At 71.8% G+C, this 111595-nt stretch carries 113 protein-coding genes, 1 tRNA gene and 1 pseudogene (2 of these 115 running past the window's edge); 36 read left to right on the top strand and 79 right to left on the bottom strand.

Going from position 1 to position 111595, the window contains the following annotated elements; genetic code table 11:
- Window positions 1-843 carry the 3' portion of an SURF1 family protein gene (locus tag ACGH52_RS20725; protein ID WP_399941352.1) on the top strand. The gene continues 30 nt to the left of window position 1, outside the view, so 843 of the gene's 873 nt are visible here — the last part of the coding sequence; its start codon lies beyond the left edge, outside the window; its stop codon occupies window positions 841-843.
- Window positions 844-865: 22 nt separating this feature from the next.
- On the opposite strand, the gene ACGH52_RS20720 is transcribed toward ACGH52_RS20725, so the two are convergent.
- From ACGH52_RS20720 to ACGH52_RS20655, 14 genes and pseudogenes are all read right to left on the bottom strand, one after another.
- Window positions 866-2104 carry a hypothetical protein gene (locus ACGH52_RS20720; RefSeq protein WP_247699601.1) on the bottom strand — a complete coding sequence of 413 codons (1239 nt, stop codon included), beginning with the start codon at window positions 2102-2104 and terminating at the stop codon, window positions 866-868.
- A complete protein-coding gene (locus ACGH52_RS20715; protein WP_171987250.1) occupies window positions 2101-2787 on the bottom strand; it encodes a SigE family RNA polymerase sigma factor in 687 nt (228 codons plus the stop codon). The genes ACGH52_RS20720 and ACGH52_RS20715 overlap by 4 nt, the downstream gene beginning before the upstream one ends.
- A gap of 384 nt (window positions 2788-3171) precedes the next feature.
- Entirely contained in the window at window positions 3172-4260 is a 1089-nt protein-coding gene (locus tag ACGH52_RS20710) for an aspartate-semialdehyde dehydrogenase (protein ID WP_059301736.1), read from the bottom strand.
- Window positions 4260-5537: an aspartate kinase gene (locus tag ACGH52_RS20705; RefSeq protein ID WP_031042983.1), complete on the bottom strand. Its 1278-nt coding sequence runs from the start codon at window positions 5535-5537 to the stop codon at window positions 4260-4262. The genes ACGH52_RS20710 and ACGH52_RS20705 overlap by 1 nt, the downstream gene beginning before the upstream one ends.
- Before the next feature lie 433 nt (window positions 5538-5970).
- Entirely contained in the window at window positions 5971-6549 is a 579-nt protein-coding gene (locus ACGH52_RS20700; RefSeq protein ID WP_210974299.1) for a Uma2 family endonuclease, read from the bottom strand.
- A 50-nt stretch (window positions 6550-6599) separates the two neighbouring features.
- Window positions 6600-6989, bottom strand: coding sequence for a twitching motility protein PilT (locus ACGH52_RS20695; RefSeq protein ID WP_121701036.1), 390 nt, complete (start codon window positions 6987-6989; stop codon window positions 6600-6602).
- Entirely contained in the window at window positions 6986-7261 is a 276-nt protein-coding gene (locus ACGH52_RS20690) for a hypothetical protein (RefSeq protein ID WP_121701037.1), read from the bottom strand. The genes ACGH52_RS20695 and ACGH52_RS20690 overlap by 4 nt, the downstream gene beginning before the upstream one ends.
- Before the next feature lie 23 nt (window positions 7262-7284).
- Window positions 7285-8316, bottom strand: coding sequence for a hypothetical protein (locus ACGH52_RS20685; RefSeq protein ID WP_121701038.1), 1032 nt, complete (start codon window positions 8314-8316; stop codon window positions 7285-7287).
- A gap of 286 nt (window positions 8317-8602) precedes the next feature.
- Window positions 8603-8788 (bottom strand): DUF397 domain-containing protein, encoded by a 186-nt coding sequence (locus ACGH52_RS20680; RefSeq protein WP_399941345.1) that lies wholly within the window; start codon window positions 8786-8788, stop codon window positions 8603-8605.
- A complete protein-coding gene (locus tag ACGH52_RS20675; RefSeq protein ID WP_253191408.1) occupies window positions 8785-9159 on the bottom strand; it encodes a Scr1 family TA system antitoxin-like transcriptional regulator in 375 nt (124 codons plus the stop codon). Before ACGH52_RS20675 ends, ACGH52_RS20680 begins: the two co-directional genes overlap by 4 nt.
- Before the next feature lie 100 nt (window positions 9160-9259).
- Window positions 9260-9379 (bottom strand): annotated as a pseudogene (locus ACGH52_RS20670) (transcriptional regulator); the annotation flags it as partial.
- A gap of 62 nt (window positions 9380-9441) precedes the next feature.
- Window positions 9442-10101 (bottom strand): DUF5063 domain-containing protein, encoded by a 660-nt coding sequence (locus ACGH52_RS20665; protein ID WP_059301741.1) that lies wholly within the window; start codon window positions 10099-10101, stop codon window positions 9442-9444.
- Window positions 10094-10693 (bottom strand): recombination mediator RecR, encoded by a 600-nt coding sequence (gene recR, locus ACGH52_RS20660; RefSeq protein ID WP_031042987.1) that lies wholly within the window; start codon window positions 10691-10693, stop codon window positions 10094-10096. Before recR ends, ACGH52_RS20665 begins: the two co-directional genes overlap by 8 nt.
- Window positions 10694-10778: 85 nt before the next feature.
- A complete protein-coding gene (locus ACGH52_RS20655; RefSeq protein ID WP_063124427.1) occupies window positions 10779-11126 on the bottom strand; it encodes a YbaB/EbfC family nucleoid-associated protein in 348 nt (115 codons plus the stop codon).
- A 270-nt stretch (window positions 11127-11396) separates the two neighbouring features.
- On the opposite strand from ACGH52_RS20655, the gene ACGH52_RS20650 reads away from it, so the two are divergent.
- From ACGH52_RS20650 to ACGH52_RS20635, 4 genes are all read left to right on the top strand, one after another.
- Window positions 11397-12158: an SLATT domain-containing protein gene (locus ACGH52_RS20650; protein ID WP_210974301.1), complete on the top strand. Its 762-nt coding sequence runs from the start codon at window positions 11397-11399 to the stop codon at window positions 12156-12158.
- Between the two features lie 145 nt (window positions 12159-12303).
- Complete coding sequence (locus tag ACGH52_RS20645) at window positions 12304-13659, top strand: aspartate aminotransferase family protein (protein ID WP_399941339.1); 1356 nt, start codon at window positions 12304-12306, stop codon at window positions 13657-13659.
- A gap of 126 nt (window positions 13660-13785) precedes the next feature.
- A complete protein-coding gene (locus ACGH52_RS20640) occupies window positions 13786-14487 on the top strand; it encodes a GntR family transcriptional regulator (protein WP_059301745.1) in 702 nt (233 codons plus the stop codon).
- 120 nt (window positions 14488-14607) lie between these two features.
- A complete protein-coding gene (locus ACGH52_RS20635; RefSeq protein WP_059301746.1) occupies window positions 14608-15258 on the top strand; it encodes a hypothetical protein in 651 nt (216 codons plus the stop codon).
- A gap of 30 nt (window positions 15259-15288) precedes the next feature.
- Here ACGH52_RS20635 and ACGH52_RS20630 read toward each other — a convergent pair whose 3' ends face one another.
- The 5 genes from ACGH52_RS20630 to ACGH52_RS20610 form a co-directional block, all read right to left on the bottom strand.
- Complete coding sequence (locus ACGH52_RS20630) at window positions 15289-15579, bottom strand: hypothetical protein (RefSeq protein WP_052836471.1); 291 nt, start codon at window positions 15577-15579, stop codon at window positions 15289-15291.
- A 38-nt stretch (window positions 15580-15617) separates the two neighbouring features.
- Complete coding sequence (locus tag ACGH52_RS20625) at window positions 15618-16502, bottom strand: sigma-70 family RNA polymerase sigma factor (RefSeq protein ID WP_399941335.1); 885 nt, start codon at window positions 16500-16502, stop codon at window positions 15618-15620.
- Between the two features lie 83 nt (window positions 16503-16585).
- Window positions 16586-16786 carry a hypothetical protein gene (locus ACGH52_RS20620; protein ID WP_076975012.1) on the bottom strand — a complete coding sequence of 67 codons (201 nt, stop codon included), beginning with the start codon at window positions 16784-16786 and terminating at the stop codon, window positions 16586-16588.
- 59 nt (window positions 16787-16845) lie between these two features.
- Window positions 16846-17337, bottom strand: a complete 492-nt coding sequence (locus ACGH52_RS20615; RefSeq protein WP_121700636.1) for a DUF3515 family protein — start codon at window positions 17335-17337, stop codon at window positions 16846-16848.
- 135 nt (window positions 17338-17472) lie between these two features.
- The gene (locus ACGH52_RS20610; RefSeq protein ID WP_399941331.1) at window positions 17473-18756 is read right to left on the bottom strand and encodes an adenylosuccinate synthase; all 1284 of its coding nucleotides are present in this window, start codon (window positions 18754-18756) and stop codon (window positions 17473-17475) included.
- A 185-nt stretch (window positions 18757-18941) separates the two neighbouring features.
- Here ACGH52_RS20610 and ACGH52_RS20605 point away from each other — a divergent pair, with 185 nt between their 5' ends.
- On the top strand, window positions 18942-19871 hold the full coding sequence (locus tag ACGH52_RS20605; protein WP_059301750.1) for a diacylglycerol kinase family protein: 930 nt from the start codon (window positions 18942-18944) through the stop codon (window positions 19869-19871).
- A 39-nt stretch (window positions 19872-19910) separates the two neighbouring features.
- Here ACGH52_RS20605 and ACGH52_RS20600 read toward each other — a convergent pair whose 3' ends face one another.
- Entirely contained in the window at window positions 19911-20417 is a 507-nt protein-coding gene (locus ACGH52_RS20600; protein WP_171987251.1) for a GbsR/MarR family transcriptional regulator, read from the bottom strand.
- Window positions 20418-20491: 74 nt separating this feature from the next.
- Between ACGH52_RS20600 and ACGH52_RS20595 the strand changes: the two genes are divergently transcribed.
- From ACGH52_RS20595 to ACGH52_RS20580, 4 genes are all read left to right on the top strand, one after another.
- Entirely contained in the window at window positions 20492-21436 is a 945-nt protein-coding gene (locus ACGH52_RS20595; RefSeq protein ID WP_399941326.1) for an ATP-binding cassette domain-containing protein, read from the top strand.
- On the top strand, window positions 21433-23055 hold the full coding sequence (locus ACGH52_RS20590) for an ABC transporter permease (protein WP_399941323.1): 1623 nt from the start codon (window positions 21433-21435) through the stop codon (window positions 23053-23055). Before ACGH52_RS20595 ends, ACGH52_RS20590 begins: the two co-directional genes overlap by 4 nt.
- Before the next feature lie 181 nt (window positions 23056-23236).
- Window positions 23237-23701 (top strand): cupin domain-containing protein, encoded by a 465-nt coding sequence (locus tag ACGH52_RS20585; protein WP_399941320.1) that lies wholly within the window; start codon window positions 23237-23239, stop codon window positions 23699-23701.
- A gap of 55 nt (window positions 23702-23756) precedes the next feature.
- Window positions 23757-24032 (top strand): hypothetical protein, encoded by a 276-nt coding sequence (locus ACGH52_RS20580; protein ID WP_076975093.1) that lies wholly within the window; start codon window positions 23757-23759, stop codon window positions 24030-24032.
- Here ACGH52_RS20580 and ACGH52_RS20575 read toward each other — a convergent pair.
- The 18 genes from ACGH52_RS20575 to ACGH52_RS20490 form a co-directional block, all read right to left on the bottom strand.
- Window positions 24015-25244, bottom strand: coding sequence for a cytochrome P450 (locus tag ACGH52_RS20575; RefSeq protein WP_399941317.1), 1230 nt, complete (start codon window positions 25242-25244; stop codon window positions 24015-24017). The two genes, ACGH52_RS20580 and ACGH52_RS20575, sit on opposite strands and share 18 nt — an antisense overlap.
- 54 nt (window positions 25245-25298) lie before the next feature.
- Window positions 25299-25964: a response regulator transcription factor gene (locus tag ACGH52_RS20570; protein ID WP_059301755.1), complete on the bottom strand. Its 666-nt coding sequence runs from the start codon at window positions 25962-25964 to the stop codon at window positions 25299-25301.
- Entirely contained in the window at window positions 25961-27385 is a 1425-nt protein-coding gene (locus ACGH52_RS20565; protein ID WP_399941314.1) for a sensor histidine kinase, read from the bottom strand. Before ACGH52_RS20565 ends, ACGH52_RS20570 begins: the two co-directional genes overlap by 4 nt.
- A gap of 13 nt (window positions 27386-27398) precedes the next feature.
- Entirely contained in the window at window positions 27399-28085 is a 687-nt protein-coding gene (locus ACGH52_RS20560; RefSeq protein WP_031085127.1) for a response regulator transcription factor, read from the bottom strand.
- The gene (locus tag ACGH52_RS20555) at window positions 28082-29458 is read right to left on the bottom strand and encodes a sensor histidine kinase (RefSeq protein WP_399941311.1); all 1377 of its coding nucleotides are present in this window, start codon (window positions 29456-29458) and stop codon (window positions 28082-28084) included. Before ACGH52_RS20555 ends, ACGH52_RS20560 begins: the two co-directional genes overlap by 4 nt.
- Window positions 29451-30659 (bottom strand): acyltransferase, encoded by a 1209-nt coding sequence (locus tag ACGH52_RS20550; protein WP_399941308.1) that lies wholly within the window; start codon window positions 30657-30659, stop codon window positions 29451-29453. The genes ACGH52_RS20555 and ACGH52_RS20550 overlap by 8 nt, the downstream gene beginning before the upstream one ends.
- Window positions 30652-31641 carry an alpha/beta hydrolase gene (locus ACGH52_RS20545; RefSeq protein ID WP_399941305.1) on the bottom strand — a complete coding sequence of 330 codons (990 nt, stop codon included), beginning with the start codon at window positions 31639-31641 and terminating at the stop codon, window positions 30652-30654. Before ACGH52_RS20545 ends, ACGH52_RS20550 begins: the two co-directional genes overlap by 8 nt.
- A gap of 266 nt (window positions 31642-31907) precedes the next feature.
- On the bottom strand, window positions 31908-32810 hold the full coding sequence (locus tag ACGH52_RS20540) for an alpha/beta hydrolase (protein WP_399941302.1): 903 nt from the start codon (window positions 32808-32810) through the stop codon (window positions 31908-31910).
- A gap of 266 nt (window positions 32811-33076) precedes the next feature.
- Window positions 33077-34333: a kynureninase gene (kynU, locus tag ACGH52_RS20535; RefSeq protein ID WP_210974312.1), complete on the bottom strand. Its 1257-nt coding sequence runs from the start codon at window positions 34331-34333 to the stop codon at window positions 33077-33079.
- Window positions 34326-35141 carry a tryptophan 2,3-dioxygenase gene (locus ACGH52_RS20530; RefSeq protein ID WP_076975023.1) on the bottom strand — a complete coding sequence of 272 codons (816 nt, stop codon included), beginning with the start codon at window positions 35139-35141 and terminating at the stop codon, window positions 34326-34328. The genes kynU and ACGH52_RS20530 overlap by 8 nt, the downstream gene beginning before the upstream one ends.
- Before the next feature lie 148 nt (window positions 35142-35289).
- Window positions 35290-35703 (bottom strand): DUF3151 domain-containing protein, encoded by a 414-nt coding sequence (locus ACGH52_RS20525; RefSeq protein ID WP_059301762.1) that lies wholly within the window; start codon window positions 35701-35703, stop codon window positions 35290-35292.
- Window positions 35704-36056: 353 nt separating this feature from the next.
- Window positions 36057-37511 (bottom strand): MFS transporter, encoded by a 1455-nt coding sequence (locus ACGH52_RS20520; protein WP_399941297.1) that lies wholly within the window; start codon window positions 37509-37511, stop codon window positions 36057-36059.
- A gap of 127 nt (window positions 37512-37638) precedes the next feature.
- Window positions 37639-38670: a class II fructose-bisphosphate aldolase gene (gene fbaA / locus ACGH52_RS20515; RefSeq protein WP_059301764.1), complete on the bottom strand. Its 1032-nt coding sequence runs from the start codon at window positions 38668-38670 to the stop codon at window positions 37639-37641.
- 134 nt (window positions 38671-38804) lie between these two features.
- Entirely contained in the window at window positions 38805-39353 is a 549-nt protein-coding gene (pyrE, locus tag ACGH52_RS20510; RefSeq protein WP_104636113.1) for an orotate phosphoribosyltransferase, read from the bottom strand.
- A 10-nt stretch (window positions 39354-39363) separates the two neighbouring features.
- Entirely contained in the window at window positions 39364-40152 is a 789-nt protein-coding gene (locus ACGH52_RS20505) for an aldose 1-epimerase (protein WP_399941294.1), read from the bottom strand.
- Window positions 40153-40233: 81 nt separating this feature from the next.
- Window positions 40234-41037 (bottom strand): SRPBCC domain-containing protein, encoded by an 804-nt coding sequence (locus ACGH52_RS20500; protein WP_076975027.1) that lies wholly within the window; start codon window positions 41035-41037, stop codon window positions 40234-40236.
- Between the two features lie 179 nt (window positions 41038-41216).
- Window positions 41217-42869 carry a polyamine aminopropyltransferase gene (locus ACGH52_RS20495; RefSeq protein WP_399941291.1) on the bottom strand — a complete coding sequence of 551 codons (1653 nt, stop codon included), beginning with the start codon at window positions 42867-42869 and terminating at the stop codon, window positions 41217-41219.
- 121 nt (window positions 42870-42990) lie between these two features.
- Window positions 42991-43527 carry a DUF2617 family protein gene (locus ACGH52_RS20490; protein WP_171987252.1) on the bottom strand — a complete coding sequence of 179 codons (537 nt, stop codon included), beginning with the start codon at window positions 43525-43527 and terminating at the stop codon, window positions 42991-42993.
- Window positions 43528-44384: 857 nt separating this feature from the next.
- Between ACGH52_RS20490 and ACGH52_RS20485 the strand changes: the two genes are divergently transcribed.
- Window positions 44385-45575: a pyridoxal phosphate-dependent aminotransferase gene (locus ACGH52_RS20485; protein WP_210974321.1), complete on the top strand. Its 1191-nt coding sequence runs from the start codon at window positions 44385-44387 to the stop codon at window positions 45573-45575.
- Window positions 45576-45656: 81 nt separating this feature from the next.
- On the opposite strand, the gene ACGH52_RS20480 is transcribed toward ACGH52_RS20485, so the two are convergent.
- From ACGH52_RS20480 to ACGH52_RS20470, 3 genes are all read right to left on the bottom strand, one after another.
- On the bottom strand, window positions 45657-46193 hold the full coding sequence (locus tag ACGH52_RS20480) for a YbjN domain-containing protein (protein WP_076975031.1): 537 nt from the start codon (window positions 46191-46193) through the stop codon (window positions 45657-45659).
- 171 nt (window positions 46194-46364) lie between these two features.
- Window positions 46365-48962 (bottom strand): ATP-dependent chaperone ClpB, encoded by a 2598-nt coding sequence (gene clpB, locus ACGH52_RS20475; protein WP_059299455.1) that lies wholly within the window; start codon window positions 48960-48962, stop codon window positions 46365-46367.
- Window positions 48963-49291: 329 nt separating this feature from the next.
- Window positions 49292-49627, bottom strand: a complete 336-nt coding sequence (locus tag ACGH52_RS20470) for a hypothetical protein (protein WP_003975277.1) — start codon at window positions 49625-49627, stop codon at window positions 49292-49294.
- 277 nt (window positions 49628-49904) lie between these two features.
- Here ACGH52_RS20470 and ACGH52_RS20465 point away from each other — a divergent pair, with 277 nt between their 5' ends.
- Genes ACGH52_RS20465 through ACGH52_RS20455 form a run of 3 tightly spaced genes read left to right on the top strand, consistent with a single transcriptional unit; the run spans window position 49905 to window position 52913 of the window.
- On the top strand, window positions 49905-50915 hold the full coding sequence (locus ACGH52_RS20465; RefSeq protein ID WP_210974322.1) for a helix-turn-helix transcriptional regulator: 1011 nt from the start codon (window positions 49905-49907) through the stop codon (window positions 50913-50915).
- 25 nt (window positions 50916-50940) lie between these two features.
- Window positions 50941-51933, top strand: coding sequence for a LuxR C-terminal-related transcriptional regulator (locus ACGH52_RS20460; RefSeq protein ID WP_399941286.1), 993 nt, complete (start codon window positions 50941-50943; stop codon window positions 51931-51933).
- A complete protein-coding gene (locus ACGH52_RS20455) occupies window positions 51930-52913 on the top strand; it encodes a LuxR C-terminal-related transcriptional regulator (RefSeq protein ID WP_399941283.1) in 984 nt (327 codons plus the stop codon). Before ACGH52_RS20460 ends, ACGH52_RS20455 begins: the two co-directional genes overlap by 4 nt.
- Here the strand turns inward: ACGH52_RS20455 and ACGH52_RS20450 are convergent.
- The 7 genes from ACGH52_RS20450 to ACGH52_RS20420 form a co-directional block, all read right to left on the bottom strand.
- Window positions 52876-53913, bottom strand: coding sequence for a LuxR C-terminal-related transcriptional regulator (locus tag ACGH52_RS20450; RefSeq protein WP_210974324.1), 1038 nt, complete (start codon window positions 53911-53913; stop codon window positions 52876-52878). The two genes, ACGH52_RS20455 and ACGH52_RS20450, sit on opposite strands and share 38 nt — an antisense overlap.
- Window positions 53914-54063: 150 nt before the next feature.
- On the bottom strand, window positions 54064-55182 hold the full coding sequence (locus ACGH52_RS20445; RefSeq protein WP_399941280.1) for a substrate-binding domain-containing protein: 1119 nt from the start codon (window positions 55180-55182) through the stop codon (window positions 54064-54066).
- Window positions 55183-55367: 185 nt separating this feature from the next.
- Window positions 55368-55823 (bottom strand): heat shock protein transcriptional repressor HspR, encoded by a 456-nt coding sequence (locus tag ACGH52_RS20440; RefSeq protein ID WP_059299450.1) that lies wholly within the window; start codon window positions 55821-55823, stop codon window positions 55368-55370.
- Window positions 55824-55827: 4 nt separating this feature from the next.
- Entirely contained in the window at window positions 55828-57024 is a 1197-nt protein-coding gene (gene dnaJ, locus ACGH52_RS20435) for a molecular chaperone DnaJ (protein WP_059299449.1), read from the bottom strand.
- A gap of 42 nt (window positions 57025-57066) precedes the next feature.
- Window positions 57067-57744, bottom strand: a complete 678-nt coding sequence (gene grpE / locus ACGH52_RS20430; protein WP_076975038.1) for a nucleotide exchange factor GrpE — start codon at window positions 57742-57744, stop codon at window positions 57067-57069.
- Entirely contained in the window at window positions 57741-59597 is a 1857-nt protein-coding gene (gene dnaK / locus ACGH52_RS20425; RefSeq protein ID WP_076975039.1) for a molecular chaperone DnaK, read from the bottom strand. Before dnaK ends, grpE begins: the two co-directional genes overlap by 4 nt.
- Window positions 59598-59692: 95 nt before the next feature.
- Window positions 59693-60787: an MraY family glycosyltransferase gene (locus tag ACGH52_RS20420; protein ID WP_210974325.1), complete on the bottom strand. Its 1095-nt coding sequence runs from the start codon at window positions 60785-60787 to the stop codon at window positions 59693-59695.
- Window positions 60788-61026: 239 nt separating this feature from the next.
- On the opposite strand from ACGH52_RS20420, the gene ACGH52_RS20415 reads away from it, so the two are divergent.
- The 4 genes from ACGH52_RS20415 (at window position 61027) to ACGH52_RS20400 (ending at window position 69277) form a co-directional block, all read left to right on the top strand.
- Window positions 61027-63309 carry a heterodisulfide reductase-related iron-sulfur binding cluster gene (locus ACGH52_RS20415; protein WP_210974326.1) on the top strand — a complete coding sequence of 761 codons (2283 nt, stop codon included), beginning with the start codon at window positions 61027-61029 and terminating at the stop codon, window positions 63307-63309.
- Between the two features lie 130 nt (window positions 63310-63439).
- A complete protein-coding gene (locus tag ACGH52_RS20410; RefSeq protein WP_399941272.1) occupies window positions 63440-64771 on the top strand; it encodes an FG-GAP repeat domain-containing protein in 1332 nt (443 codons plus the stop codon).
- Between the two features lie 72 nt (window positions 64772-64843).
- Window positions 64844-65884 carry a Yip1 family protein gene (locus ACGH52_RS20405; RefSeq protein ID WP_076975043.1) on the top strand — a complete coding sequence of 347 codons (1041 nt, stop codon included), beginning with the start codon at window positions 64844-64846 and terminating at the stop codon, window positions 65882-65884.
- A gap of 165 nt (window positions 65885-66049) precedes the next feature.
- Window positions 66050-69277, top strand: coding sequence for an FG-GAP-like repeat-containing protein (locus tag ACGH52_RS20400; RefSeq protein ID WP_399941269.1), 3228 nt, complete (start codon window positions 66050-66052; stop codon window positions 69275-69277).
- Window positions 69278-69383: 106 nt separating this feature from the next.
- On the opposite strand, the gene ACGH52_RS20395 is transcribed toward ACGH52_RS20400, so the two are convergent.
- Window positions 69384-69881 carry a phosphoribosyltransferase gene (locus ACGH52_RS20395; RefSeq protein ID WP_030401433.1) on the bottom strand — a complete coding sequence of 166 codons (498 nt, stop codon included), beginning with the start codon at window positions 69879-69881 and terminating at the stop codon, window positions 69384-69386.
- Window positions 69882-69927: 46 nt separating this feature from the next.
- Window positions 69928-70503, bottom strand: a complete 576-nt coding sequence (dcd, locus tag ACGH52_RS20390; RefSeq protein ID WP_030180420.1) for a dCTP deaminase — start codon at window positions 70501-70503, stop codon at window positions 69928-69930.
- Between the two features lie 510 nt (window positions 70504-71013).
- On the opposite strand from dcd, the gene ACGH52_RS20385 reads away from it, so the two are divergent.
- Window positions 71014-71087, top strand: a tRNA-Gly gene (locus ACGH52_RS20385).
- Window positions 71088-71206: 119 nt separating this feature from the next.
- Here ACGH52_RS20385 and ACGH52_RS20380 read toward each other — a convergent pair.
- Window positions 71207-71431 (bottom strand): hypothetical protein, encoded by a 225-nt coding sequence (locus tag ACGH52_RS20380; protein WP_076975044.1) that lies wholly within the window; start codon window positions 71429-71431, stop codon window positions 71207-71209.
- A gap of 45 nt (window positions 71432-71476) precedes the next feature.
- Window positions 71477-73870 carry an N-6 DNA methylase gene (locus tag ACGH52_RS20375; protein WP_399941264.1) on the bottom strand — a complete coding sequence of 798 codons (2394 nt, stop codon included), beginning with the start codon at window positions 73868-73870 and terminating at the stop codon, window positions 71477-71479.
- Between the two features lie 372 nt (window positions 73871-74242).
- Between ACGH52_RS20375 and ACGH52_RS20370 the strand changes: the two genes are divergently transcribed.
- Both ACGH52_RS20370 and ACGH52_RS20365 read left to right on the top strand, forming a co-directional pair.
- Window positions 74243-74458, top strand: coding sequence for a type II toxin-antitoxin system VapB family antitoxin (locus tag ACGH52_RS20370; protein ID WP_046249112.1), 216 nt, complete (start codon window positions 74243-74245; stop codon window positions 74456-74458).
- Window positions 74455-74877 (top strand): PIN domain nuclease, encoded by a 423-nt coding sequence (locus tag ACGH52_RS20365; protein ID WP_059299441.1) that lies wholly within the window; start codon window positions 74455-74457, stop codon window positions 74875-74877. Before ACGH52_RS20370 ends, ACGH52_RS20365 begins: the two co-directional genes overlap by 4 nt.
- Window positions 74878-75225: 348 nt before the next feature.
- Here the strand turns inward: ACGH52_RS20365 and ACGH52_RS20360 are convergent, their stop codons facing one another.
- Window positions 75226-75897, bottom strand: coding sequence for an enoyl-CoA hydratase-related protein (locus ACGH52_RS20360; protein ID WP_399941259.1), 672 nt, complete (start codon window positions 75895-75897; stop codon window positions 75226-75228).
- A 418-nt stretch (window positions 75898-76315) separates the two neighbouring features.
- Here ACGH52_RS20360 and ACGH52_RS20355 point away from each other — a divergent pair, with 418 nt between their 5' ends.
- The 4 genes from ACGH52_RS20355 to ACGH52_RS20340 all read left to right on the top strand — a co-directional run bounded on the left by ACGH52_RS20355 (window position 76316) and on the right by ACGH52_RS20340 (window position 81200).
- On the top strand, window positions 76316-77293 hold the full coding sequence (locus ACGH52_RS20355) for a TerC family protein (RefSeq protein WP_210974330.1): 978 nt from the start codon (window positions 76316-76318) through the stop codon (window positions 77291-77293).
- Window positions 77294-77420: 127 nt separating this feature from the next.
- Window positions 77421-79148: a SpoIIE family protein phosphatase gene (locus ACGH52_RS20350; protein WP_399941255.1), complete on the top strand. Its 1728-nt coding sequence runs from the start codon at window positions 77421-77423 to the stop codon at window positions 79146-79148.
- Window positions 79149-79543: 395 nt separating this feature from the next.
- A complete protein-coding gene (locus tag ACGH52_RS20345) occupies window positions 79544-80059 on the top strand; it encodes a DUF5994 family protein (protein WP_399941252.1) in 516 nt (171 codons plus the stop codon).
- A 100-nt stretch (window positions 80060-80159) separates the two neighbouring features.
- On the top strand, window positions 80160-81200 hold the full coding sequence (locus tag ACGH52_RS20340; protein ID WP_210974333.1) for an acyl-CoA desaturase: 1041 nt from the start codon (window positions 80160-80162) through the stop codon (window positions 81198-81200).
- Here ACGH52_RS20340 and ACGH52_RS20335 read toward each other — a convergent pair.
- Both ACGH52_RS20335 and ACGH52_RS20330 read right to left on the bottom strand, forming a co-directional pair.
- Window positions 81197-81472 carry a hypothetical protein gene (locus tag ACGH52_RS20335; protein WP_210974334.1) on the bottom strand — a complete coding sequence of 92 codons (276 nt, stop codon included), beginning with the start codon at window positions 81470-81472 and terminating at the stop codon, window positions 81197-81199. The genes ACGH52_RS20340 and ACGH52_RS20335 overlap by 4 nt on opposite strands.
- 5 nt (window positions 81473-81477) lie before the next feature.
- Complete coding sequence (locus ACGH52_RS20330; RefSeq protein ID WP_399941249.1) at window positions 81478-82068, bottom strand: DUF5994 family protein; 591 nt, start codon at window positions 82066-82068, stop codon at window positions 81478-81480.
- 327 nt (window positions 82069-82395) lie between these two features.
- Between ACGH52_RS20330 and ACGH52_RS20325 the strand changes: the two genes are divergently transcribed.
- Complete coding sequence (locus tag ACGH52_RS20325) at window positions 82396-82797, top strand: DUF5994 family protein (RefSeq protein WP_076975052.1); 402 nt, start codon at window positions 82396-82398, stop codon at window positions 82795-82797.
- Here the strand turns inward: ACGH52_RS20325 and ACGH52_RS20320 are convergent.
- The 3 genes from ACGH52_RS20320 to ACGH52_RS20310 form a co-directional block, all read right to left on the bottom strand.
- Window positions 82765-83298: a DUF5994 family protein gene (locus tag ACGH52_RS20320; RefSeq protein WP_399941246.1), complete on the bottom strand. Its 534-nt coding sequence runs from the start codon at window positions 83296-83298 to the stop codon at window positions 82765-82767. The two genes, ACGH52_RS20325 and ACGH52_RS20320, sit on opposite strands and share 33 nt — an antisense overlap.
- 122 nt (window positions 83299-83420) lie before the next feature.
- Window positions 83421-84167 (bottom strand): phosphotransferase family protein, encoded by a 747-nt coding sequence (locus tag ACGH52_RS20315; RefSeq protein ID WP_399941243.1) that lies wholly within the window; start codon window positions 84165-84167, stop codon window positions 83421-83423.
- A 45-nt stretch (window positions 84168-84212) separates the two neighbouring features.
- A complete protein-coding gene (locus ACGH52_RS20310) occupies window positions 84213-85565 on the bottom strand; it encodes an NAD(P)-binding domain-containing protein (RefSeq protein WP_399941240.1) in 1353 nt (450 codons plus the stop codon).
- 135 nt (window positions 85566-85700) lie between these two features.
- Here ACGH52_RS20310 and ACGH52_RS20305 point away from each other — a divergent pair, with 135 nt between their 5' ends.
- On the top strand, window positions 85701-86066 hold the full coding sequence (locus ACGH52_RS20305; protein WP_059299430.1) for a helix-turn-helix transcriptional regulator: 366 nt from the start codon (window positions 85701-85703) through the stop codon (window positions 86064-86066).
- A 45-nt stretch (window positions 86067-86111) separates the two neighbouring features.
- On the opposite strand, the gene arsB is transcribed toward ACGH52_RS20305, so the two are convergent.
- Both arsB and ACGH52_RS20295 read right to left on the bottom strand, forming a co-directional pair.
- Window positions 86112-87221 carry an ACR3 family arsenite efflux transporter gene (gene arsB, locus ACGH52_RS20300; protein ID WP_399941236.1) on the bottom strand — a complete coding sequence of 370 codons (1110 nt, stop codon included), beginning with the start codon at window positions 87219-87221 and terminating at the stop codon, window positions 86112-86114.
- A complete protein-coding gene (locus ACGH52_RS20295; RefSeq protein ID WP_059299428.1) occupies window positions 87218-87526 on the bottom strand; it encodes a helix-turn-helix transcriptional regulator in 309 nt (102 codons plus the stop codon). Before ACGH52_RS20295 ends, arsB begins: the two co-directional genes overlap by 4 nt.
- Before the next feature lie 92 nt (window positions 87527-87618).
- Here ACGH52_RS20295 and ACGH52_RS20290 point away from each other — a divergent pair, with 92 nt between their 5' ends.
- Window positions 87619-88032 carry an arsenate reductase ArsC gene (locus ACGH52_RS20290; protein WP_210974338.1) on the top strand — a complete coding sequence of 138 codons (414 nt, stop codon included), beginning with the start codon at window positions 87619-87621 and terminating at the stop codon, window positions 88030-88032.
- A 296-nt stretch (window positions 88033-88328) separates the two neighbouring features.
- Here the strand turns inward: ACGH52_RS20290 and ACGH52_RS20285 are convergent, their stop codons facing one another.
- On the bottom strand, window positions 88329-88964 hold the full coding sequence (locus tag ACGH52_RS20285) for a TetR/AcrR family transcriptional regulator (RefSeq protein ID WP_210974339.1): 636 nt from the start codon (window positions 88962-88964) through the stop codon (window positions 88329-88331).
- Between the two features lie 89 nt (window positions 88965-89053).
- Here ACGH52_RS20285 and ACGH52_RS20280 point away from each other — a divergent pair, with 89 nt between their 5' ends.
- The 3 genes from ACGH52_RS20280 (at window position 89054) to ACGH52_RS20270 (ending at window position 91552) form a co-directional block, all read left to right on the top strand.
- The gene (locus ACGH52_RS20280; RefSeq protein WP_076975061.1) at window positions 89054-89818 is read left to right on the top strand and encodes an SDR family NAD(P)-dependent oxidoreductase; all 765 of its coding nucleotides are present in this window, start codon (window positions 89054-89056) and stop codon (window positions 89816-89818) included.
- A gap of 128 nt (window positions 89819-89946) precedes the next feature.
- Window positions 89947-90594: a dihydrofolate reductase family protein gene (locus tag ACGH52_RS20275; RefSeq protein ID WP_076975062.1), complete on the top strand. Its 648-nt coding sequence runs from the start codon at window positions 89947-89949 to the stop codon at window positions 90592-90594.
- 181 nt (window positions 90595-90775) lie between these two features.
- Window positions 90776-91552, top strand: coding sequence for a polysaccharide deacetylase family protein (locus ACGH52_RS20270; protein WP_399946807.1), 777 nt, complete (start codon window positions 90776-90778; stop codon window positions 91550-91552).
- Between the two features lie 17 nt (window positions 91553-91569).
- Here the strand turns inward: ACGH52_RS20270 and ACGH52_RS20265 are convergent, their stop codons facing one another.
- The 13 genes from ACGH52_RS20265 to ACGH52_RS20205 all read right to left on the bottom strand — a co-directional run bounded on the left by ACGH52_RS20265 (window position 91570) and on the right by ACGH52_RS20205 (window position 104852).
- Window positions 91570-92766: an NAD(P)/FAD-dependent oxidoreductase gene (locus tag ACGH52_RS20265; protein ID WP_210974340.1), complete on the bottom strand. Its 1197-nt coding sequence runs from the start codon at window positions 92764-92766 to the stop codon at window positions 91570-91572.
- Between the two features lie 129 nt (window positions 92767-92895).
- Entirely contained in the window at window positions 92896-93840 is a 945-nt protein-coding gene (gene sigJ, locus ACGH52_RS20260; protein ID WP_076975065.1) for an RNA polymerase sigma factor SigJ, read from the bottom strand.
- A gap of 21 nt (window positions 93841-93861) precedes the next feature.
- Entirely contained in the window at window positions 93862-94539 is a 678-nt protein-coding gene (locus ACGH52_RS20255; protein ID WP_076975066.1) for a potassium-transporting ATPase subunit C, read from the bottom strand.
- Between the two features lie 5 nt (window positions 94540-94544).
- Window positions 94545-96671 (bottom strand): potassium-transporting ATPase subunit KdpB, encoded by a 2127-nt coding sequence (gene kdpB, locus ACGH52_RS20250; protein WP_210974341.1) that lies wholly within the window; start codon window positions 96669-96671, stop codon window positions 94545-94547.
- A complete protein-coding gene (kdpA, locus tag ACGH52_RS20245; RefSeq protein ID WP_121702248.1) occupies window positions 96668-98344 on the bottom strand; it encodes a potassium-transporting ATPase subunit KdpA in 1677 nt (558 codons plus the stop codon). The genes kdpB and kdpA overlap by 4 nt, the downstream gene beginning before the upstream one ends.
- Before the next feature lie 7 nt (window positions 98345-98351).
- Entirely contained in the window at window positions 98352-98441 is a 90-nt protein-coding gene (kdpF, locus tag ACGH52_RS20240) for a K(+)-transporting ATPase subunit F (protein ID WP_037922167.1), read from the bottom strand.
- Between the two features lie 89 nt (window positions 98442-98530).
- Entirely contained in the window at window positions 98531-99097 is a 567-nt protein-coding gene (locus ACGH52_RS20235) for a hypothetical protein (RefSeq protein ID WP_399941228.1), read from the bottom strand.
- Window positions 99098-99288: 191 nt separating this feature from the next.
- Window positions 99289-100077, bottom strand: a complete 789-nt coding sequence (locus tag ACGH52_RS20230; protein ID WP_399941225.1) for an ABC transporter permease — start codon at window positions 100075-100077, stop codon at window positions 99289-99291.
- Window positions 100074-101081, bottom strand: a complete 1008-nt coding sequence (locus tag ACGH52_RS20225) for an ATP-binding cassette domain-containing protein (RefSeq protein ID WP_374103163.1) — start codon at window positions 101079-101081, stop codon at window positions 100074-100076. The genes ACGH52_RS20230 and ACGH52_RS20225 overlap by 4 nt, the downstream gene beginning before the upstream one ends.
- Before the next feature lie 88 nt (window positions 101082-101169).
- Complete coding sequence (locus ACGH52_RS20220) at window positions 101170-102012, bottom strand: DUF4097 family beta strand repeat-containing protein (protein WP_059299417.1); 843 nt, start codon at window positions 102010-102012, stop codon at window positions 101170-101172.
- A gap of 123 nt (window positions 102013-102135) precedes the next feature.
- The gene (locus tag ACGH52_RS20215) at window positions 102136-102654 is read right to left on the bottom strand and encodes a hypothetical protein (protein WP_399941220.1); all 519 of its coding nucleotides are present in this window, start codon (window positions 102652-102654) and stop codon (window positions 102136-102138) included.
- Between the two features lie 209 nt (window positions 102655-102863).
- Window positions 102864-104153: a phosphatase PAP2 family protein gene (locus ACGH52_RS20210; protein ID WP_399941218.1), complete on the bottom strand. Its 1290-nt coding sequence runs from the start codon at window positions 104151-104153 to the stop codon at window positions 102864-102866.
- Between the two features lie 78 nt (window positions 104154-104231).
- The gene (locus ACGH52_RS20205; protein WP_399941215.1) at window positions 104232-104852 is read right to left on the bottom strand and encodes a glyoxalase; all 621 of its coding nucleotides are present in this window, start codon (window positions 104850-104852) and stop codon (window positions 104232-104234) included.
- A gap of 131 nt (window positions 104853-104983) precedes the next feature.
- On the opposite strand from ACGH52_RS20205, the gene ACGH52_RS20200 reads away from it, so the two are divergent.
- Window positions 104984-105568 carry a TerD family protein gene (locus tag ACGH52_RS20200; protein WP_076975074.1) on the top strand — a complete coding sequence of 195 codons (585 nt, stop codon included), beginning with the start codon at window positions 104984-104986 and terminating at the stop codon, window positions 105566-105568.
- Window positions 105569-105612: 44 nt separating this feature from the next.
- On the opposite strand, the gene ACGH52_RS20195 is transcribed toward ACGH52_RS20200, so the two are convergent.
- The 3 genes from ACGH52_RS20195 to ACGH52_RS20185 form a co-directional block, all read right to left on the bottom strand.
- Window positions 105613-106347 (bottom strand): ferritin-like domain-containing protein, encoded by a 735-nt coding sequence (locus ACGH52_RS20195; RefSeq protein ID WP_210974342.1) that lies wholly within the window; start codon window positions 106345-106347, stop codon window positions 105613-105615.
- Window positions 106348-106440: 93 nt separating this feature from the next.
- Complete coding sequence (locus tag ACGH52_RS20190) at window positions 106441-107094, bottom strand: response regulator transcription factor (RefSeq protein WP_059299411.1); 654 nt, start codon at window positions 107092-107094, stop codon at window positions 106441-106443.
- Entirely contained in the window at window positions 107066-107326 is a 261-nt protein-coding gene (locus tag ACGH52_RS20185; RefSeq protein ID WP_153182923.1) for a hypothetical protein, read from the bottom strand. The genes ACGH52_RS20190 and ACGH52_RS20185 overlap by 29 nt, the downstream gene beginning before the upstream one ends.
- Before the next feature lie 225 nt (window positions 107327-107551).
- On the opposite strand from ACGH52_RS20185, the gene ACGH52_RS20180 reads away from it, so the two are divergent.
- From ACGH52_RS20180 to ACGH52_RS20165, 4 genes are all read left to right on the top strand, one after another.
- Entirely contained in the window at window positions 107552-108415 is an 864-nt protein-coding gene (locus ACGH52_RS20180; RefSeq protein WP_399941210.1) for an oxidoreductase, read from the top strand.
- Between the two features lie 284 nt (window positions 108416-108699).
- Window positions 108700-108903 carry a cold-shock protein gene (locus tag ACGH52_RS20175; RefSeq protein WP_003975209.1) on the top strand — a complete coding sequence of 68 codons (204 nt, stop codon included), beginning with the start codon at window positions 108700-108702 and terminating at the stop codon, window positions 108901-108903.
- A 274-nt stretch (window positions 108904-109177) separates the two neighbouring features.
- A complete protein-coding gene (locus ACGH52_RS20170; protein WP_059299409.1) occupies window positions 109178-110749 on the top strand; it encodes a DEAD/DEAH box helicase in 1572 nt (523 codons plus the stop codon).
- A gap of 109 nt (window positions 110750-110858) precedes the next feature.
- Window positions 110859-111185, top strand: coding sequence for an SCO5918 family protein (locus tag ACGH52_RS20165; protein WP_059299408.1), 327 nt, complete (start codon window positions 110859-110861; stop codon window positions 111183-111185).
- 2 nt (window positions 111186-111187) lie between these two features.
- Here ACGH52_RS20165 and ACGH52_RS20160 read toward each other — a convergent pair whose 3' ends face one another.
- Complete coding sequence (locus tag ACGH52_RS20160; RefSeq protein WP_059299407.1) at window positions 111188-111541, bottom strand: DUF952 domain-containing protein; 354 nt, start codon at window positions 111539-111541, stop codon at window positions 111188-111190.
- Window positions 111538-111595, bottom strand: partial view of a hypothetical protein gene (locus tag ACGH52_RS20155; RefSeq protein WP_399941206.1) — the final stretch only. It continues 503 nt past the right edge of the window; 58 of the gene's 561 nt are visible here — the last part of the coding sequence; its start codon lies beyond the right edge, outside the window — the gene reads right to left on this strand; it ends in the stop codon at window positions 111538-111540. Before ACGH52_RS20155 ends, ACGH52_RS20160 begins: the two co-directional genes overlap by 4 nt.

Below are 111595 nucleotides of genomic sequence, written 5' to 3'. Positions count from 1 at the left end.
TGGGGGATCAACGTCTTCGTCGTCCTGGCCATCCCCTTCTGCATCTTCATGGGTTCCTGGCAGCTCGGCCGGTTCGAGGACCGGGTGCAGGACCACGAGACCGCCACCACACAGCAGGAGTCGGCCCGCGAGGACGCGGCGCGCCCGCTGACCGAGCTGCTGCCCGTGGACAAGGCGACGGTCGGCGAGCAGACCACCGTCACCGGCCGGTACGACGATCAGCTGCTGGTCCCGGAGCGGAAGCTGGACGACCGCGAGGGCTTCTACGTCCTCACCCTGCTGCGCACCGACGGCGGCGAGGCGCTGCCGGTCGTGCGCGGCTGGCTGCCCGGCGAACCCGACCCGGCGAAGGCCCCGGCCCCGCCCACCGGCGAGGTCACCGTGACCGGCGCGCTCCAGGCCGCCGAGTCCCCGGGCAGCAACGGCGTCAGCGGCCGCTCCGGCTGGCCCGCCGGGCAGACCGGCGCGATCAGCGCGGCGACACTGCTGAACCTGGTGCCGTACGACGTGTACGACGCCTGGGTCACGCTGAACGAGGGCGACAGCGGGATGCGGGCCGTGCCCGTGAGCGCGCCGCAGAACACCGGGCTCGACCTGAAGGCCTTCCAGAACCTCGGCTACACCGCCGAGTGGTTCGCCTTCGTCGGCTTCGTGATCTTCATGTGGTTCCGCCTGCTGCGCCGCGAGGTCGAACTGGCCCGCGACGCCGAGCTGGGCCTGGTCGCGCAGGACGACGCGACCGAGGCGGGCGGGGAGAGCGCCGAGAGCGCGGCGACCGCAGAGGCCGGGGACCAGTCCGACGGAAAGAAGGCCGACGGCGACAGGGCGGGGCTCGTCTCCTGACCGCGGGACCGCCCGCCCGGGGCTACGCCCCCGAGCCCGAGTCCGCCAGCAGCCCCGTCCAGTAGACGGTCCCCACGCACGCGTCGGACACCGTGGCCGTGGCCGAGCCGGAACCGCCCTGCGGGGTGTAGGTCACCGACACGCTCCCCTGGGCCGGACCGTCCTCGGTGATCAGCTGGGCCGTGGGCCCGGCCTCGCCGCCGCCCTCGGAGGTTCCGCCCGCGGCGGTCGTGTCCCCGGTGGGCGAGGGCTCGGCCGAGGGCCCGCCGGTGCCGCCCCCCGTGGTGCCGCCGGTGGTGGGACAGGTCTCGGAGGGCACCCAGGCGAACTGCACCTCGTACGCGGCGCCCGGCGCCAGGGTCAGCGAGGCGGCCTCCAGCGACGGGTCGGGCAGTCCGGCGGCGGCGTCCCCGGCGGCGTGCCGCGCGGTGCCCACCCGGGCGGCGTCCGCGGTGCCCAGCGAGGCGGTGACCACGGTGCCGGGGTCCGTGACGGTACAGCCGCCCGAGGAGACGTTGGTGACCCGGAAGGAGCCGTAGACCACGCCCGTGGAGTCGGGGGCCGCGCTGCTCGCGACGGCCGGGCCGAGCGACCCGGGCGCGCACGCGGGGATGTCGGCGGGGCTGCTGGCACTGGGGACGCCCGAGGGGGCCGAGCCCGTCGCGGCGCCGGACTCCTTGCCGCCGGGCGTCTCCTTGGGGTCGGCCTTGTCCTTGCCCTCGGCGGTGTCCCCGGAACCGGCGTTGCCGCTCTGGCCGCCGGCCGGGTCCTTGCCCTGGGAGGCGCCGCCCTGGGCCTGTGAGGCGTTGCCCGCGACGGACGGGTCGGCACCCGCGCCGGGGGAGTTGGAGACGTGCACGAGGGCCGGGACCGCCGTGCCGAGGAAGAGGGCGGCGGCCGCGACGCCGACGACGGCCTGGCGCTTGCGGGCACGCCGGGCGGGCACCGCGCGCCGCAGGTGCTCCAGGGTGCCGTCGCTCGGCTCCATCTCGCCGACCGCCCGGTGCAACATCGCGCGCAGGACCGCCTCGTCGGTGGTGGGCCCGTCGGCCCCCGGATCGTCGGGGCCCTGCGCGGCGGGGCCGTGGTTCACAGTTCCGTTCCCAGCGTGCGTGTGCTTCTGCTGCTCTCGCCCGGCCGGTGCGGCGGGCGCGTCATGTCCTTCACGGGCGTCCGGTCGCGCGTCGTGCCCTTCACGGGCGTCCGGTGGCGCGTCGTGGCCCTCGTGGGGGTCCGGTCGCGCGTCGTTGCCGTCGCTCATGCCGGGGCCTCCATGGCCACCCTGAGCGCCGCGATCCCGCGCGACCCGTACGCCTTGACCGAGCCCAGGGATATGCCGAGCGTCTCGGCGACCTGGGCCTCCGTCATGTCGGCGAAGTAGCGCAGGACCAGGACCTCGCGCTGCCGGCGCTGGAGCCCCTTCATCGCCTTGATCAGGGAGTCGCGCTCCAGCTGGTCGTAGGCGCCCTCCTCCGCGCTCGCCATGTCCGGCATGGGCTTGGAGAGGAGCTTGAGGCCGAGGATGCGGCGGCGCAGCGCCGAGCGCGAGAGGTTGACGACCGTCTGACGCAGGTACGCCAGGGTCTTCTCCGGGTCGCGGACGCGTTTGCGGGCCGAGTGCACCCGGATGAAGGCCTCCTGGACCACGTCCTCGCAGGAGGCGGTGTCGTCGAGGAGGAGGGCGGCGAGGCCGAGCAGCGAGCGGTAGTGCGCCCGGTAGGTCTCGGTGAGGTGGTCGACGGTGGTACCCGCCGCCGCCACGTCCTCTTCCGCGCCGTCGCGCTGGTTCGATATGCGGGCCGGCCGCGCTGCGGGCATGGGCGCGATCACCGGCATGCCACCGGCCGGACCGGCCACACGGGGACGGACGGACCGGGCGGGCGGGACGGGCGGGCGCAGTGCCGCGCCCCGTGCCCCTGCGGTGAATTCGAGAACCTCTGCCACGCCAGTTGGACACGTCCGACCCCGTGAGGGTTGTACGTGCCGGGCGTCACGTTCCCGTGTCCGTCGGACAGCCGTCTGGGCGGCCACCCGGCTGACGGTGCGTCATAGGCCCTCATCGTCCGCTCTTCCCCTGTGTCCCGTGTGAACGGGCGTCCCCACGCCCGTCCTCGGCGCCCCCGCGCCGAACCACGCCCCGCGCCCCGAATGGGTGACCGCAAAGACGCTCCCCGCCGCTCGCGCGGTTGCGGAGGGCGGGGAGGAAATCCTCTGACGGCACGGGTGCCCGGTACAAGTAGTCCGGACCAACTTCCGGATCACATCTCGTTCATGGATTCTACAAACGAAACCCACAGCGTCCGGGGCTTTCGACCGGCTGATCCCGGTTCAGGCGAACTCGGCCGCCACCAGTTCGGCGATCTGCGCGGTGTTCAGAGCGGCGCCCTTGCGCAGGTTGTCCCCGCACACGAAGAGTTCGAGCGCGGTCGGATCGTCCAGGGCCCGGCGCACCCGGCCGACCCAGGTCGGGTCGGTGCCGACCGCGTCGGCGGGGGTGGGGAACTCCCCCGCGGCCGGGTTGTCGAAGAGGACCACGCCCGGCGCGGTGGCCAGGATCTCCCGGGCCCCCTCGACGGTGACGTCGCTCTCGAAGCGGGCGTGCACGGTCAGGGAATGCGTGGTCACCACGGGGACGCGTACGCAGGTCACGGCGACCGGCAGCCGCGGCAGTCCGAGGATCTTGCGGGACTCGTCCCGCACCTTCATCTCCTCCGACGACCAGCCGTCCTCCCGCAGCGACCCGGCCCACGGTACGACGTTCAGCGCGACCGGCTCCGGGAACGGCCCGGTGTCGTCGCCGACGGCCCGCCGCACGTCACCGGGGTGCGTCCCCAGCTCCGTCCCGGCCACCAGCGAGAGCTGCCGGCGCAGCGTGTCCACGCCGTCCCGGCCCGCCCCGCTCACCGCCTGGTAGGACGAGACGACCAGCTCGCGCAGCCCGAACTCGGCGTGCAGCGCGCCCAGCGCCACGATCATGGACAGCGTCGTGCAGTTCGGGTTGGCGACGATCCCGCGCGGCCGCAACCGCACCGTGTGCGGATTGACCTCGGGCACGACGAGCGGCACGTCCGGGTCCATCCGGAACGCGCCGGAGTTGTCGACCACCACCACGCCCTTGGCGGCGGCGATCGGCGCCCACTGCGCGGAGACCTCGTCGGGCACGTCGAACATGGCGACGTCGACCCCGTCGAAGGCCTCTTCGCTCAGCGCGACCACCTCGACCTCCTCCCCGCGCACGGCCAGCTTGCGGCCGGCCGAGCGCGGGGAGGCGATCAGGCGGATGTCGCCCCAGACGTCCGCGTGCTGGGACAGGATCTGGAGCATGACCGAGCCGACGGCGCCGGTCGCGCCCACGACGGCGAGCGTGGGCCTGCCGCTGCGGCCGCGGTCCGGGCCGGTGTCGTGCGCGGCGGACATCAGCGTCCGGTGCCCCCGTAGACGACGGCCTCGTCGCGGTCGGAGTCGAGCCCGAAGGCGGTGTGCACGGCGCGCACGGCCTCGTTCACGTCGTCCTTGCGGGTGACGACCGAGATGCGGATCTCGGAGGTCGAGATCAGCTCGATGTTCACCCCGGCGTCGGAGAGTGCGGTGAAGAAGTCGGCGGTGACGCCCGGGTTGCTCTTCATCCCCGCGCCGACCAGGGAGATCTTGCCGATCTGGTCGTCGTAGCGCAGCGAGTCGAAGCCGATGCCCGGGCGGTTCTTCTCCAGGGCGTCGATGGCCTTGCGGCCCTCGCTCTTGGGGAGCGTGAAGGAGATGTCCGTCAGGCCGGTGGAGGCGGCGGACACGTTCTGCACGACCATGTCGATGTTGACCTGGGCGTCGGCGATGGCGCGGAAGATCGCGGCCGCCTCGCCCGGCTTGTCGGGCACCCCGACGACCGTGACCTTGGCCTCGGAGGTGTCGTGCGCGACTCCGGAGATGAGGGCCTGCTCCACGTGCTTTTCCCCTTGCTTGATCGGCTCGCTGCTGACCCACGTGCCCTGCAGTCCGCTGAAGCTGGACCGCACGTGGATCGGGATGTTGTACCGGCGGGCGTACTCCACGCAACGGTGGAGCAGCACCTTGGAGCCGGAGGCAGCGAGCTCCAGCATGTCCTCGAAGGAGATCCAGTCGATCTTCTTCGCCTTCGGCACCACGCGCGGGTCGGCGGTGAACACGCCGTCGACGTCGGTGTAGATCTCGCAGACGTCCGCGTCGAGCGCGGCGGCGAGGGCGACGGCGGTGGTGTCGGACCCGCCGCGGCCCAGCGTGGTGATGTCCTTGCTGTCCTGGCTGACGCCCTGGAAGCCGGCCACGATGGCGACGTTGCCCTCGTCGACCGAGGTGCGGATGCGCCCCGGCGTGACGTCGATGATCCGGGCCTTGTTGTGGACCGAGTCGGTGATGACTCCGGCCTGGCTGCCGGTGAACGACTGGGCCTCGTGCCCCAGGTTTTTGATCGCCATGGCCAGCAGCGCCATGGAGATACGCTCTCCGGCGGTCAGCAGCATGTCGAGTTCACGCCCGGCAGGGATCGGGGATACCTGCTCGGCGAGATCGATCAGCTCGTCCGTCGTGTCGCCCATCGCGGAAACGACGGCGACCACCTGGTTGCCGTTCTTCTTCGCTTCCACGATCCGCTTGGCGACGCGCTTGATGCCCTCGGCATCGGCTACGGAGGAGCCTCCGTACTTCTGCACGACAAGGCCCACGTGCGCTCCTCGCTCAATCCGTCTCTTTCCGCACGTACGTATATGTACTGCGGTCGGCTCATTTTACCGAGCGTCCGGATTTCCCCCCTGCGGTATCGCATGGTGAGACCCGGGTACTCGCTCAGGCTGGCTCATGCCCAGGGCGACGCGGGTCACTCGGGAAAGTGCGGTGTGTCACACGTTCACAAGTGGCTTCCGGCCGCGTGGAAAGCCGGGTTGGTTGAACGGGCAACCCTTGGGGCGGGTGGTGAGTCTGGAGGCTGTGGCCCTGCCGGGGCATGGACGACGGCACCTTCTACCCGCACCCGCACCGGCGGGCGGCTGGCACGCGCCCCTCGCCGTCCGCGAGATCCCCACTCTGCTTCCGACCCAGAAGAACGTCACGTCGGTTTCATGACCGGCTGAGCCTGGGACTCGCCGCCACGGGCCGTGCTCAGTCCGCCAGCTCTTTGAGGGGCTCGGTGTCGAGGGTGATGTCGACGGGGGCGGGGAGGTGCACGGTCGCGCCGAAGGGCAACCTCTCCTCGTGCTGGTAGCTGCCGTTCTCCGGTTGATCGAACACGACGACGGAGCAGCTTTCCCGGTCGATGAGCAGGTAGACCGGGATCCCGGCAGCCGCATACCCGTCGGGCTTGTCCACACGGTCCCGCCGCGCGGCATCCGCGTCCCACGAGGTGACTTCCACGGCCATCAGTGCGTCGTCGGGCGCCGACCACTCACCGTGTCCCTTGAAGGCACCCGGGGGAACCAGCACCCCGTCCGCTCGTACTCGCCCCTTGCGGTACGCCTCCGTCTTGAGACCTCGCTCCGCGTGCAGCCGGAGATCGGGGCGGTGCTGCATACAGAGCCTTTGCAGCCAAGCGACGATCTCACTGTTGTTGCCGTCCGGCATGGGCTTGACCGCGACCCGTCCCCTGATGAACTCCAGCCGCACCAGCTCTGGTGCACGGCGGTCGAGTTCCTCGAACTCCTCGACGGACATATCGGGCCGGGGCCCGGTCCTGGGGGTCATGGCGTCGCCTCCTCGACACCATGGTGCCCCGGGCGGCGCCTCCCGCCCGCTCACGGGCGCTCCACGTGAACGCGTTCCCGGCCCGCGCAGGCGGCCAACGCTCGAATGTCGCCCAGGTCATCGGTGAGGATGGGGGCGTCGTCGTAGGCGATGGAAGCGAGGACGACGGTGGCGTCGATGACGTCGGAGGTCTTGTTCTCGTGGCAGAGCGCCGCCGCGGCCTTCGCTCCGGCCTCCGTCAACGGAGTCACCCGGCAGCCGCCCAGCGTCCAGTGCAGCATGGCCGCCGAGGCACGTCCGTCCCAGCACTGCGCCAGCACTCCGGCCGGAACCAACGGGATGACCCCGCGCAACAGCAGCGCCTTGTGGCGGCCGAGAAAGCGCCGGTCGTTCTTCGTGGCGGCGATCAGGGCACCACTGTCGTAGACCACGTGTCTCATGCGGTGCGCCGCTCCTCGCCGGGTGGTTCCAAGAGGGCGGCCACCCGGGCATCGGCCTCGGCCATCTCCTGCTCGGAGAAGGGGCCGTACGCCGCCTCGTAGTCCGCCATCGCCCGCAGCCCGGCGCGGATGACGCGGCGGTCGTCCAGGTACTGTTCCAGGGCCCGGCTGATCACGGCCGAGATCTGCTCGTCCTCGGCGGCGGCGAACTGCCTCAGTGCCGTTCCGAGCTCGGCGTCGATGCTCACGCTGAACTTCACCTTCTCTGCCATATTACGAATGTAATCCGGATGCTCTACGGCTTCCAGCGCCGAGGCGGCAGTCCGTTCGCGATGCGGTCGCGGTTGTCGCGGTAGTGGTAGCCGACCCGGTCCTCGATGGGCACCGGGCGGAACGTGTCGGGCACGGGACCGCCCGTGGCGCGCTCCAGCTTCTTCCTGAGGAAGTACGCCGAGGACGTGCCCAGGTGGGCGATCTCCTCGAAGCCCTTGATGATGTCCTCGTCGGACATCGGGTTCGCCTCGTTCTCCCTGCGGCAGTCCTCGCAGATGCCCCGGTCGATCTTCACGGTGCGTTCGTCCTGGTCACAGGTGGCACACGCCATGATTACGCGGGTCACCTTGGCGCGCAGTCCGCGCTGCTGCGGAGGCATCTTCGACTCCAGTCGTCGGCGGGCGAGTCCGCCCGGGTTGCTGACAGTGGGTGGGAGCCCTTCGGTCAGGGCTCGGGTGATGTCCTTCGGTGCCGCGCCGCGCGTCAGCCACTCCTCGGCCAGCGGTTCGAGCGAGCGGCAGTCCCCTTCGGTGAGCGCCATCCGCGGCTCGGCGGTGCGCAGGGTGCTGAGCGCGCGGTACGCGGCGCTGTCCGGCTCGGCGTCGGGTTCCGGATCGCGCTCGGGTTCGGCGACCTCGGGTACGGCGGTGGCGAGCGCCTCTTCGATGCGCGCCAGCCCGGGCCGGTGGCCCCGGGTCACGTCCTTGCCGTGCCGCTCCCGCGCGAACTCCGCCCACCACGCCGCCGACCTGCGGGTACGCGACCAGTACGTCCGCGTGACCCACCGCATGGTGTTGTCCTCGACGGTGATGTGTTCCTTGATCCAGCGCAGGTGGCCGGCTTCGGTGATGCGGGTCAGCGACGAGCGCGTCGCCTGCTGGCCGTAGCGCGGGTGCTCCGCCGCGATCACCTTGTGGCCCATCGCGTGGCCGTCGTCGAGGTGGTCGATGAAGACGGCGATCTCGGCGTCACGCGGGGACAGATGTGCGAAGTCCGGGTCCGCGTGCGGGTCTTCGTCGCCCGCAGGGCGTTTTCCGTAGCCCGGATTGGCCATGGGGTGGGACGGGGAGGGCAGAGCGGGACTAGGGTTGGCGCAAGCCACCATCGAAGGGTCTCGATTCGATGCGTCGGTCAGGCTCCGGTTGGTGTTCGCAGCACCGCCGGGGCCGACTCATTTGCCGGTCATATGCCGCGAACTTAGAGCCGCTTGACACAGCGACGCAAGCTGATCACAGAACGTCACTCTTACGAGGTACGGCAGCTCAACTCACGTTCAGGCTTGGTTGGTTGGGTATTTCAACCAGACCGGAAAACCAAGGAAAGAGCTCGGGTCCCGGGGCTCAAGCTCCGGGCTGAACTGCGGCGATGAAGGCCGACCAGGCGGGGGCCGAGACCTGGAACTCGGGGCCCGTCGGGGCGTTTCTGGAGTCGCGGACGTGTATCGCGCCGCAGCGCGCGACCTCGACGCAGGCTCCGCCTTCGTTGTCGCTGTAACTCGACTTGACCCACTTCAACTGGCTGCTCACGGCTGATTCACCATCCGCTTGATGAAACGGGCAGACTCATCGGGGTCGAGCGCCCGCGTGCGGATCATGCTTAGCCGCTCGGTCACCCGGCTGACAACACCCGCATCAGCCGAAAGTTCGCTGGCGAACGCGCCCTCCATGAAGGCAACTCGCTCGTGATCGGGCCCTTCCGGCGGCTTCCGTTCGGTGAGGATCTCCTGTCGCTCCATCCGGGCGGCGACCCGCTCCTCCACCGTCTCCTCGTCCAAGGGCGGAATGCGGTTGTCGATGAGCCCCTGCGCGTAGGTCTGGGTCTGCAACAAGCCCGGCACCAGGGCGACTTCGTACCACCACAGACTCGTCGCCTCCCGCTCCCGCTCGATGAAGTCCACCGCACGCGCGGAGTACCGCTCCCTGCGGACGTACTCCTTCGCCGCGCTCAGACGGCATCCGTACGCCGCGCTCCATGGACGAGATGGTCTCGGGGGCGTAGTTGGCGGCGGTGGCCAGGGCCTCGCGGCTGACGTTGGCCAGGGTGCGCCGGCGTTTGATCTGGTTGCCGCTGTAGCACCAGGCCGCGGGTGGCTGGGAGTTGTCGTTCGGGTTCGGCACAGCGCCCACCTCCGGCTGCTCGTCGGCCACCGAGCGTAGGCGAGCGGAGCGACTTCTGTGACCTACTTCACCGGGCGCAGCCCCAGCGGGCCTGCCAGCTCCTGGATCATGACGCGGCCGGCCTCCGACTCCAGGGCGTCGTCGCCGAGGTCCTGGTCGGTGTCCAGGCCGTCCAGCTCCTCCAGGGGCTGGTTCAGGCGGACGTGGGCGACGACGGACTGGAGGGCGCGCAGGGTGGCGGAGGCGGTGGAGCCCCAGTTGGAGAAGTAGGAGAACTGCCACCACCACAGGGCCTCCGTGGTGCGGCCGGCCTTGTAGTGGACCATGCCGTGGCGGAGGTCGGTGATGACGTCGGTGAGGTCGTCGGAGATACGGGCCGGGACCGGGGCCTTGCGCGGTTCGTAGGGGTCGAAGACCTCGGAGTAGACGTCGATCGGGTCGAGGATGCGGGCCAGGTTCTCGCGGATCTCGTCCACGTCCTGCTCCGGGCCCGGGTCGGGCTCGTAGCGCTCGTCGGGGACGATGTCCTCGTGGGCGCCGAGGCGGCCCCCGGCCAGCATCAGCTGGGAGACCTCCAGGAGGAGGAAGGGGACGGCCGAGTCGGGCTCGTCGCCCTTCGCCACCTCGGTGACGGCCACCAGGAAGCTCTCGATCTGGTCGGCGATCTGGACCGCGAAGTCGTCCGGGTTCTGGTCGGTCGCGTGCAGCGTGGCGTCAGACATCTAGGAGTCGTCTCCCCTCGAAGGCGCGGCCGAGGGTCACCTCGTCCGCGTATTCCAGGTCGCCGCCCACAGGGAGGCCGCTGGCCAGGCGGGTGACCTTGAGGCCCATGGGCTTGATCATGCGGGCGAGGTACGTGGCCGTGGCCTCGCCCTCCAGATTCGGGTCCGTGGCCAGGATCAGTTCCGTGACCGTGCCGTCCGCGAGGCGGGCCAGCAGCTCACGGATGCGGAGGTCGTCGGGGCCGACCCCGTCGATCGGGCTGATCGCGCCGCCGAGCACGTGGTAGCGCCCGCGGAACTCGCGGGTGCGTTCGATGGCGACGACGTCCTTCGGCTCCTCCACCACGCAGATGACGGAAGGATCACGCCGGGTGTCGCGGCAGATGTTGCACTGCTCCTCCTGCGCGACGTTCCCGCAGGTCGCGCAGAAGCGGACCTTGGCCTTCACTTCCATGAGGGCCTGGGCGAGCCGCCGTACGTCGGTCGGCTCGGCCTGCAGGACGTGGAAGGCGATCCGCTGCGCGCTCTTGGGACCGACGCCGGGCAGCCGCCCGAGTTCGTCGATGAGGTCCTGGACCACGCCTTCGTACAACGGACTGCCGTCCTTCCTGAGGTTCGTGCACTACGTACGGTAGATGGCTTCGGCCGGTCTGAGAAAGGCGAACCGGGGCAACGGTTCAGAACGGCAGGCCGGGGATGCCGGTGCCGCCACCGCCCAGCCCCTGGGCCAGCGGGCCGAGCTTCTGCTGCTGGAGGTTCTGCGCGTTCTCGTTGGCCGCCTGGACGGCGGCGACGATCAGGTCGGCGAGGGTCTCGGTGTCCTCCGGGTCCACCGCCTTCGGGTCGATGACGAGGCCGCGCAGCTCGCCGGAGCCGGTGACCGTCGCCTTCACCAGGCCGCCGCCCGCCTGGCCGTCGACCTCGGTCTGCGCCAGTTCCTCCTGGGCCTTCGCCAGGTCCTGCTGCATCTTCTGGGCCTGCTGGAGCAGCTGCTGCATGTTGGGCTGGCCACCACCGGGGATCACGTTCAGCTCCCATCAAGTCCGGTCACGACGGTTTTGCCGTTCGGCACGAGCCTACGTGGTCCGGGCGGCCCTCGCCCCAGCACTCTTTCGAGTGATGCCGGAGGAGCCCTATACCTGATCAACGCCCTCTTCCGGGCGGAAAAGCGGCGGAACCCGGCTCTTCGCCACCCATTGGGCGGTAGGAAGGGTTCCGGCGCAGGTTTCCGGCGTATGAGTCCTCGCGGACGGCGAGCGGTACGGCGAGCAGTGGCGAGCAGTAGGGAGTGCCGGGTGGGTCAGCCGGAGATGCAGCCCGAGGGGCCGCCGCGGGACGGTCGGGACGGCGAGGGGGCGGCCGGGACGCGGCCGGGCGACCTGACCGGGCGGGCGTTTCCCCTCGGGGACTGGGCGCTGCCCGCCGAGCGGCTGGACGAGCTGTACCGGTGGGTGGAGCGGGGTGCGCTGGACACGGCGGCCTGGTATCTCGCGGACCGGGTGTGGAAGCGGCGCGCCGCCGTGCTGCTGCGGGCCGGGGCCGCGGTGGGTGCGGCCGCCGGGGCGGCGCTGCCGCTGCTCGACCTGTCCGGGGCGGTGGGCGGGGTCGCGCCCTGGGGGTATCTGGCGCTGCTGTGGGCGGTGGCGTGTGTGACCGGTGACCGGTTCTTCGGGGTCACCGCCGGGTGGATGCGGGACGTGGCCACGGCGCAGGCGGTGCAGCGGCGGCTCCAGGCGCTCCAGTTCGACTGGGCGTCGGAGAGTGTGCGGGAGGTGCTGGGCCCCGCGGACGGGACGGCGAGCGAGGCGGCGGAGCGGTGCCTGCTGGTGCTGCGGCGGTTCTCGGAGGACGTGACCGAGCTGGTGCGGGCGGAGACGGCGGACTGGATGGTGTGCTTCCGCCCGGGGCCGGGGCCGCTGGGGCCGCATGCCGCGGGGGCGGCCGAGGGGCCCCGGCCGGAGGGCGGGGGCACGGGCGCCACCGGACGGTTCCCGGTCCCCCCGCAGAACGGCACCCGCCCGAACATGCCCCGCCAGCGTCCGCCGGAGCCCCGGTGACCCCCGGCGGCGGGTCCACGTCCCCTTACTGGCGGGCGAGAACAGTGCGGAGCGGCCCCGCGTCGACAACCTGTCGTGGAAAGCCCCGGACCGCAGACAGGACGCCGATTCCGTTTCCGCATCGCGGACATCTACCCTCGGCCGCATGACCCCTCAGCCCTCCCCCCAGGCCGGCGCCGCCGTGAAGGCCGCGGACCGCGCGCACGTCTTCCACTCCTGGTCAGCGCAAGAGCTGATCGACCCGCTCGCCGTCGCCGGCGCCGAGGGGTCGTACTTCTGGGACTTCGAAGGCAAGCGCTACCTCGACTTCTCCAGCGGACTCGTCTACACCAACATCGGCTACCAGCACCCCAAGGTCGTCGCCGCGATCCAGGAGCAGGCGGCACGGATGACGACGTTCGCGCCCGCGTTCGCCGTCGAGGCGCGCTCGGAGGCCGCGCGGCTGATCGCCGAGCGCACGCCCGGCGACCTGGACAAGATCTTCTTCACCAACGGCGGCGCCGACGCCGTCGAGCACGCCCTGCGCATGGCCCGGCTGCACACCGGCCGCCCCAAGGTGCTCTCCGCCTACCGCTCGTACCACGGCGGCACCCAGCAGGCGGTCAACGTCACCGGTGACCCGCGCCGCTGGGCCTCCGACAGCGGGACGGCCGGTGTCGTGCACTTCTGGGCGCCGTTCCTCTACCGCTCGCGCTTCTACGCCGAGACCGAGGAGCAGGAGTGCGCGCGAGCCCTTGAGCACCTGGAGACGACCGTCGCCTTCGAGGGTCCCGGGACGATCGCCGCGATCGTCCTGGAGACGATCCCGGGCACCGCGGGGATCATGATGCCGCCGGCCGGTTACCTGGCCGGGGTGCGCGAGATCTGCGACAAGTACGGCATCGTGTTCGTGCTCGACGAGGTCATGGCCGGTTTCGGACGCACCGGCACCTGGTTCGCGGCCGACCTGTACGACGTCGTACCCGACCTGATGACCTTCGCCAAGGGCGTGAACTCGGGTTATGTGCCGCTGGGCGGCGTCGCGATCTCCGCCGAGATCGCCGCGACCTTCGCCGAGCGGCCCTACCCCGGCGGACTGACGTACTCCGGGCACCCGCTGGCCTGTGCCGCCGCCGTCGCCACGATCAACGTGATGGCGGAGGAGGGCGTCGTCGAGCACGCCGCGCGGCTCGGCGGTGAGGTCGTCGAACCGGCGCTGCGGGAGCTGGCCGAGCGCCACCCGAGCGTGGGCGAGGTGCGCGGCACCGGCATGTTCTGGGCGCTGGAGCTGGTGAAGGACCGGGAGACCCGGGAGCCGCTGGTGCCCTACAACGCGACCGGTCAGGCGGCCACGCCCATGTCCGCGTTCGCCGCCTCCGCCAAGGCGCACGGCCTGTGGCCGTTCGTGAACATGAACCGCACCCACGTGGTCCCGCCGTGCAACGTCTCCGAGGCGGAGCTGAAGGAGGGCCTGGCGGCCCTGGACACGGCACTGTCCGTGGCGGACGAGTACACGCGGTAGGCGGAACGGGGCGGTGGGTCCGGGCGCGTAGGGTTGCGTGCTCGTAAGCGGTAGACATGTGTACGAGCACGCCCCCGGACGGCGCCGTTCAGCGACGCCCCGCACCCGACGAGGAGACGCCCGCCCATGCCCGGCCCCAGCGGCACCGGTGCCGTCACGCGCAGCACCCTGCGGCAGCAGATCGCCGACGCGCTCCGCGACGAGGTGCTGGCCGGGCGGCTCCAGCCGGGGCAGGAGTTCACGGTCAAGGAGATCGCCGAGCAGTACGGCGTCTCCGCGACGCCGGTGCGCGAGGCCCTGGTCGACCTGTCCGCGCAAGGGCTCCTCGACGCCGACCACCACCGCGGCTTCCGCGTCCACGAGTACTCGGTCGACGACTTCCGCGGCATGATCGAGGCCCGCAGTCTCGTGACCGACGGGATGTTCCTCTCGCTGGCCGCGGACCTGCCGGGCGGCCCCGACCCGGCCGACCCGCGCATCGCCGCCGCCCTCGCCGGGGTCCGCAGGCGCGGCGAGGAGGCCCAGCGCGCCGCCGCGGCCGGAGACCTGACCGTCCTGATCGGCTACGACCTGCGCTACTGGCGCGAGCTGGCCACCCTCTTCGGCAACCCCTACCTCTGCGACTTCCTGCACCGGCTGCGCGTGCAGAGCTGGGTGTGCACGGTGCAGCACCTGCGGCGGCTCAGCGAACTGCGCGGCGCGCTGTGGTGCGGGCACACCGAACTGGTCGACGCCCTGGCCCGGCGCGACATCCCGGGCGCGCGTTCGCTCGTCGACGCGTACAACACCCACTCGCTGGCCCTCATCGAGGGGCTCGCCGCCGGATGACCAACGCCGGACGTGACGTGGTCCGGCCCCAGGTGGGTATGGGACCTGCACGTGGGCGCACCCCGGCGCACACCGACTACGCTGCCCTGACCACCACCGTGCTGTGTGAGGAGCCCTCTTTTGGCCTGTGACCTGTGGCTGGTACCGCTCGTCGACATCTTGTGCCACACGCCGGACAACCCGTTCGCCGAGGAACTCGCGCAATACGACAAGGTGCTGGCCGAGGCCGGGCTGCCGCCGGTGCCGGTGTACCCGTACATGCCGGGCCTGTCCGGCGAGGTCGCGCCGGTGGCCGGCTTCGACTACGACGCGCTGCACTTCCTGCGCCGGGCACACCTCCTTCAGGTGTGCGGCCTTCCGGTGACGCCGGTGGACGAACTCGGCGGTGACTACGAGCAGTTGCTGGAGATGTTCGAGTCGACGGCACAGCAGTCCCACCTGGTCTGGCACTACGACCACGCCGGCGCCTACGTCCCGGTCGACTTCCCGCACCCGCTCTCCAGTGACGAACTCCTGGCGGGCGGCGGCCCCTTGGGGTCCTCGCACACCCTGCTGCGGGAACTGGAGGCCGTCGCCCCGGCCCTCGGCATCGACCCCGCCAACCCCCCGGCCCCGCCGCAGCCGCCGCTCGGTCCGACGGAGCTGGAGGAACCGGCGGTGCCCGCGCCGTACGACTCCAGTCCGTTCGCCCGGGAGCGGCATGTGTGGCTGGGGCTGCACGCGGCGGCGACGCGGAGCCTGGCGCAGGGGTCGATGATCGTCTTCAGCTGACCGGCGCCGGTCGGCCTGGCTGGGAGCCGGTCAGCCGAGCTGGGACAGGCCCTTGCGCAGGTCGTCGGCGTTCATGATCGGGGAGACCTCGACCTCGGCGTTCAGCTCGGTGAAGAACGGCTCACCGGTGGGCGGCAGTTCCGAGCTGTCCTGCATGTCGAAGACCATCAGGGCCGTCCGCCGACCGCCGAGCGGACCGAAGTAGGCGGCCTCCGGCTTGAGGTGGTCGAGGGTGCGGCTGATCAGCTCGGGCAGTTTCCCGCTGCGGATCGCCTCGTTCGCCTTGTCCGTGTCCAGCGTCGCCTTGAGCAGCACGCGCATCGCACTCACCTTCTTCTGTCGACGCGACGTGTACCCCTTCAGCCTATGCCCGTGATGTCCAGTTCGTTCAGGCGAGCCGGTTCCGCGATCACGTCGATGCCGGTGATGCGGCCGTCGGCGGCGAAGTCGAAGCGGAGGACGACCCGCAGCCTGCCGTGCTCGGCCATCGCCATGCCCACCCGGCCGTCGACGAGGACGACGGCGGCGGTCCTGGCCCGGCCCATCGAGGCCATCGCGCCGCGGGCCACCGGCTCCACACCGCTGACGGTGACGGGTTCGGGCGTCGGCACGACCGCCGCGTCGGCGCGCAGCACGACGTCCGGGTGGAGCAGGGCCACCAGCGCGTCGAAGTCGCCGCCGCGGGTGGCCGCCAGGTAGGCGTCGACCGCGCGGCGCCGGCGCGGCAGGTCGGCGTCGGGCGCGGGCACGCCCCGCACCCGGCGGCGGGCGCGGCTGGCCAGCTGGCGGGTGGCGGCGGGGGTCTTGTCGAGCATCGCGGCGATGTCGTCGAAGGGCACGTCGAACATGTCGTGCAGCACGAAGGCGAGCCGCTCGGCGGGGCCGAGGGTGTCCAGGACGATCAGCAGCGCGATCCCGACCTCGTCGGCGAGCTGCACCTCCTCGGCCGGGTCCGCGGCGGTGCCGGTCACGGCCAGCTGCCTGCGGACCCCGTCGTCCAGTGGGTCCTCGCGGCGGGTGTCCCGGGCCCGTAGCAGGTTGAGGCAGACCCGCGCCACGACCGTGGTGAGCCACCCCGAGGGGTTGTCCACCTCGGTGGTGTCCGCCCGGTCGGCCCGCAGCCAGGCCTCCTGGAGGGCGTCGTCCGCCTCGCCGAGCGAACCGAGGATCCGGTACGCGACCGCCCGCAGCCGGGGCCGGTCCAGCTCGAACCGCCGGGCCATGTCATCGGATCGTCCGGGCACCGTACGGTTCCTTCCGCGTCCACCCGCCCTCCGGGTGCGGCCCCCAGTCAACCATCCGGCGTACGCGGCCCCGCAAGGGCCTCTCAGCGCACCAGCGTGATCCCCGGCGGCCACAGCACCCCGTCGGCCAGCAGCAGGGACGGTCCCAGGTGTACGGGGCACACCCGCAGCGGCGCCCGCAGGTGCCGGGCGACCTCGAAGCGGGCCGGGTCGCCGCACTCGCCCAGGGCGTCGTCGCCGCCGTACGGGCCCTGGCAGGAAGCGGCGCTGTAGCGGTCGGTCATGCCACCGATCCGACATCACGGAGCACGCCGACGCCCGGCGGAGGGGGCCGAACGAAGGGCTACAGGGCGGTGGCGGCGTCGTCGAGGCCGATGCACTTGCGCTGCTGCGGGAGCCACTTCACGGCCGGGTCCAGCGTGGCGAGGATGCCGCCCACCTCCTCGCGCGGACCGGAGTACGTGAACTCCACGGCCGGTGAGCGGCCGTAGGTCCGCAGGACGCTCACGCCGTCGCGCTTGAGCCGTGCCTCGTCCAGGACCCAGTCGACGCCGTCGGCGGTGACGCACAGGTTGACGTTGGGCTGCAGCTCCTCGGCGCCGCAGCGGAACACCGCCTTCTGGCCGCCCCAGGAGGCGACCGCGTCCCCCAGGGCCCAGTCGCGCGAGGCGCCGGGTATGTCGTCCGGGAGGCGGGAGACCACCTTGTCGCACTTGGGGTCGTCGGCGTGCGGGGCCGCGGAGACGCGGTGGCCGTCGACGTAGAAGGCACCGCCGGTCACGGCGACGACCGCCACGGCCAGCCAGATCCACGTCCGGGTGGTGGGCTTCCGCATGTTCCGCTCGCTCCGTGCTGTCCGACCGCTGAAAGGCTCTGGGGCTCCGGCCAGCGTATCCGCCGTCCCGACGGCGACGGCCGGGGCCCCTTGCGGGGTCCCGGCCGTCGGCGCGCGCGTGGTGCTCGGTGGTGCCTACAGGAACGAGTTGATCTCGATCGTCTCGTCCCGGCCCGGGCCGACGCCGATCGCGGAGATCGGGGCGCCGGACATCTCCTCCAGCGCCTTCACGTACGCCTGGGCGTTCTTCGGCAGGTCGGAGAAGGACTTCGCCTTGGTGATGTCCTCGCTCCAGCCGGGCAGCGTCTCGTAGACCGGCTTCGCGTGGTGGAAGTCGGACTGCGAGTACGGCAGCTCCTCGACGCGCTTGCCGTCGATCTCGTACGCCACGCAGACCGGGATCTGCTCCCAGCCGGTGAGGACGTCGAGCTTGGTGAGGAAGAAGTCGGTGAGGCCGTTGACGCGGGTGGCGTAGCGGGCGATCACCGCGTCGAACCAGCCGCAGCGCCGGTCGCGGCCGGTGGTGACGCCGCGCTCGCCGCCGATGCGGCGCAGGGCCTCGCCGTCCTCGTCGAACAGCTCGGTCGGGAAGGGTCCCGCGCCGACGCGGGTCGTGTACGCCTTGAGGATGCCGATGACTCGGCTGATCTTCGTCGGGCCCACGCCGGCGCCGGTGCAGGCGCCGCCCGCGGTCGGGTTCGACGAGGTGACGAAGGGGTACGTGCCGTGGTCGATGTCCAGGAGCGTGCCCTGGCCGCCCTCGAAGAGGACCACCTTGTCGTCGTCGAGGGCCTGGTTGAGGACCAGGACCGTGTCGGCGACGTACGGCGCGAGCTTGTCGGCGTAGCCCAGCAGCTCCTCGACGACCTGGCCGGTGGCGATGGCGCGTCGGTTGTAGAGCTTGGTGAGCATCTGGTTCTTGACGTCGAGCGCCGCCTCGACCTTCTGGGTGAGGATCGACTCGTCGTAGAGGTCCTGGACCCGGATGCCCACGCGGTTGATCTTGTCGGCGTAGGTCGGGCCGATGCCGCGCCCGGTGGTGCCGATCTTGCGCTTGCCGAGGAAGCGTTCCGTCACCTTGTCGACGGTGACGTTGTACGGCGTGATGATGTGGGCGTTGCCGCTGATCAGGAGCTTGGACGTGTCGACGCCGCGCTCGTTCAGCCCGCTCAGCTCGGAGAACAGGACCGACGGGTCGACGACGACGCCGTTGCCGATGACCGGCGTGCAGTCGGGAGACAGGATTCCGGAAGGGAGCAGGTGGAGGGCGTACTTCTGGTCGCCCACGACTACCGTGTGGCCGGCGTTGTTGCCGCCCTGGTAGCGCACCACATAGTCGACGGAACCACCGAGCAGGTCCGTCGCCTTTCCCTTGCCTTCGTCACCCCACTGAGCACCGAGCAGCACAAGTGCGGGCACGCGCGTACACCCCTTCCGGGCGGGGCATGTCCATGGTCGAGGGCGTATGCGACGGGTTTCCGCCACGTACACCGCGACCGTCGTTGGCCGCCAACCGTCGGACCGGGTGCCCCGGAATAGACGAAGCCCCTGGCGCAACAGCGCAAGGGGCTCTTGCACAAAGATGCTACCCGAGGAAGCGAGGCATGGCCGAGGTGGCGACTTCCGCGAGCTCTTCCGCGAACTCTTCCGCGAGGTCCGATCAGCTTCTGGTGGTCGTCGATCCGGTCGCCCGACGGCTGGACGGGGAGTCGGTCAGAATCGCGAAAGACGTGCTCAGCGCGGGCGCGGCGCACACGAAGGTGTGTCTGCCGGACGGTCCGGAGGAGTTCGCGCGTGCGCTCGGGCGGCGCGGCTCGCGGCGCCCGGTGGTGATCGGGGACGACGGTGCGCTGCTGCGGGCCGTGGCCCTGCTGCACCGGCGGCGGGAGCTGGCGGGCTGCGCGCTGGCCGTGGTGCCGGTGGGGACGGCGCTCGGCCTCGCGCGGTCCCTGGGGCTGCCGACGGGGGCGGTGGCGGCGGCGCGGGCCGTGCTCGACGGTGCGGAACGGCGCCTGGACCTGCTCGTCGACGACAGCGACGGGGTGGTGCTGGGGGCGGTGGGGATTCCGCCCGCCCCCCTGCCGGTGCCGGTGCGGGAGCGGGCGGAGACGCACGCGGGCACCGGGCCCGGCACGGGACCGGGCGGGCCGGGGCCGGGCCGTCCCTGGCTGCGGACCTGTCAGTCGCTCGTACGGACGCTGGCGGCCTCGCGTCCGGCCCGCAACGCCGTCCCGCCGGGAGCGGCCGGTCCGGCCCGGCTGCGGGTGGAGGTGGACGGGACGACGCTGGTCGACCTGGACCAGCCCGTGGAGGCGGTGACGGTGACGCCGGGCGCCGGAGGGGTGGCCGTGGTGGAGGTGCGGCCCCTGCCGGTGGGCACGCAGGCGTCGCCGCTGACGGTGAGCGGGCGGACGGTGACCGTGTCGGGGGCGCACTTCCGGTACCGGGCCGACGCGGTGGTGTGCGGGCCGGTGGGCACGCGGACGTGGGTGGCGCGGGAGGGGGCGTGGGGGCTGACACTGCCCGCGGGGTAGGTCCCTGCGTCAGGGGTTCGTCCCCGCCCGGCCGGTGGTTCACCCCCGCCCGAACCGCTCCTCCCGGTGCACCCGCCAGCGTTCCATCATGGCCATGATCTCCCCGTCGACGAACTCGAAGAAGGCGAGCGTCTCGGCCATGCGCCGGCCCGCCGGGCTGTCGGCGCCCAGGCTGGTGACGCCCTCGCTCAGCGCGCTCTCCCAGCGCTTGATGATGGTCTCGCGGTTGGTGAGCGCCTCGTACCACTGGTTGCTGTGCACCCGGTAGCGCTCCCGGCGTGAGCCGGGTTCGCGCTCGCGCGAGACCATGTGCTGCTGCGAGAGGTAGCGCACGGCACCGGAGACGGCGGCGGGGCTGACCTGGAGGCTCTCGCCCAGCTCCGCGGAGGTCAGCGAACCGGAGTCGGAGGCCAGCAGCGCGGCGAAGACCCTCGCCGGCATGCGCTGCATACCGGCCTCGACCAGTTGGGCCGCGAAACTCTCCACGAACTTGGACACCGCCTCGGGGTCGCGCCCCGGTTCCGCCTGATCCGCTGGTTGCCTCATCCCACGATCATCCCTCACCGTCTTGACGGTTTTTTAACTTCACAAGTTTCTGAAAGTAGCGTACTTTCCGAATCATGACGAAGGCAATCAGCGTCTCCGGACTCCACAAGTCGTTCGGGCGCACGCACGCTCTGGACGGGCTCGACCTGGAGGTCGAGACCGGCGAGGTCCACGGCTTCCTCGGGCCCAACGGAGCCGGCAAGTCCACCACCATCCGCGTCCTGCTCGGCCTGCTGCGCGCCGACTCCGGCGCCGCGCAGGTCCTCGGCCGCGACCCGTGGGCGGACGCGGTGGAGGCGCACCGGCGGATCGCGTACGTCCCCGGCGACGTGACGCTGTGGCGCAACCTCTCCGGCGGCGAGGTCATCGACCTCTACGGCCGGCTGCGCGGCGGACTGGACACCCGGCGGCGCGCGGACCTGGTCGAACGCTTCGAGCTGGACCCGACCAAGAAGGGCCGCACGTACTCCAAGGGCAACCGGCAGAAGGTGGCCCTGGTGGCCGCCTTCGCCTCGGACGTCGACCTGCTGATCCTCGACGAACCCACCTCCGGACTCGACCCGCTGATGGAGGAGGTCTTCCAGAGGTGCGTCGAGGAGGAGCGCGAGCGCGGCCGGACGGTGCTGCTCTCCTCCCACATCCTCAGCGAGGTCGAGGAGCTGTGCGACCGGGTCAGCATCATCCGCAAGGGGCGGACCGTCGAGAGCGGCTCGCTCGCCGACCTGCGCCACCTGACCCGGACCAGCGTCACCGCCGAACTCGCCGGCACCCCGAACGGCCTCGCCCACCTGCCGGGCGTCCACGACCTCGACGTCCAGGGCCACCGGGTCCGGCTCCAGGTCGACACCGACAAGCTGGACGCCGTCCTCAGGGTGCTGAGCGAGACGGGCGTGCGGTCGCTGACCTCGACGCCGCCGACGCTGGAGGAGCTGTTCCTGCGGCACTACCAGGCCGAGGCGACCGAGGCCGCGGGGTCCGGTGCGGACGCGGAGTCCGGTGCGGAGGTGACGGCACGATGACCGCCACCGCCGACACCGCCGCCCCCGCCCACGCGGCCCGGTCCACAGGCTCGCGCCAACTGACCGGCACCGGCACGCTGCTGCGCTTCGCCCTGCGCCGCGACCGCGCGCTGATCCCCGTCTGGGTCGCGGTCAACGCGCTCATGGTGCTGTCCATGCCGGGCACCATCAAGGGCCTGTACGGGACCGCCGCCGAACGCGCCGACCTGATGCGGCAGATGGAGACCAACGCCTCGCTGCGCGCCCTGGTCGGACCGGTCTTCGACGACAGCCTCGGCGCGCTCACCGCCTGGCGCGTCGGCCTGTACGCCGGTGCGCTCGCCGCCGTGATGAGCCTGCTGATCGTCGTACGGCACACCCGGGACGAGGAGGAGAGCGGACGGCAGGAGGTCGTCGCCTCCGGAATGGTCGGCCGCCGGGCATCGCTGACGGCGGCGCTGCTGGCGGCGGCGGTCGCCAACGCCGTGCTGGCCCTTCTCGTCTTCGTCGGGCTGGCCGGGCAGGGGGCGGCCGGTGCGTTGGCCCTCGGGCTAGGGATGGCGGGCACCGGGATGCTCTTCGCGACCATGGCGGCGATCGTCGCCCAGCTCACCGAGAGCGCGCGGCTGGCCCGGGGGCTGACGGCGGCGGTACTGGGCGGGGCCTTCGTGCTGCGTGCGGCGGGCGACTCGGCGACGGACGACGGCTCGTCGGTCCTGACCTGGGTGTCGCCGCTCGGCTGGCTGGAGAACCTGCGGGCCTTCGCCGGTGAGCGGTGGTGGGTGCTGCTGCTGATCGCGGGCGCGACGGTGGCGCAGGGGGCCGTGGCCTACGCTCTCGCCGGGCGCCGGGACCTCGGCATGAGCTTCCTGCCGACCCGGCCGGGACCGGCCGCCGGTCGCCTGCGGACGGCCGGTGCGCTGGCCTGGCGCCTGCAGCGCGGCGGCGTCCTCGGCTGGAGCATCGGCTTCTTCCTCGCCGGGGTCGTCTACGGCGGGATGACGGAGGGCGCGGCCGATCTGGTCGGGGACAACGAGCAGGCCCGCGAGATCATCGAGCGGATGGGCGGGCAGGCCGGGCTCACCGACGCGTTCGTGTCGGCGATGATCGGCATGCTCGGACTGATCGCCGCGCTGTACGTCGTGGCGTCGGTGCTGCGGCTCAGCGGCGAGGAGACGTCCGGTCGGGCGGAACCGGTGCTCGCGGGCGCGGTGGGCCGGCTGCGGTGGGCCGCGGGGCACCTGGTGATCGCCTTCGGCGGTGCGGCGCTCATCATGCTGCTCGCCGGGCTCGGCTTCGCTGCCGGGTACGGGCAGGACTTCGGGGCGATCCTGGGCGCCTGTCTGGTGCAGTTGCCCGCGGTGTGGGTGATCGGCGGCGCGGCGGTGCTGCTGCACGGGTTGCTGCCCCGGGCCGCGGTGGCCGGGTGGGCGGTCGCGGGCGCGGTGCTGCTGCTGGGGTGGGTCGGACCCGCGCTGGACGTGCCGCAGTCCGTTCTGGACGTGTCCCCGTACGGACACCTGCCGAAGCTGCCCGGCGGGGAGATGGACTGGTCACCGGTGCTGGTGCTGCTTGTGATCGCGGTGGCGCTGGTCGGGGCGGGGCTGGCGGGACTGCGGCGGCGGGACCTGACGACCTGACGCCTCCGGGGTGGTGCGACCCGCGAGATCCGGACAGATCGCCGCGGTGTCTTGCGCGGAGGCGGCCGTACGGAAATAGTTGAACGATGAACTACAGGGTTCCTCGGCCGGCGTCCCGGCCGGCCGGCCCTGCCATCGCCCGTACGTGTAGTACGTGTACAAGGAGAAGGGGAGCACCCACATGAGCGTCGCGCTCGTACGCAACCCCGGCGAAGGCACTCACTACCGCTACTACGACAGCGTCCAGGAACAGGTCGTGTCGCGCACCGAGACCGACGGGGTGGTCAGCGTCGCACGGCTGACCATGCGCCGGTCCGACGCACCGCCCCTGCACGTCCACAGCCACGAGGACGAGAGCTGGGTGGTGCTGTCCGGGCGCATCCGCTTCTGGGTCGGGGCGGACTCACTCGACGCCTGCGAGGTCCACGACGCCGGACCGGGCGCCTACGTCTTCGGCCCCCGCTCGGTCCCCCACACGCTCCAGCCGCTCACCACGACGGCGGAGGTGCTGGTCATCAACAACCCGGGGGCGATCGAGGGCTACTTCCGCTCGGTCGGGCACGCCGAGGCGCGGCAGGACCTGGACCACGTGGACGGACTCGCCCGGTACGGGGTGACCCTGCTGGACGACCCGCCCCGCGCGTAGCGCGTCCCGTGCCCCGCGGTGAAACCGGCGCGGGAGCGACGGCGTCCTCGTGGGCATGAAGCGAGACGCGGTGACGGGTGGCGGGTGCCTGGTGTCGGCGGCGGGTGTCGTGGGCGCCGTATGGCTGTGGGGCGCCTCGGACCGCACGCAGCGGCACCTCGGCAACGAGTTCGAGAACAACGGCCAGGACTTCGGCGCCGTCCTCACCGAGCTGCCGTTCGTCTTCCTCGCCGGGGCCCTCGTGCCCGCCGTGCTCTGGGGGCTCGGGGCCTGGCTGGTGGGGCGGCGCCGACGGCCGGAGCCCTCGGCGGATTCACAGCTCCACGCGTAGCCCCGTCAGTCCGCGCATCACGAAGTTCGGCCTGCGTTCCGGTTCCGCCGCCAGGCTCAGCCCGGGGGCCCGTTCCAGCAGGGCCGTCATGGACGCCGCCAGTTCGATGCGGGCCAGCGGGGCGCCGATGCAGTAGTGGATGCCGGCGCTGAAGGAGATGTGGGGGTTGTCCCGGCGGGTGAGGTCGAGGCGTTCCGGGGCGGTGAAGACCGCCGGGTCGTGGTTGGCGGAGCCGAACAGCATCGCCACCTCCGCGCCGCGCGGCAGGGTCGTCCCGTCGATCTCGATCTCGTCGAGGACCCAGCGTTCGAAGAGCTGGAGCGGGGTGTCGTAGCGCATCAGCTCCTCCACGGCGGACGGGACCAGGGAGCGGTCGGCGCGCAGGGCCGCCAGCTGGTCGGGGTGGCGGAAGAGCGCCAGCCAGCCGTTGGTCGTGGCGTTCACCGTGGCCTCGTGACCGGCGTTCAGGAGCAGGACGCAGGTCGAGATCATCTCCTGCTCGGTGAGGCGGTCGTCGTCCTCGTCGTGGGCCGCGATCAGCCCCGAGATCAGGTCGTCGCCCGGCTCCTTTCGGCGGGCCGCGATGAGGGTGCGCAGGTACTCGGAGAAGTCGAGGGAGGCCCGGACCGCCTTCGCCGCCGTCTCCTCGGACGGGTTCAGCTCGTACATCCCGCAGATCTCCGCCGACCAGGGGCGCAGCGGGGCCCGGTCGGACTCCGGGATGCCCAGCATCTCGGCGATCACGGCGACCGGCAGCGGCTCGGCCACGTCCGTCAGCAGATCGCCGCCGCCCGCCGCGACCAGCCGGGACACCAGGTCGTCCGCCAGCTCGTGCACGTACGGCTTCAGCCGCTCCACCGTGCGCGGCGTGAACGCCTTCGACACCAGACGCCGGATCCGGGTGTGGTCCGGCGGCTCCAGGTCGAGCATGCCGTGGTCGTTGAGCGTGTGGAAGGGCTCCTGCTCCGGCGGGGGCGGGGTGCGGCCGAAGTCCTCGTGCGTGAAACGGTGCTGGTAGGTCCGGCCGAGCCGGCGGTCGCGCAGCAGCGCCGAGACGTCGGCGTGGTGCGGGACCAGCCACTGGTCGCTCGGCTCGTAGTAGAGCACGCGCCCCCGGGCCCGCAGCTCGGCGAAGGCGGGGTACGGGTCGGCGACGAACGCCGGGTCCCACGGGTCGAACGCCAGGTCGGATTCCTTGGATGCAGCCGTCATGGACGGACGATAGGTCCTCGGGCGGGCCGGTGCCCAGAGCCCGCCCGGTCACGGTCAGCCCGGGGTCACCAGCCGCGCCTCGTAGGCGAAGACCGCTGCCTGGGTGCGGTCGCGCAGGCCCAGCTTCACCAGGATGCGGCTGACGTGGGTCTTGATCGTCGACTCGGCGACCACCAGGCGTTCGGCGATCTCGGAGTTGGACAGGCCCTGCGCGATCAGGACCAGGACCTCCGTCTCGCGTTCGGTCAGGTCGCCGTAGGCCGCCTGTGCCGACGGCAGCAGGCGCGGGGCGTCGGAGAGCTTGGAGAACTCGGTGATCAGGCGCTTGGTGATCGAGGGGGCGAGGAGGGCCTCGCCGGCCGCCACCACCCGGACGCCGTCGGCGAGCTGGCGGGCCGAGGCGTCCTTGAGGAGGAAGCCGGACGCGCCCGCGCGCAGCGCCTGGTACACGTACTCGTCCAGGTCGAAGGTGGTGAGGACCAGCACCTTCGAGGTGCCGTCCGCCGCCACGATCTCCCGCGTCGCCTCGATGCCGTTCAGCTCGGGCATGCGGATGTCCATCAGGACGACGTCCGGGGACAGCTCGCGGACCTTGGCCACCGCCTCCCGGCCGTTGACCGCCTCGCCGGCGACCTCGATGTCCGGCATCGCGTTCAACAGGACCGAGAAGCCCTCGCGGACCATCATCTGGTCGTCGGCGATCAGTACGCGGATCGTCATGCTTCACCTTCGGTCTGCACGGTGACCGGCAGGAACACCGCCACCTCGTACCCGCCGTCGTCCGTCGGTCCCGCCGTCATCTCGCCGTTCAGCATCGAGACGCGCTCGCGCATGCCGGTGATGCCGTGTCCGGCGCCGGGCGACGTCTTGACCAGGGTGTTCGGCGGAACCGCGGTGTTGACCACGCGCAGGCCCAGGCCGCCCAGGACGTAGGAGACCTCGACGCGGGCCGTCGCGCCGGGCGCGTGGCGCAGGCTGTTGCTCAGCGCCTCCTGCACGATCCGGTACGCCGACAGCTCCACACCGGGCGGCAGCTCGCGCACCGCGCCGGTCACCGCCTTGTCCACGGCCAGGCCCGCCTCGCGCACATTGGCGAGCAGGGCGTCCAGATCGGCGAGCATGGGCTGCGGGGCGTCCGGAGCCTCGTAGTCCTCGGCGCGGACGACGCCCAGGACACGGCGCAGCTCGGTGAGGGCCGCCACCGCGTTCTCCCGGATGGTGGCGAAGGCCCGCTCCAGCTCCTCCGGCGGATTCTCCACCCGGTAGGGCGCGGCCTCCGCCTGGATGGCCACCACCGACATGTGGTGCGCGACCACGTCGTGCAGCTCGCGGGCGATGGTGGTGCGCTCCTCCAGCAGGGTCCGCCGGGACCGCTCGTGCGCGGTGACCGTCTGCTGGGCGGTCACCTCTTTGCGGGCGGTCTGTCGTATGTGCCAGAGACAGACCACGAGCAGGGCGAACGCGGACGTCACCATCATGGGCCCGCTGTTCGTGTAGTAGTACGACCCGCCGAAGAAGACGTCCGAGAGGAAGGCGTATCCGCACGTCAGAACCCACATCCAGACGGCGGTGCGGGGCCGGGTGCGCAGCGCCACGACGATCAGCACCGTGAGGTGGCAGACGAACGCGCCGGGTATCCACGGCCAGTCCCACCCGGAGCCGTTGATCAGCGCGACCAGCGGGGTCACGGCGAGGGACAGCCAGAAGGCGCCGATCGGCCGCACCAGCGTGGCGAGCACCGGGAGGGCGCACAGGAGGCCGGTCAGCAGGGCCGGCGCGTCACCGCCGGGCAGGTCGCCCGAGAACGTGCCGACGACGAAGGCGAGGAACGCGGTCGCCCCGACCACCGCGTGCGGGAGGTACCGCGCGTCCGGGCGCAGCCTGCCGGGCAGCCGGCGGACGACCGGGCCGTCCGTGTGCCGGGGCGGCAGGACGCGGTAGGCGAAGGGGTCGTGGAACAGGTCCTGGCGCAGTCCCCGCAGGGATGTCCGGACCAGCCGGTACTCCTGGCTGCGGGTCCCGCCCTCGTGCTGCTGGTGAGTCGTCTCGGTCACGCTCACACGGTAGGCGGACCGGGAGTGGCCGGTCGTCCCCGTGGAGAGGGGTTCTCGGGCATCCGTCTCAAGTACTACGGGGGCCACTCGGCGTCGCTCCTCAGTACCCCGCGGGGCGCACCAGCCCCGACTCGTACGCGAACACCGCCGCCTGCGTGCGGTCCCTGAGGCCCAGCTTCACCAGGATCCTGCCCACGTGCGTCTTCACCGTCTGCTCGGCGACCACCAGGCGCTGGGCGATCTCCGCGTTCGACAGGCCCTGCGCGATGAGGGCGAGCACCTCCGTCTCCCGCTCGGTCAGTTCGCCGACGCGGGCCTTGAGCGGGGCGCGCGGGCGGTCGTCCAGGCGGGAGAACTCCGCGATCAGCCGTCGGGTGATCCCCGGCGCGAGCAACGCGTCACCGGCGGCCACCACCCGGACCGCCTCGGCGAGCTGGTCGGCGGACGCGTCCTTCAGCAGGAAGCCGGAGGCCCCGGCCCGCAGTGCCTCGTACACGTACTCGTCGAGGTCGAAGGTGGTCAGCACCAGCACCCTGATCTCCGGGGTCGCCCCGGTGATGCGCCGGGTGGCCTCGATACCGCCCAGCTCGGGCATCCGGATGTCCATCAGGACGACCTCCGGGGCGAGTTCGGCGACCTTGGCCACCGCGTCCAGGCCGTCCACCGCCTGCCCGATCACCTCGATGTCGGGCTGGGTGTTGAGCAGCACGGTGAAACCCTGCCGGACCATCTGCTGGTCGTCGGCGATCAGCACGCGGATCACGCGGCCGTTGCTGCTGGTCGTCATGGGGTGTCGTCCTCGGTGTAAGGGTCGGGAAAGGGGTCGACGGGCAGGTCGGGGCCGTCGACCGGCAGGAACGCGGCCACCTGGTAGCCGCCGTCCGGCATGGGCTGCGCCGTCAGCGTGCCGTCGAGCATCGCCACCCGCTCCCGCATGCCGAGCAGCCCGTGCCCGGCCCCCTGCGACGGCCCGGGGACGCGCTGCGGCCGGGTGTTGGAGACCACCACGCGCAGCCCGATCGGAAGGTGGATGAGGTGGACCTGGGCACTCGCGCCCGGCGCGTGCCGCAGCACGTTGCTGAGCGCCTCCTGCACGATCCGGTAGGCCGACAGCTCCACGCCGGGCGGCAGGGGTCTGCGCGTCCCGCTCGTATCGGTGGTGACGGTCAGCCCGGCGGCCCGGGTGTTCTCCACCAGCGCGTCGAGCCGGTCGAGGGTGGGCTGCGGGGCGTGCGGGGCGGCGCCGTCGGCTCCCTCGGACGCCGCCGGCGCGTCCGGGTGCTCGGCGCGCAGCACACCCAGCACCCGGCGCAGCTCGGTGAGTGCCTCCAGCGCGTTCTGCCGGATGCCGGCGAGGTTCTCCTTCAGCTCGTCCGGAGGGTCCTTGACCAGGAGGGGCGCGACCTGGGCCTGGATGGAGATCACCGACATGTGGTGCGCGACGACGTCGTGCAGCTCACGCGCGATGCGGCCGCGCTCCTCCAGCAGGGTGCGCCGGGCCCGCTCCTCGGCGGTCAGCGAGGTCTGCTCGGCCAGCTGGCTGCGGGCTTCTCGGCGGCCGCGCAGGGCGATGCCGAGGACGACGACGACCGTGAACAGGATGACGGCGAGCTGGCCGGTCGGAAGGTAGTGCGGCGCGCCCACGATGCCCTGGACGACGTAGGTGGGAAACGCGGTGAAGATCAACGCTTCCACGGACACCCGGGTCCGGACCCGCAGGGCGAGCAGCAGCATCACGAACAGGTGCCCGATGAGTCCGGCGGCCGTCCAGGGCCAGGTGAACTCGTAGCCGCCCTCCATCTGGGCCCGCACGGCGAAGGCGCCCACCAGCATGCCCGCCATCGACAGCCACCACGCCGCGACCGGCCGCCACAGCGCGAGCACCATCGCCCCGGCCCCGGCGAGAGCGACGACGAAGGCGAAGCCCGGCTCGATTCCGCCGTGCTCACCGAGCTGCGCGGCGTCACCGAGCAGCACCCCGAGCGCCGCCAGGCACACGATCCCGTGCGGGAACCAGCGCAGCCACACCGACGGCGGCAGCGGATCGGCCCGCCAGGTCCACAGGTCGTCGTGGAGCACGCGCAGCACCCGCTCGGCCCGGGCCCGTGACCGGTCCCCCAGCCGTTTCCCCCATCGCGTCACGGGCTCCACCCTAGACATGGCGTACACCCGCCGTCGTCGCCCGGCGCTGCGGTCGGTGCGCCCGCACGACCCGGGAGCGTCGCCGTCCTCGGCCGCGCTGCTCGCAGGAGCGGAACGTGGCCCAGCAGCCGGCCAGGACCAGCGCGAACACCGGGAGCCAGGCGAGCCGGGCCGCGACCCAGTCCAGGCCGTCGGGGGGCGTGTGCAGGCCGGGCAGACGGCCCGCGAGGAGACCGGTGGCCGTGGTCGCCATGAGCGCCGTCTGGTGCCAGAGGAAGATCGTCATCGCGGATAGGTTGACCAGCGCGACCGCGGCCCAGGCCACCGGACGCCGCATCGCACGGCGCAGCCGCTCGCGCAGCAGCAGCGCGAGCCCGGACTGGGCCAGGCCGAAGGTGACGGCGGCCAGGGTCGGCGGGTTGAGGTTCGACACCGACGCGCCGGGGACGCCGACCATCGACGCCGGGTAGCCCGCCCAGGCGACGAGCGCCGCGGTCGCCGCCGTGCCGCCGGTCAGCAGGAGCCAGCCGGACCGGCGCCGGTCCAGCTCACCGCGGGTCCAGGCAGCGCCCAGGGTGTAGGGGACCAGCCAGCCGGCGGCGAGGTTGACCCAGCCGAGCCAGGACGGGGCGCCGAACCCGAAGCGCAGCAGGTCTATGTGGAGAACGACGACCAGCGGCCACAGCGGATGCAGCCGGGCCAGCAGCGGCGTCGCCGCGGTCAGCGCGGCGAACACCAGCAGGAACCACATCGGGGACAGCGCCAGCTTCACCAGTGTGTGGACGGTCCCGAAGTCCGCGCCGGTGAGCAGGAGCAGCGCCGCCGTCACCGTCCACAGGGCCAGGACGGCAGCGACCGGTCGGAACAGCCGGGACAGCCGGGCTCTCAGCCAGCCGCCGTAGGTCTCGCCGCGGGCCCGGGCCGACGCGTAACCGCGCGTGGCCACATGACCGCCGACCAGGAAGAACACGGCGAGGGTCTGGAAGGCCCAGGAGACCGGGGCGAGCCAGGGCAGGTCCCGCAGCGGGCTGGCCGTGTGCAGGCTGCCGCCGTCGGCGACCAGTGCCGTCACCAGCCAGTGCCCGAGGACCACTCCGAGGACGGCGAAGGCGCGCAGGGCGTCCACGGCCCGGTCCCGGTCCTCGGGCGTGGCCGCGTCGACGCGGGCGGCGGCCTCGCGCAGGGCGCCGCGCGGGTGTGCCGGGGTCAGGTCAGGCATGGGTCACCTCCGTGGTCTCGCCCAGGACGATCCGGGCCAGGTTCGTCAGGGAGAGGGAGCCGGTGTCGAAGTAGTCGCTGTGGCCGCCGTCGCCGGCGTCGAAGACCCGGGCGCCGAAGCCCGGGGAGACCGGGTCCGTGCCGAAGCCGACGGTGGTGCCGAAGAGGTCGGCGCTGACGTGCGGAACGTGCTCCACCCAGTCGTCGGCGCCCCGCCCCGCCCAGATCCGGGCGTCCGCGCGCAGACCGGCGGCGGTGTCGGCTCCGGTGCCGGGGGCGCCGACCAGGGCGATGTCGGACACGTCCAGGCCGTCGGCGGCGCGGGCGCAGACCACCGAGCCGTAGGAGTGGCAGAGGAGGGCGAGGCGGGTGCCGGGGCCGGTGATCCTGTGCAGGTCGTCGACCAGGTCGCGCAGCCCGGGGGCGGCCCGGTCGGCGCGGTCGGTCGTGGCGACGGTGGTGCTGACGGTGCCCGGCGTCTCGTAGCCCAGCCAGGCCACAACGGCGGTGCGGGTCCCCGCGGGCGCCTCGGCGGCGAGCTGCCGGTGCAGGGCCAGGGCGGCGGCGCGGAACCGGCCGTAGGTGTCGAGGCCGGTGTCGGAGCCGGGGACCAGGACGGCGACGCGGTCGGCGTGCGCCAGGTCGCCGAAGACCTCCGTGGCCAGCCCGGCACCGCGGCCGTCGAAGGCGAGGAGGTGGCGGGACCGGTCGGCCATCGCCCGGTCCGCGGCCGCCCGGTGGGCGTCGCCGTGTCCGGCGGCCATCCGGGACGCCTGTGCCGCGTTGGCCCGGTTGGCGGCGTACACGTCGTCCAAGGTGGCGGCCGTCGGGGCCGCGAGCGCGGCGGGGGCCGGGGCGGGGATCCGGGGCTGCGCGGCCCCGGAGAGGGGGAGCACCACGGCACCGGCGATGAGGGCGGCGCAACCGGCGCGGCGCCATCTGCCCACGCGCCGCCGCCAACGTACCGTCGTCCCGGGCCCCATGACCGCTCCCCTCCAGCACGCCCGCCCACCGGGCGCGTCTGAAAGGGAAGTTATGAATCGGGGCGGGTAACCCGCGTCCCGCCTGGGAACTCACCTGGCAGGTAGCTCTCAGGTATTACGGGTACGACAGCACGGACTCAGCACGGACCGCCCACCTACCGATCGGCAGGCGGCAGGCGACTGGCGGCAGGCGACAAGCAACAGGCGGCAGACGACAAGCGACACGCGGCGGGGAACAGACGGCGAGCGGCAGGCGGGCTACCGGATCACCAGGCCAGCTGGGCGATTTCCTCCGCCACGACCGCACACGCGTCCGCCGCCGGGTCGATCAGCGGGTAGTGGCCGACGTCCTCCAGCAGCGTCACCCCCACCACCTCCCCGGCCTGCGCCGCCGCGTCGGCGTAGGCCTCGGCGACCGCCTGCGGGACGTCCACGTCGGCGCGGCCCTGCACCAGGGTGGTCGCGATCCCGGTGGGCAGCAGCAGGGCGGGGTCGGCGTACGGACGTCGCTCGGCGAACAGCTCACCGCCGCCGAGGAGTTGTCGGGCCGCACCACCGCACACGTCGAGCTTGTCGGCGACCTCGAAGTCGGCGATCGGCGCGAGCGCGACCACGCCGCGCAGGGGCGCCGGGCGGTCGGTCCGCCACGGGGCGTCCGCGGGCAGCAGGTGCCGGGCGGCCGCCCACAGGGCGAGGTGGCCGCCGGCGGAGTGACCGGTGAGCACCACGCGCCGGGCGTCCGCCCGCGGCAGGTGCCGCCGGACCAGCTCCGGCAGCGCGTCCAGCGCGGAGGCCACGTCGTCGAACGTGTCGGGCCAGCGCCCCGCGACGGGGTCCCCTGCACTCCCACCGGCGGAACCCTCCGCCCCGCGCCGGTACTCCACGCTGGCCACGGCGAAGCCCCGGTGGGCGAGGAAGCCGGCGAACGGGCTGATGTGCCGCCGGTCGTAGGGGGCGCGCCACGAGCCTCCGTGCAGCACCACCACGACGGGAGCGGCCTCGCCCGGGCCCGCACCGCCGCGCGGCACGTAGAAGTCGATCACCTGGTCGGGGTGGTCGCCGTACCCGGCGGTGGAGTCGGGGGCGACCGCCGGGTGGGAGAGGGCCGATTTCTCCTCCGCGGCGCCCCTCGCGGCAGCGGTGCCCGGTTCTGCGGCGGAGTCCGGCATGGTCAACCTCTCAGCGACGGAACGGTGTTGGCGGACCGGAGGAAGGAAATCGGCCGTTGGCGGGACGTTATCAGGCCGATGACGTGCGCGGGCACGGGGATGTGACGCTGGGTGAGGACCGGACGAGGTGCGTACGGTCCCCACCCGGCGCCCGGCCCCGAAACCGCAACCGAGACCGAGACCGCAACCGCAACCGCAACCGCAACCGCAACCGCAATCGAGACCGCGACCGAGACCGCAACCGCGATCGAAACCGCGACCGTGACTCAACCAGCCAGTGTCCGGGCCAGCACCCGCGCCGCCCGCTCGACGTCCGCGAAGCCGACGTACAGCGGGGTGAAGCCGAAGCGCAGTACGTCGGGCGCGCGGTAGTCGCCGACCACCCCGCGCTCGATCAGGCGCTTCATCACCTCACCCGCGTCGTCACAGCGCAGCGCCACCTGGCTGCCCCGCTCGGCGTGCGCCGCCGGGGTCACGGACTCCACGCGGCCGTCCGGGACGTACGCCCCGACGCAGCGCAGGAAGAAGTCCGTCAGCGCCAGCGACTTGGCCCGCACCGCCGCCACCGAGACGCCCTCCTCGTCCCACACGTCCAGTGCCGCCTCCAGGGCGAGCAGGGAGAGGATGTCCGGCGTACCGACCCGCCCGCGCACCGCGCCGGAGGCCGGGGCGTACTCGGACCGCATGCCGAACGGCTCGGCATGCGAGTTCCAGCCCGGCAGCGGGGAGTCGAAGCGGGGCTGGAGGTCGCGGCGCACGTAGAGGTACGCGGGTGAGCCTGGGCCGCCGTTGAGGTACTTGTAGGTGCAGCCGACCGCGAGGTCGACGCCGTGCTCGTCGAGTCCGACCGGCAGGGCGCCCGCGCTGTGGCACAGGTCCCAGACCGCGTACGCCCCCGCCGCGTGCACCGCGGCCGTGAGCGCGGGCAGGTCGTGGAGCCGGCCGGTGCGGTAGTCGACGTGGTTGAGCAGCACGGCGGCGGTGCGGTCGCCCAGGGCGCCGGGGACCTCGGAGGGGGCGACCGGCCGCAGGGCGCACCCCGTCATCCGGGCCGCCGACTCGGCGATGTACCCGTCCGTGGGGAAGGTGGTGGCGTCGACCAGGATCTCGTCCCGGATCGGACCGGCCCCGCCGCTCCCGCCGGTTCCACCGGTCCCGCCGTCGTCCTGCGCCATGCGCACCGCCGCGACCAGCGCCTTGAAGACGTTGACGCTCGTCGAGTCGCCGACCACGACCTGCCCGGCGGCCGCGCCGACCAGCGGGGCGATCCGGTCGCCGATCCGCTCGGGCGCGGTCCACCAGCCGCTCTCCTCCCAGGACCGGATGCGCAGCTCGCCCCACTGGCGCCGTACGACGTCCTCCACGCGCGCGGGGACGTGCGCGGGGAGCGCGCCGAGGGAGTTGCCGTCGAGGTACGTGACGTCGTCGAGGACGAAGCGCGCGCGCAGTGCCGCCAGCGGGTCGGCGGCGTCCAGTTCCTCGGCGGCGCTCCCGAGGTCGGGCCGACCAGGCAGTTCAGACATAGGACCGCGCCGTCCACAGCTCGGGGAACACGTTGTTCCGGGCTCGCTTCTCCAGCCAGGCCACCCCGGCGGAGCCGCCCGTGCCGGTCTTGGAGCCCATCGCGCGCCGGGTGGCGACCAGGTGGTCGTTGCGCCAGCGCCAGACCAGCTCGGCGACGTCGGTGAGGGCCTCGCCGAGGCGGGCCAGCTCGCCGTTCTGGTCGCCGGAGTAGACGGCCGTCCAGGCGGCCTCCACCTCGGGGGCGGCCTCGTACTTCTGGGTGAGGTCGCGCTGGAGCACGGCGTCGGGGATGTCGTACCCGCGCCGGGCGAGCAGCCGGACCACCTCGTCGTACAGGCTCGGCTCGTGCAGCGCCTTCTCCAGTTCCGCGTGGACGCGCGGGGCGCCGCGGTGCGGGACGAGCATGGACGCGGACTTGTCGCCGAGCAGGAACTCCAGGCGGCGGTACATCGCCGACTGGAAGCCGGAGCCCTCGCCGAGGGCGCTGCGGTAGGAGTTGAACTGTGCGGGCGTGAGACCCGCGAGCGGCGTCCAGGAGGCGTTCAGCGCCTCCAGTTCCCGCACCGAACGCTTGAGCGCGTCGGTCGCCACCTGGGTCCGGTCCTCGCGCAGGGCGCGGGCGGCGGTCTCCCACTCGTGGACGATGACGGTGAACCACAGCTCCATGACCTGGGTCGTGACCAGGAAGACCATCTCTCCGGGATCGTCGGAGAGGGTGTGCTGGAGGTGGGTGAGCACGTCCGCCTTGACGTAGTCCTCGTACGGCGTGCTGCCCTCGAAGTCGAGATTCGGGGCTTCGTGGGACATCGCTGTCTCCTGATGTGCACGGGTAGCGGTCCGCCCTGCCGTTACCGGCACGGGGCCCCGGTCCCCAACGGCATCCTCCGCAATCGTCGCAGGAAACCGCAAGGCCCGCCCGCGCGCGGCGGACGGGCCCGGTGGTGACGAGGGCCGGTCAGCCCAGCACCTCGGCCGCGCTGGGCGAGGAGTCCTTCAGGAACTGGCTGCAGCGCTCGTACTCCTCCTTCTCGCCGATCGCCTGGGCGGCGCGGGCGAGGGCGTGCAGGGCGCGCAGGAAGCCGCGGTTCGGCTCGTGCTCCCAGGGCACCGGGCCGTGCCCCTTCCAGCCGCTGCGGCGCAGGGCGTCGAGGCCGCGGTGGTAGCCCGTACGGGCGTACGCGTACGACTCCACGACGCTGCCCCGCTCGAACGCCTCGTCGGCCAGGCGGGCCCAGGCGAGGGAGGACGTCGGGTACTTCGCGGCGACGTCGGCGGGGGAGGTGCCGGCGGCGAGCAGCTCGCGGGGGCCGGGGTCGTCGGGGAGGTGGGTCGGGGGCGGGCCCCCGAGGAGGTTTTCGTGAATGGACATGGGACAAGTCTGCGGCATCGCCGGGGGCGGCCGGGCGGGGTTGTCGGTGCGGTGGGGTGTCGGGTGGGTGCGTTGTCGGGTGCGGGTGCGTTGGGGCTGGGTGCGCAGTTCCCCGCGCCCCTTGGGGCCTGATCGGGGCGTTGGTCCAAGGCGGGGCCCGCCTCACCTTGCGTGCGCGGTTCCCCGCGCCCCTTGACGGCGTGTCCGAAGCGTTGGTTCAGGGCGGTGGCCTGCATGCCGTTCCGTGCGCGGTTCCCCGCGCCCCTTGGGGGCGTGTCCGAAGCGTTGGTCCAGGGGGTGCCCTGTATGCCGTTCCGTGCGCGGTTCCCCGCGTCCCTGGAGGGCGTCGGTGGTTAGGGGGTGCGGTCGCCCTCCAGGGGTGGTGTGAGTAGTGAGCCGTGTGTGCGGCATTCGGGGTGGGGGCAGTCCGGGGGTGGGCGGCGGACCGTGGTGAAGGCGATCACGGCGCCCGCGATCAGGACGCCCGCGCAGATCAGCATCGCCGGTCCGAACGCGTCGTCGAAGGCCCGGGGCGACCGGTACGCCTCCTCGCCCATGCCGGTGAGCAGGGGCAGCGCGGCGACCGCGACGAGCCCCGCCGCACGGGCCGCCGCGTTGTTGATGCCGCTGGCCAGACCCGCGCGCGCGGTGTCCACGGCGGCCAGCACGCTCGCCGTCAGCGGCGCGACCAGCGTGACCATGCCGAGGCCCAGCACCAGCAGGGCGGGCAGCACGTCGGCGAGGTACGAGGCGCCCGGGCCGACCCGCAGCATCAGCAGCATCCCGGCCGCGCAGAGCAGGGGCCCCGCGGTGAGCTGGAGGCGCGGCCCGAGCCGCTCGGCGAGTTCGCCGGACCGGGCGGACAGCAGCAGCATCAGGACGGTGGTCGGCAGCAGGGCCGTACCGGCGGCCAGCGCGGACCAGCCGACGACGACCTGGAGCTGGAGCGCGGCGAGGAAGAAAAAGCCGCCGAAGGCCGCGTACACGCACAGGGTGACCAGGTTGACCGCGGTGAACTGGCGGGAGGAGAAGACGTCCAGCGGCATCATCGGGTCCTTGCCGCGCCGCTCGACGACGACGAAGGCCACGGCGGCCACCGCCCCGGCCACCGCGCTGAGCGCCACCGCCCAGGACGCCGTACGGGCCTCGATCAGCGCGTAGGTGAGCAGCGCCAGGGCCGCCGCGCACAGGGCCGCGCCGAGCACGTCGAACCGCGTGTGGGCGCGCTCGTCGGAGGACTCCGGTACGTGCCGCAGCGCGACCGGCGCGCACAGCAGCGCGAGCGGCACGTTGAGCAGGAACACCCAGCGCCAGCCCGGGCCGTCCACCAGCCAGCCCCCGAGGAACGGCCCCACCGCCGCACCGACGCCCCCGAAGCCGGACCACAGGCCCACCGCCCTGCCCCGGTCGTCGGCGTGGAAGGAGGCCTGGATGAGGGCGAGGGAGCCCGGCGTGAGCAGCGCCCCGCCGACGCCTTGCAGGGCTCGGGCGGCGATCAGCACGCCGGCGTTCGGCGCGAGGCCGCACAGCAGGGACGCGGCGGCGAACCACAGCACGCCGAGGACGAAGATCCGGCGGCGGCCGAACCGGTCGCCGAGGGCGCCGCCGAGCAGGATCAGACCGGCCAGCGTCACCATGTAGGCGTTGACGGTCCACTGCAGGGCGGCGAGGTCCGCGCCGAGGTCGCGGCCGATGTGGGGCAGCGCGACGTTGACGACGGTCGAGTCGAGCAGGGCCATGCTGGAGCCGAGGACGGTGGTCAGCAGGATCCACTTGCCCTGCGGTGAGGCGATCCGGACGTCGGGCATGCCCCCAGGTATACAGCGAGCCCGGCGCGCGGGGCGCCGGGCTCGTGCGTACGGTCGCGTCGACCGCGTCCTGCTCGGACTTCCGGGTGCTACTCGGTCTTTCGGGTGCTACCCGGTCTTCCGGGTGCTACTTGATCTTCTGGCCCGCCGAGCGCAGGTGGCCGCAGGCCTCCACGACGCGCGCGGCCATGCCGGCCTCGGCCAGCTTGCCCCAGGTGCGCGGGTCGTACGTCTTCTTGTTGCCGACCTCGCCGTCGACCTTCAGGACGCCGTCGTAGTTGCGGAAGACGTGGTCAACGACCGGGCGCGTGAAGGCGTACTGGGTGTCCGTGTCGATGTTCATCTTGACCACGCCGTTCTCCAGGGCGGTCGCGATCTCCTCGGCGGTGGAGCCGGAGCCGCCGTGGAAGACGAAGTTGAACGGCTTGCTGCCGGCCGGCTGGCCGTACTTCGACGCGATGCCCTCGTTCAGCTCCTTGAGCAGCTCGGGGCGGAGGACGACGTTGCCCGGCTTGTAGACGCCGTGCACGTTGCCGAAGGACGCGGCGAGGAGGTAGCGGCCCTTCTCGCCCAGGCCCAGGGCCTCGACGGTGCGGACCGCGTCGTCGACCGTGGTGTAGAGGGAGTCGTTGATCTCGTGGGAGACGCCGTCCTCCTCGCCGCCGGTCGGGGTGATCTCGACCTCGAGGATGATCTTGGCGGCGCGGGCGCGCTCCAGCAGCTCGGTGGCGATGGAGAGGTTGTCGGCCAGGGTCTCGGCCGAGCCGTCCCACATGTGCGACTGGAAGAGCGGGTTGCGGCCGGCCTTCACGCGCTCCTCGGAGACCGCGAGGAGCGGGCGGACGTACCCGTCCAGCTTGTCCTTCGGGCAGTGGTCCGTGTGCAGCGCGACGGTGACGTCGTACTTCTCGGCGACGATGTGCGCGAACTCGGCGAGGGCGACGGCGCCGGTCACCATGTCCTTGTTGTGCTGGCCGCCCAGGAACTCGGCGCCGCCGGTGGAGATCTGGACGATGCCGTCGCTCTCCGCCTCCGCGAAACCGCGCAGGGCGGCGTGCAGCGTCTGGGAAGAGGTCACGTTGATGGCGGGGTAGGCGAACTTTCCTGCCTTCGCCCGGTCCAGCATCTCGTTGTAGACCTCGGGAGTTGCGATGGGCATCTGTCCGCTCCTTGTATGTGCGGGTGGGCTCGGCTGCTGCTTATGGCCCTGACCTAGGACTGGGGGGCGACGTCATCGTCGGCCCCATCCTTCCAGACGAACCGGGAATCCCCGAGTGGCCCCGGGAGCGGGCCTCAGTCCAGGTCCAGCTCGTCCTTGTCGTACGCGTACAGGTACGGCACCCCCGCGCCGTCCTGGATCTTCTCGGCGGCGCCGGTCGCCCGGTCCACGATCGTGGCGACGGCGACCACCTCGGCACCGGCCTCGCGCACGGCCTCGACGGCGGTGAGCGGGGAACCGCCGGTCGTGGAGGTGTCCTCGACGACCAGGACGCGGCGACCCCTGATGTCCGGGCCCTCGACGCGGCGCTGCAGCCCGTGCGCCTTGGCGGCCTTGCGGACGACGAACGCGTCGAGCCTGCGGCCACGCGCGGCGGCGGCGTGCAGCATGCTCGCGGCGACCGGGTCGGCGCCCATGGTCAGCCCGCCCACCGCGTCGAACTCCAGGTCGGCGGTCAGGTCGAGCAGCACCTGCCCGACCAGCGGCGCGGCCTCGCCGTCCAGGGTGATGCGGCGCAGGTCGACGTAGTAGTCGGCCTCCAGCCCCGAGGAGAGGGTCACCTTGCCGTGCACCACGGCCTTGTCCTTGATCTGCTGCAGCAGCTCGCCGCGTACGTCCGTCATGTACGCCAGCTTAAAGGCGGCGCCAGGCCCAGGTCGTCGTGGCCTCCAGCGGCTCCAGGGGTGTGACCAGGCGCGGGAGGGTGTTCAGGCCGTTGGGCGGGCCGGTCTGCGGCTCCACGCAGACGGCGGCCTCCTGCTCGTCGTACACCACGACCCACCGCTCGGGGCTGGTCACCTTCAGCTCCAGCCGTCCCGGCCAGGTCAGCGTGACGTCGACGCCGTCGGGCATGCCGAAGCAGTCGTCCCAGGGGCCCGGCTTCGCCTCGACCCGGTTGCCGGTGGGGAGGTGGTCGGCGCCGCGCTCCTCCTGCCAGGCGGGGTCGAAGGCGATCTCCGCGCCGGTGCCGTCGAGGGTCCGGTTGAACCAGGGGTGCCAGCCGATCTGCGCCGGGAAGGACGACTCGTACGTCTCCACGGACATCGTCAGCGTGAGCGCGTCCTCGGCCAGCGCGATCACCTGGGTGACGCGGCCGGTGTAGGGCCAGGGGTCGGTGAGGTCGTAAGTGAGGACGGCCTCGTCCGCGGTGACGCGGGCGGTGCGCCAGGCGGCGTCGCGGGCGGTGCCGTGGATGGCGTGCGGCGGGGAGTTCAGGGGCATCTGGTGGACCACGGCGCCGTCGCCGAAGCGGCCGTCGCGGATGCGTCCGCACCAGGGGACCATCGGGAAGCAGCCGTAGCGCTCGCCCTGGCGGAGCAGCTCCGTGCCGCCGACGCGGAGTCCGCCGATCCGGCCGCCGTTGCCCGGCAGCACGGTCGCCTCCGCGTCGCCCGCGGTCAGCGTGATGGGTTCGTTACTCACGCCACGACCCTACTGGGGCGATCAAGGGTGCCCCACCGGGCGGGCGGTCCCGCGGCGGGTCCTCGGCGGGTCCGGCGGTGCTCAGCGGCGTCGGCGCAGCGCCCGGCCCACCACGATCGCCGACGCCACGACCAGCGCCGCCGCGGGGGCGGCCCAGCGCAGCGGAGCGCCGACCGCGCTCGCCTGGGGGGCGGGCACGGGGGCGTACCGGCCGCGCGGCGGGGCGTGGTCCACCTCCTCGGCGCTGCGGCCGATCATCGTGCGGCGCGCGTGCGCGGCCTCGGCGGGGGGCGGGACGGCCGGCTCCTCGTGCCGGTCGTCGTGCCGGTCGTCGTCCTCCCCGGCCTCGTCGGTGTGCATGAGGGAGGGCGGAGGGACCTCGGTGTCGAAGACGGAGGCGGGGCGCGGCTCCTGCTCCGGTTCCTGTTCCGTCTCCGCCTGCGGTTCCGGTGCGGGGGGTGCCTGCGCCGCCGTGCCCAGGTTCTCCGCGAACCGGGTCAGCAGCCGTGTCGTGGCCGACGTCACCGACTCGGGCGGCAGCTCGGTGACCCGCCCGTCGGCGGTGGCGGTCCCGGTGAAGGTGAGGGTGGCGCCGCCGTCGGCGTCGGCCGTGCGGAGGGTCAGCGCGAGGGTGACCGCGCCGGTGCCGCGCGACTCGGTGGCGTCGCCCTCGACGGCGTAGGTGCCGTCCTCGCGCGCGGACAGGCGCAGGGAGCCGCGGTAGGTGATGGAGTGACTGCCGATGCGTACCTTCAGCCGGCCCGCGACGGGCTCGGCACCAGCGTCCTGCTGGAGCCCCGGAACCGCCCGGGCAACCCGGACGGGGTCGGCCAGCACGTCCCTGAGCCGCTCGGCCGGAACCGGAACGAACACCTCATGCTCCATGTCAGCGCAGCTTACCCAGCGGGCGCCCGGTACACCCCCCGTCGGCACGAAGTCACCCGCCGCCCGCGCTCCCCGGCGTCACCGGTCCCGTCCGCCGTACGCCACGACCACCGCCGGGGCCCTGCTGGTCAGGCGGGGCGCGGGGCCACCGCCTCCGCGCCGCCTGCCGCCTCGCGGGCTCAGTACCGCGGATGCACGAGCGTGGACGGCGGCAGCCCGGGGATCCGGGTGCGGGCCGCGTCGCGGGCGGCCCGGGCCAGCGATCCCGGCGTGAGGGTGCGCAGGCGGGGGGCCGCCGGGTCCAGGCGCGGTGCGGGGGCGGTGCGCGCGGCCAGGAGGAAGCCCCAGCCGCGGGAGGCGCGGAGACCGGCGGCCGCGCGGTCGGGGCCGGGCGCGGCGCCGGGGTCGCGGGCGCCGACGCGGTAGGCGGCGGCGGGCAGACCGGCCGCGCGGAGGGTGGCGTCCACCGTCCAGAAGGCCCGGGGGCGCGCGGCGTCCGGGCCCGCGTGGACCGCCAGCCGCCCGTCGGGCGCGAGCACCCGCCGCAGCAGGCCGTAGAACTCCAGGGAGTACAGCTTCGTGCTGGCCGTGGCGCCCGGGTCGGGCAGGTCCGAGATCACCACGTCGTACGCCGCGGAGGGCGTCGAGCGCAGCCGGTGGAAGGCGTCCCCGGTGACGAGGCGGACGCGCGCGTCGCCGTAGGCGTGCTCGTTGAGGGCGGACAGGCCCGGGTCCTGCCGGGCCAGCCGGGCGAGCCCGGGGTCGGCCTCGACGACGTCGACGCGGCGTACTCCGGGGTGGCGCAGCACCTCACGGACGGCGAGGCCGTCGCCGCCGCCGAGGACCAGCACGCGCGCGTGCGGGCCGCTCATCGCGGGGTGCACCAGCGCCTCGTGGAAGCGCCGCTCGTCGTCGGCGCGCACCCGCAGCCGCCCGTCGAGGTACAGGTGGAGCGGCCGGCCGTCGGCGTCGCCGGTGACGACGACCTCCTGCACGTCGGTCCGTACGGCCACGCGGACGTCCTGGCCGTACATCGCGTGCCGGGCGGCGCGTTCGAAGTCGTCGGCGAGGACGGTCGCGGTGGCGAGCAGGGCGAGGACCACCGCGTTGGCGGTCAGCAGCAGCCAGCGGGCCCGGCGGGTCAGGTCGCGCCGGAACAGGCCGAGGACCAGGGCGGCGCCGACGAGCGCGTTGACGGTGCCGGTGAGCAGCGCGCCGGTGAGCTGGCCGAGGAAGGGCAGCAGGACGAAGGGGAAGGCGAGGCCGCCGACGAGCGCGCCGACGTAGTCCGCGGCGAACAGGTCGGCGACGGCGCCGCCCGGGTCCTGCCGGCGCACCCGCTGGATCAGCTCCATGAGCAGCGGCACCTCGGCGCCGATCAGCACGCCGATGGCGAGGGAGAAGGCGACCAGCAGGATGCGCGGGCCGTCGGCCCACAGGCCGCCCCAGCCGCCGGTCCAGGCGAAGACGGCGTACAGGAGCATCGCGCTGGAGCCGCCGACGAGGGCGAGGGCGGCCTCGAGCGCGCCGAATCCGGCCGCGGCCAGCCCGCGCAGCCGTTTGGCGGCGAGCGAGCCGAGGCCCATGGCGAAGACCATGACGGACAGGACGACGGACGCCTGGGTGACCGAGTCGCCGATCAGGTACGAGGCGAGCGCGACGAGTTCGAGTTCGTACACGAGCCCGCAGGCCGCGCACACGAAGACCCCCGCCAGCACCAGGAACCGTCCGACGGCGGGCCGTACGGGCAGCCGCGCGGGCGTTTCTGGACCGCGGGGGCCGCCCCAGGACGGCGGAGAGCCGGGCGGGGCGGGCGCGTGCGGATCGATCACGAAGTGACGTTACGTCACTCCAGCACTGCGCTTCGTCACCCACACGTGTGAAACTCGGGGCTTGTCCGACCCCACAGGTTTATTCGGCCCCCACCCGCTCACATCACCGGCCCCCGCCCGCTCACACCGCGGACGGACTGAGCCGGGCCGTCGGCACCCGCACGCCCACCCGGGTGCGGGTCGCCACCAACTGGCCGTCCTGCGGGTAGGCGTGCCAGGTCCGCCAGTGCACCTGCCCCTCGTGCCGCTGGGCCAGCAGCGCGGTGAAGGCGTGCGGACTGCCGGGGAAGACGCCGGCCAGACCGTGCGGGTGGTCGGAGACCAGGGCCAGCAGCTCCTGGGCGCGGCCGGCGAAGGAGCCCGGCGTCAGCACCTCGACGCGGGCGGCGAACTCGTACTCCCAGTCGCCCACCCGCTTGGCGACGCCCAGCGGGAGGGGGGTGCTGCTGCCGGGGATGCACGCCACCGTCTCCGAGCAGCTGCCCCGCTCCTCTTCGAGCAGGACTTGGTGGGAGGCGCCGAGCAGTCGCAACTGCAGTCGGGCATCGGCCAGTTCGACGTCGAGGCAGGCGAGCGCGGGCAAGGGCTCGCGCCCCAGGGCCCAGGCCAGGTCGGCGGCACGGGTGTCGGTGTAGGCGGTTTTCAGGGTCGTGAGCATGGATCGGCTCCGCAAGCACACAAGGAGAGGAGGGTGTGGGGCCTGCGCATCCGTGGCACTGCCGGGGATGCGGCCCGCTCAGCCCAGTCGGCCGGTCAGGAGGGGGGTCAACAGGTCGTCCGAGGAGCTGCGTTGATGAGGGAGAGCGAATCATGAACGGTGGCGCCGCCACAGCTTTTTTACCCAACTTCGTGGCGTTTCCATCCCTCAGGGGGCTCCACAGCTCAACTGTTCAACCAGGGCGCACACCCCGCACGCACGGAGTGCGCCGGGGTGTGGGAGCGCCCACCGGGAGTGTGCCCCCGGCGGGCGCTCTGGGTGGGGCGTGGGGCCGATCCCAGGAACGGGCCCCGTGGCGGGGATGCGGTTCCCCCTGGCCGGAGCTCAGCTGCCCCGTGTCAGCTGCCTCCGCCGCATCCGCCGCCGCCCCCTCCCCCGCAGGACGACCCGCCTCCGCAGGAGTGGCCCGAGTGGCCGTCCGAGGACGAACCGCCCCCGTCACCGGCCCACCAGCTGTTGCCGCCGCCGCTGTCGCCCCCGCCGCCGCTCCGGCGCGACCCCCGGCCGCTCCCGGTCCTCACGGCACCTGAGGCGCGTCGGCCCTTCACGAAAACCCTGATCAACAGGGCTGCGAGCACGAACAGGATGATGCCTGTGACCATGGCTCCACCCTCCCTTCCGTTCCGGACTCGCGCCCGGAAGTCCCCCGAAGCAATCCCCCGTCGGACGCCTCGCTGCGTATCGATGGACCGTGGTTCACGCCGTGAAGCCCACCGGCGTGAACGGGAGATGCCCCTCGCCGCCGCGCCCCAAAGCAGAGTTGAGGAAGTCCAGAGCTTCGGCGCAGGATGACCGGTATGACCTCGATCAGCTCCAGCGCCCGCCCCCTCCTGAACCGCCGGCTCGCGGAGTTCGGGACGACGATCTTCGCCGAGATGTCCGCCCTGGCGGTGCGGACCGGGGCGATCAACCTCGGTCAGGGCTTCCCCGACACCGACGGCCCCGAGGAGATCCGCGAGGCCGCCGTACGGGCGCTGCGCGACGGGCGCGGCAACCAGTACCCGCCGGGCCCCGGCGTCCCCGAGCTGCGCGCCGCCGTCGCCGATCACCAGCTGAGCCGCTACGGCCTGTCCTACGACCCCGACACCGAGGTCCTGGTCACCGCCGGCGCCACGGAGGCCATCGCCGCGGCCCTGCTGGCGCTCCTCGAACCCGGCGACGAGGTCGTCGCACTGGAGCCGTACTACGACTCGTACGCGGCCTGCGTCGCGATGGCGGGCGGCACGCGCGTGCCGGTCACGCTGCGCCCGCACGAGGGCGCGTTCCGCCTGGACCTGGACGAGCTGCGCGACGCGGTCACCGACCGCACCCGGCTCCTGCTGCTGAACACCCCGCACAACCCGACGGGCACGGTCCTCAGCCGCCGGGAACTGGCGGCGATCGCCGAGCTGGCGGTGGAGCGGGACCTGCTGGTGGTGACCGACGAGGTCTACGAGCACCTGGTCTTCGACGCGGCCGAGCACATTCCCCTGGCGTCCTTCCCGGGGATGCGGGAGCGCACGGTGACCATCGGGTCGGCCGGCAAGACCTTCTCGTTCACCGGCTGGAAGGTCGGCTGGGTCACCGCCGCGCCCGCCCTGCTCACGGCGGTCCGCTCGGCCAAGCAGTACCTGACGTATGTCGCCTCGGGGCCCTTCCAGTACGCGGTCGCCGAGGCGCTCGCGCTGCCGGAGTCGTACTTCGCCGCCTACCGCGCGGACATGGAGGCGAAGCGGGACCTGCTGGCGGCGGGGCTGGCCGAGGCGGGCTTCGGCGTGTACCGGCCCGCCGGGACGTACTTCGTCACCACCGACATCCGCCCGCTCGGCGAGAGCGACGGCTTCGCCTTCTGCCGCTCCCTGCCCGAGCGCGCGGGCGTCGTCGCCGTCCCCAACGCGGTCTTCTACGACCACCGGGAGGAGGGCGCGCCCTTCGTGCGGTTCGCGTTCTGCAAGCGGGCCTCGGTGCTGGAGGAGGCGGTGCGGCGGCTGAAGGCGGCGGCGGGGTGAGCACGCGCACCGGTGCGACGAGAGCCCGGCCCCCGCGGTGACGGGGGGCCGGGCTCTGCCGGATTCAGCCGCGGGGGCGGACTACTCGCCGTCCTCGTCGGTCGGCTTCTCCGCATCGTCGACGTCCTGCTCCAGGCCGAGCTGCTCCACGAGCCACCGGTCGAACTCGATGGCGGCCCGCACCCAGCTGACCGTCGAGGAGACGAAGTGCTCCAGGCTGACGCCCATGCCGATCAGCATCTGCGCCTCGCCGATCAGGCGGACGGTGCCGTCGTCGTGGGTGTGGGAGTACACCTTGGGCCACAGGGTGCGCCGGTTCCAGTCGTCGACCGACTCGAGCAGCTGCGGCTTCTCGTCGATCTGGTGGGGCCGGTCGTAGAACGTCCGCACCGAGAAGACCTGCTGGTCACCCTCGCCGCGGAACATGAAGTACGTACGGAACTGCTCCCACGGCGCCGCGAGGTCACCCTCGTCGTCGACGACGTACTTCAGCTCCATCTGCTCGAGGAGCTGCTTCACAAGATCCTGATCCGGGACGACGGGGCCCGCCGGTCCTTGGGGCTGCGGCTCGGGCTGCTTGCCCCCGAAGTTCGGAATCGAGGACGGGTCGATGGTCACCGTGAATTTCCCTTCGTACGGATCCGGCCATCCTCCCCCATGCGGGGAGGGGCGTGGCAAGCCCGTCGGGGGCCTGTCAGCCCTCGGCTGACTCGATCCGGCCAGTCGGGTACCCGCTCGGGGCCCCGGCAACCCGAGGGGCGGGTCGCCGGGGCGGGTCCGGGCGGTCCGCTACAGCGTCTTGCCGCCCGCCGGTCCCACGATCAGGCCGTCCTGGAAGCGGTCCACGCGGACGGTGTCGCCGTCCTTGATCTCGCCGGAGAGGATCTCCCGGGCGAGCCGGTCGCCGATCGCGGTCTGCACCAGGCGGCGCAGCGGGCGGGCGCCGTAGGCCGGATCGTTGCCCTCCTCCGCCAGCCAGGCGAGGGCCTCCTCGGTGACCTCCAGGGTGAGACGGCGCTCGGCGAGCCGCCGGGCCAGGCCGTTGATCTGGAGCCGCGCGATCCGGCTCAGCTCCTCCTTGCTGAGGGCCGAGAAGACCACCAGGTCGTCGAGCCGGTTGAGGAACTCCGGCTTGAAGGAGGACCGGACCACCTCCAGGACCTGCTGCTTCTTCTCCGCCTCACCGGTCGTCGGGTCGACCAGGTACTGGCTGCCCAGGTTGGAGGTGAGCACCAGGATGGTGTTGCGGAAGTCGACGGTGCGGCCCTGCCCGTCGGTGAGGCGCCCGTCGTCCAGCACCTGGAGCAGGATGTCGAAGACCTCGGGGTGCGCCTTCTCCACCTCGTCGAGCAGCACGACGGTGTACGGCCGCCGCCGCACGGCCTCGGTGAGCTGGCCGCCCTCCTCGTACCCGACGTATCCGGGCGGGGCGCCGACCAGCCGGGCGACGCTGTGCTTCTCGCTGTACTCGGACATGTCGATGCGGACCATGGCCCGCTCGTCGTCGAAGAGGAAGTCGGCGAGCGCCTTGGCCAGCTCGGTCTTGCCGACGCCGGTGGGGCCGAGGAAGAGGAACGACCCGGTCGGGCGGTCCGGGTCGGCGATCCCGGCCCGGCTGCGCCGTACGGCGTCGGAGACGGCCCGCACGGCCTCGGTCTGTCCGATGAGCCGCTTGCCCAGCTCGTCCTCCATGCGCAGCAGCTTCTGCGTCTCGCCCTCCAGGAGGCGGCCGGCGGGGATGCCGGTCCAGGAGGCGACGACGTCGGCGATGTCGTCGGCGCCGACCTCCTCCTTGACCATGGTGTCCCGGGCGACCTCTTCCTCCGCCTCGGAGGCGGCCTCCAGGTCGCGCTCCAGGTCCGGGATCTCCCCGTAGAGCAGCTTGCTGGCGGTGTCGAAGTCGCCGTCGCGCTGGGCTCGCTCGGCCTGCCCGCGCAGTTCGTCGAGCTTCTCCTTCAGCTCGCCGACCCGGTTGAGGGACTGCTTCTCCTTCTCCCAGCGGGCGTTGAGACCGCGCAGCTCCTCCTCCTTGTCGGCGAGGTCGCGCCGCAGCCGCTCCAGGCGCTCCAGGGAGGCGGCGTCGGTCTCCTTGCCGATCGCCAGCTCCTCCATCTTCAGCCGGTCGACGGCGCGCTGGAGTTCGTCGATCTCGACGGGCGAGGAGTCGATCTCCATGCGCAGCCGGGAGGCGGCCTCGTCGACGAGGTCGATGGCCTTGTCGGGCAGGAAGCGGGAGGTGATGTACCGGTCGGACAGGCTCGCGGCGGCCACCAGGGCGCTGTCGGCGATCTGCACCTTGTGGTGCGCCTCGTAGCGGCCCTTGAGCCCGCGCAGGATCGCGATGGAGTCCTCGACGCTCGGCTCGGCGACCAGCACCTGCTGGAAGCGCCGCTCCAGGGCGGGGTCCTTCTCGATCCGCTCCCGGTACTCGTCGAGGGTGGTGGCGCCCACCATGCGCAGCTCACCGCGCGCCAGCATGGGCTTGAGCATGTTCCCGGCGTCCATGGCGGAGTCCCCGCCGGCACCGGCGCCGACGACGGTGTGCAGCTCGTCGATGAAGGTGACGACCTGCCCGTCGGAGTCCTTGATCTCGGCGAGGACGGTCTTCAGCCGCTCCTCGAACTCACCGCGGTACTTGGCCCCGGCGACCATGGCGCCGAGGTCCAGCGCGACCAGCCGCTTGTCCTTCAGCGACTCGGGCACGTCCCCCTTGACGATCCGCTGGGCGAGCCCTTCGACGACGGCGGTCTTGCCGACGCCGGGCTCGCCGATGAGCACGGGGTTGTTCTTGGTCCGCCGACTCAGCACCTGCACGACGCGCCGGATCTCCTGGTCGCGCCCGATGACGGGGTCGAGCTTCCCGTCCCGTGCGGCGGCGGTGAGATCGGTGCCGAACTTCTCCAGGGCCTTGTACTGGCCCTCGGGGTCGGGCGTGGTCACCCGGCGCCCTCCCCTCGCCTTGCGGAAGGCCTCCTGCAGCTTCTTCGCACTGGCTCCCTGCCCCTCCAGTACCTCACCGGCCGTGCCGCCCTTCGCGGCGATGCCGAGGAGCAGGTGCTCGGTGGAGAGGTACTCGTCCCCGAGTTCCTTGGCGCGGGCCTGGGCGTCGGCGACCACCGCGAGCATCTCACGGCTGGGCTGCGGGGGTGCGACGGTGGACCCGGTCACGCTGGGCAGCCCGGCGACGATGCGCTCGGCGCCGGTGCGCACGGCGGCGAGGTCGGCCTCGACGGCGACGAGCAGGTCGGTGATGTTCTCGTTGTCCTGCCCCTGGAGCAGGGCCAGCAGCAGGTGGGCGGGGGTGAGGTCGGCGTTTCCCTCGGTCACGGCCCGGTTGCTGGCCGCGTTGATCGCGTCCCGGCTCCGGTTGGTCAGCTCGGCGTCCACGTTCTGGCTCTCCTCCTCGCGTCGGCCGTCGGCGGTCCGGCCTTGTCTCCATGTCTCCCAGTGCTGACTCATCCAACGTACACAAAGTTGAGTCTATTCCACTCAAGGGGTTCGGGACACGTGTTCCCGCCGGGGGACACCAGGGTGGTCGCACGGGGTGCTCATGGGCAGCGGACCGCGCCGCACGAGAGCCTTTTCGGCCACACGTGGAATCGGCCGGTAGGGAGAGATGTCCGCACATGCGACAGCGGCGTCACCGTGTTCAGGTCACGGTGACGCCGCTGCCGGGGGGAAGCACCTGAGCGATTTGTTACGACGGGGGAATCGCGTCAGGCACTGCGGGGGGTGGCCGAGATGGTCCTCACTTCCGGGATCTCCGGCTGCTCGAGCCGGTGGTCCCGCTGGTCCAGGTTCACAAAGATCATTCCGTAGCGGATGGCACACCGCACAGGCTGCGGCGCCCCCCGAGGCCGCCGCAGACACCGGTACGCCCGCACATCGCCGTCCTCGTCCAGCGTGACGACGACCGGCTCACCGAAGACGGTCACCATCAGGGAGTCCCCGGCGTGCGGGATCGCGGTGACCAGGTCGATGAAGTGCCAGCCGGAGCGGTAGGCGGTGGCCATTTCTCGCCGGAAGGAGCGGTCGTCGGGTGGCGTGGTCATCGCTATCAGTTCCAGGACGTGTCGTCAGTACGGTCCGTGCCTGCGACCACCGCCGTCGACCCCGTGTCCGCACGAACGTCACTGGACTTGCCTGCCAGGCCGCTGACGGCCCCAAACACCACAACGGCGGAAAGAGCAGCGGCAAGTACCGAGCGAAGCATTCTCTTACTCATAGTCGGCTTCGTCCTCACTCGATGGTCTCCTCTTCCCCCGTCGGATAAGACGATGGCTCATTCAGGCACGTCATGGCCACACAATCGGTGCATCATGTTCCTGCATGTTCAGGACCCTGGGGGGTGGAAAATTGGGGACAAATGAGACACAAACGGCACATCCCCACGCCATAACCGAACTGTGCGTAGAAGGCAGCCGAATCTACGTCACCGCGCTGCGTGCCGGTCGCATCGCTCGTGCGGATGTCGAGTCGGCCCCCTGTCTGATGGAGTTCGCACTGCTCCACCCCGATCCCGACGACGCCACGTGGCTGCGACCCGTCCCTCCGACGGTCGCCCTCGCACAGCGCCTTCATCCGATCGAACGGGAAATCACAGAGCGCCGGCGCCTGTCCGTGCAACTCGCCGACGCCTTCGAGCCGTTCATGGCCGCGAGCGCGCAGAGCACGGCCTCCGTCCACGCCATCACTGTGCTGGAGGGCAGGGACCGGATCAATGCCGCGCTCAACCTCGCCACCTCGGAGAGTCAGACCGAGGTTCTCACCGTGCAGCCCGGCGGCCGTCGGTTGGAGAGCAACCTCCTGAAGGGCCTCGAACGCGACAGGCCGCTGATAGAGCGAGGGGTTCGGTTGCGGACGCTCTACCAGCACACCGCGCGACACAGCCCCGAAACCCTCGCCTACGTGGACCAGATCGCCAACGGCAAGGTTGAGGTGCGCACCATCGACGAACTGGTCGAGCGGCTCATCATCTGTGACGAAACGGTCGCGTTCATACCAACGCGGGAGGACCGGCAAGTCGCCCTGGAGCTTCGACACCCCGGGCTGGTGCAGTACCTGATCAAGGTCTTCGAGTTCATGTGGGCCCGCGCTGTGCCGCTCAAGGTGGGAACGCCCTACGAGACCGCCTCCGACGGCATCACCGACATTCAGCACTCCATAGCCAAGCTTTTGGTGGAGGGACACGTCGACGAGGCCATCGCCCGCCGGCTGGGCATGAACGTGCGCACCTGCCGGGCACACATCGCCAAACTGGCCCTGGTGCTCGGCAGCGGCAGTCGCGCCCAGCTCGGCTTCCTCATAGCCCAGTCCGGGATCCTGGAGAAGGATCACTGATCCCAATCGACGAAGAGAGCCACACGTGACCCAAGAGGTGCATCACCACGGAACGGAGGAGTTGTGTGATGCGGGCCTGGAAATCTACGCCCGTGCACTACGGGAGGGACACCTTCCCAGCGCTGATGCGGCCGCGACACCCTGCCTGATCGACAACGGCATCCTCCACCCTGCCGTCGATGACCTGAACCGCCTGGAGCCCGTTCCGCCCACCGTCGTTCTGCAACGCCTGCTCCGGTCCTCGGAGGAGCGCATCGCCGACGAGAGACGGCGCGGGCAGAGGATGGCCGATGTCTTCGAGCCCCTCATGCGCCTGGGCCGCCGCGATGCCGTCACCGAGGACACTCCGGCCCTCCGAATCCTCAGCAGCAAAGAGCGGACGGGCCAGGCCATCGAGGAAGCCATGGCCGAGGGCAGAGAGGAACTCCTCGCGATCCAGCCGCACGACACGCACGTCACCAAGCGCCCCGACATCCTCGAAGGGGCCATGAAGCGGGATCAGGCGTTCCTGGACCGCGGCGGCCGTGTCCGCGCCCTGTACCAGCACACCATGCGGCACGCCCCCTACGCGCGCGCCCGCTACGAGCAGCTGACCGGCGACGTGGAGGCCCGCACGCTCGACGAGGTGACGGAACGTCTCATCATCGTCGACCGCACCGTCGCCTTCATCCCCGCCAGCCCGGACCGCACCCTCGCTCTCGAAGTCCGCCACCCCGCCCTCATCGCGTACTTCGTCAACACCTTCGACCGCCTCTGGCACCTCGCCACCCCCATGCACCCCCAAGCCGTCCACCAGCCCACACTCAACGGCATCACCCCCCGCCAACGCGCCATAGCCGCCCTCCTCGTCGAAGGCCACACCGACAGCGACATCGCCGACCGCCTCGGGATGAACGTCCGCACCGCACGCGTCCACATCGCCAAACTCGCCGCCACCCTCGGCAGCGAAAGCCGCGCACAACTCGGGTTCCTGATAGCCGAGTCAGGAGTTCTCAGGACGGAGGGTCTCGATCAGTGACGGTGTCCCACACGGAGCACGGACCGGAGGAGTTGTGTCCCGCGGGAATGCGGGTGTACCAGCAGGCACTGCGGGAGGGACGCGTGACGCCGACGGCCGCCGAGGCCGCACCCTGCCTGATCGACTTCGGCCTACTACGCCTGGCGGTCGACGACCCCGGCAGACTCGAGGCCGTGGCTCCTGTGGCAGCCCTGCACCAGCTGCTCCTCACCTCAGGGGAAGAGATCGCCGACAGACGTCGGCGCGAAACACACCTGATCGAGGCCTTCGACACGCTCATACGATCCGAGGCTCAAACGGAGACGACCGGCGGAACGCCCACTCTGAGACTCCTCAGCGGCAAGGAGCGCATCGGCCGGATCATCGGGGAGGCAATGGCCTCCGCTTCGGGGCAGCTGCTGTCCGTCCAGCCGCACGACGGTCTGATCAAGCCGCCCTATCACCATCACCAGACCGCCATGGCACGGGACCAGGAATTCCTCAACCGCGGCGGTCGCATCCGCGCCCTCTACCAGCACACCGTCCGCACCGCTCCGTACATCCTCGCGCGATACGAGCAACTGACGGGTAACGTCGAGGCTCGGACACTGGACGAAATAACCGAACGCCTCATTGTCGTGGACCACACGGTCGCCTTCATCCCCGCCAGCCCGGACCGCACCCTCGCTCTCGAAGTCCGCCATCCCGCCCTGCTCACCCACTTCGTCACGACCTTCGACCGCCTCTGGCGCCTGGCTACTCCCATGTTTCCCAGGGCCGTCCAGCGTGAGTCCCTCAACGGCATCACCCCCCGCCAACGCGCCATAGCCGCCCTCCTCGTCGAAGGCCACACCGACAGCGACATCGCCGACCGCCTCGGCATGAACGTCCGCACCGCACGCGTCCACATCGCCAAACTCGCCGCCACCCTCGGCAGCGAGAGCCGGGCTCAGCTCGGGTATCTCATCGGGCAGTCGGGGATTCTCGATCAGGAAGGATGACGGGGGCCGGAGCGCCGCGCGGGGAGCCGTCCAGGCCGGCCTGGGCGATGCGGACGCCCAACTGCGTGCGGCTGGCCGCGCCCAGGGTTTCCGAGAGGCGGGCGATGTGCGCGCGGGCCGTGCGGACGCTGATGCCGAGGCGTTCCGCGATCACCGCGTCCTGGTGACCCTCGGCGAGCAGCGCCGCGATGGACTGTTCGCGGTGGGAGATGCCCTCGATGCCGGTGTCGGGGAGGGGCGCCGTGAGGGGGATCGCCAGGCGCCACAGGCGTTCGAAGACCGTGACCAGGTAGGCGATCAGGGCCGGGTGGCGCAGTTCGAGGGCCATCGTGCGGTCGGTGTTGGCGGGGATGAAGGCGACGGTGCGGTCGAAGAGGATGAGGCGGTCGATGACCTCGTCCAGGGTGCGGGCCTCCACCGCGTCACCCATGAGTTCGAGGTAGTTGAGCAGGCCCTGCCCGTGCCGGGCCACGTGTGTGTACAGGTCCCGCATCCGCACCCCGCGCCCGCGCAGCGCCAGCGCCCGGTGCAGCCCCTCGGACAGCTCGTGCTCGCGCCGGATGCCGCCGGGCTGGACGGTGAGCACCTCCGTCGTGCAGGCCTGCGTCGCCTCGTCCATCGCGGCCTGGATGCGGGACAGGCCGTCGAGGACCCGGATCGCCGTGCTCTCGGTGCCGGCCGGGGTCTGGAGCAGTCTGCCGAGGCCCGCGTACCACTCGAAGGCCTCCACGGCCGAGCCCACCCGCCGCTGACTGGCGCTGACCTCGTCCTGGACCCCACGCAGCAGCCGGGTCATGACCTCCTGCGGGGAGGTCGGCACCAGCCAGTCCATGTCGTCGGGGTCGGGGTGCAGCAGGGCGAGTTCGAGGAGACAGGGCACCGGCTCGGCGTCGCGGCGCGGTATCCGGCCGCGTCGCACGGCCCGGGAGTACACGCGGTCCCCTGCCGCGCACAGCCGCTCGGCCCCGTGCGGGTGCTCCTGAGCCCCGTGCCCGGCCATCGCCCATCCCACCCCCGGTTCCGGCTCTTCCGCAGCGCAACTATGCGCGGCCCGGACCGGCTCCGCAACACGGCTCCGCCCCGCACGGGGAAGGAGAGGGACCGGTTTCGGCCGGAATGCCGGGGCGGTGGGACGGGCAGGACACGCGGGCTACTTCAGACCCAGCTCCGCGCACGCGTCCGCGTACTTGGCGGTGCAGATGTCGGTGACCTTGTAGAAGCCGTCCGCGACGACCGTCTCCTCGATGTTGGCCTTGGTGAGGGCGACGACGGGGACGAGCTGCGCGGGAATGCCCTTCTGGGTGGGGCTGTCGACCTTGTCGCGGGCGAGCGCCTCGAACTGGATGTCCCGGCCCTGGACCCGCGCCACGGCCATCTCCGCGGCGTTCTCGGCCTCCTGCGGATAGGACTTGTACACGCTCATGTACTGCTCGCCGGTGACGATCCGCTGCACCGCCGCGAGTTCCGCGTCCTGGCCGGTGATCGGGGGCAGGTCGGTGACGCCCGCGTCCTCCAGGGCCTTGATGATGCCGCCCGCCATGCCGTCGTTGGCGGAGTAGACACCCGCGATCTTGTTCTTGCCGATCTTCTCGATGGCCTCGGTCATGTTCGCCTCGGCGTTCTCCGGCTTCCAGTCCTTGGTGTCGAAGGACTGGGCGATCGTCACCTTGCCGTTCAGCTCGGACAGCGCGCCCGCCTTGAACTGCTTGGCGTTCGGGTCGGTGGACGAGCCGTTCATCATGACGATCTTGTCGGAGCTGGACGGGTCGCCGCCGAGCGCCTCGACGAGGGAGCGGCCCTGGACCTCGCCGACCAGCTCGTTGTCGAAGGAGATGTAGGCGTCGATCGGGCCCTCGGCCAGCCGGTCGTAGGCGATGACGGGGATGCCGGCGTCCTTCGCCTTCTGCACGGACTCCCCGATGGAGTGCGCGTCGACCGCGTCCAGCACGATCACGTCGACCTGGTCCTCGATCATCTGCTGCATCTGGTCGGCCTGCTTGGTGGCGCTGGCCTCGGCGTTGGCGTACTTGACGATGCCCTCGTCCCGGGTGAGTTCGCCGATCTTCTTCTTGAAGAAGGGGTAGTCGAACTGCTCGTAGCGCGTGTTCTCCTTCTCCGGGAGCAGCAGCCCGACCAGGAGGTCGTTGCCCTTGCTCGGGCTCGCGGCGTCACTGCTGTCCGAGGCACCCAGCACGCCGCAGGAGGCCAGCGAGAAGGTCATCAGGGACGCGGCCACGGATATGGCGGTTCGACGGGCACGGCTGCTCACTGCGCTAGACCTTCCGACACACGGGTGTAGTTGGTACCGAGGTGACCCAGGTGAAGGAAGCCAACGCTGTCTTCACCAAATCGTCAAGAAGTACTAGACCAATGAGACAGCACCGTTGTGAACAAGCCCCGGAGGACGAGTGCGTCCTCCGGGGCTGCCGATGCCGTTTTCCCTTGTACCGCCTGTCAGTCCGAGGACTGACCGTGGCGCTTGGGCCGCCAGACCACCAGGGCGCTGGTCTGCTGTACCTCTTGGTAAGGAACCAGGTCACGGCGGTACGACGCGTGCACCGCGGCCTCGCGCTGGCGCATCGCCGTGGCCGCGCCGTCGAGGGCGGCGGCCAGCTCGGCCGCGCGGGCCTGCAGCTCGGCGACCTGGTTCTCCAGTTCGATGATGCGCTTGATTCCGGCCAGGTTGATACCCTCGTCCTGCGACAACTGCTGGACCTGTCGGAGCAGTTCGATGTCGCGGGCCGAGTAGCGCCGGCCCCGGCCGGCCGTGCGGTCCGGGGAGACCAGGCCGAGACGGTCGTACTGGCGCAGGGTCTGCGGGTGCAGGCCGGAGAGCTGGGCCGCCACCGAGATGACGTAGACCGGGGTGTCCTCGGTCAGTTCGTACGGGTTGCGTCGACGACCGTCCATTCCGTCAAGCTCCCTTCGCGGCCTGGAACAACTCCGCCCGCGGATCCTCGTCCGCGGTCGCCTCGCGATACGCCTCCAGTGCGTCACGAGCCTTCCCCGTCAGATCCTTCGGAACACTCACCTCCACGGTGACCAGGAGGTCGCCGCGGGTGCCGTCCTTGCGGATCGCGCCCTTGCCCCGGGCCCGCATGGTGCGGCCGTTGGGCGTGCCCGCCGGCAGCTTCAGCGTGACGGGCGGACCGCCCAGGGTCGGGACCCGGACCTCGCCGCCGAGGGCCGCCTCGGCGTAGGTGACCGGGACGGTGACGGTGAGGTTGTCGCCCCGGCGGCCGAAGACGGGGTGTTCCTTGACGTGTACGACCACGTACAGGTCGCCCGCCGGGCCGCCCCGCTCGCCCGGCGTGCCCTTGCCGCGCAGCCGGATGCGCTGCCCGTCCGACACCCCGGCGGGGATACGGACCTGCATCGTCCGCGAGGACTTGGCGCGTCCGGAACCCTTGCAGACCTCGCAGGGGTCCTCGGCGATCAGGCCGCGGCCCTTGCAGTCCGGGCACGGGTCGGTGAGCGAGAAGCCGCCGCCCGAGCCCCGGGCGACCTGCCCGGTGCCGACGCAGGTCGGGCACACGCGCGGCGTGCCGTTCTTGTCGCCGGTGCCCGAACAGGCCTTGCAGGGCGCCTGCGAGGACATGCGCAGCGGGACCGTCGCGCCCTCGATGGCCTCCGTGAAGCTGAGCGTGACCTCGGACTCGATGTCCTGGCCGCGCCGCGGCTGGGTCCGCGTGCCCGCGCCGGGGCCACCGGCGCCGGTGCGGTTGAACAGGCCCCCGAAGACGTCGCCGAGGCCGCCGCCGAAGCCGCCGGCGCCCTGGCCCCCGCCCTGGGCGCCGCCTCCGAAGAGGTCGCCCAGGTCGAAGTTGAAGGTGCCGCCGCCGCCCGCGCCCGGCCCCGGGCGGAAGCCGCCGTTGCCGAAGAGGGCGCGGGCCTCGTCGTACTCCTTGCGCTTCTTGGGGTCACCGAGGATGTCGTTGGCCTCGGAGATCTCCTTGAAGCGCTCCTCCGCCCTGACGTTCCCCTTGTTGGCGTCCGGGTGGTTCTCGCGGGCGAGCTTCCGGTACGCCTTCTTGATCTCGGCCTCGGTGGCGTCCTTGGGGACGCCGAGAACCTTGTAGTAGTCCTTCTCGATGAAGTCCTTCGTGCTCATCCTCGACGTCCCTCCTTCCTCGGCTTCCTCGTCACTTCAAGCTCAGCCCTCGTCCGGGCCACCGCTCTCCTTGGTCCCGGCGTCGTCCTCCGCGTCGGCGGCGTCCTGTCCCTCGGCGCCGGTCTCGGCCGGCTTGACCGTCTGGGCGCCCGGCTGCGGCTCGGCGACCGCCACCCGCGCGGGGCGGATGGTGCGTTCGCCGATCCGGTACCCGGGCTGCAGGATCGCCACGCACGTCGTCTCGGTGACGTCCGGCGCGTAGGAGTGCATCAGGGCCTCGTGGATCGTCGGGTCGAAGGGCTCGCCCTCCTTGCCGAACTGCTGCAGGCCCAGCTTGGCGACCGTGGTCTCCAGCGACTCCGCGACGGACTTGAAGCCGCCGACCAGTTCGCCGTGCTCCCGGGCGCGCCCGACGTCGTCGAGCACGGGAAGCAGCTCGGACAGGAGGTTCGCGACGGCGACCTCCTTGACCGCGACGCGGTCGCGCTCCACCCGGCGGCGGTAGTTCTGGTACTCGGCCTGGAGGCGCTGGAGGTCCGCCGTGCGCTCGTTCAGCGCGGTGCGCACCTGGTCCAGCTGGGCCACCAGGCCCGCGTTCTCGCTCGCGTCCCCGGCCGGGGCCGCCCCCTCTTCGGAGGCGGCCTGCGGCTCGGCGTCGTCAGGGGTGGCGCCGGAGGGGACGTCGGGCTTCTCGTCAAAACCCGGGGTCTCCTCCGTCACGCGGCACCGTCCTTGCGCTCGTCGTCCACGATCTCGGCGTCGACGACGTCGTCGTCGGCACCCTTGCCCTCGGCACCGGCGTCGGCACCCGGGGCCTCGCCGCCGGCGGCCTGCGCGCCCTGGGCGTCGGCGTACATGGCCTGGCCCAGCTTCTGCGAGACGGCGGCGACCTTCTCGGTGGCGGTGCGGATCTCGGCGGTGTCCTCGCCCTTGAGCTTCTCCTTCAGCTCGGCGACGGCACCCTCGACCTCGGTCTTCACCTCGCCGGGGACCTTGTCCTCGTTGTCCTTGAGGAACTTCTCCGTCTGGTAGACGAGCTGCTCGCCCTGGTTGCGGGACTCGGCGGCCTCGCGGCGGGCGTGGTCCTCCTCCGCGTATTTCTCGGCCTCCTGGCGCATCCGGTCGACCTCGTCCTTCGGCAGCGAGGAGCCGCCGGTGACGGTCATCTTCTGCTCCTTGCCCGTGCCCAGGTCCTTCGCGGTCACGTGCATGATGCCGTTGGCGTCGATGTCGAAGGCGACCTCGATCTGCGGGACGCCGCGGGGCGCCGGCGGCAGACCGGTCAGCTCGAACATCCCGAGCTTCTTGTTGTACGCCGCAATCTCGCGCTCGCCCTGGTAGACCTGGATCTGCACGGAGGGCTGGTTGTCCTCGGCGGTGGTGAAGATCTCCGAGCGCTTGGTCGGGATCGTCGTGTTCCGCTCGATCAGCTTGGTCATGATGCCGCCCTTGGTCTCGATACCGAGGGACAGCGGGGTGACGTCGAGGAGCAGGACGTCCTTGACCTCGCCCTTGAGGACACCGGCCTGCAGGGCGGCGCCGATGGCGACGACCTCGTCCGGGTTGACGCCCTTGTTGGCGTCCTTGCCGCCGGTCAGCTCCTTGACCAGCTCGGCGACGGCGGGCATACGGGTGGAGCCACCGACGAGAACGACGTGGTCGATCTCGGACAGCTGGATGCCGGCGTCCTTGATGACGTTGTGGAACGGCGTCTTGCAGCGCTCCAGCAGGTCGGAGGTCAGCTGCTGGAACTGGGCGCGGGTGAGCTTCTCGTCCAGGTGCAGCGGGCCCTCGGCGGACGCCGTGATGTAGGGGAGGTTGATCGTGGTCTCGGTGGACGAGGACAGCTCGATCTTGGCCTTCTCGGCCGCCTCGCGCAGGCGCTGGAGCGCCATCTTGTCCTTGGCAAGGTCCACGCCGTGGCCGGACTGGAACTGCTTGACCAGGTAGTCGACGACGCGCTGGTCCCAGTCGTCACCACCGAGGTTGTTGTCACCGTTGGTGGCCTTCACCTCGACGACACCGTCGCCGATCTCCAGCAGCGAGACGTCGAACGTACCGCCACCGAGGTCGAAGACCAGGATGACCTGCTCGTCCTTGTCCAGGCCGTACGCCAGCGCGGCGGCGGTCGGCTCGTTGACGATGCGCAGGACGTTGAGGCCCGCGATCTCACCGGCCTCCTTGGTGGCCTGGCGCTCGGCGTCGTTGAAGTACGCCGGGACGGTGATGACCGCGTCGGTCACCTTCTCGCCCAGGTAGGACTCGGCGTCCCGCTTCAGCTTCTGCAGCACGAAGGCGCTGATCTGCTGCGGGTTGAAGTCCTTGCCGTCCAGGTTGACCTTCCAGTCGGTGCCCATGTGGCGCTTGACCGAGCGGATGGTCCTGTCGACGTTCGTGACCGCCTGGCGCTTGGCCACCTCGCCGACGAGCACCTCACCGTTCTTGGCGAAGGCGACGACGGACGGCGTGGTCCTGGCGCCCTCGGCGTTGGTGATGACGGTGGGCTCGCCGCCCTCCAGAACGCTGACGACGGAGTTAGTCGTGCCCAGGTCGATGCCGACCGCACGTGCCATGGTGAATAACCTCCAGCTGACTTGAGTGGAACAGGCTCAAGTGTGCACGACACCCGGCGATGGGTCAACAGAGGTGAGTCGAGCGGACTCAACTCTTATCCGTTCCTTACACGCAACGGCGCTCTGACCTGCACGTTCTCAGCACTCGTGGCCTGGCGAACCGGAAAAATCACCCCCGCTCGACCCGCTCCCGCTCCCGCGACCGCTCCCCGCCGGAGCCGGGGCGGCCCGTACACCCGTACCCGCAGCAGCCCCAGCATCCCGGCGGCCGATCCGCCCGCCACCCACAGCACCGCGAGGCCGCCCACCCGGCCGGTGTGCACCAGTACCCCCACGAGCACCGCGCACAGCGCGGCCCCGCCGAGGACCACCACCGCACCCTGCGCGGTGAGCCCGAGCCGCCGCAGCCGGTGCGCGAGGTGGTCGGGCCCGCCGCGCGCCAGGGGCCGTCCGGCCAGCCGGCGCGAGAGGAGGACCAGGACGGCGTCGGTCACCGGCACGGCGGTCAGCGCGCACAGCACCCCCACCCCGCCGCCGGTCTCGTACCCCGCCCGCACGGACACCGCGGCCCCGGCGAGCAGGAAGCCCATGAAGAGCGACCCGCAGGCGCCGAGCGCGATCCGCGCGGGGTGCCAGTTGTGCAGCAGGAACCCGGCGAGCGCGGCGGCCAGCACGAGGAGCAGCACCGCGGGTCCGTCCATCAGTCCCGCCGCCGCGCAGGCGCCGATCCCGAAGGCGGTCACGACGCCCACCGTGCCGGCCACCCCGTCGGCATGGTCGAGCCCCCGGAAGGCGGCGGCGACCAGCGCCACCCAGCCCACGGCGACCGCCCCGGCCACCGGCCCCGTCTCGCCGTACGGCACCACGCAGGCCGCCGCGACGGCCGTACCGGCCAGGAGCCACCGCCGCCGCAGGCGCCAGACGTCGGCCGCCAGGCCCAGCACGGCGACGGCGGACGCGGCCGCCAGGAGCCGGACGGCCACCGGACCGAGCGGTACGACGCCGGACCGGTCCCCGGCCCAGGCGACCAGCCCGGTGACGAGGACGACGGCCACCCCGCCGAGCAGCGGGACGGGCCGCCGTCGGCGCCGGTCTACGAGGCCCAGCCGCAGGGCGGGCGCCCGCAGCAGTGCGGCAAGGACGGCGGCGAGGAGGAAGGAGGCGGTGGCGGCGGCGATCCCGTAGAGCACGAGCACAAGCTATGCCGAATATCACCTTTTGTGACGATTCGCACCGACGGACCGGCGTGGCGCCGCACCCCTCCCGCCCCCGTACGGGACCGGTGGGGTCAGGGTTGCCTCAGCGACGCAGATCACCGCACGTCCGACTACAGTGCGGCGGAGGATGGGGGTACTCTCAGACGAACTGAATAAGTTACCGCTTAGTAATACCGCCCCCTCGTAACCTCGCAGGCCCGAGGAGCCCCCAAATGCAACTCGCCGCGATCATCGTGTCGCTGGTCCTGATCGTGGTCGGCGTCGCACTGTTCGGCCGCGCCGTCCTGCAGATCTACAACTACATGCGGCTGGGCCAGCCCGTACCGGCCGGAACGCGGACCAACGACCCCGTGGACCGCACCGTCACCGTGGTCAGGGAGTTCCTCGGCCACACCCGGATGAACCGCTGGGGCATCGTCGGTGTGGCGCACTGGTTCGTCGCGGTGGGCTTCTTCTCCCTGCTGCTGACCATCGTCAACGCCGTCGGCCAGCTCTTCCAGGCCGACTGGATCCTGCCGGTCATCGGCGACTGGGCGCCGTACAACGTCTTCGTCGAGTTCATCGGCACGATGACGGTGCTCGGCATCCTGGTCCTGATCGTCGTCCGGCAGCTGAGCCACCCGCGCAAGCCGGGCCGCAAGTCCCGCTTCGGGGGCTCCAACTTCGGCCAGGCGTACTTCGTCGAGGCCGTCATCCTCATCGTCGGCGTCTGCATCTTCATGCTGCACGCGCTGGAGGGCGCCCTCCACCACGTGGACGGCTACGAGGCGTCGTTCTTCATCTCGTACCCGGTCGTCTCCGCGCTCCAGGACGTGGACCTCGGCACGCTCCAGAACCTCGTCTACTTCTTCGCCGGGCTGAAGATCGCGACCTCCTTCATCTGGATGATCACGGTCGCCCTGAAGACCGACATGGGCGTGGCCTGGCACCGCTTCCTGGCCTTCCCGAACATCTGGTTCAAGCGCGACGCGAAGGGCGGCACCGCGCTCGGCGCCCTGCTGCCGATGACCTCGGGCGGCAAGCCGATCGACTTCACCGACCCCGGTGACGACGACGTCTTCGGCGTCTCCCAGGTCGAGCAGTTCTCCTGGAAGGGCCTGCTGGACTTCTCCACCTGCACCGAGTGCGGCCGCTGCCAGTCGCAGTGCCCCGCCTGGAACACGGGCAAGCCGCTCTCCCCCAAGCTCCTGATCATGTCCCTGCGCGACCACGCGCACGCCAAGGCCCCCTACCTGCTGGCCGGCGGCGGCAAGACGATGGAGGGCGAGGAGAAGGCGAGCGAGGAGCAGCTCGCCGGTGTCCCGGCCGCCGCTCTGGCCGAGGCCGAGCGCCCGCTGATCGGCACGCTCGAGGAGAACGGCGTCATCGACCCGGACGTCCTGTGGTCCTGCACCACCTGCGGCGCCTGCGTCGAGCAGTGCCCCGTCGACATCGAGCACGTCGACCACATCGTCGACATGCGCCGCTACCAGGTCATGATCGAGTCGGCGTTCCCGTCCGAGGCGGGCACGATGCTCAAGAACCTGGAGAAGAAGGGCAACCCCTGGGGCCTGGCGAAGAAGCAGCGCCTGGAGTGGCTCAAGGAGCTGGACTTCGAGGTCCCGGTCGTCGGCAAGGACATCGAGGACCTCACCGAGGTCGAGTACCTGTACTGGGTCGGCTGCGCCGGCGCCCTGGAGGACCGCGCCAAGAAGACCACCAAGGCCTTCGCCGAGCTGCTCCACATCGCGGGCGTCAAGTTCGCGATCATGGGCGGCGACGAGAAGTGCACCGGTGACTCCGCCCGCCGCCTCGGCAACGAGCCGCTGTTCCAGGAACTGGGCATGGAGAACGTCATGTCCCTCAACGCCGCCTTCGGCGAGGAGATGGACGACGACGGCAAGGTCACCGAGGAGTCCCGCAAGCCCAAGTCGGCGAAGAAGATCGTCGCCACCTGCCCGCACTGCCTCAACACCCTCGGCAACGAGTACCCGCAGCTCGGCGGCGACTACGAGGTCATCCACCACACCCAGCTGCTCCAGCACCTGGTGGACGAGGGCAAGCTGGTCCCGGTCACCCCGGTCGAGGGCATCATCACCTACCACGACCCCTGCTACCTGGGCCGCCACAACAAGATCTACACGCCCCCGCGCGAGATCATCGCCGCCGTCCCGGGCGTCCGGAACGAGGAGATGCACCGCCACAAGGAGCGCGGCTTCTGCTGCGGCGCCGGTGGCGCGCGGATGTGGATGGAGGAGCGGATCGGCAAGCGCATCAACAACGAGCGCGTCGACGAGGCCCTGTCCGTCAACCCGGACATCGTCTCCACCGCCTGCCCGTTCTGCCTGGTCATGCTCACCGACTCGGTCAACGGCAAGAAGAACGACGGCAAGGCCAAGGAGTCCATCCAGGTCGTCGACGTCGCCCAGCTGCTGCTGGACTCCGTCAAGACCCCGGCCGACCCGACCGGCGAGCCGGAGCCGGAGAACGAGCCGACGCCGGAGCCGGTGAAGTAGCCGCCTGCCGCCCGTCCGACACCCCCTGGTCCCGTCCGGACCCGGGGGTGTCGTCGTATGTCGAACACGTGCATCATTACCCGGTCGTTGTCGGTAAAGGTGATACGGGTCGATACGGACGAGGTGAACGGTGCGCCTGCGAAGAAGCACCCCCCTGACCGGCACAGCCGCCGCCGGCTGCCTGCTGCTGCTCGCCGCCTGCGGCCACGGCCCGGCGCCCGCCGCCGAGGACGCCGCCACCGCTCCCGTACGCGCCGCCCAGGCCCCCGCCGCGCTTCCCGTCCCGCACGGCGAGGGCAGCGAGGTCCCCGACGACTTCAACGGCGACGGCCACCGCGACCTGGTCCTCGACGACCTGGTCACGGCGGAGAGCCACGCCGACGACGCGGGCATCGGGATCGTCTACGGCTCGTCCCGCGGACTGGTGCCGCAGGCCCGGCAGTTGCTCACGCCGAAGAAGCACGCGGCACCGGTGGAAGGCCAGTTGCCGGCCGTCTTCGAGACGGAGGCGAGCTGCGACCTCGACGGCGACGGCTTCACCGACCTGGTGGTCACCACCGACCCGCCCTACGACGGTCAGGGCCGCCCCCCGGTCCCCCTCCAGCTCCTCTTCGGCTCCCCGTCGGGACCGACCGGCCGCGCGGTTCCGCTGGCCATCCCGGACCGGGCCCGCTACGGCAACGACTGGCCCGAGCGCCCGGTGTGCGGCGACTTCGACGGCGACGGCGCCGAGGACCTCGTCGTCCACGCCTCGGGCGGCCGCCTCAGCCACCTGCGCGGCCCCTTCACCCGCAAGGGCGCCCCGCGCGGGGCCGGCGCGCCCGTCCCGTCCCCCGGCGAGGCGCCGACCGGCCCCGCCGCCGACGTGAACCGCGACGGGTACGACGACCTGGTCGTCCGCACCTCCGCGGGCCCCGGCAGGGCGGCCCTCGTCCTGGGCGGACCCGACGGCCCGACCCGCACCGGGGCCACCCTGCCCACCGGCGTCGACATCGCGCTGGGCGCCTTCGGCAAGGGCAAGGCGCTCGACGCGGCCGTGGGCGGCCCGGACGGCACCGCGCTGCGCTACGACCTGCCCACCGCGGCTGGGGGTACCTCCCGCGCATCAAGCAGTGGGGGAGCCACCCTCGACACCCCGGGCTCGATGCTCGACGCCGCCGACTTCGACGGCGACGGCCTGAGCGACCTGGTCTCCAGTGGCTCCTCCGGCGTACGCGTCCACCCGGGCCGCGAGACCGGCCTCACGACCCGGGCCGCGGTCACGGTGCGGCCCGCGGCGACCGGCACGACGCGGGTGCTGACGGCCGGCGACTTCGACGGCGACGGCCTCGCGGACCTGGTGCTGCGCACCCACCGGAGCGACACGAAGGACTCCGTCGAGGTCCACCGGGGCACGGCGAAGGCCCTGCTGACCGCCCGGGCCACGGTCACCTTCTCGACGTCGCAGTTCCTGGCCCCGTAGGGGGGACCGGGGGCGGACGCCGCGAGTCCGCCGGTCGGACCTCGGGGACGCCTCGGGGAGCACCCGTAAGGGATGTCACAGCTCGGCCGCAAAGGACCCCCCGAACGGCCGGGCCCCGCACGTCACTCTCCGGGACCAGGTACGTTCGAAGGCGTGGCTGGATTCAGGATCGGACGCGGCCGGGACAACGGCGCTCCAAACGCGCGACCGCAACGCCCCCCGTACGGACAGCAGGCGCCCCAGGGACCGTCGTACGGCGGACCCGCGGCGCCTCAGCCCCCGTACCCGCAGCAGCCGTACGGGGGCGGCGCCCCCGCGCCCGGCGGCTCCCCGTGGCCCCAGGCACACGGCGGCGGTCACCCGGGACAGGGCGGGCACGGCGGACACGGCGAGCCGGAGTACTTCGGCGACGGCGGCTACGGGCCGGGCCCCGGCGGGCACCCCCAGCAGGCCCCGTACGACCCGTACGCGGCCAACAACCCGGGCCACACCCAGGCGTTCACGGTCGACGACCCCTACAACCAGGGCGACACCTACCGCGCCGGCTCCGCCCCGGCCCCCGGCCCGGTCGGCCCCCGCCTGCACTGGAAGGATCTCCTGAAGGGCGTCATCCTCGCGCCCAACCAGACCTTCCTCCAGATGCGGGACTACGCGATGTGGGTCCCGGCGCTCATCGTGACGTTCCTCTACGGCCTGCTGGCGGTCTTCGGCTTCGACGGCGCCCGCGAGGAGGCCATCAACGCCACCCTCTCGAACGCCATCCCGATCGTCCTGACCACGGCGGTCGCGCTGGTGCTCAGCGCCTTCGTCCTGGGCGTGGTCACCCACACCCTGGCCCGCCAGCTCGGCGGCGACGGCGCCTGGCAGCCGACGGTCGGCCTCTCCATGCTGATCATGTCCCTCACGGACGCCCCGCGCCTGGTCGTCGCGATGTTCGCCGGCGGCGACGCGCCCTTCGTCCAGATCCTCGGCTGGGCCACCTGGGTCGCGGCCGGCGCCCTGCTGACCCTGATGGTCAGCCGCTCCCACGACCTGCCCTGGCCGAAGGCGCTGGGCGCCAGCGCGATCCAGCTGATCGCCCTGCTGTCGATCGTGAAGCTGGGCACGTTCTAGCCGTAGGTCCGCGAAAGGCGAAAGGGCCCCGGTGTGCGTCACACCGGGGCCCTTCCCCTGCCGCACCGTGATCACCTCCTGCTACTGTCGCCCTGCTCACGCGGGACGAGCGGCGCACCCATGAAACGCCCCCCTGCGTGACCGCCCTGGGGAGGGACTTCTTTCGTGTTTCGTCCGCTGAACAAGCGGGCCGTGCGCCGTCGGCGTGTGCTCGGCCGTACCGCTCTCACCGTCACGCTCGCCGTGACCGCCGGCATCGGCACCGCCGCGGCGCCGGCCGCCGCCGACACCCCCGCCGCGTCCGCCGACCCCGTCGTCGTCAGCCCGGGCGCCCGCTTCGTCCCCCGCGCCACCCTCGTCCTGAACGCCGGCGAGACCGGCTTCCTCACCGCGCAGGAGGGCGACGACCGCCTGCGCTGGATCGACTACGCCACCGGCGCGACGACCGTCCTCGACCACCGGCTGCCCGAGCCCCTCGCCTACGACGTCGACGACTTCCGCTTCGACCGGTACCCCGCCGACTTCGGCCACGGCTCCGACACCGTCGCGCTCTACGCACCGACCCCGGCCCCGCACGTGACGCTCCAGCAGCGGGCGGGCGACGGTCCGACGGTCACGATCCCGGTCCCCGAGGGCCAGACGTACGTCGCGACCTACGGCGACACCGTCATCACCCGCACCGGCACCGAGCACGCCGTGACGAGCCTGCACCTGCTGCGCCTGGAGAACGGCGAGGTGCGGGACCGGAAGCTGGAGGGCCTGCCGGAGGGGTGGAACCTCACCATCAGCGAGGGCGACAGCCGGTCGGTCGCCGTCCGCGCGATCAAGTGGGAGGACACCACGATGTCCCAGGGGTGGTGGGTCGTCGACCTCGCCACCGGGAAGCTGAAGGCGCTCTCCCCGCACGGCGACAGCGTCTCCTTCGACCAGGACACCGTCTTCCACCTCGGCGCCCCGGAGACCTACGCCGCCCAGGTGTACCGCCGCGACGACCTGGACGCCGAGCCGACCACCCTCGACCTGCGCGACGCCTCCTACGGCGACACCGTCCGGCCCCTCGCCGGACGTCTCGCCTCCGTCTCCCCGCCCAACCCGGGCAACAACGAGTACCGGGGGAACGAACTGTCACTGCGCGACCTCGCCGGGAGCCACCTCGAGTCCCTGCTGGCCGTCGCCTCTCCCTCCCTGCACCGCACGCCCGACGGCTCGCTCCTGGTGGCCGGCGCCGAGCGGCGGACCGACTACGGCCCGCTCGACTGGGGGTACTACCTCTTCACACCCGCCGCGGACGGCACCGTCGCCCGCAAACGCGTCGCCGACATCGAGGACATGGCGGCCGCTCCGGCCGGCATCGCGCTGGGCAGCGGCATCCTCACCACGGCCGACGACTCCAAGCTCTTCATGCCGCACACCTACATCGGCGCCTACCGCAGCACCTGGCTGAAGACATCCGGCCGCCCGGAGGAGCTGAACACGACCGTCGACGGCCTCATGGCGGGACGCGACAGCGACTGCGGCGGCACCGAGAGCAGCTACTGCGCCACCCTGTTCGCGAGCGGTGACGGACACCACGGGCGCGAGGCCGGAACCGAGCAGGACGTCACCATGCTCTACCGCAACGGCTCCGCCTCCTGGGGCCCGCGGGTGACCTCCGGGCACCACAGCCCGCAACTCGTCGACCTCTCCGGCCGATTCGGCATCGTGGACAACGGGTCCGGCGGCACCCAGTCGATCCTGCACTTCAAGGACGGCGACACCGGCCGCGTCCTCGAGAAGCGCAACCAGGTCGCCGCCTCCGTCTGGGGCAACACCCTGTGGAGCGCCACCGGCTCCTGGAACGACCCCGACCTGGACGTGGCGACCACGGTGACGGCGAAGAACCTGTCGACGGGCACCGCCGGAGAAACCTTCGACGCGGGCTGCGCCCCCCGCGAACTCCAGGCCGTCGGCCGCTGGGTGTACTGGCAGTGCGACGACAACTGGCCCACCTACAAGAGCGGCGGCCTCTACGACCGGCAGGCCAAGCGCACACTGAAGCTCGGCGCCGACGACACGCTGCTGGGCGACGGCTACCTGGTGCGCCGCTCGGAGCAGGCCGGCCTCACCCTCGTCGACCTGCGGGGCGGCATCCCGGCCAGTGGTACGGAGGCCGGCCTGCCCCGGCGGGTGATCGTCACCGCCGCCGAACTCGGCGACCGCACGGTGCGCCGGGCCGGGTGGACCGTCGACCGCTTCGGCGGCCACGTGGCCTACACGGGCGCGGACCGGCGCGTGCGCATCGTCCCGTCGGGCGTCCCCGCCTCCCCGGTCGCGGTCATCGACGCCGACACCCCGGCGGCCGTCGACGTCCGGGCCGGCGCGTGGGCGTCGCGGTGGTGGCTGTCGAAGCCGGGCGCCTCGTGGTCGCTGACGCTGAAGCCCAAGGGCAGCGCGAAGGTCGTGCGGACCCTGACCGGCGGCGAGGCCCGCGGTCTGCTGCACGCCTCGTGGGACGGGAAGTACGCGAACGGGCAGCTCGCCGCCAACGGGTCCTACACGTGGACCCTGAGCGTCAAACCCGCCGACGGCGTGGGAGCCGACCTCACGGCCTCCGGGACGGTGAAGGTACGCGGGGGCGCCGCCGCCTGGCGCGACCTGGCCGGCGACGACGGCTTCGGCGACCTGCTCGTGACGGACTCCGCCGGGGCCGCGTCCCTGTACCGGGGCACGGGCACGGGCGGGGTGTCCGCCCGCGTCGCCGGATCCGGCACCGCGTTCCCCGCCGGCACCGTGCTCGTGCCCTTCGGGGACGTGGACGGCGACCGGTGCGCGGACGTCCTCGCGCGGGTCGGGGACCAGCTCCGGGCCTACCGCCCCGGGTGCGGGAAGGTCGTCACCGCCTCGTCGCCGTACACGTCGATCGGGGGCGGCTGGGCCCAGTACGACCAGCTCACGTCGTCCGGCGACGCCAACGGGGACGGCTACGCCGACCTCATCGCCCGCCATGCCTCGACCGGTGACATCTACTTCTACGCAGGCACCGCCGACCACCGGCTCAAGCCCCGGGTGCGGATCCAGACCAACTGGAAGCTGTACAAGCGTGTCATCGGTGCCGGGGACCTGAACGGCGACGGCCGCGGTGACCTCCTCGGTGTCGACTCCGCCGGCGTGCTGTGGCGGTACTACGGCACGTCCACCGGCGGCGTCACCCCGCGGGAGCGGATCGGCGGCGGCTGGAACACCTACTCCGCCCTCGTCGGCACCGGCGACCTCTCCGGCGACGGCCGCACCGACCTGCTGGCCCGGGACACCACCGGGAAGCTGTGGCGCTACGCCTCCACCGGCGCCGGCACCTACGGCGGCCGGGTCCTGATCGGCACCGGCGGCTGGAACACCTTCAAGGGCCTGTTCTGACCCGACACGTCAAGGGCCCCCGGCGCGACACGCGCCGGGGGCCCTTCCACATGCCGGTGCCGCCGTCCGGTCAGGCGTCGAATCAGGCGTCGAGTCAGGCGTCGAGTCAGGCGTCGAGCACCTGCCCGTCCCGGCGCACGACGGGCGGCAGGACGGACCACGGGAAGTTGATCCAGTCGTCGGTCCGCTTCCACACGTACTCGCACTGGACGAGGGAGTGGGACTTCTCATAGATCACCGCGCTGCGGACCTCGGCGACCGTGTCGAGGCAGAAGTCGCGCACCAGCTTGAGCGTCTTGCCGGTGTCGGCGACGTCGTCGGTGATCAGGACCTTCTTGTCGGAGAAGTCGATGACGTTCGGGACCGGCGCGAGCATGACGGGCATGTCGAGCGTGGTCCCGACCCCGGTGTAGAACTCCACGTTCACGAGGTGGATGTTCTTGCAGTCGAGCGCGTACGCGAGTCCGCCCGCCACGAAGACACCCCCGCGGGCGATGGACAGCACTATGTCCGGCTCGTACCCGTCGTCGGCGACGGCCTGCGCGAGTTCGCGCACGGCGACGCCGAACTGCTCGTAGGTCAGGTTCTCCCGAACATCACTCATGCGCGCGTCCTGCTCATCCTGCTCATCACTGGGCGTATACCCGGGTTCATACCTGGGTCCGATGGAAGTTGAGGAAGGACCGGGAGGCGGTCGGCCCCCGCTGGCCCTGGTAACGGGACCCGTAGCGCTCGCTCCCGTACGGGTGCTCGGCCGGCGAGGTGAGCCGGAACATGCACAGCTGCCCGATCTTCATCCCCGGCCACAGCTTGATCGGCAGGGTCGCGAGATTGCTCAGCTCCAGCGTCACGTGCCCCGAGAAGCCCGGGTCGATGAACCCGGCGGTGGAGTGCGTGACGAGCCCGAGCCGCCCGAGCGAACTCTTCCCCTCGAGCCGCGAGGCGAGGTCGTCCGGCAGCGTGATGACCTCGTACGTACTGGCCAGCACGAACTCGCCGGGGTGCAGGATGAACGGCTCGTCGCCCTCCGGCTCCACGAGCCGGGTCAGATCCACCTGCTCGACGGAGGGGTCGATGTGCGGGTACCGGTGATTCTCGAACACCCGGAAGTAGCGGTCGAGACGCACGTCGATGCTCGACGGCTGCACCATGGAGTCGTCGAAGGGCTCGATGCGGACTCGTCCGGCGTCGATCTCGGCCCGGATGTCCTTGTCTGAGAGAAGCACGCACCGAGGATACGCAAGGCGCGCGGAGCAGCGACAACCGCCGCCGCGCCGCGCGCCCGATCCCGCTCTGTGTCCGTGCCTACCGCTTCTCCGCGCCCACCGGCACGGCACTCCGCAGCCGCGCACACCGCGGACATCGGACGAGCCGACCGGGGCCGAGGCGATCGGCCTGCTGCATCGGGAACGAGGTGGCGGTGAACACGTGCCCATCGGCACAGCGGACGACGGTGCGCTCCATCAAGTCCTTCAAGTCCCTTCCCCAAGAGCCGCGTCTGACTTCCTACCCTGACGACAAAAGCCACAGTACGGGATGAAAGAGACGACTCTCCAGGCGGCACTCCGCCCTCACGCACACCCTCTCCGGGGCCCCCACCGTACGCCCCAACTCGGAGCCCCCGCAGGCGCATCCCCACCCCGAAACGGCCACCGGCCCCACGGCGCGAACACCGGGGGCCAGGCATGGGGTAGAGTGAGCGAGCGTCCAGGCACCGACCTTGGTCGGCGTCTTACGCGGGTGTAGTTTAATGGTAGAACATCAGCTTCCCAAGCTGAGAGCGCGAGTTCGATTCTCGTCACCCGCTCCATGCGAACCCTCAGGTCAGAGACCTGGGGGTTCTTTGTTGTCGTCGAGCCCGGCGACCTCCTGTTGCCATTCCCCTGAGCTGCTGGTGCACGCGCTCACACCGGCCGGCCTTTTCTCCGTCTAGTTCCGCAGTGCCGTGACCGCTCCCACCCCGGCGAAGCAGAGCCCTGCTGTAGCGCCGAACGCAGCCCCTGCGAACAGGATCGCGTCAGCGATTCCCGTGCCGGTCACGTACTTCAGTGCGGCGACACACGCAGCGATCAATGTGGAGAAGAGAACGATGATCAGCAGCCAGAGCGCCCAGGCGCTGGAGGAGGAGGGGCGCGAGGTGCCGGAGGTCGTCATGGCCGGGACTTCCTTTCACTGCCTCTGCGGGCTGGGTTGGCTGGGTCACGTAGTAGGAGGACTGGTGGAGGTACGGGAGCCCGTGAGTTGTTCGACGAGCAGCCCTCGGGTCCGGGTGATGGCTGCTGCCAGCTCTCGGTGGGCGGTAGACCGCTCCCGCAGGAGCACCAGCGACTCGACGATCTCCTGCTGCACGTCGAAGGGCGGCAGCAGGACTTTCTGGCTCTCCAGTACGGCCTTGGTGATGAACGGGGCGGCGGTGGCGGCCGCGCGGTCCCTGACCCAGTCGATGGCCTCCGGACGACTCAGAACAGCGAGCAGATAGCCGGGGAGGACCTGGGCATCCTCTTGGCAGCGGAGCCTGATCACGTTCGAGCTCATGAGCCATCCCGCCTGGTCCCTCCGTACCAGGGCCGGCGGCCCCATGGCACCTGCGCGGACGCAAACGATGTCGCCCGCCTTGAGCTGGTAGCGCCCCAACCGGTCGGCGAGTTCGGACGAGACGCGCTCGTCGCCGCTGTCACTCACCTCCCCGTCCCGCAGGTGCCTGGGAAAGACGACCGGCACCTCTCCATGCGGAATCCGGTCCTTCGGTGCCAGCAGTGCGTGAGACGGGCCGGCCTGAATGTCACACAAATCTGCGAGGACGGCTTCGCGGCGGGGCGCCTGACACACCCGGTCGGTCTCGAGCACGGCCCGCAGGTCGGCGGTGCGCTCGTCCAGGTACCTGCAGCGCTCCGCCAGCCATGAAACCTCGGCCCAGACTTCCGCTTCCGCAATGCCGGACGTCCCGCTGTCCGGAACCGGCGACCCACCGATGTGATCGATCGGATTGAGCGAGTAGCCGATACGGCGCAAGGACTCCCTGTCGACGCGTGCGCCGGGCACGGTCACCGCAGAGGGGTCGTGCGGTCGGGCGGGGGCGTCTCCCGGACGAAAAGCCAGATAAGAGTCGATGACGGAGCTGACGTCGTCGTACGCGAGCACACGCCGCCCGCCGCTCTGCACGGTGCCCAACTCGCGTGCGTCCAGGAACAGGACGTGATCGCCGGCATCGGCGGGGTGCCGCAGCAACCACACGCACACCGGCACCGAAGTGCCCGAGAAAAGTCTGTCGGGCAGCGCGACAACGCACTCCACCACGCCTTGTTCCACCAGCTCACAGCGAATCGCCCGCTCCGCCGCGTTCCCCGAGTTGCCCGCCTTGTTCGGCATCACAAGTGCGGCGCGTCCGCCCTTGGCCAGGACGGACAGGGCGTACTGCGGGTACGCCAGGTTGTCGTTACCCAGCGGAGGGGCGCCGTAGGGCCAGTGCCCGGTGCGCGTGGTCTCTTTCAGTGTGTCCTTCATATTGAAGGGCGGGTTGGTGAGAACCAGGTCGACCGGCCCCTGAAGCCACGGCTGCTCCCACGGCCGCCCGCCGGTCTTCAACCGGAGGGCGGGTCTGACTCCGCGCAGCGCCAGATTCATACTCGCCAGCGGCAAGGTGGTCCGCTTCGGCGTCTGCCCCAGCAGCCTGGGCAGCGGCGCATCCGTGAAACCCGGCCCCCCACGTCGCGCCCGCATCGCCATGTCGGCTACTGCGCCGATGAGTTCCCCACCGCGGAAGTACGGGTCGTACACACTGCCGGGGGCCGCCCCCCTGGCGGCCCGCCCCAACCCCGCCATCAGGTACGCCACGGGAAGCGGGGTGAAGAACTCCCGGCTCCCCAGCTGTGCCTTCTCCTCGTAACCCTCGATGATCAGCTGGAAGGCGTGCGGACCGAGCGAGCCCACCAGCCGGACAACCTCCACGAGGTCCCCGAATCGTCTGGGTTCCAGGCGAGCCAGGGCATCCCTCGTCTCCGGAAGAGATCCCACGTCCCGCAACGCCGCATCCGCCTCCGAGCCGATGAGCCTGAGCAGTGCGCTGCTGGACCGCGGCCCGTTGCCGGACGTGGAGTACGCCTTCACCCGTTGCCAGCCCTCGGGCCTCATCATCCGCAAGAAATACAGGGCAGCCAGCAGGTTCACATAGCCGATGGGCATGTCCGCGCCTCCGACCCTTTCGGCCGGGAGACCCACGAGCGTGCGGACGGTCTCAACATCACCCGGAGACGGCTTCTCCCGTGGACCAAGCGCGGGCCGGGCGTCGTACGCCGTCGGACTCCCCTGGGCCACGGAACTGGACGGTCTGCGCTGCCGCGCCCGATCTCCGTAGGTGCTGTGCTCGTCCTCTCCCTGCGCCCGGTGGTGTGAGGGCACTCGCCTTCTGTCGAGCCAGCTCAAGATCTCCGACTCGTGGAAGTAGTCCTGGCCGGCGGTACGCCGGGGGGTGGGGAAATCCGCCGCGCGCCGCTCCCAGGTGGTGACAGCCGCTCGCGTCACCTCTGCCATGGCCGCGATCTGCGTACGTGTGATCAGGCGATCGCCGCCAGGCACGCCGGGGTTGTTCTCCATCTCGCACCGCCACCCTTCTCAAGTGGTCCGGACGTCTGCTCGTTGGGCATGACTCTAGAGCTACTGCCGCAGGAGCATCCACTGAGTACTGGCAGTACTCATATCCCTTTCACACTCGGCAGGCGGAACGAGAGATAAGAGTCTCCCCCCCATACGGGCACTGCAATCGCCGATCCTGCGCACGTCAACGATCTCGCCTGTGGCCCGAGGGGCGCAATGGCCTTAACACTCAACCGTCTCGTGACGCTCAAGGACAACCGATCGCGGGAGCTGGGCGTGGGAGCACCGAAGCCCGGCCGCGATCACCATTCAGCAGGAGCGACATCTTTGTATATACTTAATGACACTCCATATATCTGCGGAGGTGCATCAATGACTCGCACCGTAATAGACCTCGACGATCAGCTGGTCGCCGACGTGGCCAAGGCCCTCGGCACCAGCACCAAGAAGGAGACGGTGAACACTGCCCTGCGCGAGGTGCTGGAGAACCGGCGGCGGGCTCTGGCCCTCACCCGCCTGCGGGCGGCGGCGGCCGAGGGCGCCTTCGATCTCGATCTCCTTGAGGACAAGGGGAACTACCGTCGGTGAACGCCGCTCAGTTCCTGATCGACACCAGCGCACTCGCCCGGCTGCTGCGCAGCGACGCCGAGCAATACGGCTGGGACCAGGCGACGGCAGCCGGGCTCATCGCCACGTGCCCCATCACCGAGCTCGAGTTCTTCTACAGCGCGCGTTCCGCCGCCGACCGTGCCCAAGGCATCGAGGACCTACGTCTGCTCTTCGGCTGGGTGCCGGTCGACGACCGCGCCTACGACCGCGCCTGGCAGGTCCAGGACATCCTCACCCAGCGCGGACAGCACCGCAGTGCCGGAGCCGTCGACCTCGTGGTGGCGGCCACGGCCGAGTTGCAGGGACTGACCCTCCTCCACCGCGACCGGGACTTCGAATGCATCGCCGCCGTCACAGGCCAGGCGCTCCAGTGGTACGGGCCAGAACCCGGCAAATGAACCCAGGGGCATGGGCGTTCGGCTGTTCCGTGCACAGTGGCACAGCAGAGCCAGCCGAGGTGCCATGCCCAACCTGGCAGAGGAAGACTCTCGCAGGCCCCGCGCGTCAGCTCGCCGCGTCCCCGTGCCCACGGCGTACCAAAGGGAGCGGGCAACTACGGTGAACAGCGGTGCCATCAGGCCGCCGCACCTCCAGCCGCACCACGAATCTGGGCAGGTCAGAGGGTACGAGGCAGTCGCTCCACTCTGAACCCCCGGGTCCTCGACCCGGGGGTTGTCTGTTGTCCGGACCGGCAAGGGACTCCACCGTTCGCGCACTGGCGACGGGGCGGTCGGTGGGCTGTCGTCTCAGCCGAGTGGGTTCGTCGTGTCGCGCAGGGTGGCCAGAGCCGGGGCGTACATGCGGGACTTGATGGTGCCGACGGTGTCGCCGGCCTTGTTCACCTGTGCCTGGGCGATCTCGATCGCGGTGGAGCGCACGGCGTCCTCGGCGACGGCCTGGTCGACGATGCCGGCGGCCGCGGCGTCGGTGCCGCCGTAGCGGCGGGCGGTGAGCATGGCCTCGTGCGCGGTCTGCGGGGCCAGCCGGGACTGGATGAGGGCGGCCATGCCGGGGGTGAAGGGGATGTTGATGTCCGCTTCGGGCAGGCACCAGTAGCCGCGGTCGGCGCGCATCACGCGGAAGTCGTGGGCGAGGGAGAACATGGCGCCGGCGGCGAAGGTGTGCCCCTGCAGCGCGGCCACGGTGACGAGTGGTAGCGACAGCACCCGCGCGAACAGCTCGTGGACGGCGACGACGTACTCCTGGTGCTGGTCGGCGTGGGCGAACAGCCAGTCCAGGTCGAGCCCGTTGGAGTAGAACTTGCCGGTGGCCGCGGTGACCAGGGCGCGGGGGCCCTCCGCCTTCTCCACCTCGTCGAGCGCGGCACCGACGGCGGCGAGCCAGTCGGGGTGGAACCGGTTCTCGCCGTCTCCGAGGTCGAGGACGAAGACGTTGTCGTGACGGTCGAGCGAGGGCATGGCGACTCCTTCGAGGTGCTGGTGCGTGGTGAAGCGGCTGGGCGGCTACGGCCGGGGACGGACCGGATTCGGCACCACACCGGGACGGTCACGGGGATCCCGCCCACCACCCTCCCGACGACGAACGGTGCCGACCGACATCGGTGAGCTACCCGTCGGTAACTTATGAGGTGTGCCAGAGAAGATGCAAGAGGGCCGACGCCTGGGAACGGGGGGCAGGCCGAAGAGATCAGGGGCGATATGCCCCTCGGGCCAAGGGCCCGAGGGGCATATCGGGCTCCGTTCCGAACCCGGTCGACGGGTAGCCAGTACGGGGACGGCCATGTGTGGACGGCGCGTGCGGACGACAAGCCTGACCACCTGAGCCAGAATTCTTGGAGGAGCAGGTTTTCGCACCAGCCCTCGTGAGGGGTCCCTCGTGCTCGACGTGCCGTTCTGGCTGTGGTCGGTGTTCGCCGTCACCGTGGTTGTGTCGCTGGCCGTGGACCTGCTGGCGCACCGGGAGGCGCATGTCATCCGGTTCAAGGAGGCCGCCGCCTGGAGTGCGGTCTGGATCGGCCTCGCCCTGGTCTTCGGCGCGGTCGTCTTCCTGGTCCTGGGCACGTCGCCGGGGGTGGAGTACACCACCGCGTGGCTCCTGGAGAAGAGCCTGTCGGTCGACAACCTGTTCGTCTTCGCGTTGATCTTCGCCTACTTCAGAGTGCCGCGCGCCTACCAGCACCGTGTGCTGTTCTTCGGCGTGATGGGCGCTCTGGTGTTCCGGGGCCTGTTCCTGGCCGCCGGAGTGGCCGTGGTCAGCCGGTTCACCGCGGTGCTCTTCGTCTTCGCGGCCATCCTCTTCTACAGCACCTACAAGATCCTCAAGGGCGAGGAAGAGAGCTTCGACCCGGGCAGGAGCATCGCGGTGCGACTGCTGCGCAAGGTGGTGCCCGTCCGGGACGAGTACGCCGGGATGAAGTTCTTCGTGAAGGAAGCGGGCAAACGGGTCGCCACCCCGCTGCTCGCCGTCGTCGCGGCGATCGAGGCGGCCGACCTCGTCTTCGCCGTGGACAGCGTGCCCGCCGTCCTGGCGGTCAGCGACGACGCCTTCATCGTCTACACCAGCAACGCGTTCGCCATCCTCGGCCTGCGGGCCCTGTACTTCCTGCTCGCCGGGCTGCTGGACCGGTTCCACTACCTCAGCAAGGGCCTCGCGCTGATCCTCGCCTTCATCGGCGTGAAACTGATCCTCCAGGCGTCCCACAAACTCTTCAGCAGCAGCATCCCGGAGATCCCGTCGCCCGTCAGCCTCGCCGTCATCGTCACGGTCCTGGCCGCGTCGGTCGTCCTGAGCATCCGACGCCCCGGCCCGGCCGACGCAGCCCCCCACGCGGACAGACGCCCGGATGACGGCTGATCCATGTCCGGACACTCCTGGCAGGACCGTGGGCCGGGCCCGCGCGGTGTGCGCCGACTGCCCCGATGCCGTGCGAGCAGGGCAGTGACGGAGCACCATCGACGGGAAGGCAGCCTCTGGAGGGTCTGTGCGCGACGCGGTGGATGACGACGTGGGGCCGTGGCCGGTGGGCGAGCCGGGTTTCTGGCGGCAGGTCGTCGAGCAGCTGGGCACGCCGGTGCTGGTGCTGGACACGGCCGGACGCGTGATCGCCGCGAACCCGGCGGCCGAGCGGCTGCTGGGCCGCACCACCGCGGCGATGCGGGGCGCCGACGCACACGATCTGCTGCACCGGGACGCGGACGGCAACAAAGTGCCGCGGGACCGGTGCCCACTGCTTCAGGCGCTGGCCGAGGGGAAGGGGGCGCGAGGGGAGGGTGGCACGTATCTGCGGGGTGACGGTCGCCTGCTGGCTGTCACCTGGTCCGCGTCCCCCTTGACGGCGGACGGCTCCGTGAAGGGCATGGCACTGCTGTTCACGGACGCCACGGGGGACCGCCGCGTCCACCGGGAGCGCACGGCCCGCACGCGCGCCCTGGAGGACCTCAACGAGCGGCTGTCCCTGGTCGCGGAGATCACGGACGTCCTGGGACAGACCCTGGAGACCGACGAGGCGCTGGCCCGCCTGGTGCGCCTGCTCGTGCCACGTCTCGCCGACTGGGCGGCGGTGGACCTGCGGACCGGTTCCGGCGAGGTCCACCGGGTGGCGGTGACCGGTCCGCAGGGACGGGACGCCGGATTCCAGGGCCGGCGCGCACCCGCCCCGGGGGAGGCAGGTGAGGGGGCGGACTCGCCCCTGAGCCGGGCGCTGACCGGGGGTGAATCCGTACTCCAGGAGCGGGTGGCCGCCCTCACTCCGGCCGCCGGAGATCCTCCTGTGGCGGCTCTCCTCAGTGGCTTCCTGGCGGCGGTGGGCGCGAACTCCGCCGTCACGGTGCCACTCGGCGCCCGGGACCGGATCACCGGGGCGCTGACGGTGGTGCGCACCGACCCGGCGCATCCCTTCGACGAAGGCGACCTGGCCGCGGTGAGTGACGTCGGCCGCCGGGTCGGCGTGGTCGTCGACAACACCCGCCGCTACGGCCGTCAGCGCGCCGTCGCCGAGGCCATGCAGCGCAACCTGCTCGCCCCGCTGCCCCGGCCCGGCCACCTCCGGCTGGCCGCCCGCTACCAGCCCGCCCCGGCGGGTTCGCAGGTCGGCGGGGACTGGTACGACGCCTTCATGCTGAAGGACGGCGCGCTCGCCCTCGTCATCGGTGACGTCGTGGGCCACGACCTGACCGCGGCGGCCGGCATGGCCCAACTGCACGGCATCCTGCGTTCACTGGCCTGGGACCACACGGGACCGCCCGGCGCCGTCGTCGACCGCCTCGATGCCGCCATACCGGTCATCACCACCGTCCCGCTGGCCACCTTGATCCTCGCCCGCGTCGAGGGCGACCCGGACACGGGACCCTGGACGCTCCGCTGGACCAGCGCAGGGCACCCGCCTCCGCTGCTCCTCTCCCCGGACGGCACCGCGTGCTATCTGGAAGCCGGCCAGGGACTGCTCCTTGGCACCGGCCCCGTCGGCGGCGCGGGCCGACCGGACGCCACGCATCCCCTGGAGCCCGGCTCCACCCTGCTGCTGTACACGGACGGGCTCGTCGAAACGCCGGGCAGCGACCTCGACACGGGCCTGGAGGAGCTGCGTCGGCGCGCCCTCGCGCTCGTCCACGAACCGCTGGACAGGCTGTGCGAAGAGGTGCTCGCCCACCTGCCGCCCGGCGGCACCGACGACGTGGCCCTGCTCGCCCTGCGCGTACCGCCGCCATGAGACGTGGGGGGCGTCGGTCCGGGCGGGTGCCGCGGCGGCGCCCACCGCTCCCACGGCACCGATGACCGGCTGTCACGCCGCCTTTACGCACCGGGGAGTAGGCTGACGAGACCGAGGGCATCAGGCACGCCGGTGGCGGACCGGCTCCACCCCGGTGTCCACCGGCGTTCGTCACGCGGGAGGGTCTCCCCCTCCACCCCGCTTACGCCCGCCGACTCCCCTCTCGCGAACTCGCGGCGGTCGTCGGCGCCTTCTTCCGGCAAGAGCGGCCGGACCCGACCTCCAGCACCCGGATCCCACCGGCCACGTCCGGCGCTGCCCGACAGGGCACGCGGACCGTCGGCCGCCCGCCCTGCCGAACCGGCGGGCAACCCACCTCGTCAGAGAGAACCCACGTGATCATCACAGTCCCCACCACACCGTCCTCCCTGCCCCTGCCCCTGCCCCTCGTCCGCCTGCGTCTCGCGCCGCACGGCGCGCTGCCGCGCCGGATCGACGGAGTGTGGTGGCCGCACTCCCGCGACCTTCTGACACAGCTCCCGAAGATGCTCGCCGCGCTGCCGAACGCGTGGGGCGACATCACCGGCGTCACCGTGGACGCCGCGGCCTGGTCGGCGGCACCGGGGCGCATGTTCGTCGCCACCCAGGTCGTACGTCTGCACAAGGCTCCCGCGTCGCCGCACGCCCCGGACCGGGTCGTCCTGCTCTCCCCCGGGCTCGGCCGTTGGGACCTGCAGGTGATCCCGCCGGATACGACGGAGGAAGCGGCCGCTCTCCTCACGGCCGCCGCCCTGGACGACGAACGGCCCGGCGCCGACGGAGAAGCCCTGTCCCCGTCCCCGACGGCGGCGGCAGGTCCGCACGGCCGTGTGGGACCCGCCGGGCGGGGAACCCGCGCCCCTCGGTGGTAGGAGCCGCCGCAGACACCTCCGGGTACGCGCCCGCTCCCGGCGCCCAACTCGCCCAGCGGCCAACCCGATTCATCCGCCCGCTTCTCAGAGAGACGTCCTCATGACCATGGCCACCGCCTCCGCCACACGTTCCGACACCCCCGGCAGCGACTTCGCCCGACTGTCGAAGAAGATCGCGGATGCCGGACTGCTGGGGCGCCGCCCCGGCTACTACACGTTACGGATCAGCGCGGTGACAGGGCTCTACGTCGCCGCATGGGCCGCGTTCGTCCTCGTCGGCGCCTCCTGGTGGACACTGGCGATCGCCGCGTTCCTGGCCGTGATGTACGGACAAGTCGCCCTGGTCGCCCATGACATGGCCCACCGGCAGGTGTTCCGCCGCCGACGGGCCAGCGAGCTGTCCGGACGGATCGCCGGCGCGTCGATCGGCATGAGTTACGGCTGGTGGCAGGACAAGCACACCCGTCACCACGCCAACCCCAACACCGAGGACCTCGACCCTGACATCGGCCCCGACCTGCTCGTCTGGTCCCCGGACCAGGCCCGCGCCGCCACCGGACTGCCCCGCCTGCTCGGCCGCTGGCAGGCGTTCCTCTTCTTTCCCCTGCTCACACTGGAGGGCTTCAACCTGCACGTGGCGAGCGGCAGGGCCGTGGCCAACCGTCGGCTCAAACGCCGGGCGGTCGACGGCGCTCTGCTCCTGGGGCACTGCGCCGTCTACCTGACCGCCCTGTTCTGGGTCCTGCCGCCCGGCATGGCGATCGCCTTCCTCGCCGTCCACCAGTGCCTGTTCGGCGTCTACCTGGGTTCGGCCTTCGCACCCAACCACAAGGGGATGCCGATCCTGTCGGCCGACGACCGCCCCGACTTCCTCCGACGCCAGGTGCTCACCTCACGCAACGTCAACGGCGGCCGGTTCACCGACCTGGCCCTCGGCGGCCTGAACCACCAGATCGAGCACCACCTGTTCCCGAGCATGCCCAGCCCCAACCTGCGCAAGGCCCGCGCCATCGTCCGTCGGTACTGCCGGGACCTGGGCGTGGACTACGCGGAAACGGGCCTGATCGCCTCCTACCGGCTGGCGCTCACCAGCCTCCACGCCGCCGGCGCCCCGCTCCGACGGCCCCGCGTCCGCGCCTAGCGCGCCGATACGCCGTGGGTACGGCGCCGGGGGCGCAGCCTTCCGCGTCCGCCGCCTCCACGGCCCCGGCGTTCGCCGGCGTCGATCGCGGCGGAGGCCCGTCGGCGTACGGCCGGCCCGTCATCGGTCTTCCGGTCGGGCGCGACGACACCGCCGCGGCCGTAGTGGAAGGCGGTGCTTCTGTCCCCGTGCTGAGAGTTCAGCCGGTGGATGAGGAACGCGCCTGCCGCGATCACCGCCAGCAGCACGATCACCGTCACGAGAATGTCCACGGTCCTCACACCCTTTCCGGCGGGTCCGCCGGCGCGGCGACGGCGACTCGAAGCCACGGGGAAGTGACGGGAGCACCGGCTCCATGTCCTCCTTCGGACTCCCACGCCGCTTCCCTGGTGCGGTCGCCCTCGGCGGTCACCGTCAGACGCGCGGCATCCGCCAGCAGGCTGCTCGCGGTCGCCGTCCGCCGCGGGTCGCTCGCGGCGGCCATCAGCCAGGCGGCCGCGGCCGGAGGCGTCTGCGGGGGAACGACCAGCAGGTTCCAGCGACCCGCGTGGTAGGAGAGCAGCAGCAACTCGTGCTCGTCCTGCTCGAAGCGGAACCAGCCCACCTTCACCACATGCCCGGCGACAGGCACCTTGCGCGGGACGACCGGCCACTGGGCGGGGTTCACCGTGACCCGGGTGATCCGTCCCCACAGCGGATCGAGAACGGACGTCAGGGCCGGCAGTTCGGCGGCGAGATCACGCGAGCGCGGCCACCAGGCGCCGTCCAGCAGGAGCGGTGCCGAACCGTCGGGAACGAGCGACAGACGCACGGGAGACGTGGGACGCCGGTCTTCAGACGTCGTCGAAGGAGAGACGGTCGCAGTCATGACGCGAACCCTGCCCCGGGCGGGCCTGGGCCGGCCGACCCGGCGTATTCGATCACCGAAAACGGCACAGACGCGAGATGTCCGTGCGCGGAGTGTCCCCGGTTTGTCCAGCGTACTCTTCGCGGCGCCCGAACAGGCCGTATGCCGGGGCAGTCCTGCCGATGAGGCCGATGCCTCTTGTCGGGGCTGTCGGGGCTGTCGGGCTCGTCGAGGAGTAGCCTGAGGGCGTCGAGGGCTTTCGTGCACCGGCGCCGCCGGTCCCGTCCTCGGTCACCCACCACCGGGCGCTCCGTCGGTCGACGCAGGCCCGCAGTCAGGTTTTTGCTCATGACCTTGAACACCACTCAGCTCCGTCCGCACGCGGCACCGTACCGACCGCGTGCCGCGCGCCTCGTCCTCGGATCCACCAGCCGTTTCGGCCGTCCGGACGGCGCCTGGTGGCCATGGACCCGCGACCTGGCACGGGAACTCGGCGAACTGGCCGACGTGATCGACCCGCTGTGGGGCCGCCTCACCCACGTGGCCGTCAATCCACGCCACTGGCAGCCCATTCCGCACGGCGTGGTCGTCGTCAACGGTCACGAGGTGGCGGTCGACCGTTTCGCCGAGGTGCTCAACCCGCACAGGATCCTGCTGCAGTCCTACACCGCGGGCCGTTGGGATCTCCTCGTGGTGCCGCCCCCGACGAGCGCGTCGTCAGCGGCCCGGCTCATGGCGGCCGTGGCGTAGAGCAGCCTGCGGGGCACGCCCCGGGCCCACACGCTCCGCGCCGGTGTCGATGAGGATCTGTTCCGCCGACGTCCGACTGCCGGGGCACACGGCCGCGGCCATGGCCGCGCGCGCCGCGTCAGGCACCGTGTGCGGCGGAACCACCAGCAGCGAGAAGAGATCATTGCCGCCCCGGGTGATGAGGACGGTGTCGTCTCCGATCGGGAAGGAGTCGATGTGGACGACACGGCCGTCGATCGTCAGCCGCGTCGGCAGTTCGTCCCAGGCGTCGGTGTCCAGGCCGACGCGGGTGATCGGCCCGAGGTACTCGGACAGCGCGGAGACCAGGCCGGGCAGTTCACCGGCGATGTCGCGGGAGCGGGGCCACCATGCCCCGTCGAGCGCGCCCTTGCGGTCATGGGTCGTCTCCAGCCGCACCACGGCGGTCCCGGGTCGTGAAACGGCCTGATGCACGGCGTCGGGCAGGAGCCTGGTCACCCGCGGGGGGTCGGGGTCGGACATCGCACTCGCCTGCCTACCGGGGACGGCACACCGAAAGCCTGGTGGTTTCACGGTACTCCTCGGCCGACGACGGCCGGGCCTGAGCAAGTCGCGGTGAGCCACCCGGAATGCCGACCGCGGCCTCACAGCCGGGATCTCAGCACGTCGACCTCGCAGCCCGGCGCGAACGGGTCGAAGCCGTGCTCGGTCAGCCAGCGAACCGCCAGCAGGCTGCGCAACGACCACCACGCGTGCAGCACTTCGAGGTCGATGTCGGTGCCGTAGCCGGCGAGGACGTCGTCGAGGTGCTCCTCGTGTCCGAGCGTGAAGGTGGCGAGGTCGTACAGGGCGTCTCCCCGGCCCGCCTCGGACCAGTCGATGATGCCGGTGACCTCGTCGCCGTCGACGAAGACGTGCGCGATCTGCAGGTCGCCGTGCGTGAACGCCGGTGTCCACGAGCGCAGCGCGGCCTCGGCGACCCGGCGGTTGCGGGTGACCAGGTCCGCGGGCAGGAGGCCGTCCGTCACGAGCGCCTCGCACTCGTCGTCGAGTTCCGCCGCCAGCGCGCCGATGCTCCGGCCGGCCCGACCCGGCCAGGACGGCAGCGGCGCGTCGTGCAGCTTCCGGATGGCGGCGCCCGCCGCGGCCCACGCCGCCGGCGACCCGGTGGAGGGACCGCCGAGGCGCCCGAGCGTGGTCCCCGGGAGTGCGGCGATCGCGAGGACGGGCGGTTTGCGCCACAGGACCTGCGGGGTCGGGACCGGCGCGAGGGACATCGCCTCGACCTCGGCGTCGACGCGCGCCTGATCGGCGTCCACCTTCAGGAACACGTCGCCGACGCGCAGGGTCGCGCGCTCGGAATGGGCGACGACGACTTCGACCTCATCCACGGGCGACCAGTATTCCGGGGGTGATCGCCGATGTCGCCGGGTTTCTCACGAGGGAAGCGGAGAGGTCCGGGACCCGCCGATCTGCAGGGTGGCCGGGGCCGCGCAGCAGCCGCCGCCCTCGTCGCCCTGCGCGGTGCCGGGCTCGTCGAACAGGCCGGCGCCGCCGCAGACGCCGGTCTCCGGCAGGGTCAGCTCCACGCGTTCGGCCGCCTCGTGGTCTCCGGCCAGGGCGGCGGTGATGGAGCGGACCTGCTCGTATCCGGTCATGGCGAGGAAGGTGGGGGCGCGGCCGTAGGACTTCATGCCGACCAGGTAGACGTCCTGCTCCGGGTGGGACAGCTCCTGCACGCCGTGCGGGTAGACGGTGCCGCAGGAGTGGACGTTCGGGTCGATCAGCGGTGCCAGCGCGGTCGGGGCCTGGAGGCGTTCGTCGAGGCGGAGGCGGAGTTCGGAGAGGAAGGAGAGGTCGGGGCGGAAGCCGGTCAGGACGATGACCTCGTCGACCGCGTCCAGGCGGCGGCCGTCCTCGGCGACCAGGACCAGCCGGTCGCCGTCGCGCTCGACGGCCTCCGTACGGAACCCGGTGACGGCGCTCGCGTGCCCCTTCTCCACCGCTGCCTTGGCCCGCAGGCCGAGTGCGCCGCGGGCCGGGAGCTGATCGGCCTCGCCGCCGCCGTACGTGGCGTCGCCGATGCCCCGGCGCAGGATCCAGACCGCGTGCGTGTCCGCCTCCTCCCCGGCCAGGTCGGCGAGGAGGGCGAGGGCGGTGAAGGCGGAGGCGCCGGAGCCGACGACCGCCGTGCGCCTGCCCGCGTAGCGGGCTCGGACGGCCGGGTGCGTCAGGTCGGGGACGCGGTAGGTGATGTGGTCGGAGGCGGACTTCTCGCCGAGGGCGGGGAGGCCGCCCGCGCCCATCGGGCCGGGTACGGACCAGGTGCCGGAGGCGTCGATGACGGCGCGGGCGGTGATCCGCTCCTCGCCGCCGTCCGCCGTCTCGACGTGCACGGTGAAGGGCTGCTCCTGGCGGCCGGAGTCGACGATCCGGTCACGGCCGGCGCGGGCCACGCCGGTGACGGTGGCTCCGTAGCGGACCTTGTCGCCGAGGACGTCGGCGAGCGGCTGGAGGTACTGGTCGGCCCAGTCGCCGCCGGTCGGGTACGTCGTCCCGTCGGGGCGCGTCCAGCCGGTCGGGGCGAGCAACTTCTCGGCGGTGGGGTCGGTGACCTCGGCCCAGGGGGAGAACAGGCGGACGTGCGCCCACTCCCGTACCGCCGTGGCGGCCGATGCGCCGGCCTCCAGCACCAGCGGCTCGATGCCGCGCTCCACGAGGTGCGCGGCGGCGGCCAGGCCTACCGGGCCCGCTCCGACGACCACGACGGGCAGGTTCTGCTTCTCCATGGCGGTGCTTCCTTCGGTTCGCTGCTTCGATGCCTGTCAATGTCTCGCACCGCCAGCATGGCACCTGCTTCGACAAACATCAAGATAGACACTCGTCGAAGTCGGGCCTGGTTCGACGTGTGTCAACATAGACGTATGTCGAACGTCAAGGCGCTGCCGCTTCTGGAGACCGAGGCACCCGAGGCCGCGGTGCCGTGCTGTCCGCCGCTGAGCGAGCGCCCCTTCACCGCCGAGGAGGCCGAGCGGACGGCGCGCATGTTCAAGGCGCTCGGGGACCCGGTGCGGCTGCGGCTGTTCTCGGCCGTCGCCTCCCACGAGGGCGGCGAGGCGTGCGTGTGCGACATCTCCGACGTCGGCGTCTCCCAGCCGACCGTCTCCCACCACCTGAAGAAGCTCAAGGAAGCCGGACTGCTGACCTCCGAGCGGCGCGGCACCTGGGTCTACTACCGGGTCGAGCCGTCGGTGCTGGCCGCGATGGGGCAACTGCTGGCCGTACGGTAGCCCCGCACGCGGATCACCTCGCGGCGTCGCGAACCTCACGGCGCATCAGTGGTCCCTGCCCTCGGTGGCCGGAGCGGACGGGGTGAACTTCTTGCGCCAGGCCAGGGACACGTAGACGAGGCCGATCAGGACGGGAACCTCGATGAGCGGTCCCACGACGCCGGAGAGGGCCTGGCCGGAGGTGACGCCGAAGGTGGCGATGGCGACGGCGATGGCCAGCTCGAAGTTGTTGCCCGCGGCGGTGAAGGCGAGGGTGGCCGTGCGGTCGTAGGCGAGGCCGATGGCCTTGCCCAGCAGGAAGGTTCCGGCCCACATGACGGCGAAGTACGCCAGCAGCGGCAGCGCGATGCGTACGACGTCGAGGGGCTGGGAGGTGATGGTCTTCCCCTGGAGGGCGAAGAGGATGACGATCGTGAAGAGCAGGCCGTACAGCGCCCAGGGGCCGATCTTCGGCAGGATCCTCTGCTCGTAGGCCTCGCGGCCCATCTTCTGCTCGCCGACGCGGCGGGTGAGGAATCCGGCGAGGAGCGGGATGCCGAGGAAGATGACGACGTTCAGGGCGATCTTCCACAGGGAGATGTCGAGGTGCTCGCCGTCACCCAGGCCGAGCCAGCCGGGCAGCAGGTCGAGGTAGAACCAGCCGAGCAGACCGAACGCCAGTACCTGGAAGACCGAGTTCAGCGCGACCAGGACGGCCGCCGCCTCGCGGTCGCCGCAGGCCAGGTCGTTCCAGATGATGACCATGGCGATGCAGCGGGCCAGGCCGACGATGATCAGGCCGGTGCGGTACTCGGGCAGGTCGGGGAGGAAGATCCAGGCCAGCGCGAACATCACGGCCGGGCCGATCAGCCAGTTGACGACCAGCGAGGAGACCATCAGCTTCTTGTCACCGGTGACGGCGTCGAGCTGGTCGTAGCGGACCTTGGCGAGCACCGGATACATCATGATCAGCAGGCCCAGGGCGATCGGCAGGGAGATGCCACCGACCTCCAGGTGCGCGAGGGCGTCGTCCATCCCCGGGACGGCTCGCCCCAGTCCGAGCCCGACGGCCATGGCGATGAGGATCCAGACGGCGAGGAAGCGGTCGAGCGTCGACAGCTTCGCGACGACGGAGGGCTCCTCGGTGGTCGTCGCGGGCGCTTCGGTGCGGGTCACGGACAGGCCCTCTTGTTCTCGGCGGCGGTGCGGGCGGACTCGGCCAGGTCGGCGAACTGGCCGGCGAGCGAGGCGATGACGTCCGGGCGGAGCCTGTAGTACGTGTAGCGGCCGCACGGCTCGGTCTCGACGACACCGGCCTCGCGCAGCACTCTCAGGTGGTTGGAGAGGTTGGTCTGCCGGGCACCGGTCTCCTCCACGAGGTGGGTGGTGCACAGCGTCTCTTGGGCGAGCAGGGTCACGATCCGCAGCCTGAGCGGGTCCGCCAGAACCCGGATCAGGTCAGTGTCGACTGACGTCATCATGTACTGATACTTTCACATCAGTGATGGCTGACACCACCGGGCGCTGATGTGATGGGTGCCTGATGCCGCCGTGAGACGAGAGAGACCTCCTGATGCCCGACAAGCCCTCCGTGCTGTTCGTCTGTGTCCACAACGCCGGCCGCTCACAGATGGCCGCCGCCTGGCTGACCCACCTGGCCGGGGACCGCGTCGAGGTCCGTTCCGCCGGTTCGAACCCGGGTGAGCACGTCAACCCGGCCGCCGTCGAGGCGATGCGCGAGGTCGGCGTCGACATCTCCGCCGAGGTGCCGAAGATGCTGACCGTGGACGCGGTCAAGGAGTCCGACGTCTGCGTCACCATGGGCTGCGGCGACACCTGCCCGGTCTTCCCCGGCAAGCGGTACCTGGACTGGCAGCTGGAGGACCCGGCCGGCCAGGGCGTCGAGGCCGTCCGCCCGATCCGCGACGAGATCAAGGTGCTGGTGGAGGGCCTGATCGAGCAGATCGCACCGAAGCCGCGGCCCTGACCACGGCGACCGGACATCCGTCGGTTCTCTGCGGGCGCACAGAGGATGACGCGAGCCCATCCGCGCCCAGGCCGGTAGCGCGCCGGGTCCGGCGTCTCCGTCTCCTATGTGACGTGCCGCGATGCGCCCGTCTCCGGATCATCGTGCGGCAAGGGCGGACAGCGGCCTCGCCCCGAACGGCACCGACTGGACGCGCGGGGAAGAGGTGTACCTCAGCGGCGGCAGGCAGGGCGGAGTCGACCTGCCGTGCGCCTCCGGTCCCCGGACGGCCGCCTCGACCTGACGTCGTGTGTCCTTCACTCCGCCGGGCCGACGTCGACGGCGTCAGCGCCGAAGGCGGCGACGAGCGCCTGCGCGATCAGAGCGGGGAGTTCGGTGCGTCCGTCGTCCTCGGCCCAGCGCACCAGTGCCGTGTGCAGGGCGGCCAGACAGGCCCCGGCCGCCGCCCGGGCGCGGAACGCCTCGTCGGGATCGGTGGCTTCGTCCCCCAGGGCGTCGACGATCGCCTGCTGAAGGACGTAGTGGTTGTCCAGGTGCCTGGCTCGCAGGGCAGGCGTCGAGATCATGAGCCGGAGGCGGGCGAGCAGGAAGCGATCGCCCGCCGTCGGATCGTCCGGGCGTCCTTCGCCGGTCAACGTCGTTGCCGCGTCGACGAGCGCACTGCCGATACGGCGGACCAGAGGCTGCGCGGCGGGCGCCGCGGCGATCCGCTCGGCGACGAGCGGGCCGTTCTGGTCGACGAGCACCAGGTCTTCCTTCGTGGGGAAGTGCCGGTACACGGTCATGGGCGACACGGAGGCGGCTTCGGCGATGTCGGCCACGGTTACGGCGTCGTATCCGCGCTCGGTGAACAGGCGTACCGCGACCGCCTGGATTGCGCGCTGCGTCTCCGCCCGCCGTTGTTCCCGCAGTGTTGAGTGCTGGCCCTTCATCTGGTAGACCCTACCTGACTGATAGTCACTACCATGTTGGTAGTGACTCACAAGAGTTCACGAAAGTGCGAGGTGGGGGCGTGAGGGATGTGGACGACCTGACGGGCAGGACGGCTTTGGTGACCGGTGCGTCGCGCGGCATAGGGCGGGCGATCGCGGTCCGGTTGGCGGCGAAGGGGGCCGCGGTCATCGTGCACTTCGGCGCGGACGAGGACGGTGCGGCGGCGACGGCCGACGAGATCGGGCGTGCCGGTGGGACCGCGCTCACCGTCCGGGCGGAACTGGGCGCGGCGGACGACGTCGACACGCTCTTCGCGGGAGTCGAGGCGGCCCTGGCCGGGCGGCCGCTCGACATCCTCGTCAACAACGCGGCGGCCCCGCCCGCCGGACCGATCGGGACCACGACGCGCGAGGAGTTCGACCACCTCTTCGCGGTCAACGTGCGAGCGCCGTACTTCATCGTCCAGCGCGCGCTGGACCTGCTCCCCGACGGCGGCCGCGTCATCACGGTCTCCTCCGCGGCGACCCGGATGGCCAACCCCTCCCAGACCTCCTTCGCCATGACGAAGGGAGCGGTCGAGACCATGAGCATGACGCTGGCCAACCAGCTCGGAGTACGCGGCATCACCGTGAACGCGGTCGCGCCCGGCGCCACGCGGACCGCGACCAACGCAGCGGCCTTCGCGGCACCGGGACTCGCGGAACTCATCACCGGCACGACGGCGCTCGACCGGCTGGGCGGGCCCGACGACGTCGCCGACGTGGTCGTGTTCCTCGCCTCCGACGCGGCGCGCTGGATCACCGGGCAGGTCGTCGATGCGAGTGGTGGCCTGTTTCTCGGGCCGCGTGTCTGACTGATCGACGAGGCCGCGGCACACGTGTCGGAAGAAGTCGCGCGCCGCTGTCGATCCGGGCGGGTGCCGTTCGACATCTTGGTGTACGGCGCATCGCCCGGAACCGGCACGATCTGATGAGGGAACGCATGGAACAGCTGCTGCGAGTGCAGAACTTCACCGTCTCGAGCGACGGTGTCGCCGCCGGTGAGGACCAGAGTCTGGAGCGGCCCTTCGGCCACGCCGTCGATCCGGGGCGGCTCATGGCCTGGGCCGTTGCCACCGCGAGCTGGCCCAACCGCACCGAGCCCGGGGGGAGCCGGGGACTCGACGACTACTTCACCCGGGACTTCAGCCACAACATCGGCGCCGAGATCATGGGCCGCAACAAGTTCGGGCCCCAGCGCGGCCCGTGGCAGGACCACGACTGGCGCGGCTGGTGGGGCGACGAGCCGCCGTTCCACACACCGGTGTTCGTCCTGACCCACCACACGCGTCCGTCGTTCACGCTCTCCGACACCACGTTCCACTTCGTGGACGGCGACCCCGCCTCCGTGCTCGCGCGGGCGCGGGAGGCCGCACAGGGCAAGGACGTCCGGCTCGGCGGCGGCGTGTCCACCGTCCGGGAGTTCCTCGACGCCGACCTCGTCGACACCCTGCACGTGGTCGTCTCGCCGGTGAGGATGGGTTCCGGGCTGCGGCTGTGGGACTCGCCCGACGAGCTGCGGGACCGGTTCCACCTGGAGGTCGTGCCCAGCCCGAGCGGCGTGACGCACCATCTCTTCTGGCGCAGGTGAGGGCGAATGAGGGAAGGAGCCGGGCCGCCCGCCGCCCGTCGAGTTGTCCGCGGACTCCCCCGGAATTGTCCGTGATCCGTAACGGAGGGATCCCGCGGGCGGTTTCTCCCGTCCTGCCATGTGGTCCCCGACGTGCTCGGGGACCGGCGGCGAGGAACTACGCGAAGGCGGGGCGGCGGACATGGCGCGGCACGGTGGTGGACGGGGCTGGTACGGCAAGGTCGTCGGGGCGGCGCTCGGTGTGACGATGCTCGCCGTCGGCGCCTCGGTGTGGACCGCGCAGGCCGACTCCGTCGGGGGCGGCCCGGCGTCCGAGGCGTCCGCGTCGGCCGCGCCGGGCGGCGCCGCCGAGTCCGTCGACGTCAGCATCGCGCACGCCTCGGACGCCGGGCCGCGCGGCGTGAACATCACCATCGACGACGGTCCCGACCCGGCGTGGACGCCCCAGGTGCTGGACCTGCTGGACGAGTACGGGGTGAAGGCCACCTTCTGCATGACGGGCGTTCAGGCCGAGGCCCACCCGGACCTCGTGAAGGACGTCGTCGCCGCCGGGCACCGGCTGTGCGACCACTCGGTGTCGCACGACACCGGCATGGACAAGAAGTCCGAGGCCTACCAGTCCAAGGAGATCCTGGACGCCGAGCGCATGATCATCAAGGCGTCCGGGGGCGTCCGGCCGATGTACTACCGGGCCCCCGGCGGGGCGTTCACCCCCTACAGCCGCAAGCTCGCCGCCTCCCACGGCATGCGTCCACTGGGCTGGAACGTGGACACCAAGGACTTCGAGCGGCCCGGCACCAACGCCATCGTCGCCACCGTCCAGCGGGAGCTGGCCAACGGCCCGACCATCCTCTTCCACGACGCCGGTGGCGACCGCACCCAGACCGTCGAGGCCCTGCGGCAGGTCCTGCCCTGGCTGAAGGAGCAGGGGTACGCGTTCGGGTTCCCGGTGCGCTGAGCGGCGGCCGCCGCCGCTCAGCGCACCGGTGCCGGCGCGGGGGCGCCGGCGGTGACCGGACGGCGCCGGGTCGGGAGGCCGAGGGTCGGGTTGGCGACGCCCCAGGCCGCGGACTTGCAGACGACCTCCTTGTAGAGGGCGGCGAGCCGTCCGGTCAGGGCCGCGCGCACGGCGCGGTCGTCGGCGGTGACGTACTGGATCAGGCCCTGGCCACGGCCCAGCGAGACGCACTGGTTGAAGTAGCGCGGCGTCATGCTCGGCAGCTTTCCGCCGGTCAGCCGGGCCGCGATGGCGTCGGCGGCCTGCCAGGCGGTGGGGACGCCCGAGGCGCAGGACATCCGCAGCGGCTTGCCGCCGGGGCCCGCCGCGAGCGCCGCGTCGCCGACCGCGTACACGTCCGGGTGGGACACCGAGCGCATGGTCGCGTCGACCACGATCCGGCCGGTGTCGGTGACCTCCAGCGTGCTGGCCCGCGCCAGGGGGTGGACGGCGAATCCGGTGGTCCACACCGTCACGTCGGCCGGTACGGAGGTGCCGTCGGCGGTGACGACGTGGTCCGCGGCCACGGCCGTGACGGCGGCGTTCTCATACACCGTGACGCCGAGGGCGGTGAACACCTTCCGCAGGTGGCGGCGGCCCCTGGGGGAAAGCCAGTCGCCGAGTTCGCCGCGCGCCGTGAGCGACACGTCCAGGTCCGGGCGGGCCTCGGCGATCTCGGACGCGGCCTCCAGGCCGGTGAGCCCGCCGCCGACCACGACCACGGACCGCCCGGCCTCCAGCCCCGCCAGGCGTTCGCGCAGCCGGAGCGCGCCCGGACGGCCGGCGATCTCGTGGGCGTGCTCCACGGCACCGGGGACGTCCTGCGGGTTCCAGGCACTGCCGAGGGCGTAGACGAGGGTGTCGTACGCCAGTTCACCGGCGCCGTCCGGACCGGTGACGGAGACGGTCTTGCGGTCGGCGTCCACGCCGGTGACCCGCGCGATCCGCACGTCGACCCCGGTGCGCGCGAACATCTCGTCGAGGGGCCGGGCCCTGAGGTCCTGGCCGACGGCGAGCTGGTGCATCCGGACCCGTTCGACGAAGTGGGGTTCGGCGTTGACGAGGGTGATGGCCGCGTCCTGGCGGCGCAGTCGCCGGGCAAGGCGACCGGCGGCGACGGCTCCGGCGTACCCGGCGCCCAGGACGACGATGCGGTGCCGCGGGGTGTGCTGCATGACGTGCTCCCTTGTCTCCGGCCGCTGAGGGTCTCTCCAGCGGGACTCGCCCCTTGAACCGGGCGGCCCGCCGATTCCTGACAGGGAGCGGGAGTGACGCGCGCCACAGTGACGCGCGCCGCGTCGCGGTCAGAAGACCTGGAGCAGGGGTTCCCCGTGGTCGGTGGCCGCCCACCGGCGGGTGGCGCGTTCGAGCTTGTCGGGGTTGACCTGGTTGCGGAAGCCCGCGAGGCCCTCGGGCGTGACCTCCAGGCACATGATCCCGATGACCCGGCCGTGCACGACGGCCACGACGGCGGGGTCGCCGCCCGCGGTGCCGGCGTAGATCTCGGCGGGGCCGCCGGTCAGGGCGCGCTTGGCCTTGCCGGGCTTGAACAGGCCCCGCAGGAAGGTCGCCACGGCGCGGGCGCCCTCGAACGCCTTGGCGCGGGCCGGGACCTGTCCGCCGCCGTCGCCGATCGACACGGCGTCCTCGGTGAGCAGCCGGACCAGCGGTTCGGTCCGGCCGCTGGTGGCCGCCGCGAGGAACTCGTCGACGATGCGCCGGGCCGCGGCCTCGTCGACCTCGGTGCGGGCCGTGCCCCGCGCGACGTGCTTCCTGGCCCGGTGCAGGGTCTGCTGGCTGGCGTCCTCGGTGATGTCGAGGATCGCGGCGATCTCCCGATGGGCGTAGCCGAACGCCTCACGCAGGACGTACACCGCCCGCTCGCGCGGTGAGAGCCGCTCCAGCAGGGCGAGGACCGCCAGGGAGACCGACTCGCGCTGCTCGGCGGTCTCCGCGGGGCCGAGCATCGGGTCGCCGGCCAGGAGCGGCTCGGGCAGCCACTGGCCCACGTAGGTCTCCCGCCGGGCGCGGGCCGAGGTGAGCTGGTTGAGGCAGAGGTTGGTGAGGACCTTGGTCAGCCAGGCCTCGGGGACCTCGACGCGTCCGACGTCGGCCGCCTGCCAGCGCAGGAAGGTCTCCTGCACGGCGTCCTCCGCCTCGCTCGCGGAGCCGAGGAGGCGGTAGGCGATGGCCTCCAGACGGGGCCTGGAGGCCTCGAACCGTTCCACGTCGCGCACGGTCAGGACCATGGCCCGGATTGTAACCGTGCCTCAGTTCCCGGCCGCCGGGGCCACCAGGTCCCTGAGCGCGATGTTCAGTTCCAGGACGTTCACCCGCGGTTCGCCGATGAAGCCGAGGGTGCGGGAGGTGGTGTGCTCGTCGACGAGCCGCTGGACGCGCTCGGCGGGCAGGCCGTTCTTCTCGGCGACCCGGTGCACCTGGAGGTCGGCGTACCGCGGGGAGATGTCCGGGTCCAGTCCCGATCCGGAGGAGGTGACGGCGTCCGCGGGCACGTCCTTCGGCCGGACGGGGTGGCCGGGCACGGAGTTGTCCTTCACCACGGCGGCCTTGGCCTCCTTCACCCACTGGAGGAGTTCCGCGTTGTCGGCGGAGCGGTTGGTGGCCCCGGACAGGATGAGGTCGTACTGGGTGTTGACGCTGTTGGTGCCGAGGCCGTTGGCCGGGCGGCCCTGGAACCACTTCAGGTCCGGCTCGGGGGTCTCCTGGCCGTCCTTCAGGGGCAGGTTGTACTGCTGGCCGATCAGGGACGAGCCGACGACCTTGCCGTCCGCCTTGACCTCGGAGCCGTTCGCCTTTGCGGGGAACAGCCCCTGGGCGACGCCGGTGACGACGAGCGGGTAGACGATGCCGGTGACCACGGTCAGGACGAGCAGGGCGCGCAGGCCCGCCGCGAGCAGCCGGGCGCCGTTGGTCAGCGAAGTGTTCATGTCGGTCAGCCGATCCCGGGGATGAGCGAGACGATCAGGTCGATGAGCTTGATGCCGATGAACGGGGCGACCAGGCCGCCCAGTCCGTAGACGGCGAGGTTGCGGCGCAGCATCCGGTCGGCGCTCATGGGCCGGTACCGCACGCCCTTCAGCGCCAGCGGGACCAGTACGACGATGATCAGCGCGTTGAAGACCACCGCGGACAGGATCGCGGAGGACGGGGAGGACAGGCCCATGATGTTGAGCTTGTCCAGGCCCGGGTAGACGGCCGCGAAGAGCGCCGGGATGATCGCGAAGTACTTGGCGACGTCGTTGGCGATGGAGAACGTCGTGAGCGCCCCGCGGGTGATCAGCAGCTGCTTGCCGATCTCGACGATCTCGATGAGCTTGGTCGGGTTGGAGTCGAGGTCGACCATGTTGCCGGCCTCCTTGGCGGCCGACGTGCCGGTGTTCATGGCCACGCCGACGTCCGCCTGGGCCAGCGCGGGGGCGTCGTTGGTGCCGTCGCCGGTCATCGCGACCAACTTGCCGCCGGCCTGCTCCCGCTTGATCAGCGCCATCTTGTCCTCGGGCGTGGCCTCCGCGAGGAAGTCGTCGACGCCCGCCTCGTCGGCGATCGCCTTCGCGGTCAGCGGGTTGTCGCCCGTGATCATGACGGTCTTGATGCCCATGCGGCGCAGTTCGTCGAACCGTTCCCGCATGCCCTGCTTGACGACGTCCTTGAGGTGGATGACGCCCAGGACGCGCGCGCCGCGCTCGTCCTCGACCGCGACGAGCAGCGGCGTACCGCCCGCCTGGGAGATGCGTTCGGCGGTCGCGGAGGCGTCCTCTGCGACCGTGCCGCCCCGCTCCTCGACCCAGGCGACGACCGAACCCGCGGCGCCCTTGCGCACCTTGCGGCCGTCCACGTCCACGCCCGACATGCGGGTCTGGGCGGTGAACTCGACCCACTCGGCGCCGGCCAGCTCGCCCTGCCGCCGTTCGCGCAGCCCGTACTGCTCCTTGGCGAGGACGACGACCGAGCGGCCCTCCGGGGTCTCGTCGGCGAGCGAGGAGAGCTGGGCGGCGTCGGCGACCTCGGCCTCCGTCACCCCGCCCACGGGTACGAACTCGGCGGCCTGCCGGTTGCCGAGGGTGATCGTGCCGGTCTTGTCGAGGAGCAGCGTGGAGACGTCACCGGCGGCCTCGACGGCGCGGCCCGACATCGCCAGCACGTTGCGCTGCACCAGGCGGTCCATGCCCGCGATGCCGATCGCGGAGAGCAGGGCGCCGATCGTGGTCGGAATGAGGCAGACCAGCAGGGCCACCAGCACGACCATCGTGAGTTCGGTGCCCGCGTAGTCGGCGAAGGGCGGGAGGGTGGCGCAGGCCAGCAGGAAGACGACGGTCAGCGAGGCCAGCAGGATGTTCAGCGCTATCTCGTTCGGCGTCTTCTGCCGGGCCGCCCCCTCCACCAGGTTGATCATCCGGTCGATGAAGGTCTCGCCCGGCTTCGTCGTGATCTTGATGACGACCCGGTCGGAGAGCACCTTCGTCCCGCCGGTGACCGCGGACCGGTCGCCGCCGGACTCGCGGATGACGGGCGCCGACTCCCCGGTGATCGCCGACTCGTCGACCGAGGCGACGCCCTCGACGACGTCGCCGTCGCCGGGGATGACGTCCCCGGCCTCGCAGACGACCAGGTCGCCGACGGTGAGTGCGGTGCCGGGGACCGTGGTGCCGTCGACCCGGCGGGCGACGGTGTCGGTCTTCGCCCTGCGCAGGGTGTCGGCCTGGGCCTTGCCGCGGCCCTCGGCGACCGCCTCCGCCAGGTTGGCGAAGAGCACGGTCAGCCAGAGCCAGGCGCTGATCGTCCAGCCGAACCAGTCACCGGGGTCGGCGCAGGAGAAGGCCGTGGTCAGGACGGAGCCGACGAGGACGACGAACATGACGGGCGACTTCACCATCACCCGCGGGTCGAGCTTGCGGAACGCGTCGGGCAGCGACGTGAGCAGGTGCTTCGGGTCGAAGAGGCCCGCGCCGACGCGGCCCTCCCCGGACTGGTGCCCGGCGGGTGCGTCGCCGTGCGGCGCCCGGTCCGGGGTGGTGACTGTGGACATGGAGTCCTCTTGCTTCCGCGTGTCGGTGGTCATGCCAGCCCCTCGGCGAGCGGGCCCAGGGCGAGGGCCGGGAAGTAGGTCAGACCGGTGATGATCAGGACGGCGCCCACCAGCAGCCCGGCGAACAGGGGCTTCTCGGTGCGCAGGGTGCCCTGGGTGGCGGGTACCGGCTGCTGTCCGGCCAGCGAGCCCGCGAGGGCCAGCACGAACACCATCGGCAGGAAGCGGCCGAGGAGCATGGCGAGGCCGAGGGTGGTGTTGAACCACTGGGTGTCGGCGTTCAGGCCCGCGAAGGCGGAGCCGTTGTTGTTCGCCGCGGAGGTGTAGGCGTACAGGATCTCGGAGAAGCCGTGCGCCCCGCTGTTGGTCATCGAGTCGCCGGGGGTGGGCAGGGCCATCGCGGCGGCGGTGAGGACCAGGACCAGGGCCGGGGTGATCAGGATGTAGCAGGCCGCGTACTTGATCTCGCGGGTGCCGATCTTCTTGCCCAGGTACTCGGGGGTGCGGCCGACCATCAGGCCCGCGATGAAGACCGCGATGACCGCCATGACGAGCATGCCGTAGAGGCCGGAGCCCACACCGCCGGGCGCGATCTCGCCCAGCATCATGCCGAGCATGGTGATGCCGCCGCCGAGGCCGGTGTAGGAGGAGTGGAAGGAGTCCACGGCGCCGGTGGAGGTGAGGGTGGTCGACACCGCGAAGATCGACGAGCCGCCGATGCCGAAGCGGACCTCCTTGCCCTCCATCGCGCCCCCGGCCGCCTGCAACGCGGGGCCGTGGTGGGCGAACTCGGTCCACATCATCAGGGCGACGAAGGCGAGCCAGATGGTGGCCATCGTCCCGAGGATCGCGTAGCCCTGGCGCACCGAGCCGGTCAGGATGCCGAAGGTGCGGGTCAGGGCGACCGGGATCAGCAGGATCAGGAAGATCTCGAACAGGTTGGTGAACGGCGTCGGGTTCTCGAAGGGGTGGGCGGAGTTGGCGTTGAAGTAGCCGCCGCCGTTGGTGCCCAGCTCCTTGATGACCTCCTGGGAGGCGACCGCGCCCCCGTTCCACTCCTGCGAGCCGCCCACGCTGTGCTCATTCAAGAATTGGCCGACCTCGTGGATGCCGGAGAAGTTCTGGATGACCCCGCAGGCCACCAGGATCACCGCGCCGACGACGGCGATGGGCACCAGGACCCGGACGACACCGCGGACCAGGTCGGCCCAGAAGTTGCCCAGTTCTCCGGTGCGGGACCGGGCGAAGCCGCGGACGAGGGCGACGGCCACGGCGATGCCGACGGCGGCCGAGACGAAGTTCTGCACGGCCAGACCGGCGGTCTGCACGACGTGGCCCATGGCCTGCTCGCCGTAGTACGACTGCCAGTTGGTGTTGGCCACGAAGGACGCGGCGGTGTTGAACGCCTGGTCCGGGTCGATGGAGGCGAAGCCGAGCGAGCCGGGCAGGACGCCCTGGAGGCGCTGGAGCAGGTAGAGGAAGAGGACTCCGGCGAAGGAGAAGGCGAGGACGCCGCGCAGGTACGCGGGCCAGCGCATCTCCGTGTCCGGGTCGGCACCGATGCCCTTGTAGATCCACTTCTCCACACGCCAGTGCGTGCCGGAGGTGAAGACCCTGGCCATGTAGTTGCCGAGAGGTATGTAGGCGAGCGCCAGCGCGGCCATGAGCGCGAGCAGCTGGAGCACGCCGGCGAGGACGGGGCTCATGCGGTGCTCAGAACCTCTCCGGGTGGATCAGGGCGAGGACGAGGTAACCGAGCAGTGCGACGGCCACGATCAGGCCGACGATGTTCTCCGCGGTCACAGCTTCGTCACCCCCTTGGCAACCAGGGCGACGAGCGCGAACACCGCGATCGTGGTGAGGACGAAGGCCACGTCGGCCATCGCGAGCTCCTAGTGAGGTGCGGAAGAGAAGCTGACAAGGAGATGAGAGCCCCCTTCCGACCGGTTTCGGCCACCGTTGACGGCTTCCATACGGCGGCGTGAACGGCTTTGACACCTCTCTGACGACTCTGCCGACGGAGCCGACGGGGCGCCCCGGAACCGCGCGAAGACGACGACGCGCAGGATCACGAAGCGCGCGACCCCGGTGAGCGCGGAGGCGGACAGGTAGACGGTCTGTTCGAGCACCGCGCCGGGCGCCGCCACCACCTGGTGCAGGACGAGCATCGCCGCCGACGTCACCGCGTACGCGGCCCCCGCCGATCCGGCCGACTGGGCGTGCTGGCGCCAGGTCGTGCGCCCGCCCGCGCCGAAGGTGAAGCGGGCGTGCAGCTCGGTGCCGAGGAGGGTGGACGCCGCGGTGACCAGGGCGTTGGCCAGGGCCCAGGGCATCCAGGAGGCGAGGCCGGCCACGGCGAAGCTGGAGGCGAGGCCCAGTCCGCCCCCGCAGAGCACGAAGCGGGCGAAGGCCGCGAGGGCGCCGGGCGTGGCCCGTCTGCCGCTCTGCGTGGTGTCCATGATCCGTCGTCCCCCTCCGTCGCGCCATCAATGGCACCACTATGGCACATCTTTGGCGCCACCGGGAGCCATTTTGTGTGCCACCTGCGCCATCCTCGGAGGCAACACCAAGGGCGGCGCTCCGACGAGGTGTCGGGGCGCCGCCCTTGGGTGGTGGACGGGTCGCGGGTGCCACCCGCGCAGACGGCCGCCTACTTGGCGTCGCGGTTGAAGACCGACTTCGACCAGAAGTAGCCGAGCGTGCTCAGGGCCAGGCACCAGGCGAGGGCGAGCCAGCCGTTGTGGCCGATCTCCGTGCCGAGGAGCAGGCCGCGCAGGGTCTCGATGGCGGGGGTGAACGGCTGGTACTCGGCGATCGGCCGGAACCAGCCCGGCATGGCGTCGATGGGCACGAAGGTGCTGGAGATGAGCGGGAGGAAGATCAGCGGCAGCGCGTTGTTGCTGGCGGCCTCGGCGTTCGGGCTGATCAGGCCCATGCCGACGGCGATCCAGGTGAGCGCGGTGGCGAACAGGGCGATCAGCGCGAAGGCCGCGAGCCACTCCAGGGCGGTGGCGTCGGTGGAGCGGAAGCCGATGGCGGCGGCGACGGCACCGACGAGGACCACGCTGACCACCGACTGGAGCACGCTGCCGATGACGTGCCCGGTGATCACCGAGCCGCGGTGGATGGGCATGGTGCGGAAGCGGGCGATGATGCCCTCGCTCATGTCGTTGGAGACGGAGACGGCGGTGCCGATCGTGGTGCTGCCGATGGTCATCAGCACCAGGCCGGGCACCAGGTACGCGATGTAGGCGGACCGGTCGGCGCCGCCGCCGATGCCGGCGCTCATCGTGTCTCCGAAGATGTAGACGAAGAGGAGCAGCAGCATGATCGGCGTGAGCAGCAGGTTGAGGGTGAGGGATGGGTAGCGGCGGGCGTGCAGGAGGTTGCGGCGCAGCATGGTGGAGGAGTTGCGCGCGGCGAGGGTGAGGTTGCTCATCGGACCGTCTCCTTGGCGTCGGACTGGGCGGGGACGCCGGCGCCGCCGGTCAGGGCGAAGAAGACGTCGTCGAGGTCGGGGGTGTGCACGGTCAGCTCGTCGGCCTCGATGCCCGCGCCGTCGAGGCGGTCGAGGACGGAGCGCAGGTCGCGCTGGCTGCCGTCGCTGGGGATCTGGAGGGTGAGGGAGTCGTCGTTCCGCGTGCCGTCGGGCAGCGCCGCGGTGGCGTCGCGGTAGGCGTCCGGGTCGGTGAAGCGGAGCCGGACGTGTCCGCCGGGGACGAGCCGCTTGAGTTCCTCGGCGGTGCCCTCGGCGGCGATCCTCCCGTCGTGGAGCACGGCGATGCGGTCGGCGAGTTCGTCGGCCTCGGTCAGGTACTGGGTGGTGAGGAAGACGGTGACGCCGCCGGTGACGAGTTCGCGGATGATCTGCCACATGTTGTGGCGGGAGCGGGGGTCGAGGCCGGTGGTGGGCTCGTCGAGGAAGATGATCCGGGGGCTGCCGACGAGGGTCATGGCGATGTCCAGGCGGCGCCTCATGCCGCCGGAGTAGGTGGAGGCGGGCTTCTTCGCGGCCTCGGTGAGGCCGAAGCGCTCCAGCAGTTCGGCGGCGATCCGCTTCCCCTCGGCCCGCGGGAGCAGGTGCAGGTCCGCCATGAGGAGCATGTTCTCCTCGCCGGTGATCAGGCCGTCCACGGCCGAGAACTGCCCGGTGACGCCGATGGCGCCGCGCACGGCCTGCGGGGCGGTGGCGAGGTCGTGGCCCGCCACCTGGGCCTGGCCGCCGTCGGCGGAGATGAGGGTGGACAGGATCTGCACGGTGGTGGTCTTGCCGGCGCCGTTCGGCCCGAGCAGCGCGAACACTGACCCGGCCGGGATGCGCAGGTCGATGCCGTCGAGGACGGTCTTGTCGCCGTACGACTTGCGCAGCCCCACGGCGGAGACGGCGGCGGACGCCTGCGGACCGGTTCCCGAGGTGGTCGTGGGCATGACAGATGAAGGCATGGAGCCCTCCCGTTCGAGGGGATGACGGATTGACGGGGACGAAGGGGGGGGTGCCGGGCGTGCGGTGCCCGGCGGGACGGGCGGGCGCTCAGGCCTTGGCGCGGCGGACGTCGATGTTGCCGTACCGGGTGCGGGCGTGGACCTTGACGGTCTCCTCGGTCGGCGCGGGGCTGCCGGACGCGGTGAGGGTGTTGCGCACCTGCCCGCCGCCGGACTGGGCGTCGAGCCAGGCGGCCGTGCCCTCGCGGACGCCGACCTGGATGGCGCCGTAGGAGGTCTCCAGCCGGATCTCGCCGCGGACCACCTCGTCCACCCGCAGGGTGCCGTGGGCGGTGGTGGCGACGAGCGAGGCCTCGGCGCGGGTGACGTTGATGTCACCGTTGGCGTTCTTCACCCGCAGGTCGCCCAGGGCGACGCCCACGGTGGTGGAGCCGTGCGAGTTCTTCAGGACGGCGGGGCCCTCGATGGCGCCGACGCGCACGCTGCCGGAGCTGGTGGTGATCTCCGCCGAGCCCTCGACCCGGTCCACGGTGACCGAGCCGTGGGAGGCGTTGAGCTGGAGCGGCCCGGTCGTGTCCAGGCGGACGTCACCGCCCGGGGTCTTCACCCGGACCTCGCCGAGCCGGCCCTCGCCGAGGACCTGGGTCCAGGAGCCGCCCATGTCGACCCGCGACCCGGCGGGCAGTTCCACCGTCACGTCGACGGTGCCGGTGGGGCCGATGAAGCGGCGCTCCTTCGTGTTGATCGTCAGGACACCGCTCGCGTAGGAGACCTCGGTCTGCTCGGCGGCCCGTACGTCCTTGTCCCGCTCGGGGTCGCCGGGGCGCACCTCGACGACCGTGTCGAGCCGCTCGCCCGCGGTGAACCGGATGGAACCGGCGCCCACGTGGGCGGTCACCGCGATCGGTCCGGGAGTGTCGAAAGAAGGCATGGCTGTACCGTCCTCGTGAGTCCGTGGGGTGTCCCCGCTGGTGGGACGTGGTGTGAGCGCTGCGCTGTGCGTGGTTCTCCGGGGCCCGTCTGCGGGCCGGGTGCGGGGGGGGGCGAAGGCGGGCTAGCGCACCCAGCCCGTGAAGCTCTGTCCGACGTTGCGCGTCCGCTCCGGCGCGGGCGGGGTGCCGCCGCCCTCGACGGCGGCCGACACGGCCCGCACCAGCCAGGCGTTGACCGACAGCCCCTCACGGCTCGCGGCCTCCTCGGCGCGCGTCTTGAGGTGGGCCGGCAGCCGCAGGTTGACCCGGGCGGTGCCGCCCTCGTCGCCGTCGGCGGGTGCCGGCGCCTTGAGCGTCTCGACGGGCGCCGCCCGCTCCGCGGTACCGCCGCCGTCGGCGGGCGGCAGCGTCACCACGAAGTCGGGCTCGAGCCCGCGCAGCCGTACGTCGACCGAACCGGGGGCCAGTTCACGGGTGATCTCGTCCATCGCGGCGGAGAGCACGTTGAGCATGGTCAGCCGGGTCGCCGAGTCCAGCGGAGCGATGAGCCGCTCGGCCAGCTCGCGGGCTTCCTGACCACCGGCTTCGGCGGCCACCGCGAGTTCGCGGCGAAGTGTGTCGACGTACGGGGTGAGGTCCATGACGCCATCATGGCACCACGGTGGCGCCACACGCAAGCCGCATTGGCACCATAATTGTGAGGCCGTCGAGGACAACCCTCTGACCTGGGAAAACGCTCAAGAAATGACCGATGCCTCCGTGGCGCCATGAGTGGCACCACGGAGGCATCAGTGTCGGTACGGGTCGTGCGGGTCGTACGGGGACCCGCTCCGGGAGCCCTTACGGCCCCTCAGGCCGCTTCGAGTTGGGGTTCCGGGCGGGTCGGCGGGGGTGCGGGCACCGGTTCCCAGACCTTCGTGGTCCGTGCGTAGCCGTGGATCACCGAGGCCATCGCCAGCAGCAGGAGCGGGCCGAAGACCCACGGGTGCCGGGCCATCTCCAGGGACAGGTAACGCGTCGACGCCAGGATCGCGGCGAACACCAGCGCCCCGTGGGCGACCAGCAGGCTTCCCGACCGGTCCCAGCCGCGGTCCAGGGCACGCAGCCCCGCCTCGACCGTGACCGCGAACACCACTCCGGCGACGAGGTCGATGGCGTAGTGGTAGCCGAAGCCCAGCGTCGCGGTGAGCGTGGCGACCAGCCAGAACGTTCCCGCCCAGCGCAGGACGCGCGGGCCCTTCCGGGAGTGGATGAAGATCACGGTGGCCCAGGCCGTGTGCAGGCTGGGCATGCAGTTGCGGGGGGTGATCCCGTCGTACGTGAACGGGTGGGGCGCGCTGATCGGCGGGAGCGTGTGCGGCCACAGGTCGGCGATCGCCCACTCCTCGCCGCCGGTGCCGAAGGCCCCGGTGCCGTAGGCGAAGACCGGTCCGACCACCGGGAAGATCATGTAGATGCCCGGCCCGAGCAGGCCGATCAGCAGGAAGGTGCGGACCAGGTGGTGGCGCGGGAACCGGCGCTCGGCCGCCACGTGGCGCAGCTGGTACAGCGCGACCACCACCGCGGCCACCGCGAGCTGGACGTAGACCCAGTCCAGCAGATGCTCACCGACCGGGCCCGTGGCCTCGACGGCACGGCCCACGAGCCACGACGGGTTCCCCAGCGCGTGGTCGGCGGTCGCCACGTACGGGTCGAGGACGTCGGGGCGGGTCTTCGAGGTGATCAGCAGCCAGGCGTCGCCCGTCTTGCGCCCGGCCACCAGCAGCAGGCCGAGCCCCACGCCCTTCAGCAGGAGGATCCGTTCGGCGCCGGTGCGCCGCGTCACGGCGACGGCCCCGCAGCCCAGGACCACCCACAGCGCGCCGTTGCCGAAGGAGTGGCTGCCGGACGCGGTGGCGTCCGCCGCCCACCGCACCAGCACGATGACGAGGTCGATGCCGACCGCGACGGCCGCCGCGGCGAACCGCTGGCGCCAGGTCAGGACCACCATCGTCAGCGCCAGACCGGCGTAGAGCAGGGGCCCCGACGCGGGGGCGAACACCAGCTCCTTGGCCTGGTTGGTCATCGGCCCCGGCAGGCCGTAGCGGCGCGCGGCGATCTCCAGGGCTATGAGGAACGCGAGGGTCGCCGCACCCGCCACGGCCCAGAGTCTTGCCCGCGTCCCGCCCCCGGGTATTCGCGGAGTTTCCCGTGATGACATGCACAGGAAACTAGCCCATCAGTGGCCGGGCTCCGGCTGCCAGGTGAAGCCGTCCGGATCGTCGAACGGGCGGGTACCGCCGCAGACGACGAGACGGTGCGAACCGGTGCCCTCGGCGGACACGCCCGCGACCTTGGCGAGGGCCCGGCGCTTGTAGAGGGAGAGCTTGACGGTGTCCGGGCCGGTGGCGAACTCGACGTACTTCCCGCCGAAGCTCTTGCCCACGGTGAGGCCCTGCTCGACGTAGAACCGCTTGGTGGCCCTGACGTCCTCGACGCCCAGCAGGAGCACGATCTCGTCGACGTCGCGGGTGACCGGGGCGGTGTCCTTCTTCGCCGAGGTCGCGATCTGCCAGACCGTGCCGTCCGGGGCCCGGACCACCCCGCCGTAGCCCCACAGCGACTTCGCGGCGGGCTTGAGGACGGTGGCGCCGGCGTCGACGGCGGCGGAGAACAGCGCGTCGACGTTGCCGGGCTGGGACACCACGAGCGACAGCGTGAAGCCGCGGAACCCGCTCGTCGGGGAGTCGGAGGCGCGGACCCGCACCCGCGTTCCGTCGAGTCCGAAGGCGTCGGAGTAGAAGCGGGCGGCGGCCTCGGTGTCGGCCACCTCGAGGGTGACGGAGTCGATGGAGTTCATGTCCTCGACGTTAGGGGCGGGCGGGTCCGCGGTGCTTCTCGAAAACTGACCGGTCGCCCCCGGCCCGAGGAAACGTTTCGCCACCAGGCAGACTCTGCGGCACAGGCACGACCACGGAGGATGACCCACACATGATCACGCTCACCAAGGAAGGCGGCCCCGCGGACCTGGACGGAGTGACCCACCTGTCCATCGGCGTCTCCTGGGACCCCACCGCGGGCAGCAGCGGCGGAGTGCTCGGCAAGCTGCGGCGCAAGTCGGGCACCGACCTCGACCTGATCGCCGTCGCGCTGCAGGGCGGGGACCCGGTACGCCTCGCCGGACTCGACTCGCTCGACCCGATGGGCAACGGCTCGCTGCTGCACAGCGGCGACAACCAGACCGGCCACGGGGACGGCGACGACGAGACGGTGACCGTCGAGTTCGCCCGGCTCCCGAGCGCCATCACGTCGATCGTGTTCGTCGCCGCCGCGTACAAGAAGGGCAGCTCCTTCCAGAAGGCGCGCAACATCAGCTTCAAGGTCTACGACGCGACCGGCGGCAGCTCGGAGCAGGTCGCCGACATCTGGCCCAGCCTGCTGAGCCAGGACAACGGCTGCGCCGTGGCCAAGGCCGTGCGGGTCGGCGGTGCCTGGAAGCTGGAGGTCGTCAACGAGACGGGCAAGATCAAGCAGGGCGACGAGCACGCCCTGATGCGCTTCGCCGTCAGCAAGTAGGGCGGCCCGGCGGCGGACGTACGCCCCGCCGCCGGTGCCGGGCCTCAGGCGCCGCCGGTCCACGCGTCCGGCCGCGGGGTCAGTACGGCGCGGACCACCTCGGCGGACGAGGCCATGACGTCGGCCGCGAAACGGCGCCGTCCGACGCCGAGCCGGCGCAGCCCCGCGCCGTGGTCGGCGACGACGACCAGGGTGGCCGCGAGCAGGAGCAGCCGCCACAGGGCCAGCACGGGGCGGCGCGTCACGGCGGGGAGTTCGGCCAGCGAGTCGTGCAGCCGCGCGCAGTGGAAGGGGACGTGGCGCCGCTCGTCGGCCAGGATCCGGCCCGCCACCTCCGAGGTCAGCACGTCGTCGGTGCCGTCCCGCAGGGCGCGGTAGTAACGCAGCGCCACGACCTCGGCGATCATCAGCACCAGCAGTTCCGTGCGCAGGCCGAGCAGTCGCCGCAGCCGTACGAAGGCGGTGTCGCTCCAGTGGCCGCTCAGCGTCGGTCTGCCGCCCGCGGCCAGCAGCCGGGCCAGCAGTCGGGCGTGGTTCTGCTCCTCGGCGACGAAGAGCCGCACCGCCCGCGCGTAGTCGGCGTCGCCCGCCTCCGCCGCCTTGGCGACGAGGTTCGCACCGTCACCGTCCTCGCCGACCTGGAAGCGCTGGACGCCTGCCCACACCGCCCGGTGCAGCACGGCGCCCCGCGTCCAGTCCGGGTCGCCCTGGGCCGCTCTGCGCTCGCGCTCGTCCTCGAACCGCCGTGTCCACTTGGCGAACCCGTCCGTACCGCCCACCGCGCCGCCCCTCCCCGGGGCACGACCGCCGCGCCCCGGAAGGGGACGACGCAACCGGACGCGGAACCGTTCCGCCTCCCCCGCCCCGGCCGTTCAGCCGCTCAGGCCCAGTTCGCCCGCGCGCATCCCCGCCTGGAACCGCGACCCGGCGTCGAGGGCGTCGAGCAGTTCGGCGACCCGGCGCCGGTAGGTGCGCAGCGACATGCCCAGTTCCCGCGCGGCGGCCTCGTCCGTGGCACCCGAGCCGAGCGCGCGCAGCACCGTCCGGCTCCCGGCGTCGAGCTGCGGCTGCTCGCCCCGGAGGAAGGACGCGAGGTCGGTGGCCGCCTCCCAGGCGGCTTCGAACAGCGCGTGCACGCCGCCGACCAGGGTGGGCGCGGCGGTCACGGTGTACGCGCGGCCCCCGGGCGCGTCCGCTCCGGCGAGGATCGCCCAGCGCCGGTCGATGATGATCGTCTCGTGCGGGAGGGCACCGGCGGCGATCCGCACCCGGGCCCCCCGGGCGGCCAGCTCGCCCAGGTGCGCCCTGCCCTCCTCGCCGGCCAGCGCGGCCGGGCTGAGCAGCTTGCGCACGTGCGAGGCACCGCTGTCCCGCACCCGCGTCCGGGCGACCTGCCGGGCGGCGGGGCGGGGCCAGGTGTCGAGGTCTCGGGCGGCACACACGAACTCCTCCCGGACGGAGGAGAAGAGGTGCCCGGCACGGGCCAACAGCTCCACATCACCGTGCACCGTCATGCTCTCTGCCATACGACCATTGTGCCGCGCGGGGTTCGGTCCGGCGCGGGGCGCGGGTCATGGCCCAGTGGCTCCACACGACGGTGGGTGCCGCGTCGTCGCGCGGCGGATGGGCCGCCACGGCGTCCTTGAACACGGCCAGTTGCCCGGGGCCGGGCGGGACGCGCAGCAGGACGCTGGGCAACAGGGTGTCGGCGCCCAGGACTTCGCCGTCCCCCGGCATCGCGGCGATCACGGGCACCACGCTGTCTCCCCGGTGCCGGGGACACCGCGCGCTGCCGCAGTCCGTCAGCCCGGGAGATCGGGAGCCCGAGGGCCCGGGAGATCGAGGGCCCGAGAGCCCGGGGCTCCGGGCGGCATCCCCGACAGCCTGGCGGCTCCTGCGGCTCCTGCGGCGGGCCGGGGCGGCTCTTGGCAGCAAGCTGCCACGGGCTCGTCGGGCAGGGGCGGTGGCGCGCAGGGTGGGCGCATGAGCAACGACTTCCGCCTCGGTGGCGACCTTCCGATCGGGCGGCTCGGCTTCGGAGCCATGCGCCTGCCCACCAACAGCTTCCACGGCCCGGCCCGCGACCCCGAGACCGGTCGCGCCGTGCTGCGCCGAGCCGTGGAACTCGGCGTCAACCACATCGACACCGCCGCCTTCTACACCAGCGGCGACGGCTCGGTCCGCGCCAACGACCTGATCCGCGAGGCCCTGCACCCCTACCCGGACGACCTGGTGATCGCGACCAAGGTGGGACCGCTGCGCACCCCGGACGGCGGTCTGGAGGCGACCACCGATCCGGGCGCGCTGCGGGCGCTGGTCGAGGAGAACCTGGACACCCTGGGCGTCGACCGCCTCGACCTGGTCTACCTGCGCATCGGCGGCATCGCACCACCCCCGCGCGGCGAGTCCGTCGCCGCCCGCTTCGAGGCGCTGGCCGCACTGCGCGAGGAGGGCCTGATCCGGCACCTGGGCCTCAGCCACGTCGACGCCGGGCACCTCGCCGAGGCACGGGCCATCGCCCCCGTGACGGCCGTCCAGAACCACTTCCACGCCGACGGTCGCGACGACACGGAGATGCAGGCCCGCTGCGAGGAGTACGGCATCGCCTACGTGCCGTACTTCCCGCTGGGCGGCGGACTGAGCGACATCGGCGGGGATCGTGTCGCCAAGGTCGCGGACCGGCACGGCGCCACGGTCCAGCAGATCGCCCTGGCCCGGCTGCTCGCCTCCTCGCCGGTCGCCCTGGCCATCCCCGGCACCGGCTCCCCGGCCCACCTGGAGGAGAACATGGCCGCCGCTTCGATCACCCTCACCGACGAGGATCTCGCCGACCTCCGCCTGCGCTGAACCACCCGTACGGACGTGTCCTTTGTCTCGGTGCGGGGGTGCCCACGGCCTGTTCGGGGCGATATCTGCTCCGACGGCGGGAGAAAATCCGTCGCCGTCCTGGGAATATTCCCCGGGCGACCGATCGGGCCAAGATTATGTCCGGCACCCGGCCGATCACGGCGTGCTACTGTCGACGGAAGTTGCAGTTGTGGTTGCCTGAAGGTTTTGTCCGACGGGGTGATCATCACGGCGACCGGAGTGCACACAGGGTGAACTCCGAGCACCGTACCGAAGGAGAAAACATGGCTTCCGGCACCGTGAAGTGGTTCAACGCCGAAAAGGGCTTCGGCTTCATCGAGCAGGACGGCGGCGGCCCCGACGTCTTCGCCCACTACTCGAACATCAACGCGCAGGGCTTCCGCGAGCTGCTCGAGGGTCAGAAGGTGACCTTCGACATCGCGCAGGGCCAGAAGGGCCCGACGGCCGAGAACATCACCCCGGCCTGACGCTCACGCATACTCCGCAGCTGGGGCCCGCACCTTGGGGTGCGGGCCCCAGCTCGCCGCGTTTCCGGGCGCCCGGCGCCCGGTCCCGCAGCGCAGGGCACCGATTCGTCCCCGCGCATTCTGATTCACCCGCATTTCCGCAATTCACCAATTCTCCCGGTCCACTCGGCGCACCCCGCCGAAATCGACCGGGCCGGCTCGTTCTTGCGATTCCCTGCGCCGCTCTTCCGCTGCGGGTCTCCCTTGATACGTGCCGTATCGAGGAAGGTTCCCCATGAACCGCACACGCACCAACGACCGCCGACGCTCCGGCGAAGCCCCCCGTCGCTCCCGGTCGGCCGGCCGGCCCCAGAACTCCGGCCGCCGTCCGGCCGCCGCCCCCCAGGGCGGCGAGTTCGCGCTGCCGAAGACGATCACCCCGGCGCTGCCCGCCGTCGAGACGTTCGCCGAACTCGACCTCCCGGCCCGCATGCTGGCCGCCCTCGGCGACCAGGGCGTGAGCGTGCCGTTCCCGATCCAGGCGGCGACCCTGCCGAACTCCCTGGCCGGACGGGACGTACTCGGCCGCGGCCGCACCGGCTCGGGCAAGACGCTCGCCTTCGGTCTCGCCCTGCTGGCCCGCACGGCCGGCAAGCGCGCCGAGCCGCGGCGTCCGCTCGGCCTGGTCCTCGTCCCCACCCGTGAGCTGGCCCAGCAGGTCACCGACGCGCTCGGCCCGTACGCCCGCGCCGTCGGCCTCAGGTCGGCCACCGTGGTCGGCGGCATGTCGATCGGCCGGCAGGCCGGGGCGCTGCGCTCCGGGGCGGAGATCGTCGTCGCGACGCCCGGACGGCTCAAGGACCTCATCGACCGCGGCGACTGCGCCCTCGGCGACGTCACCATCACGGTGCTGGACGAGGCCGACCAGATGACCGACATGGGCTTCATGCCGCAGGTCACCGCCCTGCTCGACCAGGTGCAGCCGGACGGGCAGCGGATGCTGTTCTCGGCCACCCTCGACCGCAACGTCGACCGGCTGGTCCGCCGCTACCTGACGGACCCGGTGGTCCACTCCGTCGACCCCTCGGCCGGTGCCGTCACCACGATGGAGCACCACGTCCTGCACGTGCACGACGAGGACAAGCAGCGCGCGACCGTCGAGATCGCGGCGCGCGACGGCCGGGTCATCATGTTCCTGGACACCAAGCACCGGGTGGACCGGCTGGTGAAGCAGCTGCTGAAGAGCGGGGTGCGGGCCGCCGGACTGCACGGCGGCAAGTCCCAGCCGCAGCGCACCCGGACCCTCGCCCAGTTCAAGGACGGGCAGGTGACGGCGCTGGTGGCGACCAACGTCGCGGCCCGCGGCATCCACGTCGACAACCTCGACCTGGTCGTCAACGTGGACCCGCCCGGCGACCACAAGGACTACCTGCACCGGGGCGGCCGTACCGCCCGGGCCGGCGAGTCCGGCAGCGTCGTCACCCTGGTGACGCCGGACCAGCGGCGCGAGATGACCCGGCTGATGTCCCTGGCCGGTATCACCCCGCAGGTCACCCCGATCCGCTCGGGCGAGACGGAGCTGGCCCGCATCACCGGTGCGCAGACCCCCTCCGGTGTCCCCGTCGTGATCGCCGCGCCGGTCGTGGAGCGCCCCCGGCGCACCGCCTCCGGGGCGGGCTCCTCGTCCCGCGGCCGTCGCGGCCGTCCCTCGCAGGGGCGCGGCGGCGGCCAGGGGACCGGCACCGCGCAGCCGCGCACCGGCCAGGGCCGCGCCGCCCAGGGGCGGCCCACCGGCGAGTCCCCGCGCCGCAGGCCGCGCCGCCAGTCCACGGGCGGGTCGGCCGGTTCGACCGGCTCGGCGGCCTGAGGCCCCTCGGACGCCGCCGGACACTCCCGGAGAACGCTGGAAGACCCCGGGGACGCCCCGCCCCGGGACCGCCCGGACCCACCCGCCCCATCCCCCTTGTGGAGGCATCATGCGCTGTGTCATCGCCCGGTACCCGTTCGACCTCACCAAGGGTGGGGTGCTGGACTCGATGAAGGGCATCACGCCCGAACCCGTCACCGGTGAGTCGGTCACGATCGGCCGCCGCCGCTACCCCGTCAAGCAGGTGGGCGAGGTCATCACCCGGCAGGACCGGCGCGACTTCTCCGGCGGCGAGGTGACCCGGGCCATGGCCCGCCTCGGCTTCACCTGCCACCCCGCCCCCGGCGCCGAGCCCGAGCCGTCGGCGCCCGCCCCCACGCCGGTCGAGACGGCGTCCGCGCTGCTCGGCGGCGCCACCGTCCCCCAGGACCACTGAGGTCAGGACAGTCCCGTGGCACGGCCCCCGTCGTCCCAGCGGACCTCCAGCACGCGCTGGACGGCCGCGCGGTCGAGGGGGCCGTACACGTGCGGGAAGCGGGTGCCCGCGGCAACGCCCGGCGGCGGCGCCGGTTCGGCCGCCTCCCACGCGCACCTCGCGGTGAGCCGGTCCTCGTCCACGAGGAGCGCCACCAGCGGCCGGGGAGCGTCGCGGTAGAAGGCGTTGACGACGGCTAGCGTGGTCTCCTCGTCGGGCGAGCAGTGGACGAACCCGTCCTTCGCGAGGGACGCGGGCGCGTACGGCCGCCCCGGGTCGGCGTCCCACTCGGCGAGCGGCACCACGTGATAGATCATCGCCCCGTTGTAGCAGCCGCCCCGTCCACCGCGGGTGTGGGCACCACGGTGCCG

Origin of the sequence: Streptomyces sp. BBFR25, from assembly GCF_044590125.1 — a bacterium.
In the GTDB taxonomy this organism is placed as follows: Bacteria; Actinomycetota; Actinomycetes; order Streptomycetales; family Streptomycetaceae; genus Streptomyces; species Streptomyces canus_D.
This window is presented reverse-complemented; position numbering and strand designations above follow the sequence as displayed.

Excerpts from the sequence above, each read along its gene's own strand:
- ACGH52_RS20720 (WP_247699601.1), bottom strand. The coding sequence starts at position 2,104 with ATGAGCGACGGCAACGACGCGCGACCGGACCCCCACGAGGGCCACGAC.
- ACGH52_RS20710 (WP_059301736.1), bottom strand. The coding sequence starts at position 4,260 with ATGTCCGCCGCGCACGACACCGGCCCGGACCGCGGCCGCAGCGGCAGG.
- ACGH52_RS20700 (WP_210974299.1), bottom strand. The coding sequence starts at position 6,549 with ATGACCCCCAGGACCGGGCCCCGGCCCGATATGTCCGTCGAGGAGTTC.
- ACGH52_RS20695 (WP_121701036.1), bottom strand. The coding sequence starts at position 6,989 with ATGAGACACGTGGTCTACGACAGTGGTGCCCTGATCGCCGCCACGAAG.
- ACGH52_RS20690 (WP_121701037.1), bottom strand. The coding sequence starts at position 7,261 with ATGGCAGAGAAGGTGAAGTTCAGCGTGAGCATCGACGCCGAGCTCGGA.
- ACGH52_RS20685 (WP_121701038.1), bottom strand. The coding sequence starts at position 8,316 with ATGGCCAATCCGGGCTACGGAAAACGCCCTGCGGGCGACGAAGACCCG.
- ACGH52_RS20665 (WP_059301741.1), bottom strand. The coding sequence starts at position 10,101 with ATGTCTGACGCCACGCTGCACGCGACCGACCAGAACCCGGACGACTTC.
- ACGH52_RS20645 (WP_399941339.1), top strand. The coding sequence starts at position 12,304 with ATGACCCCTCAGCCCTCCCCCCAGGCCGGCGCCGCCGTGAAGGCCGCG.
- ACGH52_RS20640 (WP_059301745.1), top strand. The coding sequence starts at position 13,786 with ATGCCCGGCCCCAGCGGCACCGGTGCCGTCACGCGCAGCACCCTGCGG.
- ACGH52_RS20630 (WP_052836471.1), bottom strand. The coding sequence starts at position 15,579 with ATGCGCGTGCTGCTCAAGGCGACGCTGGACACGGACAAGGCGAACGAG.
- ACGH52_RS20620 (WP_076975012.1), bottom strand. The coding sequence starts at position 16,786 with ATGACCGACCGCTACAGCGCCGCTTCCTGCCAGGGCCCGTACGGCGGC.
- ACGH52_RS20615 (WP_121700636.1), bottom strand. The coding sequence starts at position 17,337 with ATGCGGAAGCCCACCACCCGGACGTGGATCTGGCTGGCCGTGGCGGTC.
- ACGH52_RS20605 (WP_059301750.1), top strand. The coding sequence starts at position 18,942 with ATGGCCGAGGTGGCGACTTCCGCGAGCTCTTCCGCGAACTCTTCCGCG.
- ACGH52_RS20600 (WP_171987251.1), bottom strand. The coding sequence starts at position 20,417 with ATGAGGCAACCAGCGGATCAGGCGGAACCGGGGCGCGACCCCGAGGCG.
- ACGH52_RS20595 (WP_399941326.1), top strand. The coding sequence starts at position 20,492 with ATGACGAAGGCAATCAGCGTCTCCGGACTCCACAAGTCGTTCGGGCGC.
- ACGH52_RS20590 (WP_399941323.1), top strand. The coding sequence starts at position 21,433 with ATGACCGCCACCGCCGACACCGCCGCCCCCGCCCACGCGGCCCGGTCC.
- ACGH52_RS20585 (WP_399941320.1), top strand. The coding sequence starts at position 23,237 with ATGAGCGTCGCGCTCGTACGCAACCCCGGCGAAGGCACTCACTACCGC.
- ACGH52_RS20580 (WP_076975093.1), top strand. The coding sequence starts at position 23,757 with ATGAAGCGAGACGCGGTGACGGGTGGCGGGTGCCTGGTGTCGGCGGCG.
- ACGH52_RS20575 (WP_399941317.1), bottom strand. The coding sequence starts at position 25,244 with ATGACGGCTGCATCCAAGGAATCCGACCTGGCGTTCGACCCGTGGGAC.
- ACGH52_RS20570 (WP_059301755.1), bottom strand. The coding sequence starts at position 25,964 with ATGACGATCCGCGTACTGATCGCCGACGACCAGATGATGGTCCGCGAG.
- ACGH52_RS20560 (WP_031085127.1), bottom strand. The coding sequence starts at position 28,085 with ATGACGACCAGCAGCAACGGCCGCGTGATCCGCGTGCTGATCGCCGAC.
- ACGH52_RS20555 (WP_399941311.1), bottom strand. The coding sequence starts at position 29,458 with ATGTCTAGGGTGGAGCCCGTGACGCGATGGGGGAAACGGCTGGGGGAC.
- ACGH52_RS20550 (WP_399941308.1), bottom strand. The coding sequence starts at position 30,659 with ATGCCTGACCTGACCCCGGCACACCCGCGCGGCGCCCTGCGCGAGGCC.
- ACGH52_RS20545 (WP_399941305.1), bottom strand. The coding sequence starts at position 31,641 with ATGGGGCCCGGGACGACGGTACGTTGGCGGCGGCGCGTGGGCAGATGG.
- ACGH52_RS20540 (WP_399941302.1), bottom strand. The coding sequence starts at position 32,810 with ATGCCGGACTCCGCCGCAGAACCGGGCACCGCTGCCGCGAGGGGCGCC.
- kynU (WP_210974312.1), bottom strand. The coding sequence starts at position 34,333 with ATGTCTGAACTGCCTGGTCGGCCCGACCTCGGGAGCGCCGCCGAGGAA.
- ACGH52_RS20530 (WP_076975023.1), bottom strand. The coding sequence starts at position 35,141 with ATGTCCCACGAAGCCCCGAATCTCGACTTCGAGGGCAGCACGCCGTAC.
- ACGH52_RS20525 (WP_059301762.1), bottom strand. The coding sequence starts at position 35,703 with ATGTCCATTCACGAAAACCTCCTCGGGGGCCCGCCCCCGACCCACCTC.
- ACGH52_RS20520 (WP_399941297.1), bottom strand. The coding sequence starts at position 37,511 with ATGCCCGACGTCCGGATCGCCTCACCGCAGGGCAAGTGGATCCTGCTG.
- fbaA (WP_059301764.1), bottom strand. The coding sequence starts at position 38,670 with ATGCCCATCGCAACTCCCGAGGTCTACAACGAGATGCTGGACCGGGCG.
- pyrE (WP_104636113.1), bottom strand. The coding sequence starts at position 39,353 with ATGACGGACGTACGCGGCGAGCTGCTGCAGCAGATCAAGGACAAGGCC.
- ACGH52_RS20500 (WP_076975027.1), bottom strand. The coding sequence starts at position 41,037 with ATGGAGCATGAGGTGTTCGTTCCGGTTCCGGCCGAGCGGCTCAGGGAC.
- ACGH52_RS20490 (WP_171987252.1), bottom strand. The coding sequence starts at position 43,527 with ATGCTCACGACCCTGAAAACCGCCTACACCGACACCCGTGCCGCCGAC.
- ACGH52_RS20485 (WP_210974321.1), top strand. The coding sequence starts at position 44,385 with ATGACCTCGATCAGCTCCAGCGCCCGCCCCCTCCTGAACCGCCGGCTC.
- ACGH52_RS20470 (WP_003975277.1), bottom strand. The coding sequence starts at position 49,627 with ATGACCACGCCACCCGACGACCGCTCCTTCCGGCGAGAAATGGCCACC.
- ACGH52_RS20465 (WP_210974322.1), top strand. The coding sequence starts at position 49,905 with ATGTTCAGGACCCTGGGGGGTGGAAAATTGGGGACAAATGAGACACAA.
- ACGH52_RS20450 (WP_210974324.1), bottom strand. The coding sequence starts at position 53,913 with ATGGCCGGGCACGGGGCTCAGGAGCACCCGCACGGGGCCGAGCGGCTG.
- ACGH52_RS20440 (WP_059299450.1), bottom strand. The coding sequence starts at position 55,823 with ATGGACGGTCGTCGACGCAACCCGTACGAACTGACCGAGGACACCCCG.
- dnaJ (WP_059299449.1), bottom strand. The coding sequence starts at position 57,024 with ATGAGCACGAAGGACTTCATCGAGAAGGACTACTACAAGGTTCTCGGC.
- dnaK (WP_076975039.1), bottom strand. The coding sequence starts at position 59,597 with ATGGCACGTGCGGTCGGCATCGACCTGGGCACGACTAACTCCGTCGTC.
- ACGH52_RS20415 (WP_210974326.1), top strand. The coding sequence starts at position 61,027 with ATGCAACTCGCCGCGATCATCGTGTCGCTGGTCCTGATCGTGGTCGGC.
- ACGH52_RS20405 (WP_076975043.1), top strand. The coding sequence starts at position 64,844 with ATGTCACAGCTCGGCCGCAAAGGACCCCCCGAACGGCCGGGCCCCGCA.
- ACGH52_RS20395 (WP_030401433.1), bottom strand. The coding sequence starts at position 69,881 with ATGAGTGATGTTCGGGAGAACCTGACCTACGAGCAGTTCGGCGTCGCC.
- ACGH52_RS20380 (WP_076975044.1), bottom strand. The coding sequence starts at position 71,431 with ATGACGACCTCCGGCACCTCGCGCCCCTCCTCCTCCAGCGCCTGGGCG.
- ACGH52_RS20375 (WP_399941264.1), bottom strand. The coding sequence starts at position 73,870 with ATGGAGAACAACCCCGGCGTGCCTGGCGGCGATCGCCTGATCACACGT.
- ACGH52_RS20370 (WP_046249112.1), top strand. The coding sequence starts at position 74,243 with ATGACTCGCACCGTAATAGACCTCGACGATCAGCTGGTCGCCGACGTG.
- ACGH52_RS20360 (WP_399941259.1), bottom strand. The coding sequence starts at position 75,897 with ATGCCCTCGCTCGACCGTCACGACAACGTCTTCGTCCTCGACCTCGGA.
- ACGH52_RS20340 (WP_210974333.1), top strand. The coding sequence starts at position 80,160 with ATGACCATGGCCACCGCCTCCGCCACACGTTCCGACACCCCCGGCAGC.
- ACGH52_RS20330 (WP_399941249.1), bottom strand. The coding sequence starts at position 82,068 with ATGACTGCGACCGTCTCTCCTTCGACGACGTCTGAAGACCGGCGTCCC.
- ACGH52_RS20325 (WP_076975052.1), top strand. The coding sequence starts at position 82,396 with ATGACCTTGAACACCACTCAGCTCCGTCCGCACGCGGCACCGTACCGA.
- ACGH52_RS20320 (WP_399941246.1), bottom strand. The coding sequence starts at position 83,298 with ATGTCCGACCCCGACCCCCCGCGGGTGACCAGGCTCCTGCCCGACGCC.
- ACGH52_RS20310 (WP_399941240.1), bottom strand. The coding sequence starts at position 85,565 with ATGGAGAAGCAGAACCTGCCCGTCGTGGTCGTCGGAGCGGGCCCGGTA.
- ACGH52_RS20305 (WP_059299430.1), top strand. The coding sequence starts at position 85,701 with ATGTCGAACGTCAAGGCGCTGCCGCTTCTGGAGACCGAGGCACCCGAG.
- ACGH52_RS20295 (WP_059299428.1), bottom strand. The coding sequence starts at position 87,526 with ATGATGACGTCAGTCGACACTGACCTGATCCGGGTTCTGGCGGACCCG.
- ACGH52_RS20290 (WP_210974338.1), top strand. The coding sequence starts at position 87,619 with ATGCCCGACAAGCCCTCCGTGCTGTTCGTCTGTGTCCACAACGCCGGC.
- ACGH52_RS20285 (WP_210974339.1), bottom strand. The coding sequence starts at position 88,964 with ATGAAGGGCCAGCACTCAACACTGCGGGAACAACGGCGGGCGGAGACG.
- ACGH52_RS20275 (WP_076975062.1), top strand. The coding sequence starts at position 89,947 with ATGGAACAGCTGCTGCGAGTGCAGAACTTCACCGTCTCGAGCGACGGT.
- ACGH52_RS20270 (WP_399946807.1), top strand. The coding sequence starts at position 90,776 with ATGGCGCGGCACGGTGGTGGACGGGGCTGGTACGGCAAGGTCGTCGGG.
- ACGH52_RS20265 (WP_210974340.1), bottom strand. The coding sequence starts at position 92,766 with ATGCAGCACACCCCGCGGCACCGCATCGTCGTCCTGGGCGCCGGGTAC.
- sigJ (WP_076975065.1), bottom strand. The coding sequence starts at position 93,840 with ATGGTCCTGACCGTGCGCGACGTGGAACGGTTCGAGGCCTCCAGGCCC.
- ACGH52_RS20255 (WP_076975066.1), bottom strand. The coding sequence starts at position 94,539 with ATGAACACTTCGCTGACCAACGGCGCCCGGCTGCTCGCGGCGGGCCTG.
- kdpB (WP_210974341.1), bottom strand. The coding sequence starts at position 96,671 with ATGACCACCGACACGCGGAAGCAAGAGGACTCCATGTCCACAGTCACC.
- kdpA (WP_121702248.1), bottom strand. The coding sequence starts at position 98,344 with ATGAGCCCCGTCCTCGCCGGCGTGCTCCAGCTGCTCGCGCTCATGGCC.
- ACGH52_RS20235 (WP_399941228.1), bottom strand. The coding sequence starts at position 99,097 with ATGGACACCACGCAGAGCGGCAGACGGGCCACGCCCGGCGCCCTCGCG.
- ACGH52_RS20230 (WP_399941225.1), bottom strand. The coding sequence starts at position 100,077 with ATGAGCAACCTCACCCTCGCCGCGCGCAACTCCTCCACCATGCTGCGC.
- ACGH52_RS20225 (WP_374103163.1), bottom strand. The coding sequence starts at position 101,081 with ATGCCTTCATCTGTCATGCCCACGACCACCTCGGGAACCGGTCCGCAG.
- ACGH52_RS20220 (WP_059299417.1), bottom strand. The coding sequence starts at position 102,012 with ATGCCTTCTTTCGACACTCCCGGACCGATCGCGGTGACCGCCCACGTG.
- ACGH52_RS20215 (WP_399941220.1), bottom strand. The coding sequence starts at position 102,654 with ATGGACCTCACCCCGTACGTCGACACACTTCGCCGCGAACTCGCGGTG.
- ACGH52_RS20205 (WP_399941215.1), bottom strand. The coding sequence starts at position 104,852 with ATGAACTCCATCGACTCCGTCACCCTCGAGGTGGCCGACACCGAGGCC.
- ACGH52_RS20200 (WP_076975074.1), top strand. The coding sequence starts at position 104,984 with ATGATCACGCTCACCAAGGAAGGCGGCCCCGCGGACCTGGACGGAGTG.
- ACGH52_RS20190 (WP_059299411.1), bottom strand. The coding sequence starts at position 107,094 with ATGGCAGAGAGCATGACGGTGCACGGTGATGTGGAGCTGTTGGCCCGT.
- ACGH52_RS20180 (WP_399941210.1), top strand. The coding sequence starts at position 107,552 with ATGAGCAACGACTTCCGCCTCGGTGGCGACCTTCCGATCGGGCGGCTC.
- ACGH52_RS20175 (WP_003975209.1), top strand. The coding sequence starts at position 108,700 with ATGGCTTCCGGCACCGTGAAGTGGTTCAACGCCGAAAAGGGCTTCGGC.
- ACGH52_RS20170 (WP_059299409.1), top strand. The coding sequence starts at position 109,178 with ATGAACCGCACACGCACCAACGACCGCCGACGCTCCGGCGAAGCCCCC.
- ACGH52_RS20165 (WP_059299408.1), top strand. The coding sequence starts at position 110,859 with ATGCGCTGTGTCATCGCCCGGTACCCGTTCGACCTCACCAAGGGTGGG.
- ACGH52_RS20160 (WP_059299407.1), bottom strand. The coding sequence starts at position 111,541 with ATGATCTATCACGTGGTGCCGCTCGCCGAGTGGGACGCCGACCCGGGG.